Here is a 112785-nt window from a genome sequence, read left to right on the forward strand (position 1 = left end):
GGTGACGCCGCCGGAGGTGGGCCGGTCGACCGTCCAGTTCGTGCGGACGCTGCCGGAGAAGACCTACGACTTCGCGCCACGCGGCGAGTTCACCATCCTCGACGCCTACCTGCGCGCGCTGCGCTCGGCCGAACGCCTGGTATATCTGGAGAACCAGTTCCTGTGGTCGCCGGAGATCGCCGACGTGCTGATCGACAAGCTGCGGCGGCCGCCGTCTGAGGACTTCCGTGTCGTGCTCGTGCTACCTCGCAAACCCAGCAACGGCGCCGACACCACCCGCGGTCAGCTCGGCCGGCTGATCGAGGCTGACAACGGGGGCCGTCGACTGCTGGCGGTCACGCTCACCGCACACGACGGTGCCAACTCCGTGCCCATCTACCTGCACGCGAAGCTCGGCATCGTCGACGACCGGTGGATGACCGTCGGATCGGCCAATCTCAACGAGCACTCGCTGTTCAACGACACCGAGGCCAACCTGGTGACCGACGACGGCGAGTTGATCCGCGACACCCGTCTTCGCCTGTGGTCGGAGCACCTGCAACGACCGTTGTCCCAAGTGGACGGTGAGCCGGCGACGGTGGTGGACCGGCTGTGGCGCCCGCTGGCCAAACACCGCAGCCGGCACCGGCTCACCCTGCTGCCGAACGTCTCGCGACGAGCCGGGCGACTGCAAGGCCCTCTTCGAGGACTCCTGGTCGACGGATGAGGTCCTCTGCGCTCCACAGCGGACCTCAGCGCGCCCGTCGTTCCTGACGCATCCTCGTCAACGGGCAGCGTTTCAGTAGCGGAAAGCACGAATCCCGGTCAGTGACCACGCGCGCGCGATCCGGCCCTCGCGCGCCGTGAGAAGGTCGACTCCGCCGACGGCGACACCGTCTTCCGTGGCTTCGGCGGTCCAGAGGAACGCGACGGAACCCCGGGCGAGGTCGATGACGGGATGCCGGTGGATCGCGATGGCGGGGGCGGCCTTCTTTTCGACCAGGGCAGCAAGCTCGGCCTGCCCGTTCACGTCACCGGCCGAGCTCTCCCCGTAGAACAGGGCGAAGTCGCTTGTCACCAATTCCTGGGCCAGCTCGGCCTGGCCGTTGCGCAGCTGCACCCAGCAACGCGCCAACCGCTCAATCGCGTCCGGGTCGGTCAGGCCCGCCGCCGCTGGTTCGGGGTCGGGCTGGTCGCAATGCCGTTCTCCCACGAACGTCCAGTTCTCGTGGATGCGGTCGTCGCTCAAGACATTGACGTCCAGGCCGGTCCTCACCTGCCCCTCGGGGGTCCGCACGTCCCACAGGTAGGCGAACTGATCTCCGGCGTCGACCAACACCCGTGGGGTGAACAGGTTGACGTGCCGCGCGCGATAGTCGGTGACGAACCGTTCCTGTTCGTCCGGGCCGACCACCGTGTCCAGGCCCTCCTTGCGGTTCGACCACTGCACGCAGCCGTCGGTCATCAGCTCGTGTGCCAGCGAGGGGTCCTCGTTCCACATCCTGCACCAGACGATCATGCGCTTCTCGTTGTCCATGACCGACAGCCTGGCGATCGTCGGCGACAGCGTCCTGTCGGTGTTTCAGGTCACGATGTGAACGGCTCGGCGTCCAGGCGCGCCAACTCAGCCGCCCAGTGCTGCTCGCGCGGCGCACCCCGTTCGTCCAACAGCTCCACCGAGACGATCCGGTCCAGTTGAAAGCCGCGAATTGCGGACCGGAGCCGGCACCAGCCCGCCAGATACCAGCCACGTGGCCCCCACAGCAGGCCCAACGGCTCGACGTCGCGTGTGGTCGCGGCGCCGGCCCGGTCGGTGTAGGTGAGGTGCAGCACACGCCCGGAGGCCATCGCCTCGGCCAGGACATCGCCCACTGCGGCACTCGTGGTGGGCGTGTGGTCCCCGACCCGGTGCACCCGCCGTGCGAGTGCTTCCTCCCGTCGTCGCACCTCAGCAGGCAACACCGCTAGCACCTTCTGCCCAGCGCGGCGTGCGGCCGCAGCCAACGGGGTGGACTCCGCCGCCCGCAGCGCGAGGCTGATGGCGAGAGCCTCACCGGCTGACAGCGTCACGGGTGGCAGTGTGCGATCCCGGTCCAGGCTGTATCCGCCGGCCCGTCCGGTGTCACTGAGGATCGGCACGCCCGACTGCCGCAGGGCGTCGAGATCCCGCTCGATGGTGCGCACGCTGACCTCGAACCGCCGTGCCAGCCACGAGGCACTGCGTGGCCGTGGTGCCACGGCTCGAAGCTCCTCGACCAGCGCGTAGAGGCGGTCAGTGCGGTTCACCGTCTCAGCGTAAGGGCCTGGCAGGACCCCGTGAACTGATCCACCTGATGTGACCTGGTCGCGGCGGGCTTCCTGGGGGCAGGTTCGCCGCGGCCCACCGCTTCAGCGAGGCCATCGACGCGGTCAGGCCTTGCTCGTGCCGCAGCCGCTGCCTGATCGTGGCCTGGGTGACCCTGGCCCCCAGCATGTCGGCGACGTTGCTAGTCGCCGGCGGCGCGGTCCGCGAGCGTGCGCCGACGCTGGTTGGCGTCGGTCAGCGAGGCCGGGACCAGGGGGCCGTGTTCCTTGTACAGGTTCGCGCCGGGCGGCACGATCTCGTCGATGCGGTCGAGGGTCGCGTCGTCAAGGGTGAGCGAGGTCCCTTTCAGCAGCGTGTCCAGCTGGTCCATGGTCCGGGGGCCGGTGATCACGGACGTGACGTCGGGATGCGCCACCGGGAAGGCCACCGCGAGTTCGGGCAGCGAGCAGCCGATGTCCTGGGCCAGTTCGACGAGCTGTTCGACGATCTCCAGCTTGGTGATGTTCTCCGGAACCGTGGGGTCGAACCGGGACGGTGTGAGCGACGCGCGGCCGGTGGTGAGGTCGATCGGCAGGTCCTTGCGGTACCGGCCGGACAGGAAGCCCGAGGCCAGCGGGCCGAAGGTCAGGACCCCCATCCCGTAACGCCGGCAGACCGGCAGCACCGCGGTCTCGATCCAGCGGGCCAGCAGCGAATAGGCCGGCTGCTCGGTCCGGAAGCGTTGCAGTCCACGGCGTTCGGCGACGTGGTGGGCTTCGACGATCTGCTCGACCGGGAACATCGAGCAGCCGAACGCCCGAATCTTCCCCTGGCGCACCAGATCGGTCAGCGCGCCGAGCGTCTCCTCGATGTCGGTCGTGGGGTCGGGCCGGTGGACCTGGTAGAGGTCGATCCAGTCGGTCTGCAGCCGCCGGAGGCTGTCCTCGACCTCCTTGACGATCCAGCGCCGCGAGTTGCCGCCCCGGTTGGGGCCCCGGCCCATCGGAAAGTGCACCTTGGTGGCCAGCACCACGTCGTCGCGTCGGTCGCGGAGCGCTTTGCCCACGATCTGTTCGGATTCGCCCGCCGAGTACATGTCGGCGGTGTCGACGAAGTTGATGCCCTGGTCGAGTGCGGCGTGGATGATGCGGACGCAGTCGTCGTGGTCGGGGTTGCCGACCGCACCGAACATCATGGCCCCCAGGCAGTGCACGCTCACGTCGATGCCGGTGCCGCCGAGTGGGCGGTAGCGCATGGTCATGCCGGCACCCTAGAAACTAGAGTCGGCTCTAGGTCAAGACCGTATCCTGGCGGTCATGCCCGAGGACACGCTCGACCTCACCATCGGCGAGGTCGCCGAACGCACCGGCCTCAGCGTCCATGCGCTGCGCTTCTACGAGCGCGAGGACCTGTTGGCCAATCCGGTCCGCCGTGGCGCCGCCGGCTGGCGCGTCTACAGCGAGGACGACGTCGAGTGGCTGCGTCTGTGCATCCTCCTCCGGGCCTCGGGCATGCCCCTGGACTCGATCCGCCGGTACACCGCCCTCGTCCGGCAGGGCGACGGCAATGAGGAGGAGCGGCTCACCCTGTTGCGCCAGCACGAGAAGCAGGTCGTCGCCCAGCTCGACGAGCTCAACCGCTGCCTGGACGTGATCAGGTACAAGATCGCCGTTTACGAGGACTACCTCGCCGATCAGTCCTAGGCAGTCGCGGTGCCGCTCGATCTCCGGCCGGGTCGTCTGCCGCAGCCCCGTGTCGCTAGCTGTTGCGGGAACCATGTGCTGTTTAGCGTGTCCCAGTCCGCGGTGGTCATTGGCGAGCCGCCGGGGCTGATGCCGGCCGCGATCGCCGGGGACACCTACTTCTTGATCGTCTTGCGGTCGATGCCCAGGCCGGCCGCCACATCGCACGGCGAGCGACCGGCATACCTGTGGACCCGGATCTCGGTCATATCCGTCACGTCGTACGTTCTCCTCGCAATCCCCTCCCTCGATGAGCGTCGCCGACAGAGGTGTCTGGTACTCCAGCCGCACTTCGTGATCTTGGCTGGTCAAAGGGCCATGTGGACGGGTGGCGGCCACTCAGTGATCACGAACGGTTGTGTGGACTGTCCAAGATCGTGTGGTGGCCGCCGGCCACAGCGGAGACCCCGCCCGATGGCGGGAGACTTTCGACGGGCTCATGGCCCGGATAGCCGGCCCGTTCAGACGGGTGGAACCCCGCCGACGAGCCCACGCGTTCGTGCTCGGCCTGTTAGCGGACCTACCACGCAAGAACTGCTGGACCATCGCCGGGCACGCCGGTGACCGTGGGGCCGGCGGGATGCAGCACTTGCTGCGCAAGGCGATGTGGAACACCGACGCCGTCCGTGACGACATCCGCACGATCGCCGTGGAGCGCCTGGGCAACACCGACGCGATCCTGGTCGTCGACGAGACCGGCGACGTGAAAAAGGGCGTGTGCAGTGTCGGTACGCAGCGTCAGTACAGCGGGACCGCAGGCCGGATCGAGTACACCCAGGTCGGGGTGTTTCTGACCTGCACCACCGCCGCCGGGCACACCCTGATCGACCGGGAGCTGTATCTACCAGCTTCCTGGACCTGTGACCCGGCCCGGTGCGGGGTGGCCGGGTTACCGAGGACACGGTGTTCGCGACGAAGACCGTGTTGGCCCAGCGCGTGATCGTTCGCGCGTTGGAGGAACGTGGCATGGGGTATGTGCTGGCGGTCGCCTGTGATCATCAGGTGCGGACCGCGACTGGTTCCCATCGCGTGGACGCGGTGACGGCCCGACAGCCGCAACGAGCGTGGCAACGGCCGCCCGTGGGCGAGGGAGTGAAGGGACACCGGTTCTATGACTGGGCCTGTCGGTCTGGTCGATGGGCCCGGTGAGCCGGCCGGACATCGGTGGCTGCTGGTCAGGCGTCACCGACGCACGGGCGAATTGGGCTACTTCCGCTGCTACGCAACTAGACGGGTTGCGTTGGCGATTCTGGTGCGGGATCGCCGGGCGACGGTGGACCGTGGAGGAGTCCTTCCAGACGGCGAAGGGGTTGGCTGGTCTGGACAAGCATCAGGTCCGGACCTGGACGTCGTGGTACCGCCGGACGACGTCGGCGTTGGTGGCGAATCTGTTCATGGCCATCACGACCGCCGCTGAGCGTGCCAGCCCAGCGCCGGCGGGATGATCCCGTTGACCCGCAACGAGATCCGGCACCTGTTCGTTCGTCTGGCGATCGTTTCAACCTGCCATCCCCTGGACTGCCTGCGCTGGTCGGAGTGGTGCCGACGGCATCAGTACCGTGCCCGGCAGGTGCACTACCTGCGCCAAGCCGACGAAGAACGGAGATGATCGTGATCTATTATTAGCGTGCTAGCGGGAGGAATTCTCGACGTGCCCACGAAGGAATCTGTCGACGCCAAGGTGCGACTGGGCGGTCGCTTCCACAGACTTTTTGGTGCCACGCTCGTGTCGGCCATCGGCACCGGCATGCACGCCGCCGCGTTGCCCCTGCTGGTCCTGCAGAGCACCAGCAGCCCGCTGGCGTTGAGCTTCGTCGTCATGGCCGCCGAGATTCCCTGGGTGCTGCTCTCGCTACACGCCGGTGTCGTGGTGGACCGGCTGGACCGCCGGTGGGTGATGGTGTGGGCCGACCTGGGCCGGTTCGCCGTCCTGGTCGCTCTCGCAGTGCTGATCCTGACCGCGCAGGTGAGCTTGGTGTGGCTGGTGCTCGCGGCGTTCCTATTGGGCGTCGGCCAAGTCTTCTTCGACCTCGCCGCTCAGTCGGCCATTCCCGACTTCGTGTCGCGGGATCCGCGGAGCCTGGCAACCGCGAACGGGAGGATCGTCGCGGCGGAGAGCAACGGTGAGGACTTCGTGGGGCCTCCGCTCGGCTCCGCGCTGTTCGGCGTGTGGAACTTCCTGCCGTTCGCCGGCAACGCTCTCTCGTTCGTCGCCAGCGGCCTGTTGATCTTCTCGATCCGGACGGACGCCAAGCCGAAGAGGACGTCCGAAGCTCCGCGCACGAGCGTGCGGAGCGACATCGTCGAGGGCATTCGGTGGTTGTTCGGGAACCGGACTCTGCGGGCGTTGGCCACGGTGTCCTGTCTCGGCAACGTCGCCGCCACCGCTCAGTTCGCGATGCTCGCGCTGCTGGCCAAGGAGGTCCTCGAACTTCCGGATTTCGGTTTCGGTTTGTTACTGACGGCCACCGCGCTGGGCGCGACGGTCGGGGGACTGGCTGCCGCGGCCGCCAGCAAGCGGTTCGGCCCCGGCACCGTGATGCTCGCGGGCAAAGCCGGTGTGGGCATAGCCATTCTGGTTCTGGGGCTGGTCGCCAATGTGTGGGTGGCGGCCGCGATGATGATGGTGACCGGTGCGCTGATGACCGCGGAGAAAGTGGTGGTGAGCACCTTGCGACATCAGATCGTGCCCAATGAACTCTTGGGGAGGGTGCTCTCGTCGAGCAGACTGGTTGTCATGATTGGGGGGCCGGTTGGTGCGGGACTCGGCGGCGTTCTCGCCAGCGTGTTCGCCGTCCAGGTCTCGTATGTCGCCTGTGGTGTTTTTCTCATCCTGGTGACGCTGGTTTTCTATCCCGTGCTGAACAACCGCGCCCTGGCAAGCGCTACGGACGAATCGGCCGGGTAGGCGGAAAATCCGCGGCCGCGTGGGAGGTGCCGCACCGCACTCTCCGAGGCCCTCTCCACGGCCAAGATTACGAAGTCGGGCTGGAGTTGCAGTGAGCCTTTTTCGTGCGCCCAGCAGACTGGAGGTTGACCGTGTAAGTGGTTGATCTTTCATGTCGTCAGCTCGTCGTCGCTTGCCGGTGTGAGTCCGGTCCGGGTAGCGGTTCGTTCTGTTTCCTTCGGAATCCACTATCGACACTCCTTTGCGTACTCAACCACTGCTGTTTCCTGTCACCAGCGCCTCCCGCGATGTGTTCCACGAACGTCCGCTTTGGACACTCCGATGTCGAACACACGAACCGACGTACCCGCACCACCAGCACGGTGCCTCGTCCCGCGACCGGCAGATCGACCACCGAGTGCGAGTACGTTCCGTGAACGCGATCAGACAGAGCCCGCAGGCTGGCGGGATCGCAGGGCCGAGCGTAGACCGTGAGGACGTCTTCCACCACCGCGGCGAAGGTTGCGTTCGCCTTCGGTGGGATGGTCCAGCACTTCTTCAGATGAGGGCGCAGTTCCGTTTTTTTAGGACCCGGCCGATGGTGGAGTGGTCCAGGTCGGGGAGGTCTTTGATGAGCGCGACGTGCGTCTCCAACAGCCGCAGCGACCATCGGGCATGCCCCGCCGGCGGCTGCGAGCACGCCAGGGTGATCAGCCGCGCCTCGACCTCACCGGTCACCGGCGACGGCACCGGCGGATGCTCGCGCTGCTTGCGCTCGATCGTGGCCCAGATGTCGCCGCCGGTCTCGGCGAAGCGCTTGGCGACCAGACGCAGCGTCTCACCCGAGACCCCGACCCGGGTCGCGATCACCTCTTTCGCGTCCACCTCACCGGCCGCAGTGTTCAACGCGAGCAGCACTCGCGCTCGCATGATCATCGACGCCGGATGAACACCTGTCGTGGTCACCCGGACCAGCTCGTCACGATCCCGGGCAGTCAACCTGACAGGCCGCTTTTTCTGCGAGGGCACAACAACCGTCCTTGCCCGACAGGGAAAGGACCTGCCGCACAACAGCATCCCAGCCATGAAGGCCACAACTAAGCAGCGACGCTCTACTAGCCTAGGTCGTCGGGCCGGGTGTCGTACTCCTCGCGCGCGGCCAGGACCTCCGACAGATGCCGCTGCGACCACTCCGTGAGCGCCTTCAACGGTTCCCTGAGCGTCTGGCCGAGCGGGGTCAGGTCGTACTCCACCCGCGCCGGCACCGTCGGGTACACCGTCCGTCGGACGATCCCGTCGCGTTCGAGGGCGCGCAGCGTCTGGGTGAGCATCTTCTCGCTCACCCCGGCCAGTTGCTTGCGAAGGTGGGTGTAGCGGGACACGCCGTGCCGGCCGAGCTCACCCAGCACGAGCACCGTCCACTTGTCGCCGATCCGGTCGAGCACGTCCCGCGACGGGCAGCCCCGCGTGTACGGATCCCACGGCCTTGTCGGTCCGCTCACATCCTGACCGGTCGCGACCCCGCCCACCTCCATGCTCTCCACCGGGTGGCCACCCTACCGAAAGGTGGCTACTTCCCGATAGGAAGCATGCAGCTCATGGTGGGTGCACGACGCCGCAGACCGTCGCGGCACAGCCTGGAGGAGTTCGTCGATGTCCCAGCCCACCCCGTGGCGGCGCACGCTCGTCACCCTCACCGCGACCGCGGCCACCCTGACCGGCCTCGACCTGCCGGCCACCGCAGCCACGGCCCACGGCCCGCAGTGCGACGCCCACCCGATTACGATCAACGGTGGCAACGCCTTCCCGGAAAGCGTCGCCACCGACGACAACTACGTCTACACCGGCAGCATCGACGACGGCGCCGTCTACCGCGGCCGCCTCGGGGCGACGAGCCTCGACCCCTTCCTGCCCGGCGGTCAGGACGGCCGCACCCAGGTCACCGGCGTGAAGACCACCGGAAACCGACTGCTGCTCGCCGGCGCCTTCACCGGGCGCTTCTTCGTCTACAACACCGCGGGCACGCTCGTCGCCACGTACACCGTCTCCGACACGGGGGAGAAGACCCTGGTCAACGACGCGGCCGTCACCTCGAACGGGGATGTCTACATCACGGACTCGCTCCGGGCCGTGGTCTACCGGATCCCGGCCGCCGAGGTGCACGCCCCCGCCACTGGTGCGCAGCGGACCCTCCAGGTCGCCTACCGCCTGCCCGACTACGTGGCCGGCCAGTCCAACGGCAACGGCATCGTCGCCACGCCCGACGGCAAGTCGCTGATCCTCGGCTACTGGTACAGCGGCGCGCTCTACCGCCTCACCCTGGCCACCGGTGCCGTCAGCCGGATCGACGCCCCGGCCCTGCCCAGCGCCGACGGCATCGTGCTGCGCGGGCACACCCTGTACATCGCCCGCTCCACCACCAACGAGATCGACACGGTGCGGCTGTCCGACGACGACACCCGGGCCGCGGTCCTGGGCCGGCGCACCTATCCCGGGGCCGACACCACCACCGGAATCGCCGTGACCGGGGATCGGCTGCTGGTGACCAATTCCCAGATGGACACCTATCTGTACGGCGCGCCACTGACCAGCCCGGTGTTCACCCTGGAAAGCCTGCCGCTGAGCTGACCTCATTCGACGCGGCGGCAATGCGTGCGCTCGCCGTCTGTCACGGGTCCGAGAACTGGGCTGCGCGTGTTCGCAGGTCGTTCAGGGCTGTGACGGCGAAGGGCGGGAACGGTTCGTCCTCGCCGGCCTTCATCCAGCGTTCGAAGGCGACCCGGAACGCCAGCAGGCCCAGGTTTGCCGCCAGCTGTGCGGTCAGGTCGTCCACGCCGCGCTCGTGGAGTGCGTCGGCGATCGAACTGGTGATGCGGGCGTACTTGAGCTGGCCTCGTTCGTGCAGTTCGCTGTCGGCCGTGAGGATCAGGATGCGCCGGCTGGCGGCGGCCCGCCGCTGAGGGGTCATCGTGTCCCCGACGGCGGCCAGAGCCGCCCGCAGGCACTCGATGAGCGTTGCCTCCGGCGGGGCGGCCCGGATGGGAGTCGGCGAACAGACCGGGCAGGACGTCCTCGCCGGCGAAGAGGACCTCGCGCTTGTCGGCGAAGTGGCGGAAGAACGTGGCACGGTTCAACCCCGCGCGCTCGGCGATCTGCGCGACGGTCGTCTCCTCGTACCCGTTCTCGACGAACAGGTCCACTGAAGTCCCAGGCCAACCCCGAAGGCCTACCGCTGGAGGTCTTCGACAGCCTGCGGGCGGGCGTGGCCGGCGACCGCTCCCAGTTCTACCGGGAGCTCGCGATCAAGTTCTACGGCGCGAACCGGCCGGGCGCCGTGGTCTCCCAGGGAATCCTGGATCAGTTCTGGCTGTGGAGCATGCAGGCCGGCGCCAAGAACGCCTACGAGAGCATCAAGGCCTTCTCCGAGACGGATTTCACCGACGACCTGCGCAGGATCAAGGTGCCGACGCTCGTCATGCACGGCGAGGACGACCAGATCGTCCCCGTCCACGACTCGGCCCGTAAGTCGGCCCGGCTCATCCCCGGCGCCCAGGAGATCTACTACCCCGGCGCACCGCACGGCCTCACCGCCACGCTCGCGGACCAGGTCAACGCCGATCTACTGACCTTCCTCCGCAGTCGTTGAGCGCCCGCATTGCCGGTGCGCGTCGCTGACGCCATGTGGACGTGCGCCCGCATGCTTTGTCCCCTGACCGGTGGGACCGTGAGATGAGGTGATTTTCCGATGGCCAAGATCCTGTTCGTGGTGACCGGAGCGAGTTACTGGACGCTCAAGGACGGCACCAGGCATCCGACCGGTTACTGGGCCGAAGAGTTCACGGCCCCGTACAGCGCGCTCACCGGAGCCCACCACGAGGTCATGGTGGCCACTCCCGGCGGCGTGGTGCCGTACGTGGACGTGATGAGTCTGCGCGCCGCAATGGCCGGCAGCGAGCAGATTGCCCTGGAGGAAGAGGAAATCCTGCGGTCCGCCGAGGAGTTGCGGCGGCCTGTCGAGCTGGCGGACGTCCGCCTGGAGGACTACGACGCCGTCTACTACCCCGGCGGCCACGGTCCGATGGAGGACTTGTGGGCCAACGCCGATTCTGGCCGGCTGCTGACCGCGTCCCTCGCCTCGGGCAAGCCCCTGGCCATCGTCTGCCACGCGCCGGCCGCCATGCTGGCGACCCGACGGGCGGGCGTGTCACCCTTCGCCGGCTACCGGGTCACTGCTTACACCAACGATGAAGAGGACGCCGTCGGACTTGCCGCCAAAGCTAGGTGGCTACTGGAGGACGAACTGATCAATATGGGTGTCCACTTCACCCGCGGCGAGATCTGGCGGCCCTACACGGTCATGGATCGCAACCTGTACACCGGGCAGAACCCCGCGTCCGCTGCGCCCCTGGCGCAGGAGCTGCTCAAGGTGCTCAACTAAGTAGGTCGGGGGCTGGCGCGGTTGCGCATTCGTCCACGTTTCCAGCCCCCGCCACCTCAAGTGAACATGCAGTTCTCCCGCACACGGCTTTCGACATCGTCGATCCACCGGCATGCGCCGTTGCCCTGCGCACGGTCCCGGTCAAGCGGTGGACCCGAGCCGGGGAACTGGTGGGGGGCTGGTCCACCGTTCGCTGCCGCACCAGGGCAGCGCCTCCAAATTGCGCTGAGACCGGCTCCGGCGGATACCGCACCGCCAACTCCAGCGGCTCAGTGTTGTCCATCTCGGTCCGCCACCAGTCGAACTGGCGGCCATACGGGAACGCGCACCCTGACGGAGCGGTCCAACCTGCACGCCCAGCCCATGACCTGGGACGAATGCCAGCCCCTGGCCGCGGACTTCTGCGCCCAAGTCATGGAGTGGGCTGATTAGCCCACTCCAGGAACGGCAGCAAGGTCCTTCACCACAGACGGATGGACCACCGAAACGCGTCGAGTCCCACCGGAGCTCGACGAGGACCGACCAGCGCATGAAGCCGGCGAGAACGAGACACACGGAGGTACCAGTGAAGGCAATCGTCGCGACGGATCAGACCGCGGAAGCAGCCGGGATCACCCTCGCAGAGCGGCCCGAGCCGACGCCGGCCATCAACGACGTCGTCGTTGAAGTCCACGCGTCCGGCTTCGTCCCCGCGGAGTGGGAATGGCCCTCCACGTGGGTCGATCGCGCCGGTCACGACCGCGCCCAGGCGATCATCGGCCACGAGTTCGCCGGGGTGGTCACCTCCCTCGGCTACGGCACGACGGGTCTCTCGCTGGGACAGCGGGTGTTCGGGATCACGGACTGGCACCGCGACGGCACCCTGGCGGAGTACGCGGCCGTGGAGGCACGCAACCTCGCGCCGCTGCCGGGCAACGTCGACTTCACGGTGGGCGCGAGCCTGCCGATCTCCGGCCTGACCGCGTGGCAGGGCCTGTTCCAGCATGGTCGTCTTCGGGCGGGGCAGAGCGTTCTCGCCCACGGCGCCGCCGGCGCGGTCGGGTCCGTGGTGACGCAGCTCGCCCGGGATTTCGGCGCCTACGTCATCGGCACCGGGCGGGCGGCGGACCGCCAGTCGGCGCTCGACTTCGGCGCGAACGAGTTCCTCGACCTCGACGACGGGGATCTCGACGACATCGGCGGGGTCGACGTGGTCTTCGATGTCATCGGCGGTGATGTCCAACGGCGCTCGGCGGGCATCATCCGGCCTGGCGGGACGCTGGTGTCGGTGGTCGGGCCTGTCGAGGCTCGCCCTGTCGACGGGTTGGCGGTCGACTTCGTCGTCGAGTCGGTTCCCAGTCAGCTGGTGGAGATCGTCGACCGGGTGCGGGACGGGCGGCTTCGCACGCACATCGGAACCGTCGCGACCCTCGACGACGCCGTCCCCGCGCTGAACCCGACCGAGCGCCGCAAGGGCAAGACCGTCATTCGCGTGCGCCCCTGAGGTGTACGTGCCGAAAACTACGTCCGCACAGGTCAAGCGGCATGCCGATACTCGTGGAGGACTCCACCGAGACGGTCCCGTCGGCGTAATGCGAGGCGTTCGATCTGGTCAGGACCGAGGGGCTCGGGCTGGGCTCGCAGAGGTGCCGCTGCGGCGAGCGATCGATGGGTGCGATGCAGGCTTGTAGTGCCGCTCGTACTTCCGAAGCGCGTGCCGAAGATGGGTCTCGTTCCGATCCCGACGCCACGGAGGATCTCATTGATCAGCGCGGGGTATTTGGCGTCCCGCCCAGCTGACGGTCGCCCGGTGCGGGGTCGAGTCGATGCCAGCCGTGTTGAGGATCTCCCACACGGTGGAGGGAGCGATCGTGATACCGAGCAGGGCGAGTTCGCCGTGGATGCGACGGTAGCCCCAGACGGGGTTCTCGGTTGCCAGGCGCAGGACGAGGCGGCGGATCGAAGCGAGGGTGCGCGGACGCCTTGGCCCTCTGCGTCCGCTCGCGCGGGCGTGACGGCGTTTCATCAGGTCGCGATGCCAGCGCAGCATAGTGTCCGGTCTGACCAGCAGTCGGAGCCAGCGTAGCGTCGCGCGAGCCAGCGGAGCGAGAAGTGCTGTGAGGAACGCTCGGTCTTTGGGGCGAGCTTGGGGCGTTGGTCGCCGAGTTGTCGTTGCAGGACGGTGAGTTGGTGGCGTAAGGCGAGGATCTCTACGTCCTTGTCGCGATCGGTCGTGCGCGATCGTCGCAGCGCGGAGAAGGCGTGGGTGACGGCGAGGTAGGCGAAGCGGACCAGCACGAGCCACGATCATGCCCGACAGCGACTGGTCGCACTTCGGCGCCTGCTGCCAGCCACCGTCACGCTCGCCACCGCGTTACTGGGCGCCAGCATCGCCGCCGCACACGTGGAGACCGATCCCGGCCGAGCCGCCAAGGGCGACGACGCCACCATCACCTTCCGCGTGCCCAACGAGGAGAACCAGGCCGCCGTGGTCAAGCTGGAGGTCACCTCCCCGCTCGACCACCCGGTGCCGGAGGCCCGCACGTCCCGATGCCGGGCTGGACGGCCAACCTCACCACGACCACGCTGCCCAAGCCGGTGCACCAGAACAACTCCGACGTCACCACCGCGGTGCAGACCGTCACCTGGACCGCTGATGCGGGCAATCAGATCATGCCGGGCGAGTTCCTGCGGTTCTCGGCGCTGGCGGGCCCGCTGGCCGACAACGTCGACAAGCTGACCTTCAAGGCACTGCAGACCTACAGCAACGGCGATGTCGTGCGGTGGATCGACCCGCCGGCCGCGGATGGCGCCCCTGAACCCGAGCATCCCGCGCCGACGCTGACCCTCGTCTCGGAGGACAAGGGCAATGGCGCGGCCAGGCCGGCCACCACCGCGGAGACCCCCGGGGCCGATTTGCACTGCACCGCCCGTTGGCTGGGCGGCGGCGGTCTGGTGGTTGGCATCCTCGGGCTCGCCCTCGGGATCGTCATCGCCGCGCGAGGCAGGCGCTCGGGGACTACGACGAGCAGAGCGCGGCCACGTAGCCTCGTCGATCAGCCGCCATCAGGACAGACCCCGACCACCGCCAGCTCTTGGTGTCTTCGTCAGGTTCCGCTGTGCTGGACGTAGATCATTTGGATGGCTGTCAGCGGACCTCGGAGGTGGTGCGGCGATGGGTGGCGTGATCATTGGTGCGGCGCGGGTGGTGGTGATCGGGCTGGTCGGTGCGATCGCCTACGACGGTCTGAAGCGGGTAACCCGGTCCGGCGCGCTGCGAGGTGCGTCGGTCACGGCCGCCATGTGGGGCTTGCGTGGCGTGCGGGCTGCCGAGATAGGTGGCGAGCGGGTGCGGCTGGCCGTCGGGGACGTCATCGCTGAGGCGCGTGGCCGGATCGGCGAACAGGCGCCGGCGCCCGGCGCGGCGAGCGGGCACGAGCACTGATGACGGCTTCGGCATGTCCGCGGCTGGTCGCGGACGCCGCCGGCCGGGCGCGGTTCGTCAGCTCCCGGCTGCGCGGGTCGGCGGCGTTGGCGGTCGCCGTCGAGGACGCCGTCGGCCGAGTGCCGGGCGTGCGTCAGGTGTACGCCTATCCGCGCACCGGCAGCGTCGTGGTCTGGTATGACGCCACCCGCTGCCGGCACGACGACCTCGCCGCGGCGATCAGTCGCGGGCTCGATGCCGACCCCGCCACGACCCCCGCTCGTGTTCCCCGGTCGACGGAGGTGCGCACGGCGGACCTGACCAGGATGGTGGTCGGCGGCGTCGCGCTGGTCGGGGTCGGGATCCGCCGCTACGGGCTGCGCCGACCGCCCATGCTCGGCTCGACCAGCCGCGTCGTGGCCACCGGCGTCGCGGTCTTCACCGGCGGTCCCTTCCTGCGCGGCGCACTGCGATCACTGACCGGTGGTCGTGGCGTGGGCACCGATGCGCTGGTCACCGCAGCCACCGTCGCAAGCCTGGTGTTGCGGGAAAACGTCGTCGCGTTGACGGTGCTGTGGCTGCTCAACATCGGTGAATACCTCCAGGACCTGACCCTGCGGCGCAGCCGCCGCGCGGTGTCCGAACTGCTCACCGGCGCACAGACCCGCACCTGGCTGAGGTCGGCCGACGGCACCGAGATCGAGGTCGACATCGCCCATGTCCAGATCGGCGACGAGGTCGTCGTCCATGAGCACGTGGTACTGCCGGTGGACGGCGTGATCGTCGCCGGCGACGGCATCGCCGATCAATCCGCGGTCACCGGTGAGCAGTTGCCGGTCGCCGTCGGTGTCGGCAAGCGCCTGCATGCGGGATCGGTGCTGGTGCAGGGGCGAATCGTGGTTCGGGCCAGTGCGGTGGGGGCCGACACGGCCATCGGCCGGATCATCGCCCGGGTCGAGCAGGCCCGGGCGGACCGGGCGCCGATCCAGACCGTCGGAGAGAACTTTTCTCGTCGTTTCGTGCCGGTCTCCTTCGCGCTGTCGGCGTTGACCTTCGTGGTCACCAGGGATGTTCGGCGGGCGATGACGATGCTGCTGGTCGCCTGCCCGTGCGCGGTCGGGTTGGCCACCCCGACCGCGATCAGCGCCGCGATCGGCAACGGTGCCCGCCGCGGTGTCCTGATCAAGGGCGGGGCGCACCTGGAGGCGGCCGGCCGGGTGGACGTGATGGTGTTCGACAAAACCGGCACTCTCACGGTGGGGCGGCCGAAGGTGACCAACGTGATCTCCTTCGACGAGGGCTGGCCGCCCGAGCGGGTGTTGGCCTACGCCGCCAGCTCGGAAATCCACTCACGGCACCCGCTGGCCCAGGCCGTGATCCGCTCCACGGAGGAACGGCGTATCCAGATCCCGCCGCATGAGCAGTGCGAGGTCCTGGTGGGGCAGGGCATGCGGGTGCACAGCGATGGTCAGGTCATCCTCATCGGCAGCGGCGACTTGCTTCGCGCCCAGACCGTGCCGATCAACGGGGTCGCCGACGGATGGATCCACAGGCTGCGGCAGGTAGCCGAAACCCCGCTGCTGCTGGCCGTCGACAACACGCTGGTCGGCTTGGTCTCGCTGCGCGACACCGTCCGAGGGGAATCGCGCGCGGTGCTGGACGCGTTGCGCGCCGACGGCATTGCCCGCGTGGTGCTGCTGACCGGGGACCACCCGGCTGCCGCCGCCGCGGTCGCCGCCGAACTGGGCATCGACGAGTTCCGGGCGCAGGTCATGCCCGAGGACAAGCAGGACATCGTGCGGCAGCTGCGTGCCGAAGGCCACACGGTGGCCGTCGTCGGTGACGGGATCAACGACGCACCGGCTCTCGCTCTGGCCGACATCGGTATCGCCATGGGCGTGGCCGGCTCCGATGTCGCCGTGGAGACCGCCGACGTGGCCTTGGCCGAGGACGACCTGCAGGGGCTGCTGGACCTGCGTGACCTCAGCCGCCGGGGGATCGCCGTGATCCGGCAGAACTACGGCATGTCGATCGCGGTCAACATGGTTGGGCTGCTGATCTCGGCCGTCGGTGCGCTCTCTCCGGTGGCGGCGGCCGTCCTGCACAACGCGGCCTCGGTCGCGGTGGTCGCCAACAGTTCGCGGCTGATCCGCTACCGAATCAGGCGGCCAGGCCTCGATCACCGCACGACGAGCCAGGGCGAGGAATCGACAGCCGCCGGTCCCAGCCACTGACCTGCGCGATCCATCCGCGGGCTGGTAGGGCCTGAGGCGGCACGGACAATACACAAGAGGTGTTGAGGTTCGGGATTTTCCTTCTGGCGGGCCGGTTTCCCGGCCAGGACGACCACGAGGCCCTGCGGCGGTCGATCGATGCCGCGGTCTGCGCCGAGGCTGACGGGTTCGACGACGTCTGGATCGCCGAGCATCATTTCATGCCCTACGGGGTGTGCCCGTCCGCGGCCACCCTCGCCGCGCACGTGCTGGGCCTGACCCGCAGGATCGCGGTGGGCACGGCGGTGAGCGTGTTGTCCACCGCGCACCCGCGCGCTGTTGGACCAGGTTGCCGGTCGGCCCAGTCCAGTCGTGGGCGAGGTTGGCGCGGCGGAGTACCGCGACCTCGTGGCGCAGCGCGCGTATCTCCGCGTCCTTGGAGACTGGGCTCCGAGCCAGCAGCGCCAGCCAGGACACCCCTGGACCAAGATCCCGTACAACAGCCGAACAGCCACCGACCACCGATCAACGACCACCACAAACAGCAGGTCCAGGCTAGCGACCGAGTTCTCGACCAGGACAGGCACACGCATCGCCGCCGACTGTTGGCCCGGGGGAGGCGTCGCAACATGAATGAGCGGGGGCGCAAGACAGACAGGGCGGAACTCCGCCACGAATGTGTCAGCCGTGCGGGACGCCTGCTGTCGGCTTGCCACCGAGGAAGTCCTCCAGGATCTCGGCGAACCGCGCCGGCTGCTCCTCGGCCACGTAATGGCCGCAATCGTCGACGACCACCTCGGTAACATCGTCGGCCGCCAGCCGCATCGTCTCGGCGACCATCGCGCCGCTGTACCGCGCGCCGCCGACGGCGAGCACCGGCAGCGTCAGCCGGGTCTTCCCGCGCCGCTCGTTCTGCGCGATCGTCTCGTCCAGCGCCCGGTAGTACCCGAAGCTCGCCCGCAGCCCACGAGGATCCGCGGCGATCGCGTCGACGTAGACGTCGACGGCGTACGCGGGGATCGCGTCCGGAGTGGCTGCCTTCTTGGCGAACTGGTAGCCGAAGAAGAGCCGCTCCCGCCCCCGGACCAACTCCTCGTTGAGGTCGGCGAGCCGGTTGAAGCCGAAGTGCCAGAACCGCTGGTTGACCGCGGCCGGGCTGAAGACCGCTGGGGTCGGCGTGAGGCCGGGGATGATGGCGTCGACGACGGCGAGCCGGCCCACCCGCTCGGGGTGATCGGCAGCGAGGGCGTATCCGGTCCACATGCCGACGTCGTGGCCGACCACGTCGAACCGGTCGTGCCCGAGCGCCGCCATCAGAGCGACCAGGTCGGCGGCCAGCGTGCCGGCGTCGTAACCGTCGTCGGGCTTGTCGGAGAGCCCGGCCCCGCGCGAGTCGACGGCGACGACGGTGTGCTCGCGGGCGAGCGCGGGCATCACTTCCCGCCAGGCGTACCACGTCTGCGGCCACCCGCCGACCAGCAGCAGCGCCGGGCCGCCCCCGCCGGTGACGGCGTGCAGCCGCAGCCCGTTCAGCTCCACGGACCGGCTGGTGAAGACGTCGGTGAACCCGTCGGGCAGCCGCAGCGAAGTCAAGCTCGCCGTACCCATCTTGGAACGATCGGTGCAACTTGTCATGCGGCCGACCATACACATGTTGAAACGTTCGGTACAAGATGTGTAGGCTGACGAACCATGGCGGGCCGGAAACAGTTCGACGTGGACGAGGCGCTACGACGCGCGATGCACGTCTTCTGGCGCTGGGGCTACGCGGAGACCTCGATCGACCGCCTGACCGAGGGCACGGGTCTGGGCCGGAGCTCGCTTTACGGCACCTTCGGCGACAAGAGCACCCTCTTCCGGAAATGCCTGGAACGGTACGCGCAGACCTACCACCCGCTGTACCACCAGGCACTGTCCGGCCCGCACCCCAACCCGAGCGCCGTTGTGGCCGCCTATCTGCAGGTCACCCTGAACCGCATCGCCGACCCGACGGTCCCGGATGGCTGCCTGGTCACGATGTCGGCAGCGCAGTTCCCGGCCCTCGACGCGGAGGGCCGGGCGCTGGTCCGCGCCATGATCGACGATTTGCGGGCGATGCTGGAGCAGGCGTTCCTGGCGGCGGGACCCGATGATCAGGAGGCGGCCGAGCTGGCGCTGTGCACGCTGGCAACGAACAAATCCCTGGCGGTGCTGAGTCGCGCCGGCTTCTCGAGCGAAGATCTGGCGACCGTCGCCGCAGCCGCCGCCCGTATTCCCGGGACACCACATCCACTACCTTGAGAGAAGCTGCGGGAACATTTGCTCGACCGCGGCACCGTGGTGGCCATCAGCTGGGAGACGCTGCGTCGGATCCTGCGCGCCGGCGGCGTCTCGTGGCAGACCACGACCACCTTGAAGGCCTCCACGGACCCGGAGTTCATCACCAAGATGAGCCGGATCCTGGCCCTCTACGACCACCCGCCCACCGATGGGCGTGTGGTCTGTGTTGACGAGTTCGGGCCGCTGAACCTGCAGCCCCGCAAGGGAAAAACGTGGCGACCGGTGGGCAGACCGTTGCGTCAGCGGGCCACCTACAACCGCTACGACGGCGTGATGCACATGCTGGCCGCGCTGGACCTGGCCACCGGCAAGATCTTCTATCGGATCCGGGACCGCAAACGCCACCGCGAGTTCCTCGGTCTGCTCAAGGCCCTGCGCGCCCGCTGGCCTGGGGAGAAGTTGTACGTCGTGGGTCGACAACTTCTCCCCGCACCGGCATCCCAGGGTCCGTGCCTGGTGCGCCGACAACCAGGTCGAGATGGTGTTCCTGCCGACCTACGGGTCCTGGTTGAACTGGATCGAGGCGGAGTTCGCCGCGCTGCGCCACTTCGCGCTCAACGGCACCGACCACCGCAGCCACGCCGAGCGGAACGCCGCTATCGAGACCTACATCCGCTGGCGCAACGCCCGCGCCCGACCCAAGACCGGGTTCGCCACCGACTCACCGATCCGGACCTGGACCCATTACCCGGCCAAGGTTGCGTGACACGCCACTAGACCGTGGTTGGGCGAGGCGAGTTGACGGACCGGCGCCGGCGCGGGGGCTCGGAGCTGACCCGGGGGCGCCTACTCGCCGCGCAGTGAGCGGCGGATCTCGGCCAGGCGGTTGGTGGCCGTCTGCTCCCGGTCGGCGATCTTCTTGTCCAACGCCGCGGCGGTGTTCTCGGTGCCCAGTCCAGCCAACTCGGTGGTGCCCAGCGACGTGGTGTACCGGTTCTCGATCTTGTCCCGGACGAAGTCGAAGCTGGGCACGCCGCCCTCGCTGTAATCCGGATCGGGCAGGGGCGGCGTGGGGACCGCGAGCGCGGCGGTCGGGGCGTCGTCGACGATTTCGGCGTCCGTAACGTGGAGGTCGTGCTGATCTTCGTCCATCGCCGTCTCCTCACCGCTGGTCCTGCCCTCCGACTCTAGCGTCGGTCGACCGGTACGGGTCGGAAGGCGACGCCGATGGCGCGCATCAGCATCGGGAACGAGCGGTGCAGCTCCTGCTGCCAGCAGGCCCAGGCGTGGTGGCCGGGACCGTTGTCACCGGGCTGCGCACTATATGAACGGCGGGACAAGGCTCGCCCAACTCGCTGCGGACACATTGCACGACGCCCATGCGCTCGACGCCGATCGACAGCTGGGACGCGGGTCGCCCGACTCCTGGCGATCGTGCACGGACTCCCGCGACCACAACGGGCCGGCCGAGCATGGCGCACGGCGTGGGCCGGCGCCGGGGTACGTCCTGCGGACTGGTCACCTCGTAGCGCTTCCCACGGCGGTAGCCGTGGCTCGGATGTTCATCGAGGACACCCCTTGACTGTCTACCAACTAGAAGGTAGAAATTGTCGCGTGACCACGACAGCGGATCGGATCCTGGACAGCGCTCAGACGCTGGTGCAGGTTCGGGGGTACAACGGCTTCTCCTACGCCGACATCAGTGCCGAGCTGTCCATCACGAAGCCGAGCATCCACCACCACTTCCCCACCAAAGCCGCACTGGCCGAGGCCCTGATCGCGCGCTATCGGGAACGGTTCGCCGTAGCGCGAAAAGAAGTCGACGACGACGCGGTGGGCGCACGGCAGCGCCTGGTGGGTTATGCCGGGCTGTACGCCGAGACCTTTGCCCAAGGCGGCCGCATCTGCCTCTGCGGCGTCTTCGCCGTGGATGCGGAGAGCCTGCCCGTTCAGGTACGGCAGGCGACGGACGCGTTCTTCGCCGATCAGCGGCAATGGGTGGCTGGCGTGTTGGCCGAGGCGGGCATGCCCGCCACTCGAACCGGTGCGGCGGCCGAGGCGTACCTGGCGTCCCTGGAGGGGGCACTGCTCCTGGCCCGCGCTCACGGGCAGCCGGACGGCGCCGCTGGACAGGATCGGGATGTGGTCCGGTCGGTGGCGGCGACCTTGGTCGACGCCCTGCTCTGAAAACGCACTACCCAAGGCCGCCGCGCGTGGCACCGCGGCGCCCTTTTTGCATGACCAATGAACCTTCCAACTAGTAGGTAGCCTGATGAGGAGAACCATCATGGGACAGGACTTCACCGGCCGCAAGCTCGTCGTAGTCGGCGGTAGCAGCGGCATGGGCCGTCAGATCGCCGAGGACGTCGTCAGCCGCGGCGGCAGCGCGGTCGTCATCGGCTCCCGCCCCGAGCGGGTCGAGAAGACCGTGGCCGACCTGGCCACCCGCGGACAGGCGTGGGGCATCGCCGCCGACCTGCGCGACCCCGCCGAGGCGACCAGGGTCCGCGAGGAACTGGCCGACCAGCACGCTGACGCCACGTTGCTTGTCAACGCGGCAGGCGTGTTCAAGCCGCTGCCGTTCCTCGACCACACCGCCGCCGACTACGACGCCTACCTCGACCTGAACAAGGCCACTTTCCTGATCACCCAGACCGTGGCGCGGAACATGGTGAACAGCGGCCACGGTGGCGCCATCGTCAACATCGGCAGCATGTGGGCGAAGCAGGCCATCGCCGCGACTCCGTCGTCGGCATACTCGATGGCCAAGGCCGGTCTGCATGCCCTGACCCAGCACCTCGCCCTGGAGCTGGCCGCCCACAAGATCCGGGTCAACGCCATCTCCCCGGCCGTGGTGGCCACCCCCATCTACGAGGGCTTCATCCCACCGTCCGAGGTCGACACCGTCCTGGCCGGGTTCAACGACTTCCACCCGATCGGCCGGATCGGCACCACCGAGGACGTCTCCGCGGCCGTCACCTTCCTCCTCTCCGACCAGGCCGGCTGGGTCACCGGCGCGATCTGGGACGTCGATGGCGGCGTCACGGCAGGTCGAAACCAGTAACCACCGAGGCGCTGCCCGGCCTGCACGGGTTTCACGGTTCGGAGCCCGTACAGGCCCTCGCCTCCTTGGGTGCTCAGCACTTCGCCCACCACAAGGCACAACTGTGGATACCATCGGTTCGAGACCAGTCGAACATCTGCAGGTCCAACCACCGGGCACCGCGGCGGGCGGCGAGGAGTTGGACGATCACGGACTTGGCCGGTCGCAGGGTGGGTGGACGACCAAGCTACACCTGGCCTGCGAACAGGGGCGTGAGCTGCTGGCGCTGGTGGTGACTGCGGGCAAGTGTGGGGACAGCCCACAGTTCACGGTGGTGCTCGAGCAGATTCGAGTTCCCCGGGTGGGGGTGGGACGGCCGCGGTGTCGACCGGATCGGGTGTTGGCCGATAAGGCTTACAGCTCCCGGGCCAACCGGCGTTATGTGCGTCGTCGTGGGATCAAGGCCACCATCGCTCAGCCGTGCGACCAGGCCGCCCATCGCCGTGCCCGAGGATCGGCTGGTGGACGGCCGCCAGCGTTCGATGCGGAGATCTACAAGCAGCGTCATGCCGTGTAGTGCGGTATCAGCCTGCTTAAACAGCATCGGGCGGTGGCCACGCGGTACGAAAAGCTGGGTGTGCGCTACAAGGCCACGGTGACCGTCGCTGCGATCAACGTCTGATTGCGCCACATGTGAAACACGGACTGGGCCACCGCTGCTCAAGGCGACAACGCGCGGTTTTGGAACTCCACAAGGCTCTGTTTCATGATCGTCGTTACCAAGCGAAACGGCGGGCACGGTTGGCCGACATCGCGGGTTGCGATGCATCTCAAGGCGTCCGAGCCGAATCAGGCGACAGAGCCCGACAGGGGCTGTGAAGTCAATCAGGCGGATCGTGCGGTCGTGTCGCTGTACTCCGTTGACACCAGGGCCTGTGAATCCTTGTCTTCCGATCCCTTGACGCGACGGGATCAGCTGGCGGCGTGGGGTGGATACCCGGTGAACGGGACAGGCTTCGTTGACTGGCCCCGTTCACCGGGCTGCTTTCGAGCCCGCGTCGAGTCACGATGCGCGCCGCGCCATGCGGCCAGGCTCGCCCGGCACGTCCGCACGATCTGCCTACTGGCCAGCGTCGGGGGGGCCTCACCGCAGCGCGGGCACGACAGCGACACAGTCCCGCTGAGCTCGTCGACCGCGATCAGCTGCGCGCACTCGCAGCGGCGGCACCAGCGGTGCCCGGTCACCGGGATGACGTGCAGTGGCGAGCTGACGCACTGGTGAACCCACCTCCGGTGCGACGGGCACGAGAGTCGCTCATGAGGAGACAGCCGCCCGAGTTCCTCGTAGCGGTCCTCGCGGTCAAGCACAGCGTCCAACCGCTCGGCAGCCGTGTGGATGCTGGTGACTGGCATTGCCCTCGCCTCGCTTCGATCGGACCTCTTACCGGTGTCCATCAGTGTGGATTCGGCCAGGACTCGACACAGCGGGACAACTACCTGATTCCTACCTGAGTCGATAGCGAGGTACGCGCTCAGCCAGGCGGGTGACCGCGATCCCCTCTGGCAGGTTCAGTCGAGACTACGAGGTCGCGCCGGGCTCGTCTCAGTCCGGTCGCCCGACTGTGTGCGGGGCTCCGGGGAGACCAAAGAACCCGACGCGTCGTCAAGCGATATCGGTTCTGGCCCGCATCGCCGAAGATAATGGTCCAGCCACGAGGCGGTCGGTCGCGGTGCCCGCCAGCGCCGGCGGCAGGGCCGACCAGGCGCAGCAGTAGACCGAGCATCACCAGGCAGGCGACGCCCACGGCGGTGCCGGTGGTGTGGTGGGCCAACAGGCCGTAGAGCGTCATCGCGGCTTCCCTCCTACGCAGCAGAGGGCACGGTATCCAGGAGGCCGCACCGGTGGCGTTTGTGGTGCTTCAGGGGGCCACTCCTGGCCAGTGGCGTCATGTTCCCCTGGTGTCGGGCGCGTCTCCTCTGGTTGAGTACCGCTCAGATCCGGGCACGCCCACGACGTGCGCCTGGATTGCGGGGTACCGGTCCGACGACATGCGGGTCGGGGGACCGGTACCCATCCGGGGCGAACGCCCAGGGCTGGGCGGGGGTGTGGCTGGTGGATCGGTCTTCTGGCTAGTGAGCCGTGCCGCTTCGGTGCTCGCGGCCTGCGGCGCGCGGAAGCCGATACTGAATCGTCTGGTGGTCGCGGGTGTTGGGTGATCCATGCGGCGCGTGGGGCGGTGGCCAGCTGGGCAGCGCTGTCCTGAGTGGATAGTCCGAGGCCTGCGGGTGCGGCGACCCGGTGTTCCCTGAAGGTCAGGGAGGACGGCCAGTGCGGGCTGGATCACGTGGCCGTTGGGTCGCTGGTGTCCTCGAGGGCGTAGTCGATGGCCTGGTCGAGAGTGAAGCGCGTGCCGTGCTGGAAGGCCGCGGTGAACCGCTCGTCCCCGAGGACGGTGCGAACCTGGTGTTCGCAGTGGTCGTGGAAGGAGGCAAGGTAGCGCGGGCCGGACGGTGGCGCCCCGGCGGAGCGCCAGACCGGGTGGGCGGCGCCGAGCAGCCGGGCGGCGCGGGTGTGCTGACCGTCGGCTCCCGCGATCCAGGCCAGCGTCTCCAGGTAGTGCGCGACAACCCATCGGTCGCCGATGTGCTGTGCGGCGGGGATGCCGTCCCGGATCAGTCGACAGGCCTCCTGCCGGTCACCGGACAGCCACCGACCGAGACTGAGCACCGCCAACGCGTAGGTCTTGGACGAGAAGGCGTCCCGGTTGTCGCACAGGGCCAGATGCGGATCCAGCAGGTACTCGGCGATCATGCCCGCGCCGACGCCGGCACTGGCCACCATGACCTGTTGCCACAGCGGCTGACGTGCCACCACGATGCCGTCGCCCATCAGCAACCACCTCTCCTTGCTCGCCTTTCGTCTCGTGTACCCGTGGCGCCATTGGGTACAGGCGTTTTGGGCGTCGAAGTGGGTATCCGGACGGTGTGGCGATGCACAGGCCGAACCCGCTGCAGTGGCTGCGTTACGCCTACGGTGGCCGACTGCCCGAGCGGTACCGCGAATGGGTGCTGTACGACGCGACCTGCCGCACGTGGCTCCTGCGATACGCCGTGCGTGTGGTCGTGGAGGCGCTGCCGTTGCTGGTCGCCGGCGTTGTCGTGCTGACGCTGCTGACGCCGGCCCCGCCGTTGGTGGTGCTGCCGGCGTTGGCACTGGGGCTGCTGATGAGCCTGTACTTCACGCTGACCAGCGCGGACGAGTTGATCGAAGCCCGCTTGGCCAGGCACGGCTACCCGCCGGGAACCGGCAAGGCGGTGCGGCGGCGCCGCAGCGAGGCATCCCGGGACCGATGAGTGCAGGCCCATCAGGCCGGTTTGGCGTGCAGGAGGGCACGGAGCCGGCGCAGCGGCCAGGTGTTGATGACCTCGTCGGTGGTGAGCCGGCCGCGTTGGTCGTTGCCGGCGCCGCGACGCAGGTTGTTCAGCTGGACGACCGATTGGGCGTCGGTGTTGACGGCGAACCGCACGCCATATCGGCGGGTGCGCAGGATGTGCTCGTCGGAAACTACGGGCGATCGGCACCGCCCTGTTGGACCCCGCCATGGGGTTCGGAGTGGTGCGGAGCACCACCCGCCGCTACCTGACCATGCTGATGGAGGGCCTGCTGTCCGTCACCGGAACGTAAGATTCGGTCGGGATCATCGCTCGCACGGCCCGTCGTTGGACGGTGACAGAGGGTCGGTCATGAGGGCCGGCGGCAGACGGGTGAGGTGGTCCGATGCGTGCGCTCCTGGCACGGCGCAATGTCGTTGTCCCGGCGACGGTTGTCGTGGTGGTGCTGGTCGCGGTGGGGCTGTGGGCGTTCCAGCCATGGAAGCTGTTCACCAGCAGCACCATCAACGAGCAGCTGGTGTCGAACACGAACGCGTTGGTGGGCAAGGGAACGTTCCGCTCGCTGGCACACGCGACCACGGGCCAGGCGGAGATCGTGAAGGCCACGGACGGCAAGTACACGGTGCAACTGAGGGACTTCGGCACCAGCGACGGCCCCGCGGTGCATGTGTGGATCACGGACAAGCCGCAGGACGCCGGCGACTCCGCCTTCGCCCAGGACGGGCACATCGACCTGGGTGCGCTGAAGGCCACCAATGGCAATCAGGTCTACGGCATCCCGACCGGCACGGACGTGTCGAAGTACAAGAGCGTGCTGATCTGGTGCGATCGGTTCGCGGTCGGGTTCGGTGTCGCCGGCCTCAGTGCCTAGGAATGCCCGGCGCCGGCCGCCCGGCGGGCACAGACGTCGAGGCGGCTAGCGCCCGCACGGCACGCTCGGACGTGTTGTGCAGTGGGCGTGGCGGTTCCCGGAGTGGCTGCGCCCGGCGGTCGGCGGTCTGCTGCTGGGCGGTCTGCTCCTGCTGCTGCCGCAGATGTACGGCGTCGGCTACCCAGTGCTGCAGAACGCCGTCGAGGGCAGGTACGTGCTGGGCCTGCTGGTGCTGCTGCTGGTGGTGGGCAAGATCGTCGCGACCAGCCTGACCATCGGCATCGGTGGCTCCGGCGGAGTGTTCGCGCCGCCGCTGTTCATCGGCGCGATGGCCGGCACCGCCTTCGGCGAGATCGCCCACACCCCGTTGCCGGGGATCGCCGGCTCGCCCGGGGTGTAGGGGCTGATCGGCATGGGCGCGGCGTTAGCCGGCGCGGCGAGGGCTCCGATCACGGCGGTGATCGTGCTGTTCGAGCTGACCGGCGAGTACACCATCATCCTGCCGCTGATGGCCGCGATCGTGATCGCCACCCTGGCCAGCCGAACCCTGAGCCGCGACAGCATCTACACCCTCAAGCTGCGCCGCCGCGGCATCGATCTGGGCGCCCGCCCGGAACCGGCGCTGCTGGCCGGCCGGACCGTCGAAGCCGTGGTCGAAGCCCTGCCTGAGCCGCTGGACGAAAAGACGGACCTGCGGACCGCCGCGTACGCGCTGGCCCTGTCCGGCCACGGAATCCTCCCGGTGGTCGGCGCGGACGGCCGTTACCACGGCTGCGTCACCGCGCGAGCGGTCGCGGAGGCGTTGGGCGACGAGGAATCGCACGACCACACCGTGGCGACCTGGCCGAACTGCCGCCCCTCTCACCTGCACATCGCCGCTGCGCGACGCGCTGGCGGCCTTAGTCAGCGCACAGGGCACCGGGCTGCCGGTGCTCGACGAGGAGGCGACCGAGTTGGTCGGGTGGCTCACGCACCAGTCCCTGCTCAACGTCCTCAACGCCGATTCCGTGGGGAGCGCGGCATGAAACTTGTGGAACGCAAGCCGACCGACATGCTCAGAGCCGTACTGAGGGCGCCGATCTGGTTCTATCGCAACGGCTTCGGCTGGCTGTTCGGTCATAGCCTGGCCTACATCGTCCACATCGGACGGAAGTCGGGCCTGCGGCGTGAGGTGGTGGCCGAGGTCGTGCGCCACAACCCGAGCGTGCCGGAGATCGTCGTGATCGCGGCCTGGGGGCGTGAGCCCGACTGGTACCGCAACCTCAAGGCCGCACCGGCCGCTGAGATCCGCTTCTCGGGCCTGCGTTGGGAAGACCCGAGCCATCGGTTCCTCGGCACCGCCGACACGTTGGCTGTGCTGCGGGACTACCGGCGGGCCCACTCGCACGCCTGGAAGGGGATCGCTCCGATCCTCGGCTTTCCGGTCGATTTGGACACCGAAGCCGTGCCCGACGCGCACGCGATCGCGTTCACCCGATGAATTCGTCTCGGTCGTCGTCCGTCACAACCAGCCGCGGCGGGCGGCCTCCATACCGATCTGGAACCGGGTGCGGGCGCCGACGCGCTGCATGAGTTCGTGGATGTGGCGTTGCACGGTGCGAATGCTCCAGTTGAATGTGCGGGCGATGACGGTGTCGGTGGCGCCACTGGCCAGCAGGCCGAGCAGTTGGCGGTCGCGGTGGGACAAGGGGGCCTCGCCAGCGCGGGACTCCCCGCGGTTGAGCGGCACCGCGCGGTCCCAGGTGGCCTCGAACAGCCCGGTGATCACGTCCAGCAGCGACGACCGGTGCACGAGGTAGGCCACGCCGTCGTGGAAGTCGGCGGCGGAGCTGACGATGGCCGTCTGGTCGTCGCTGATCACGATCTTGGCCGGTAGGATGGAGCCGACCCGAGCCCGCTCGCCGCTGCGGATGCCCTCCCAGATGTTGTCCAGCCGGCCGGGCAGGGCCACCGACTCCTGGTCGTAGACGACGCGGTAGGCGACGGTGCCGGCGGCAAGCGAGCGCCGCTCCTCCAGATTGGGGCCCTCGTCGCCGTGCTCTCCCGGCGACACGAAGTACGGCGGCTTGTCGAACGCCCGCACCTCCCGCTGGGCGGACCTCTGGATGCGCACGAACGCCCGGTAGATCCGGGCCGCGCCCTCGACACGTTCGACGTATTCGACGAGCTGTCCGGCGGCCATCTCGGCGTGGAAGGCATCGTCGAGTTTGTTCAGATGCTGTTGCAGCTGCCCAAGCTCGTGCTCCCGCTTGGCGATGAGCACCGAGCCGGCCAGTGACGGCTGCACCGCGTAGTACCGCGCCGGCCGTCCCGGCGTCCGGGTGACCAGGCCCCGGCCGACCAGGTTGCCCAGCGCCCGGGTGATCTTCGAGGTGGTCAGGTTGGTCCGGCCGGACAGACCCTCCACAGTGGACCGCCCGTGCATGATCAGCACCTCGTAGACGCGGGCCTCCACGTCCGGAATGCCGACCGCTTCCCACATCTGGACTCCCTGGCATCTTTGTGACACGTGTCGTAAAGCCGCTGCATTCCACTACTTGTCGATGCTGGCGCAACTATGACAGGTTCGGGAAGACGGACCCTGCCTGAATCCGTTGCCACCCCGAAGAAACAGGGGGAAACATCGATGAAACCCACCTCGTGGTTAACCCGGACGGTCGCCGCGCTCGCGGCCGCCGTCACGGCCGCGAGCGTCGCCGTGGCGTTCGGCGGCGCGGCGGCCGCGGCCACACCCCAGTACGTTCCCGCCGCGTGCAACGCGCTGACCGCCGCGCAGCGCTCGGCCGCGGTGCCGGTGGCGAGATGCTTCGCCGTCGGTGTGGCCGACGGCGCCGGCCGTCCGGCGGTCCGGTCGGCGGCGGCCGGACCGCCGTCGACGGCGCTGGGCCCGCAGCAGATCCGGTCGGCCTACCAGCTGCCGGACGCGGGCGCCGGGATGACCGTCGCGATCGTCGACGCCTACGGCTACGGCAGCGCTGAGGCCGACCTGGGCGTCTTCCGGTCGTACTACGGACTTCCGCCGTGCACCACGGACAATGGCTGCTTCACGAAGCTGGACCAGCGCGGCGGCACGAATTTCCCACCCGAGGACGGCGGCTGGTCGGTGGAGACCGCGCTCGACCTGGACGCGGTGTCCTCGGCCTGCCCCAAGTGCAAGCTGCTGCTCGTCGAGGGCGACACCGCCGACCTGGGCGACCTCGGCGAGGCCGTCGACACCGCCGCTAGCCTGGGCGCCGTGGCGATCTCCAACTCCTACGGTGTGGACGGCGAGATCTCCGTCGAGCAGGACTACGACAAGTACTACGACCACCCGGGCGTCGCGGTGACGGTGTCGACCGGCGACTCCGGCAACGTGCAGAGCTGGCCGGCGACCAGCCCGGTGGTGACCGGCGTCGGCGGCACCCGGCTGACGCCGGACGGCTCGGCCCGGGGCTGGGCCGAAACCGCCTGGGACTCCGGCGGTTCCGGCTGCTCGCTGTACGAGCCGCGCCCGGACTACCAGGCCGGCCTGGCCACCGCCTGCCCGAACAACAAGGCGTCGGCGGACATCTCGGCCGACGCCGACCCGGCGTCCGGCCTGGCCGTCTACAACACGCTGGGCCAGAGCGGATGGGCGCAGTGGGGCGGCACCTCGCTGGCCTCGCCGCTGGTGGCGGCCATGTACGCGCTGGCCGGCACGCCGACACCGGGCACCTACCCGGTCACCTACCCGTACCGGGACACGGCCGACCTCAATGACGTCACCCAGGGGGCCAACGGTTCCTGCGGCAACGTGCTGTGCAACGCCGGCCCCGGCTGGGACGGCCCTACCGGTTTCGGCTCCCCCAAGGGCATCGGGGCGCTGACCCTCGGCAAGACGGGCGAGATCGTCGGCAAGGCGACGGACAACGGCAACGGGACCGGCCTCGCCGGCGTGGCGATCACGGCCACGGCAGCCAACGGTGACCGGTTCTCCGCCACCAGCCAGACCGACGGCAGCTACGACCTGCACGCCCCCGAGGGCACCTACGACGTCACCGCGACCAAGTTCGGTTACGGCGACGCCAAAGTCACCGGGGTCCAGGTCACGGCCGGCGGCAAGGTGACCGAGAACTTCGCGCTGACGGCCAAGCCGACCCGGACCATCTCCGGCCGGGTCACCGACGGCTCCGGCCACGGCTACCCGCTGCGCGCGAAGATCACCATCGACGGCTACCCGAACGGCGCGGTGTACTCCGATCCGTTCACCGGGCGCTACTCGGTGGCCCTGCCCAACGGCACCAGCTACAAGCTGCACGTGGCCGCAGCCGACATACCCGGCTACAGCACGCAGGACACGACCGTCGCGCTGGGCGACCAGAACGTGACCCAGGATGTCCCGCTCAAGGTCGATGCCAGCACCTGCACCGCGCCCGGCTACGCCTACCACGAGGACGGCGCCACCGAGGCGTTCGCCAACTGGTCCGGCAAGACGACCAAGGACGGCTGGACCGTCACCGACGGCGTCGGCAACGGCCAGACGTGGGGCTTCGACAACGTCGGTGGCTGGGCCCCGCCGCCCGGTGGCGACGGGTACTTCGCCGACGTCGACTCCGACTTCTACGGCGAGGGCGGCCAGCAGGACACCTCGCTGGTCTCCCCGGTCGTCGACCTGACCGGCCGGGCCGACCCGGAGATCGGCTTCGACACCACCTACATCGGCTTCCCGGGCCAGACCGGATCCGTCGACCTCAGCCTCGACGGCGGCCAGACCTGGTCGACCGTGCAGCAGATGAACGGCACCATCGACCACGTCGACATCCCGATCCCGCAGGCCGCCGGCAAGTCCTCGGTGCGCATCCGGTTCCATTACACGGCGGGTTGGAGCCGCCGCTGGGAGGTCGACAACGTGCTGGTCGGTTCCCGGGCGTGCGCTCCGCTGCCCGGCGGTCTGGTCGCCGGGGTCGTGACTGACGCCAACACCGGCCAGCCGCTGACCGGGGCGACCGTCACCAGTGACGCGAGCAAGACCGACTTCGGTGTGTCGGCGGCGACGCCGGACGACGCCAACATCGGCGACGGCTACTACTGGCTGTTCAGCTCGCACACCGGCAGCGTCGGCTTCACCACCACGGACGGCCGGTACACGCCGAACGACAAGACGATCACGGTGCGGCCCGACGGCGTGCAGGAGGCGGATGTCGCGCTGAACGCCGGCCGGCTCACGGTCGACAAGTCGGCGGTCTCGGTCAGCGAGGAGCTCGGCGCGTCGAAGGACCAGACCGTCACCTTCGGCAACACCGGCAAGTCGCCGGTCCACGTGCATCTCGGTGAGACCGACGGCGGCGTGACGCCGGCCAAGGCCGCCGGTGCGCCGAAGACCGTGGTCAAGGCCAGCACGAGCATTGCGGCCTCGGCCGGCGGCGCCGCGACCAGCGGTGGCGTGCATCCGACGCTGCGGCAGGCCGCGCCGGCCGCCGGGCCGTGGACCGACGTGGCCGACTTCCCGACGGCCGTGATGGACGACGCGGTGGCCAACCACAACGGCAAGATCTACGCGGTCGGCGGCACCGACGGTTTCGCGCCGTCCAACGGCGCGTACGTCTACGACCCGACGAACAACGCGTGGAGCGCGCTCGCCCCGCTGCCGGAAGCGGTCAGCGCGGCCAAGGCCGAGTTCGTCGGCGACACGCTGTTCGTGGTCGGCGGTTGGAACCAGTTGGGTTCGACCAGCGCACACACCTACGCCTACAACGTCACCGCCAACAGTTGGTCTCGCGTGGCCGACCTGCCGGCGGCCGTGTCGGCGGCGGGCAGCGCGGTGGTGGCCGGCCAGCTGTACGTGGTCGGCGGTTGCACGACGAGCCAGTGCACGCCGATGTCGACGGCCGTGTACAGCTACGACCCGGGCAACAACTCGTGGACCAAGCAGCCGGACTACCCGACGGGCGCGGCGTTCATCGCGTGTGGCGGGGTGGCGGCCTCGGTGGTCTGCGCCGGCGGCATCGGCAACGGCGCGCTGACCAAGACCTACTCGTACACGCCGGGGAGCGGCAGCTGGACCCAGCGGGCCGATCTCCCGGTCGACGCGTGGGGTGCGGCGGCTGCGTCGGCCAACGGGCACCTGGAGGTCGTCGGCGGCGCCGTGAACAACGGGGCCGAGATCTCCAACCAGGGCTACGAGTACGACCCGGCCGGCAACGCCTGGACGGCGCTGCCCAACGCCAACAACGCCACCTACCGGGGCGGCGCGACCTGCGGCATCTACAAGGTCGGCGGCTCAACCGGCGGGTTCAACGCGGCCCAGTTCACCGAGAACCTGCCCGGTTACGGCGACTGTGGCGGCGACGTGCCGTGGCTGTCGGAGAACAAGACCGACTTCGACGTGGCGCCGGGCAAGACCGTCAGCGTGCGGATCACCGCGGACTCCTCGGCGGTGTCGCAGCCCGGCACCTACCAGGGTCTGCTGTTCGTCAGCACCGACTCGCCGTACGCCAGCGTCGGTCCGGTCAAGGTGACGATGACCGCCACCCCGCCGGCGGCGTGGGGCAAGATCGCCGGCACGGTGACGTCCAGCTCCGGCACGCCGATCGCCGGGGCCACGGTGGCGGTCTGCACGATGTACAACACCAAGACCGGCACGTGCGGGCCGACCACGTTCACGCTGAAGACCGACGGCCAGGGCAAGTACCAGCTCTGGTTGAACAAGGGCTTCAACCCGCTCCAGGTGATCTTCGCGAAGGACGGCTTCACGCCGGTCATGAAGATCGTGAAGGTGCAGAAGGGCGAGACGGTCACGACGGACGTCACGCTGGCGGGCAACAGCGCCTTCGGCACGGCCAGGACGCAGCAGTACCTCAACGACACCATCAAGAGAAGCAGCTAGAAGGGCAGGCCGACGCCGCCGCCGTCACCGCGTGTTCGCGGTGACGGCGGCGGGGTCGGCCGTTCCGGTGGCGTTCGGGTGGTACGGATACGCGGGCGGCTCGCGCCGGTTTCGTAGGCCAGAGAACGTCGACAGCCTGGCAATCTCCTGTCGCCGCGTCCGGTTGATCACTCGACATACCGTGCGATCAACGCTGAGGCCGCGATGGCCGACTCTCGTTTGGCTGTCCCGAGCGGGTCCGCCAGGTCGCTCAGCACGCCTTCAGTGAGAAATACTGCGTGGCCGTGGGCGCTGGCGGCGATGGCTAGGACCAGCCGGTGCGCCCGGTGCTCGTCGTTGCACAAGGCGCGGGCCGGCGCGGACAGTTCGGTGAACAGCGCCTGGCCGGCCGCGGCGAGCTCGGGGAAGCGAGCCTTGTTCAACCCGGCGGCGAAGGTGAGCTCGAACAGGGCTGGCTCGTCGGCGGCGAACTGGACGTAGGCGGTGGCGAACGCCGCCAGTTGGGTGCTGGCATCGGTGTGTTCGGCCATGGCGGCGCGGTAACGCTGGCGTTGGTGGGTGTAGGCCCGCACCGCCAGGGCGGCCAGCAATGCGTCGCGGTCGGGGTAGTGCTTGTACGGCGCGGCCACGCTGACGCCGGCGCGACGGCTGGCTTCGGCCATGGTCAAGCCGCTGACGCCCTTGGTGGCCACGAGTTCCAGCGCGGCCTTCTCCAGAGCATGGCGCAGGTCGCCGTGGTGGTGGCCGCTGGTCCGCTTGACGTTCTTTGGCATGGAGCCAAGGTCAGGGGCACTTACCTGGTTAGTGCTATTAACCTTGTCTTGAGAAGGTCATCGTGCACTCCATTCTCTTCCACAGCGAGATCCTTGCCCGCGTGCACGACAACGTGCGGCCGGAGGCGGTGAAGGGCTGCGCACCGTGGCAGCCACTATGATCACGCAGCCGACTCGACGACGCGGAGGACGACCGATGACGGATCTGCCAGCCTGGGTGCCGCCCGGCGTCGATCTGAACACCCCGAGTGCGGCACGGGCCTACGACGCACTGCTGGGCGGCGCGCACAACTTCGAAGCGGATCGGGAGTTCGCCCGCAAGGCCGAACAGGTCTTTCCCGGCGTCGCCGCCTCCTGTCAGGCCAACCGGGCCTTCCTCCGCCGTTCGGTGTGCTTCCTGGTCCGCAACGGCGTCCGACAGTTCCTCGACATCGGATCGGGCATCCCGACCGTCGGCAACGTCCACGAGATCGCCCAGGCGGCCGATCCCACCTGTCGGGTGGCGTACGTGGACAACGAAGACGTGGCCGTCCAGCACAGCAAGTTGATATTGCAGGACAACGCCGGCGCCACCGTCGTTCGGGCCGATGTCCGCACGCCGGGCGACATCCTGGACGCTCCCGAGATCCGGCGGCTGCTGGATTTCGACCGGCCGGTCGCCGTCCTGATGCTGGCCCTGCTGCACTTCATTCCCGACTCCGACGATCCCGCAGGCCTGGTCGGCCACTACCGGAAGGCGCTGCCGCCCGGCAGTTACCTTGCGATCACGCACGCCACCGGCGATTCCCGGCCCACCGAGATGCGCGCGTTGGAGAAGCTGTACGCCACCAGCAGCAACCCCGCGGTCGCCCGCACCACGGAATGGATCACCAGCCTGTTCGACGGGTTGGAGTTGGTGGAGCCCGGCACGACCTATGTGCCGGAGTGGCAACCTGACACTTCGCTCGATGTGCCTTCACATCCTGAGCACTACATCTTCTTCGGCGGCCTCGCCCGCAAGCCCGAGTAGGCGCAACCGGACGCGGGCCCGAGATACTTCAACCAGGTGACGGGCCCGCACCCAGTCCACACAGTCCCACGTCCATTGCACAAATGCGGCTCAGGTGCAATTCTGAACGAGAAACTGAATCGGGATTTGAGACGCTACACGCCGTGTAGGATCTCGCCGCTGACGACATGTCGATCTTGGCTGGCCGGGGAGTGCGAACCGCGACCCCGTAACGGGTTTCCGGCTCTCGCGGGATTTGGGTCCACTGTGGATGATGGACTGAAGATCGCCGGCGGGTCTTCTTCGACCGTCGGGACGACAGGATTGAACCTGCGACCCCTTGACCCCCAGTTGAATCCTGAGCCAACGGCGTGCTCATGCCCGTTCTTCAAGCTCACGTCCAAGTGTACTTGCCACAGTAGAGGAGTCTGCGATTTCGTTGCCATGTGCGGTTCAAGTCCGGTAGCTGGTTTCGGCAACCTGAACGAAGCTACGCACCAGTGGGCTCCGGCTGGTCTTCGGCCAGGCCACGACGATCTCACTCGGCGGGCGGTCGTCCAATGGGACGACGACCAGCCCGGCCGGCAGTGGTTGGTCGACGGGGGCGAGTGCTGATGTCCCGTTCCATACGACTGCCTGTACGCACTCCTGAACCGTTCGCATGACCGGCGAGTCATCGTGCGTTCCGCAAGTCCAGTAGGCCGTCCACACAGGGTCGGCGCCATCCGGCAGCCGGACCCACCGGCGGTCGACCAGGTCGCCTGCCGACACCGAACGGCAGTGGGCGAGCGGGTCGTCGTCCCGCATCAACACCCCGACCGGAACCGCGCGCAGCACGCGTGTGCTGATCCCGGTGCTGTCGAACGGCGTCCGGGTCAGGGCCACGTCGACCAACCCGGCCCGCAGTCCCGCTGTCGGGTCGCCGAGATCGGCTTCGTGGATGCTGACGTTCACATACGGGTGACGGTCGCGGAAAAGCGGGACCAGCCGGCCTCCGGCGTGCTCGGCTGTGTCCGCGAGCGTCCCGATCGTCAGGTTCGCCGCTGCCGCTGCGCTCACCCGGTCGGGAATTCGGTCGGCCTGTCCCAGTAGCGCGGCGGCTTCGTCGTAGAGCACTGTCCCGGCGGCGGTGAGGGTGACGCCCTTGGGGGTGCGCTCGAACAGGATGGCACCGAGTTCGTCCTCGAGATGTCGGATCGCCCGGCTCAGCGGCGGCTGCGTCATGTGCAGGCGGCTCGCTGCCCGGCCGACGTGACGCTCTTCGGCCACCGCGACGAAGTACCGGAGTGCGCGCAGATCCACTCCGTCACGATACCCGCGCGGTATCGAGTCGACGGAAATGGTCTTGGACACCATGGGGCCGCGGGCGAAAGATCGGAAGCAGAAGGCAGAGAGGAGTGACAACCCATGACCGATCGTCCGCTCAAGCTCGGGTGCTTCCACTATGACACGACGCGGCAGTTGTTCGATGGGACCCTGCCCGCCGACAGCCTCGACGGGGTGATCGAAACCGCCGCCACGGTACCGGAGATCTTCGAACGGCTGATTCGCGGGAACGAGTTCGACGTTGCCGAGCTGGGCCTGACGTTCTACCTCCGACTGCTGGAGTCGGACTCGCCGTTCGTGGCACTGCCGATTTTTCCGAATCGGGTGTTCCGGCACTCGTGCGTCTTCGTCAACACCCGTTCGGGGATCGCGGAACCACGTGATCTTGTGGGCAGGACCATTGGCGAGTTCGGCACCTACGGCCAGGACTCGGGCGTGTGGGCCAAGGGAATCCTGATGGACGAATACGGGTTCAAGCCCGAACAGAACCGCTGGCTGATCGGCGGCCTCGAGCACCCGTCCGCGCCGTTCGGCTTCATTCCCCACCCGCACCCGGACAACGTCGAGGTGGCGGATGCGCCCGCGGGACGCACTCTGAGCGGCATGCTCGACGCGGGCGAGCTCGACGCGTTGTTTTCCGCCAACGTCCCACAGTGCGTGCTCGACGGGTCCCCGAACGTTGCTCGGTTGTTCCCCGACTTCGAACCGCTGGAACGCGACTACCACCGGCGCACCGGGATCTTTCCGATCATGCACACGATCGTCGTCCGGCGGGACCTCCTGCAGGAGCGTCCCGGTCTCGCCCATGACGTCTACCGCACTTTCTCCGTGGCCAAGGACGCGGCTGCCGACCGGTACCGCCGCAACCGCAGGCTCTACCAGGTCCAGAGCATGGTCCCGTGGATGGATGCGCTGATCGAGCGCAACAGCGAGGAGTTCGCCGCGGACTGGTGGCCCTACGGCATCTCGGCCAACCGTGTGGCGCTCGAAGCGTACCTGCGCTACCACTACGAGCAGGGCCTGTCCTCGCGGCTGTGGACGGTCGAGGAGGTCTTCGCGCCGGAACTGCTCGACACGTGACTGCTGACCCCCGGTAACCGTAGTTCGTGGTTCGGCAAGAGAGTCCGGTCGCCCGGCCGGGTCGAGGCCTGAGCTTGTTCTTTATCGTCCGGTCCGTTGTGGGTCGATGAGGGAGACCGGACGTTTGACTGTATTGCCCACGTCGTAGCGGGGTGCCTGGCGACGGTTGCGTGAGCCCTGAGAGGGCGGTTCGGGAGGTTACGCCCGTTTTCAGGTGAGGGTGAAGAGGCCGGGTTCTGTCTCGGTCAGGATCTGGCGATTCGTCAGGCGTTTGAGCTTGGCGCGGATGCCTTCGGTGTCCTTGGGCTCGGTGCCGATGCCGAGGGCGCGGCACACGTCCTTGGCGCGCAGGCCGGGGCCGCTGGGTGTGAACGCGGCGAGGATCCGTTGGTAGGGCTCGCTGTTGATACTCGGGTCGGGAGAGGTCACCTCGCCCTGGGTGAGTGTGATCAGAGTCTGGTGGGTGGTCGCCAGGTCGGGGAGCTCGCGCTCGATGGCGGTCAGGTCGCCGGCGAGTGTGGTCATCTGCTCGCGTCGCCGGTGATGCCGAGCACGGACACGCTGCGTGTCAAGTTCGGACGTATTGACAGTGTCCGAAGCGCCGAACACGGCGAATGAGCAAGCGCATCAGCTTGCGCTATCCGCGGCATGCGTGGACGGGTTGTCCGTGCGAAAACCATTGGTGCTCGGCTTGCTCCGCTGATGGACTGACGTCCCGCCGGGAGTCTGCTGCGTGACGGAGGTAGTGGTTGTGACGGATTATGACGTGCTTGCCGAGGTGTACGAATGGCTCATCTCGGATGCGAAGTTGCCTCCAGCCGAGTTCGCTGCGTCGTTCGATGACGTCCTCGGTCTCCTGCCGTCGAACGCTCACGTCCTCGACTGTTCGTGCGGAACCGGACAGTTGGCGGTTGGCCTCGCCGGCCGTGGCATACAGGTTGTCGCAACTGACGCCAGCGAAGCGATGGTTCGACGGACTGCAGAGTTGTCTGAGGAGTTCGGGACATCCGTCCGGGCCGTGCGGGCGAGTTGGGAAGAGTTGCCCGACCATTTCGAGGACGGCACGTTCGACATGCTGTTCTGCGTTGGCAACTCGCTCCACCATGCCGCGGGCGCGACAGGCAGGGGTGCTGCTCTGGAGTCGATGTCACGGCTCTTGCGCCCTGGCGGGCGCTTGGTGCTCACATCCCGCACTTGGGAACTCGTGAGGGCCAGAGGTTCCCGGCTGGACATCAGTGACCGACTCGTCCGCCGGAACGGTCGCGATGCCGTCGTGGTCTACCGCTGGGAGATCGCGCCGCATTGGGAGGAGGAGCACCACATCGAGATTGCGATCGCCCAGGTTGATGCGACTGGGTTGGTTCTTGTCCGCTCGGAACTGCTGTCCTGCTGGCCCTACCGGTACGAGGAACTCGAAGTCGAGCTGCACCGGGTCGGACTCCGGCCGGAAGTGAGCACGTTCGATCTTGAGGCCGAGAACTACATGGTGGTCGCGAGCAAGGTATAGACACCGGGCTCTCAGTCCCTGGCCGGACCGCGCGGTTGCTCGCAGGACGCTTGCGCCCTGTCATCGGTGCGGGTTCAGGCGGTCAACGCAACGCCTCGGACAAGGAGTCCTGCTGCGTGCATTACGGCGAGCGGACGCGGCGGCCCGCGTAGAGGTCGCCGGGGTAGTGGCACGCAGTCCGCATCGGTGATCTGATGCAATACGCAGGCTACTGCCGTCCAAACGTAGTCGCGGGACACGTATACGAGGCGCGTGAACGAGGATCAGACCGGTCGTCGATCGGCCCGAGCCAGCCGAAGGGACCTGCCCTGTCGGGACAGCCCCGCCTGTCCTACCAGAGGCTGATCCCGCCCCATCAGCTTTGGCGGACCGCTTTCCCGATCGCCCGCGCCCGCATTGCTGGCTGACCGAAGCCAACCTCGACATCTTCGCCGTGACCGTCGGCGTGCACCAGCGCAGTCCGCGCTGACCAACGCAAACGGCACCTTCGCCGCGAAGGCCCGCGCCAGCATCGCCACGGCGCAGCGCGGTTTCGTCTCGAACTCGGTGCCTTCCGGGTTCCCGGCTCGCCGGCGCCGGGCCCGGGGCCACGGCGTGACGGCCGTGGACGCGTTCGTCCGGTGCCGGTGAACTCACGGGCCGGCCGCCGCCGATGTTAAGCAGCACCGGGGAAAGTTGTCACGCGGCGGTGGTCTGGTAACACGTCGATGTTCCGGATGAAACCATCCGGACATGGTTCGCCGGTGCACTGATTGGCATGGACTTCCAGCTCGACGGCCTGCACCGGCCGGTGATCGTGGTCGGCGGCGGCCAGGCAGGACTGTCGATGTCCCACTGCCTGACCGCTGCCGGGGTCGGGCACCTGGTGCTCGAACGCGAGCGCGCGGGGCACGAATGGAGGACCCGCCGCTGGGATAGCTTCTGCCTGGTCACGCCGAACTGGCAATGCCGCCTGCCCGGGTTCCCCTACGCGGGTGACGATCCGGACGGGTTCATGGTCCGGGCCAAGATCGTCGCCTACCTCGAGGCGTACGTGCGGGAATTCGACCTCCCGCTGCACGAGGGCGTCGAAGCGACGCGGCTGCGGCAGCTGCCCGGCGGCGGATTCCGGCTCACGACGTCGGCCGGCGAGCTGACCGCCGACCACGTCGTGCTGGCCACCGGCCCGTACCAGGTGCCGCTGAAGCCGCGGCTGGCCGAACGGCTGCCCGAGCACGTCGTCCAGCTGCATTCGGCCGAGTACCGCAACTCCGCTCAGCTGCCCGCCGGGGACGTCCTGGTCGTCGGCACCGGGCAGTCGGGCTGCCAGATCGCCGAGGACCTGCACCTGGCGGGGCGCCGGGTGCATCTCGCTGTCGGGTCGGCGCCGCGGGTGGCCCGGCGTTACCGCGGGCGCGACGTCGTCGCCTGGCTCGACGAGATGGGCTACTACGCGCGGGGGATCGACGAGTTCGCCGACGCGGACGCGGTGCGGTTGCGGGCCAACCACTACGTCACCGGTCGCGACGGCGGGCACGACATCGACCTGCGGGCGTTCGCGCTTGAAGGCATGCAGCTCTACGGCAGACTGGCCGATGTCCGAAGTGGACAGTTGAGGTTTGCCGACGACCTGCGCCGCAACCTCGACGCGGCCGACGCGGTGTCCGAGGGCATCAAGGATTCGATCGACACGTTCATCGCACAGCGCGGGATCGCGGCACCGCGTGAGGACCGGTACAAGGCGGTGTGGGAACCGCCGGACGGGCCGCGCGCTCTGGAGGTTGAAGCGATTTCGGCGGTCGTCTGGAGCACCGGGTTCGGCCGTGACCACCGGTGGATCGACGTCCCGGTGTTCGACGGCAAGGGCTACCCGACCCACCACCGCGGCGTCACCAGCTGTCCCGGGTTGTACTTCCTCGGCCTGCCGTGGCAGCACACCTGGGGCTCCGGCCGGTTCTGCGGCGTCGCCGCGGACGCCGAGTACCTGACCCGGCGGATCACCGGCGACGGCCAGGGTGCCGACGTCCGGTGGATCTCCGGCACGCCGGTGAGCACCTATCCGGCCGACGACGACTGGGTCGCGCCGCGGACGGTGGCGTGATGCGCTGGACGAACGATGCGCATCGGCACCTGGGCGTGCTGCCCCCGTACCCGTTCTACGGTGGACCGCCGGTGGCCCCGGCGATCGGCGCCCGCGCGACGATCGGCGAGCTCTTGTCCGATTTGGACCGTGAAGGCACCGAACGTGCGCTGGTGATCCCGAACTACGGGGTTCCGGACCCAGCGATCGCGTTCTCCTTCAACGAACTCTGCGTCGAGGCGGCGAGCAGGAACGACCGGATCAGCGCCGCGCTGTGGGTGTCTCCGAGAGCGGAGGACGCCGACCGGACCGACGATGCGCTGAAACTCGCGAGCGAAGAAGGCGTGCGGGCGCTCAAGCTCAGCTTCCTGCTGGGCGGCCGGGCGTCCGATCCCGCGTGCCGGCCGCAGCTGGATCGGATCTTCGCCACCGCGCGAGAACACGACCTCGTCGTGCACGTCCACACCTCGCCCGGCGCGGCCTCGGACATCGACGAGGTCGGCAAACTCGTCGACGCCTACGCCGGCGACGTCAGGCTGCACCTCGTGCACTTCGGCGGCGGGATGAGCGGGCACATCAAGCTCGTCGGCGGCCGCTTCTTCGACTGGATCGCCGCCGGGAAACAAGTCTACACGGACCTGTCCTGGGCGATCGGCTTCACGCCGCGCTGGCTTGTTGAGGAGATCTCACGGCGGGGCCTTGGCCACGACCGCGTGCTGTTCGCCTCCGACGAGCCGTGGGGCGATCACGACGGCGAACTCGCGAAGCTGGCCGCCGCGGCCGGCGACGGCGAACTCGCCGACCTGGTTTTCCGCGGCACGTTCGACGTGCTGTACGGACCGAAGGAAGGGACATAGACCGATGGCAGAGCTGACCGAGACCGAGAAGACCAGCCTCGACGAGATCCCGCACCCGTCGCTGCCGCAGGGGTCCAGCCTCTACGGCGGCACCAAGGTCTTTCCGGACTACCAGGCCGAACCCGGCCAGAGCTACTTCACGCTCGTGCACGGCATCGCGCACGAGTCGTCGGTGAGCTTCGTCGCGATCCTGCAGGCCACCCGCGCGCTGCGGAAGGGCTTCGAGGCAGCGATCTACTTCTACGGCCCGGGTTCGCTGAACTGCCTGGCCACCCGCGGCTTCCCGACGACGGGCAACGCCGCGTTCCCGGGCGAGCTGAACATCAACGACCAGCTCAAGACGTTCATCAGCGAAGGCGGCAAGGCCTACTGCTGCCGGTTCGGCCTGTCGCTGCACGGCGCTCGCGAGGAGGACCTCATCGAGGGCGTCATCCCGACGCACCCGCTGGACGTCCAGGACGCGCTGATCCACTACGCGCGCAAGGGCGCCATCATCAACTCCACCTACATGTTCTGAGGAGCGGTAGTGCGCGTTGGCATCGAAGAAGATCTGGACATCCGCGCCGACATCGCCGTCCGCGGGGTGCGTGTGGACGCACCTGTGCAGCGCAGCAAAGGCGCCGGGCCGAGCGACGACGGCCACCTGGTCGTCGACGGTGCCAACGCCGCGCTGCCGCTGAACCCCGACAGCCCGTACGAGGTCCGCGACGGCCGGATCCACCGGGGAACGGTCGACCTCGGGCTGAGCGTGACGCCGGTGGAGCGGCCACGGTTCTACGACATGTCTACTTCGGACGGAATCCCGTACCGGAAGATCGCGCTGCTGCACGGCAAGGACGTCCTCGCGACGACCGTCGTGCAGACGTGCATCCGGTACGTCGAGGACCAGCGCTGCCGGTTCTGCACCATCGAGGAGTCACTGCGGGCGGAGGCCACCGTGGCCGCGAAGACCCCGCAGCAACTCGCGGAGGTCGCCGAAGCGGCGGTGCGGCTCGACGGCGTCCGGCAGATGGTGATGACGACCGGCACCACCGCCGGACCGGACCGCGGTGCTCGGCACCTGGTCCGGTGCGTCCGGGCGGTGCTCGACGCCGTGCCGGGACTGCCGATCCAGGTGCAGATCGAGCCGCCGGGCGACCTCGGTGTGCTGACCGAACTGCACGAAGCCGGGGCGACGTCGATCGGCGTACACGTGGAGTCGCTCGACGACGATGTCCGGCGGCGCTGGATGCCGGGCAAGTCGACCGTGCCGCTGGCCGAGTACGAGGCCACGTGGGCGGAGGCGGTCCGGGTGTTCGGCCGCAACCGCGTCTCGACGTATCTGCTGATCGGGCTCGGCGAGGACCCGGACGACCTGGTCGCGGGGGCCGGGCGGCTGATCGGCATGGGCGTGTACCCGTTCGTCGTCCCGATGCGGCCGATGCTCGGGACCCTGGCCCGCCGCGACGGCGCCACCGCGCCTTCGCCGTCGCTGGTCGCCGAGATCACGGGCCGGGTCGTGGCGCTGCTGCGGGCCGCCGGGATGACCGGCGCGGACCAGGGCGCGGGTTGTGCCGCGTGCGGGGCGTGCGGGCTGCTCAGTGCGGCGGGAGGCTGACGTGGACCACGACATCCTCGCGCTGCTCGGCGACGTCCGCAGCATCGCCGCCCGCCCGGCGTTCCAGATCGACGAAGCCGACCGTAGTGGACTCACGGCGTACCGGGCGTTGCGCCATGAGGCGTTCGTGGCGCGGCAGGGCCTGTTCGCCGGGCACGACCTCGACCACCACGACACCGACCCGCGCACCGTGGTCTTGGTGGCCCGGGACGCATCGGGCGAAGTGCGGGGTGGGGTCCGGCTCGGGCCGGCCACCGACGGGCCCGACCTCGGGTGGTGGCGGGGCGGGCGGCTGGTCGTCGCCCCCGGCTCGCCGCCCGGGATCGGCTCGGCGCTGGTCCGCGCGGCCTGCGCGCGGGCCGAGGCCGACGGTGCGTTGCGGTTCGAGGCCACGGTCCAGACTCGCACCGAGCGCCTGTTCACCCGGCTCGGCTGGCAGCGGGTGCGGCCGGTGACCGTCGCCGGCCACGACCACGTGCTCATGCGCTGGCCGATCGGCCGGATCGCCGAGCTGGCCCGATCGACGAAGGCCGCGCTCGGGCCGCTGCTGCGCGGGCTGACTGGCGTGCCCGGCTTCGTCGGCGACGACGGCGTCCCGCTGCCCGGCACCGATGTCGTCGCGGCCTGCGACGCGATCATCCCGGCCATGGTCGAGCGCGACCCGGAGTGGGCGGGTTGGTGTTCGGTGCTGGTCAACCTCAACGACCTGGCCGCGATGGGCGCCACGCCGACCGGGCTGCTCGACGCGCTCGGCGCCCGCGACGCGTCCTTCGCCGCCCGTGTCCTCAGTGGACTGCGTAAGGCGAGCGAGGCGTACGGCGTGCCGGTGCTCGGCGGGCACACACAGTTCGGTGTCCCAGCTTCGCTGTCGGTGACGGCACTGGGCCGGACCAGCGACCCGGTCCCCGGCGGCGGCGGGAAGGCGGGGCAACGCGTCTGGCTCACCGCGGACCTCGGCGGCGGCTGGCGGCCCGGCTACACCGGACGCCAGTGGGACTCGACAAGCTTCCGCCGCACGCCCGAGTTGCGTGAACTGCTCGGCTCGGTCGCGGTGGCGCGACCGGCCGCGGCCAAGGACGTCTCAATGGCCGGGATCGCGGGCACCCTCGGGATGCTCGCCGAGGCGTCTGGCTGCGGCGCGGTGCTGGACGTCGAACGCGTGCCGCGGCCGCGCGGAGCGTCCACAGGGGACTGGCTGACCTGCTTCCCGGGCTTCGCGATGCTGACCGCCGGCGCCCCGGCACCCGCCGGGCCCGCGGTCACCGCGGCCTGCGGCGAGCTGGTGGCGGGCATCGGCGTCATGCTGCGCTGGCCCGACGGCGAACGGACGCCGGCCATCGACGGCGGCGTCACCGGATTGGGGAACTCATGACCACACTGCGGATGGCCGCGGTTGCCGCGCCGTTCGGCCGCGACCTCGAAGCCGACTTCGCCCGCATCGAGAAGCTGATCGGCGAAGCGAAGGCCGAGGACGTCCGGCTGCTGGCCCTGCCCGAGGCCGCGCTGGGCGGCTACCTCGCCAACCTCGACGGCGGCGCCGAGGGCCCACCCGCGCTGGCCGCCGACGGCCCGGAGCTGCGCCGGCTGGCCGCGCTGGCCGGCGACCTGGTGGTCACGGCGGGGTACTGCGAACTCGCCGGCGGCCGCCGCTACAACTCCGCGGTGTGCGTCTCCGGCGACGGCGTCCTCGGCCACCATCGCAAGGTCCACCAGCCCCTGGCCGAGAACGCGAGCTACGGCGCGGGCCGGGGGTTCGCCGCCTTCGACACGCCAGTCGGGCGGCTGGGCATGGTCATCTGCTACGACAAGGCGTTCCCCGAATCGGCCCGGGCCCTGGCTCTCGACGGCGCCGAGATCGTCATCTGCATGTCCGCCTGGCCCAGCAGCCGGACCAACCCGGCGGCCGACCTCGCCGACGACCGCTGGAAACGCCGGTTCGACCTGTTCGACCGGGTCCGCGCGCTGGAGAACCAGATCGTCTGGCTCTCGGCCAACCAGTCCGGCACCTTCGGCGACCTGCGGTTCGTCGCGAGCGCCAAGGTCGTCGACCCCGGCGGCGAGATCCTCGCCGACACCGGCGTCGCCGAGGGCATGGCCATCGCCGAACTGGACGTCCACGAGGCGCTCGCCACGGCCCGGCGGTCGATGGGGCACCTGGCCGACAGACGGCCCGACGCCTACCCGGTTAGTGTCCCGTGAATGGGGCAGACCCGGATCGCCGCGGTGGCCGCGCACTTCGGCCGCGACCTCGACTTCGACCTCCAGCGCATCGCGACGCTGATCGACCACGCGCGCTCGTCCGGCGCCGCGCTGCTGGTGCTGCCGGATGCGGCCCTCGGCGGCTACCTCGCCGACCTGCGCCACCCGGACCCGGACGCGCTCCCGCCGGCCCTCGACCCCGACTGTGCGGAGCTGAAGACCATCTCCTCACTGGCCGCGGAAATGGTCGTCTGCGTGGGTTACTGCGAGGCGGACGGGCCGCGGCGCTACAACTCGGCGGTGTGCGTCACCGGCGACGGAGTGCTCGGGCGGCACCGCAAGGTGCACCAGCCGCCGGGGGAAAGCGCCGCCTACGACGCGGGTGACCGGTTCGCCGCGTTCGACACGCCGGTGGGGCGGTTGGGCATGCTGATCGACTACGACAAGACCTTCCCCGAGTCGGCGCGGTCGCTCGCGATCGACGGCGCCGACATCGTCGCCTGCCTGAGCGCGTGGCCGACCAGCATCACCAACCGCGCGCCGCGGATGGCCCAGGACCGCCAGTCCCGCCTGTTCGACCTCTACGACCAGGCGCGGGCGGCGGAGAACCAGGTCGTGCTCGTCTCGTCCAACCAGACCGGTGCGATGGGCGGGATGCGGTTTCTCGGCCAGGCCAAGGTCGTCGGACCCGGCGGCGAGATCCTCGCCCGGACCTGGTCCAAGGCCGGGATCGCGGTCGCCGAGCTGGACATCGGGCAGGAGATCGCCAATGCCCGGCGCGTGCTGCACCACCTGGGAGAACGGAAACCGTCGGTGTACCGGGAGGCTTGATGCGCATCGCCCTGCTGAGCTACTCGACCAAGCCCCGCGGCGGGGTCGTGCACACGCTCGCGCTGGCCGAGGCGCTGGCGGAACTCGGTGAGGATGTCACGGTCTGGACGCTGGGTCGGGGTGGTGACGCGGGGTTCTTCCGGCCGGTCGACCCGCGGGTGCGGCTGGCGATCGTGCCGTTCCCGGACGTGCCCGGCGAAGGCGTCGGCGAGCGGATCCTGCGGTCCATCGCGGTGCTGCGCGCGGCGTTCACCCCTGGCGCCTACGACGTCGTGCACGCGCAGGACTGCATCAGCGCGAACGCCGTCGACCGGTGCGTCCGGACGATCCACCACCTGGACACCTTCACCACGCCGGAGCTGGCGGCCTGCCACGAGCGCGCGATCGTCCGGCCGTACGCGCACATCTGCGTCTCGGCGGCGGTCGCCGAGGAGGTCCGCGTCGGCTGGGGCGTCGAGGCGGCGGTGATCCCCAACGGCGTCGACTGTGACCGCTTCGCGACCGCGCCACGCACTTCGGCGCGGGGCCGGTACGTACTGGCGGTCGGCGGGATCGAGCCGCGGAAGGGCTCGCTCGACCTCCTGGAGGCATACGCGCTCTTGGCTCAGCCGGACCTGCGCCTGCTGATCGCCGGCGGCGAGACGCTCTTCGACTACCGCGACTACCGGACCCGATGGGAGCAACGCGCCGCCGAGCTGGGCGTCTCGCCGGTCGTGCTGGGCCCGGTCGCGCACGACGAACTGCCATCGCTGGTCGCTTCGGCGGCGGTGTTCGCCTTCCCCTCCATCAAGGAGGGCTTCGGGCTGGCCGCGATGGAGGCCCTCGCCGCCGGCGTGCCGGTGGTGACCCGCGACCTCCCGGTGCTGCGCGAGGTCTTCGGCGGCGCGGCGCGGTTCGCCGCCGACCCGCCCGGCTTCGCCCGCGAGCTGCGAGCCGCGCTCGACGGCACCGACCCGGCGTCGGGGCAGGAACTGGCCCGGCGCTACACCTGGGCTGCGGCCGCCGAAGCCCACCGGAACTTCTACCGGAGCCTGTGCGGAACCCCAGCCCGGTCTTCGCTCAGTTGACCTGATCGGGTTGGCACAGCGGTCACGGACGGTGAACTCCTGCGGGCTTCTTCGCGGTGCCGTGGTCAGTTGATCGTGAAGTTGGCCATCATTCCCATGTCCTCGTGTTCGAGGTTGTGGCAGTGGAAGACGTAGCGGCCCTTGTAGTCGCTGAACCGGATGGCGATCTGGACCTTCTCACCCTTGTTCAGGAACACCGTGTCCTTGAAGCCCTGGTCGTACGGGCCCGGGGCCTGGCCGTCGCGGGACACGACCTGCATGGCGCAGTTGTGGACGTGGAACGGGTGGTGGAAGTCCGAAGTGACCGTCCACACCTCGGTGCTGCCACCGCGCACGTCGGCCTCAGAGTAGCTCGGGTCGAAGATCCGCCCGTTGATCTCCCAGTCGGTGCCGGCGCGGTGGAACTTCATGGTCCGCGCCTGCGCCGAGGAGCCCGGGGTGATCGCCTCGACCTTCGACAGCGTGGCCGGGACGCTGCTGGTGTCGGTGGCCGTCCGCGCCACCTGGAAGCGCATCACAACCGCGGTCGAGCCGTCGCCGAGCTGGTTGGTCAGGGTGATCTGGTCGCCGACCTTGTGCTTGCTGAAGTCGATCACAACGTCGAACCGCTGCGCGGGTGATATGGCGATGGAGTCCAGCGTCTGCGGCGCCGCCAGCAGGCCCTGGTCGGTGCCGATCTGGACGAAACCCGAGGAGTCGTCGAGGGCCAGTTGGTAGGTGCGGGCGTTGGAGGCGTTGAGGATGCGGAAGCGGTAGCGCGCGGTGTCCACCTGGAACACCGGCCAGGGCGCGCCGTTGACCAGGATCACGTCGCCCATGACGCCGTTGCCCGAGTCCTTGTCCACGCCGGGGGTCGAGCGCATCGTGGGGTCGAGCGCCGGGTACAGGAACGATCCGTCGGCAGCGAAGGCGCGGTCGGCTATCATCAGCGGCACGTCGCGAGCGCCCTGCGGCAGCGGCAGTGCTTGTTCTTCGGCGTCGTGGGCGATGTGGAAGCCGGCCAGGCCGCGGTAGACGCTCGCGCCGGTGAAGTCCATTCGGTGGTCGTGGTACCAGAGCGTCGCCGCCCTGGGCTGTTCGGGATAGCTGTAGTCGCGGGTCTGCCGGCTGGTGACGGCGTCCGGGTCGGACATGGCCGGCATGTCGCCCATCGCGGGCATGGTCGAGAAGTCGCCGTAGGACGCGGCCGGCAGCACGAAGTCGGTGGGGTATCCGTCGCTGTCATGGGGCACCGCGCCACCGTGCAGGTGCACCACGGTCGGTACCGGTAGGTTGTTGTGATGGGTGACCACGACGTTGCGGTTGGGGTTCTGCACGATCGTCGGCCCGGGGAAGGTGCCGTTGTAGCCCCAGATCGGCGTCTTGAGGCCGGGAAGGATCTCCGCCGTGGCCGCTGACTGCACGATCTCGTAGTAGTCGGTGTCCCCGGTCTGGCGCGTGGGCTTGAGTTGTTGGGGAATCGGCAGCGTCGCCTTGAACTGAGGTGGCATCGGGGCCTGGCTGGTCAGCGTCTGGATGCCGGAGTTCGGGTCCTTGCCGCTCAACGCACTGCCGCCGCCGTTGTTGTCGTTGGAGTGCCCGCCGTCGCCGTGGGTGTCCTTCTTGTGGGTGCCCAGCAGCGGGCCGCCGAACGGCCCCCCGGCCCCGCCGCCGCGGCCGAAGGCGCCAGCGACATCGGCGACGACGGCGATGGCGGCCAGGGCCCCGGCCACACCGACCGACGTCAGGACGGTGCGTCGGCTCAGCTCGGCCTGCGTCAGCGCGGGTTTGCCAGCCGCCACGGTCGAGGACTCGGTCGCCGGCAGCGGGAACAGGGTGAACAGCAGGCCGGCGAGCACGATGAACAGTGGGCCACTGCCCGCGTCGATGCCTTCGCCGGCCACCAGACCGCCGAAGCCCTGACCGACGAACCAATAGGCGAGGTTGAGACCGATCGCCGTCCACAGGAACGTCCTTGCGTGCCAACGAATTCCGACGGCGGCACCCACCAGCGCCGACGCGCCGGCGCACACCAGCGCGATGACGTCGCCGCCGTCGGAGACTCTCAGCCACAGCCAGGCCATGCCGATCCACAGCGCCGCCCACACCGCGCGGGCACCTCGGTCACCGAGCAGACCGCCGGGCCGATCGGTGGGCCAGGCGAGCAGTGCGAGCACCACGATCAGCGCCGCGGCGCCCGGCGCGCCGGTTAGCGGGCTGGCGTCGCCGGTGAACAGCAGCCCGAAGGACCCGCCCAGCCACCAGAGGACCGCGGCCCACCCGACTGAGCCGGCCAACGCGACCTTCACGGTGGGGCGGGCCAGCAGGCCGAGCCCGATGCCGACCTGGACCAGCGCGAACAGGGCGTGCCACAGCGCCAGGCCGGGGCCGTCCAGGCCGGCCACCCACGCCAGGCTGGGGGTCAGCCACTGCGGCTGCCCGTCGAGGAGCCCGGCACCGTCCGGAGTGGACGCGAACGGCAGCAACTGCACTACGCCGTCGATCAGCCAGAACAGGCCGAGCGCCGACTGGACAACCCGGGCGGCGTCGGCGGCGAAGTAGGCGTGCAGGTGCGACCACGGTGATGAATAAACCCGCCGCAGATACCACTTGCGGGCGGCGACGGCCAGTGGGACGTTCATCGAGGCGGCTCCGGCAGTAGGCATGAATGTGCCGGACGACAAAGAGAAATCCTCATACGGACAGCGTCACAGCGAACGCGGCAGCCGGCATCGGACAGCGGAAGGCTGCTGATACTCCCCAGGAAGTATCTCGATCTACTTCGCCGGAAGTACAGCCAGCCTTCCTGTGGAGATGCTGTGAGGCACTCGCTTCCGTCTACCCTTGTGTGGTGAGCACGTACGGCTTCGCGCCCGGCGCGATCAGCGGCATCCGATGGCGGCTGCCTCGGCTGGTCGTGGATATCGTTCTGGCCGTCATAGTGACCATCATCACGGTATGGGGCTGTTACAGCGAGTCGAATCCCTCTTTCGATTCCGGACCCATCTATCACGGGAATGTCATCGTTTCCTCTCCCGGATGGGCTTATCTATTCGTGGCCGCGGCCGGCCTCGCGCTGATCTGGCGTCGCCGTCATCCCAAGGCCGTGCTGGCGGCCTCGGTGGTCGGGGTGCTGGCCTTCGCGCTGCTGGGCTCCATCAGCTACGCCGCCCTGGTCATCCCGCCCATCGCGCTGTACACCGTGGCGCTGACCGTGCCGGTGTACGAGGCCGTTCTCCAGGGACTGGTGACGCTGGCCGCGTTGGCGGTGGCCATCGTCGCAGGCCCGGCCGTCGCGGTCACCAGCGGCGATATCGCGTTGGTGGGCCTGGTCGCGGTCGCGGTGCTCGGCGGCATCGCCAGCGCCAACCGGCGCCGCTACATCGAGGAGGTCCGGGCGCGCACGGAGCTGATGGAGCGGACCCATCAGGAGAAGACCCGCCGCACCGTGGACGCCGAGCGGCTGCGGATCGCCCGCGAGCTGCACGACGTCGTCGCGCACACGATGTCGACCATCAACGTGCAGGCTGGAGTCGCCGCCTACGTCGCCAGCGACCTGCCGCCCAACGCCGCCAACGCGTTGCACGCCATCAAGACCGCCAGCAAGGACGGCCTGCGTGAGCTGCGGGCGATCCTGTCCGTGCTGCGCCAGGTCGACGAGCCCGACTCCAACCAGCCGCAACCGGGGCTGTCCCGGCTGGACGCCCTGGTCGCCGGGGTCATCGCGGCCGGCCTGCCCACCGCCGTCGTCACCACCGGCCAACCTCCGGTCGTGCTGCCGCCGGCCGTGGACCTGGCCGCCTACCGCATCGTGCAGGAGTCGCTGACCAACGCGATCCGCCACGCCGGCCCGGCCACGGCCACCGTCGAGATCGGCTACGGCGCGCGGGAAGTGACCCTGCGGGTCACCGACACGGGATGGGGGCCGCCGGTGAGCTGGCCGTCGGGTGAGCCGCCGGCCAGCGGGCACGGCGTGATCGGGATGCAGGAGCGCGCGGCGGCCGCGGGCGGCACGCTCGACGTCGGCCGGGCTCGCGCCGGCGGATTCGAGGTCACCGCCCGGCTTCCGTTGGAGGTCGCGCGATGATCCGCGTGCTGCTGGCCGACGACCAGGCCCTCATCCGGGCCGGCTTTCGCGCCCTGCTCGAGCATACCGACGACATCCTCGTCGTCGGTGAGGCCGCCGACGGCGAGCAGGCCGTCGGCCTGGCCGCGTCGGCCCGGGCCGACGTCGTGCTGATGGACATCCGGATGCCCGGTGTCGACGGGCTGGAGGCCACCCGGCGCATCGCCGATAGCGAGGACCTGGCCGGTGTGCGCGTGTTGATCCTGACCACCTTCGAGTCCGACGACTACGTCTACGAGGCGCTGCGCGCCGGCGCGTCCGGCTTCGTGGTCAAGGACACCGAACCGGCCGAGCTGGTGCAGGCGGTCCGCGTCGTCGCCGCCGGCGACGCGCTGCTGTCGCCGAGTGTCACCCGCCGCCTCATCGCCGACATCGCCGCCAAGGGGCGCCTCGACATGGTGGTCTCGGACTACCGCGTCGACCGGCTCACCGACCGTGAGCGGCAGGTGCTGACCCTGGTCGGCCGGGGCCTGTCCAACGACGAGATCGCCGCCGAGCTGTTCCTGAGCCCGTTCACCGCCAAGACGCACGTCAGCCGCATCATGAACAAGCTCGCCGCGCGGGACCGGGCCCAGCTCGTCGTCATCGCCTACGAGACCAGGCTCGTGACCGTGGGAGCTGGTCACGAGCCCGGCACACCCTGGCCCTGATCACCGCCGCCACCCACGGGCAGCTCGGGTGCAGGTGTCCGGGACCAGGTGCGGTGTACCCTTGCCGCCGCTCTCGGCACAGGTGTTGCTGCCGGCATCGGCGGAATGGCCGGGCCCGGCCAGTGCCAGTGTCAGGGCGCGGACTCCAGCCAGCGGCGGCAGAGGTATTCCGTGCGCGTATGTGTTCCACTTCTCTTGACGGAGTTGGGCGGATTGCCCGCTGGAGCGGCTAACGACGCGGCCAGTGGTGTCATATTTGGCGTGGGCGGAACAGATTCCTCGAATTTGGGATCGTTCGACCGAGATTCCGAAGAACGTGGTTCCATACGACGCGGGGCATCTTCGAGGATCCAGGTGTTACCTTATGTCAGTGGCTGATCACGTTGAGCGATACGGGTTGTGGGACGTGACAGGGCGGCCTCGGGGGTTCCACGAGCTGGTCGGCACGCTGGCGTGGGAGCGGATGCTGGCATCAGGCGTACGTCGGGTCTGTCAGCGGGACCAGTTCGTTCTCCGGCAAGGTGATCCGGGCGGGTACGTGCTGCTGGTGGAATCCGGGCGCGTCAAGGTGATGGTGTCCGACGGCGGCGGCGCCGAGCTGCTGGTCTCGGTACGCGGCCGGGGTGACCTGCTGGGTGAGCTGGCGCTGACCGAGGCGCATCGGCGCACGGCCAGCGTAGTGGCGTTGGAGACCTGCCACCTGGTCGCCATACCGACCCCGCAGCTGCACCGACTGCTGGCCGAGCAGCGGGTGCCGACAGCGTTGCAGGATTACGTGACGGCGAAGCTGGTCGAGACCGTGCCGTTCAGCATCCAGCTTGCCCACTTCACCGCCTGCCAGCGGCTGGCGAGGCTCGTACTGCAACTGATCGCGCTCGCCGAGTCCGATGATCCGAATCGGTTCGTGGTGCCGCTGACGCACGAGGAACTTGCCGAGGCGCTGGGCATGGTGCGCAGCACCGTGTCCGAGCAGATCAGCGTGTTGAGGCAGGCCGGGGCACTGGGGCCTGGACGGCGTGTGGTGGTCTCGGACAGCGCGATCCTGGCCGCGCACGCCGGCGTCGCCGTGCTGTGACCTGGCTTTGTCGGCTATCGGACAACATCGAACTCCCCGTGCTGGAACCGTTGCCCCAGAAGCAGCACCGCCTCCCGGAGGGATCGAGAATGACGGAGACCGGCCTGATGGCTCACGGCGAGCAGCCGGCGCAACTGCCGCCCTACTGCGCGATCCTCGTGGTCGACGTTAAGGACTTCAGTGGCCGCCGCGGGCGTGACCACGCCGCGCTGACCGACGCCATCCCTGGCATCCTGCGCCAGGCATTCCAGCGCGCCGGCCTGGCCGAGATGTGGAGCGAGGCCGTGTTCGGCCGGTCGACTGGCGACGGCTACGCGATGGGCCTGCGCTCGGCGCTGCTGCCGTTCCTGATCAACCCCTTCCTGCCGGCGCTGCAAGAGGAGATCGCCTATCGCAACGGCGTTGACGCGCAGTCCCAGCCGCTGCGGATGCGCGTCACCATCCACGTCGGGCCGGTGACCTCGACCGGAGCCGACCTGCTCAGCGAGGGCAGCGGCGAGGCCCGGGTGGTGGCCCACCGGCTGATCGACGCTCCGGCCGTGCGCGACCTGCTCAGCCGATGTGGGCCGGTGACGTGCGTGGCTGCCATCGTGTCGGCGCGGGCTTACGAGGACGCGGTCGTGTCCGGCTACGCCGCCGATGACCCCTCGCTTTATGTGCCGGCGCCGGTGGAGGTGAAGAGCTTCCAGGGGACGGCGTATCTCCGCGTTCCGGCTCCCTCGGGTGATCTGCTCGCGAGTGGCTTCCGCGTGGCCGGCCCGGAGCCCGACATCACGGCCTCGGTCCCGCCGGCCGCGGAGGTTCCTGGCTCGTTCCGCGTCGGCGGTGTCGGGGATATTTCCGGCAGCAACAACATGACGATCACCGACCCGCGTGGGCCCGTGCACACCGGCTCCGGCGCCCAGCACGTCGGACCGAAGTTCAGCGGCGATCGGGTCAACTATGTCGATGGCGCTAACTCGGGCACGATGGGAAACGGCGACAACCCTCCACGGCGTCGCTCCTCGCCGCGATGAACGACGTTCGATTCGGTGGCGTCGGCGGTATCTCCGGCAGCCATAATGTGACGATCACCGACCCCCAGGCGCCGGTGTACATCAACGAGCTCCGGAAAGCCGCCGCCTCCCGCTGGCTGAGCGCGGACCGGTCCAGCTGGTTGTCCGAACGCTTCGTCGCCCCGGACACGCCCGCCTTTCGCGAGGCCCAAGCGAAGCTGCGCGAACCCGGCATTGTCGTAGTCGCCGGTGCGGCGGGATCGGGCCGCCAGACCGCCGCGCGGATGTTGTTGCAGGACAGCCGGCCGGACACCGTCCTCATGCAGTCCGTCGTCCTCGACGACGACGAGAACGAGGTCAGCCCGTCGCCGGAGAGCGTGGGCGTGGGCGACCGCCTGCTGCTCGACCTCACCGCGGTCGAACCGGGCGATCTGCGGACGCTGCTGCACCGGTTCGAGTCCTTCCGCGCCGAGGTCGAGCGGCGCGCCCACCTCCTGGTGGTGCTGCCGGTCGGCTATCGGGACGTCGTCGAGGGGGAGCTGGCCGGTCGGGTGCACGACCTCGGCCGGCCAGCGGCCGACAAGGTGCTCCGCCGGCACCTGGAGCGCGACGGCATCGTCCCCAGGGATGAAGACCTGACGGATGACAAGGTCCGCGAGTTCCTGGCCGCCAGTTCGATGCAGCAGGTGGCCAATCTGGCCCAACAGGTCCGTCAACAGGGTGATGGCAGCATTCTTGGTGCCGTCGAGGCGTTGTCCGACCAGTCAGCGGACGCGGCCGACCTGGTTGTGGGCGCGCGGGATGGCCGGTGCCGTGCGCTGCTGCTGGTAGCGGCGATGTTCGACGGTGGCTCGGCCGACACGGTCCACCTCGGCTACGAGCAACTGCTTGCCACGTTGGACTATCCAGTCCGGGACGACCACCCACTCGACGAAAACGATCTTGCCCACGCGTTAGAGCAGTTCAGGATCAGTGTGGCGCCCAGCGGGCAGATCGGGTTCGGTCGCATCGGAATGGATGCCGCCGTGCGCAGCCACATTTGGCGGCATTATCCCGGCTTGCGCGCGGAATTATCGAAGTGGGCGAGAGAATTCGGTCGATGCGACGCACTCACACCATCCGAGCACGACGAGTTCACCTGGCGATTGGCAGCCCAACTGCTGGCCGTCGACCGTCCCGACGACATTCGGGAGCTGGCGGAGTCGTGGACGCGAGAAGGTCACGCCGCATCACCGAATGCCGTTGCCGCGCTTGAGAAGGCTTTACGGCTTGCGCTGGAGCACCCGAAGTACGCCTCGATGTTCCGGCACGTCTGCTACGAATGGGCCCGGCAGCCCACGCTGCCGCCGGCACTGGCTCAATTGGTGATCAACGTGTCCGCGACCGTGATCGCCACCTCGGTACCCGACCAGGCCATCGTGCGCCTGCACCACCTGACCCACCACAACGATCCCGCCGTCGCACAGGACGCGGCGAGCACCCTGCTCGGCCTGGCCGACGCGCCGCCGCTGTGGCCACGGGTCCTGCGTCGACTGTGCGTCGGTCCGTACGGGAATGGCCTGCGGGCAGGCGATGACGAGCTGTTCGTTGAGCTCATTAGGCCGCGCGTTGTCGGCGCCAGCGCGCAACTCGGCCCCGTTTCGTTGCCCGCGCTCGCACCGGCCGCTGAACGTCAGCTTGCGATGGGCTGGCGGGCGCTGCTGTCGCGGCCTGGCGAGGAGCCTGTCAGGACGGCGATGAGTAGATGGCTCAGCGTGTCCGTACACGCGGAATCCCTTCAATTGCTGGACATTCTCGTCGAAGCCACCGAGGGACAACCGCCGTTGCTGGGCCAGCTGTTCCGTATTGGTCGCTTGTGGGCCAACGGTGGGCAGGACGGCCGACGCCGGCTCGTCCTGGCCCGGCTGCGTGAGCGCATCAACGTCGCACTCGGAGTCCAGCACCTCTTCTCCGATGTCCCGAAAGGATTCTCCGGATGACTCGCGACGACTTCGTCGCCCTCGCCGCGATGGCGGCCGGGTCGGTGCTGCTTCCCGTGCTCGCCGCAACCGGTTTGGGCTGGAATACCTGGCTGTGCGTGGTGCTTGGCGCCGCCGGCCTGGTGACCACGGTGCTCATTGGCCGCAGGATGGCATACCAGCGGCACCAGGAGCAGCTGCGTGCCGCGATGCGGCAACCGCCGCCGATGCAGCCCGAGCCGGTGCCGGTGGAGGTGCCGAACTACAGCAGCCAGGTCTCCACAGTCCCCGTTCCCACCAACGAAGCCGACTACCACTTCATGTTCAGCACCACCGTCCGATGGACCCACCTCCGCCACGGCAGCACCGCGGACGCCGAAGCCACCGCACGCAAGGTGGTTCTCGATCGGACCTGCGCGCTGACCAGGGTCTGGCCGCCGAACAACCCGGCGTTCACCCAGATCCAGCTGGCCGCCGAACTTGGCATCCGCCGTCCAGATCCCGCCGGCGTGGTCGAGGTCTGGGCAGACACCGTCTCGCTGAACCTGACCGACGAGGACCGCGACCGCCTGGCCAAGCTCGCCACCATCCGCAAGGAGAAGCTGGTGTGGGAGCACGAGCGCGTCTTCGAGGTCAGCAAGCGCGAATACCTCGGCAACGACGTGCTCAGCACGCCCGGAAACGCCGTCGTGTGGAAGTTGGCCCAGGACTACAGCCAGATCGTCAAAACCGTCGACCTCATCCCCACGCTCCGCGCGCTCACCGCGGCCGCCAACGACCACGAACTGCCCGAGCCTGAGCTGACGTCGCAGCCCTCCCCGGAACCGTTGATCACGGAGGAGAACGCCTGGTACGTCGAGCCCGAACCGCCTTCCACCAACGGTTTCCACGACGGGTCAGCAACCCCGACAGATCCCGTCGAAGCATTCGTCTCTGGCGTATTCGGCGACGAGGACAGCGGCCAACGCGACCTCTTCGCTGATCAGGTCGCCACCCTCGTCGACAAGCACCGTCGGACACTGCCCCCGCAGACACAGCCCGAAGAGCCTCCTGCTGACCAGGATCTACACCCGGCCGATACCGTCGACGACCTGCCGCCTGACACGCCTCCCACCTCGCCCCAGGAGGATCTAGACGACCCGCAGTGACTCGGTCCGTAGTGGGTCGTGTCCAGGTGACTACTATGGCAGCCGGGGCAAATACATCGGTCACCGTCCGCTGGTTGGCTGGCCCTGGCTGAGACGGGCGTCTCTGCCGAGACCGGCCTACCGGCAGGGAAGCAGTTCGCTCGACGCCGTGCCGCGTTTGACCTCCTAGTACCCCGGGCACCTCGGGACGGTCGGCTGCAAATTCGCCGCCGTGGCCGGTGTGTCAAGGTAGGTCCTCGGGAAAGTACGTCCGGCACTTCAATGACCATCGGCCACATCGGGGCCTCGGTCACCGGTCACCGAACCATGATCCAGTGAGCGTCATCCCGCTGGACGCTCCGATCATACGCCGTAAGGTGATCGGCGGCGTAATCATCGAATACCGACGAGCTGCCTGACCTGGCCACCGAAATGCCTTGTCACCGTGCACGCGTCGATTTTTGGCACGGCACACGCGCTAGACCAGGCTTGTCGTGGAACGACAGCGGAGTCGGGACATGCCTTTGCGTCGTAAGCAGGAGAACCGACATTATTGGAAATGATTTTCAGTGTCCGAGGACGATCTTGCGCGCTAACTACACGGCTCGTCCTGTGCGACATCGTGTGAAGGGCTTGAGGGGTCCGTCTCGTGTGGACTTTCTCGGCGTTGAGCTATCCGACGCTCTGGGGCTGGAGGAGCTGCGCGACGAGCTGCACCAGCTCGCCGCCCAGGGCCGCGGCGACGAGGTCGTGGACGTCATCGACGACGCGGTGGAGACCTTCGCGATCGTCGGCGAGCCGGCGGTGGCGGCCAAGAAGATCCACGAGCGGTTCGACGGCACCGCCACCAGCCTGGCGTTCTTCCGCCAACAGAGCGGCACGCCGGAGGCGTGGCAGCCGCTGTACGAGGAGCTACGCAGGCGCCAGGCCGCCACCAAGTAGACAGCACGACACAAGAGGAGGGGCGTCGCCGTGGCGACGCCCCTCCCTTCTTGCCCGCTCAGCGACCGTTCAGCGAGAACGCGTACAGCGTCTTGCCGCTCAGGCCTTTCGGGTAGAACCGGTTATTATAGCCATTGCCCCAGTACACCGTGCCGTCCACAACGGATGGTCCGGCGTTGGATGAGCCTAGTCCCTTGTAGTCCCAAAGGATCTGGCCGGTGCGGCCGTCAAGCGCGTACATGTGGCCACTGATGGAGCCGCCGAACACCACGCCGTTGGCTGTCGCCACCGCGCCCGGGTCCTCGTCATGTGACGGATCCGCCGTCTCCCAGAGGATTGTGCCGGTGGTGGCGTCCAGCGCTCCGAAGAAGCCACGGTCGGTGCTGGTGCCGTTGGGCAACGTGTACGGCACGTGGTTGGTGTTGGCGTCGGCGAAGTAGATCCGGCCGTCCGCGACCGCCGAGCCCCATTCGACGCCGCCGTGCACGCCACCGGGGCCGAACGCGGAGCTCCACACCACCTGGCCGGTGCCGGCGTCGAGCTGCCAGTACACGCCGCTCTTCTGTCCGGCGCCGACCACCTCGCGCGGCACGCCGTTCGGACCGGGGATGAACGAGATGTGCGCGCCGTCACCGAAGTCGTAGTCGTTACCGGGGTTGGGCGGGCAGTTGTTCGGTGGGAAGCCTGGGCTGCACCCGGCCGTCCACTGATCGAACGTCTTGTCGCCCGCCGACCACTTCACCTTGCCGGTGCCCAGGTCTAGCGCCACCACCGCGTCCTGGTAGTCGTCCGGCGCGAGGCACTCGGCGGCAGTCTTGCCGGCGTCCTGGCAGTCCGTGACGCTCTGCGGGACTGTGTAGTTGTTGCCGGTGGCGACCAGGACATTGTGGTGGATCGGATCGATCGTTGGCGTGGTGCCCCATACCCCGTTGCCGCTGTAGCCACCCGGCTTGCCGCCGTTGTCCGGGATCAGGAACGTCTTCCACAGCATCGCGCCGTTGCGCTGGTCGAGTGCGACGACGCTGCCGCGGAACGTGCAGCACGGGTAATTCGGCAGCGTGGCGGCCACCTCCTCCTTGGAGGCGACGCCGATGTAGATCACGCCGTGGTACACCACCGGTGACTGGGTCAAGATCGCCAGCGGGTGCTGGTCGACGACCGTGGACCACTTCAGTTTGCCGGTGCGGGTGTCGATGGCGAACAGGTGCGGCACCGCGCCGAAGTTCTGCGCGTTCTGGTCGCCGATGTAGACGGTGTCGCCGTCGACGGTCGGGCTGGTCCGGGAGAAGCTGCCGGCCAGCCCGTTGTACTCGGCGATCTGGTGCTGCCAGATCTGCTTGCCGGTGCGAATGTTGATCTTGCTGAAGCCGCCGCCCCAGTCGGTCACGTACGCGGCGCCGGCGACGATCGCCGGCGTGGCCGAGATGTCGCCGGGCGCAGTGAACGTCCACTTCGGAGTCAGCTGGCCCACGTTGTGCGTGTTGATCTTCGTCTCGAACGGGTTGCTCCGGGTGCCGAAGATGTTCTGGCCGGCCAACGGCCACTGCGTCATGGCCGACACCGGCGAGGCGGACGCCTGGGTCAGGCCGCCCAGCAGCAGGCATGCCACCGCTAGCAGCGCAGCCCCGCCGCGTAGCCCTCTGGACAGTTGCATCGGATTCCTTTCCAACAGTTCAGTCCTCGGCGACGCCGGCGTCCGCCGGGGTCGCGTGCTCGGGGGTGAACAGGCTGATCTCGCACAACAGGGACAGTTCGTCGCGGGCGCCCCAGTGCTCGGCGGCCTTGCCGTCCTGCACGCGATAGAAGTGCAGGTGCTGCACGGTGACCTGCTTGCCGGTGGGTGCGATGCCCAGGAAGTCGCCGATGTGCACGCCGCTGAACGTCACGCGCACGGCGAGCTTGTCGCCGGCGGCAACGAAGTCGTCCGCCTGCCAGCGGGCATCGGAGAACGCGGAACGCATGTAGCGGGCGGGGGACAGGTAGCCCTCCGGCCCGGTCGCGACGCCGGGCGACACCTCGCACCAGACCGGCGCAACGCGGTGATGCCGATGAGGTAGTCGCGGTGCTCGTCGGACAGGCCGGCCACCATGTCGGTGTCGATCAGGCCTGGATACGCCACGTTCACAGTGATCTTGCACTGGCCCGCCTCCTAGGCCAGCGAACGGGCGAAGCCGGCCAGCGCGGCCTTGGACGCTGCGTAGTTCGTCACGCCCGGCGAACCCCACAGCGCCTGGCTGGAGCCGATCAGGATGATCCGACCCCAGCGGGCACGCACCATGTTGTGCAGGCACGCCTTCACCGCGCGCATGGCACCGAGCAAGTTGGTGTCGATCACGTCGACGAAGTCCTTTTCGGACATGCCGAGCAGCGGACTGCCCTTAGTGACGCCGGCATTGCACATCAGCACCTGTACTGGGCCCTGCTGCGCGAGCACCTCGTCGTACGCGCGCTGCACCGACTCGGTGTCGGTGACGTCGCAGCGCACCCCGAACGTGCCCTCCGGCGGGTCGCCGGAACGGCAGGTGGCGGCCGCCACGTAGTCGAGGCCGCCGACCGTCTGGATGTCGGTGACGAACGCCTCCGCCACCGACGCGCGGTGCACCAGCGCACGGTCGATGGTGCGGTCGACGGCCAGTTCGGGCGGCCGGGCCCGGTCGGTCGGTTGTGCGACTCCGGCGGTCATGCTGAGGACCCCATTCTGGCGAGCACACGTTCGAGACGTTTTCCGTCAGGACGCTCGCACGCCGCCGTCAATCGCGAATAAATGACACCTCAAAGCACTCCGCTGCCCATCATTCCCCCAGCTCAGAGCACGTTTAAGCATTCTTAACCCGGGCTACTACCACCTTGGTGGAATGGGGGAGCTCCGTTGGCGTCGCATACCTTGAACGTAGCCGTGATCCGTCCTTACGGTCACCGCGACCGTAATTCGTCAGATCGAAGGGGACCAGAGATCACTCAGGAGATCGTGGACAGCGGTGCTCGCCCGCCTCCTGGCGGGTTCGGACCTGTTCGTCGAGGTAGCGGAACTGCGCGTCCGATCCGGATTCTGCTTGCCGTCCAGCGTCTTTGCGTTGCTTTGCAGGCTGAAACCCTCTTGCCGCAACAGGTTTGCGACCGCGCCGGCGTCGACCTTGTGGCCTTGGGTGGTGAGCGTGGCGGCGAGGTTGCGTGTGGACTTCGTCGTCCACCGCAGCGGTGACATCGGACCACCCCGCACGTCCGGGTCCACCAGTGCCAGCAGCGCCGGCGGCAGCATGGGATCGGTTGTGGTCACCGGCCTCCGGCCCCCGCCGTGACGGCGGACCCGTCCGAGCGGAGCGTGGCTCGCGTCCAGTTCTGCGAACCCCGCCGAGATCGTGGCATCACGCGCACCCGCGGCGCGGGCCACCTCCTGAGCCCGCCTGGCCCCAACGCCCTGGCCTCCGCGGCAAGCACCAACCGCCGCTGACGCTCGTCCAGATGCGGCAGAACCGCCTCGAACTTCGCCGCCAGCACCGCCTCGAGATCCTCCACCGCGAGCTGCGGTTTCCGCCGGCAATCGATTTGATCATCGGCGGCGCGCAGGCGCTGGCCGCGCGGCCCAGACGGTGAAACGGCCTTGTCGGCCGGCCGGTCAAGATTTCGAGTCCGGACAGGAATGGGAGGTTGCGTGTTACCGCAACGTAACCCTTGGAGTGTCCGACGACGTATGCCGGATCGGTGGACACGGTCGCGCTCGATCGGGCAATTGCCTGCGTTGGACATCCCCTTTCTGGTAGGATATTGCTGTCCGATTTGGCGCGACGCATAACGCGTTTGCGGTGGGGCTCGGAGCGTGTCCATGGTGAGAATTCTTGTGGCGAATGACTTCACCCTGCTCCGTGAGGCGTTGTGCGAGGCACTCGTTCAAGAAGGAGACTTCGAGGTCGTCGCGGAAGTGGGTGACGCCGAATCGGTGATCACGCAGGCGGTCCGCACCCGGGCCGATGTGGTGCTGCTGGAGCTGCACCGGCCGGTGCAGGCGCATGTCCGCACGGCCCGCGGTCTGCTGCTGGCCTCGCCCGGCTCGCGGGTGGTCATCCTCAACACCTGCGAGGATCCCGCCTTCGAGCGGGACATGCTGGCCGCCGGGATCGCCCGCGTGCTGGACCGGAACGTGAGCCGGCAGGACCTGGTGGACGCCATTCGCGAGGTCGCGGCGGGCGAGCCGGTGGCGCCGCCCGCCGAGGCGGGACAGTCGAACCTGCTCTCCGACCGGGAGCAGGAGGTGCTCACGCTGGTGGCGGAGGCGAAGAGCAACCGGCAGATCGCGGCGGTGCTGTCGATCACCGAGGCCACCGTGAAGCGGCACCTGCGCAACATCTTCCGCAAGCTGGACGCGGTGTCGCGGATCGACGCCGTGAACAAGGGCATCGCGGCTGCGCTGATCAGGGTCACCCGCTGACGGCTGCCCTGGGTGGCCGGCGGACACGGCCACCCAGGGGAGGGGTCACGCGGGCCGGCGGACCACCAGGCAACCGAGGTTGCCGTCGCGCCCGACCGAGGGGATGAGCGCCACTCGATCCGCCCCGCCGCGTGCCCATTCCCGCAGCAGTGCCACCAATTGCATCATGCCGCTGGCGCTGTAAGTCTCGCCGAGCCGGTCGGCGATGCGCAGCACGCGGGGCTGCCGGCCGAGTGCCGCCAGCACGGCGCGCTGCTCGATCCGGTCCAGGCCAACATGGTTGTGCGCGCCGAGCGAGACGACATCCACCTCGTCCGGGCGCACTCCGCTGCGGCTCAATGCCCGCTCGACGCGGGACGCCAGCGCACCGGCCATGCTCGTGCGGTCGCCACCGTGGTGGTAGCCGACCTCGCACGCCAGCAGGTGCGCGAGGATCGGGCGGCCGCGCTCGGCGGCCCGCTCGGCGTCCTCCACGGCGACCAGCGCGCAACCCTCGCCCACGGCGGTGTCGGCGCGCAGCGCGCCGGACTTGTGCCACGCCCAGGCGACCGCCGGGCTGGCCTCCTCGACGCCGCCGACCAGCAGCCGGTCGGCCAGGCGCTGGCCGATCGCCGTCCGCGCGTAGCGGAACGCGAACAGGCTGGACACCTGGCCGCCGGCGAGTGTGGCGTTCACGCCGCGCAGCCCGTGCCAGATCGCGATCTGCCCGGCGCAGCTGTTCATCACCGTGTTCGGAAAGTGAGCGGGATTCACCTGGTACGGCTTGTCCTGCACCAGGGTGTCCCGCGCGATCGCGGCGAGGCTGCGCACGCTGCCCGTGCTGGTCGCCAGCACCACGCCGGTGCGGGCGCCGTTCTCCTCGGCGCCGTCGTCGGCCAGCGCCAGTTTCGCCGCCACCAGGCCGAAGGCCGTCATCCGGTCCAGGTGCTTGGTGCCCCGCTTACCGATATGGTCGGCCAACGAGAACTCCGGCACCAGCCGCATCGGTCGCGGCGGCAGGTCCGCCTCCGGCCGGGGCGCTGGCTCGGGATGGTCGAGGGCGGCCAGGCCGAGCCCGGCCGCCGACACCAGCCCGCAGGACGTGATCGCCAGCGGCCTCATGACACCCTCCCGAAAATGGTGATGGCGTTGTTGCCGCCGAAGGCGAAGCCGTGGTTCTGCACGATGTCCAGCCGGGCCGGCCGGGACCTGCCCGGCACGCAGTCCAGGTCCGGCCCGAGCGCCGGGTCGGTCCGCCGAAGGTTGGCCGTCGGTGGCAGGAAACCCTGCTCCAGCGCCTTGCAGCAGGCCACCGCGCCGAGCCCGCTGGCCGCGCCCATGCTGTGCCCGATCATCGACTTGATCGAGCTGATCGGCGGCACCTCGTCGCCGAACACCTTGCGCACGGCGGCGATCTCGGTGGCGTCGTTGGTCGGCGTCCCGGTGCCGTGCGCGCAGATGTAGTCGACGTCGGCCGGGCCGATGCCGGCCGCCTCGTGCGCGAGCCGGATGCACTCGGCGATGCTGGCCGCGTCCGGGTTGACCATGTGCCGGGCGTCGCAGTTCACGCCGTAGCCCAGCACCTCGGCGTAGATCGTCGCGCCCCGGCCGACCGCGCTGGTCAGCGGCTCCAGCAGCAGCGCGACCCCGCCCTCGGCGGTGAGAATGCCGGTCCGTTCGGCGTCGAACGGCCGGCACAGGTCTTCGGCCAGCGCCCCGAGCTGGAAGAAGCCGGCGTGGGTGGCCCGGTTCACCGAGTCCGCGCCGCCGGCCAGGATGAAGTCGGCCTCGCCGGTGCGGACCAGGTCGTAGCCGTAGCCGATGGCGAAGTTGCTGGCCGAGCACGCCGTCGGCACGGTCTGCGCCTCCCCGGTCAGCCGCAGCTCGCTGTTCACCGCGGTGGCGATCTGGCTGGCCGGCGCCTGACCGGCCAGCGCCGGGTCGATGGCCGGCAGCCCGTCCCGCACCCACTGCTCGGTCAGCTTCTGCATCACTGTCGACTCGCCGCCGGTGGTGCCCATGATCGACCCGGCGTTGGCCCGGGACAGCAGCTCCGGGTCGATGCCGGCGTCGCGCACGGCCAGCCGCGCCGCCGCAGCCGCGAACTGGCCGCTTCGCCCCCACCGCGCGGGCTCGATGTGCTCGACCAGTGCGGCCGGGTCAAAGCCGGGCACCTCGCCGGCCATCGTCACTGGAAAGCCCGCTGGGTCGAAGCTGGCGATGGGCGAGGTGCCGGTGCGACCGGCCCGCAGCGACTCGGCGAACGCCTCGGCCCCCACGCCGATGTTGCTCACCACGCCGAGGCCGGTCACCACGACCCGCCGCGCCTGGTCAGACACGCTCCGACTCCGCCGAGTGGGCGAGCACCACGGCCAGCGCGCTGTCCAGGGTGGTCATCTCGGGCAGCGCGGCCTTGGGCACCAGGACGCCGAGCTCCTTTTCGATCCGGGCCACCACGGTGATCAGCGACAGCGAGTCGGCGTCGTAGTCGTCCACGAAGTGGCCGGTGTCGGTGAACTCCTCGGGCTCCAGCTCCAGCTCCTGGGCGATGATCTCGCGGATCCGGATCCGCAGCTCGTCGGTCTGCACGGGTAATCCCCCTCGTTCATTCGATTGCTTGACACGAATGTACGTCGCGGGGAATTGATAGCGGTAGTACACCTAAGTTGTACGGTCTCCACGCGTATTCGGCGTCACTTTGACGGGCCCTTCATTCCGTTTTCATGCGGCGGTGTCAGTCTCGTTCCGGCCACGATTACCCACGGAAGTGAAATGATGACAACCACCGAAGGGCGCCGCTCGTTCCTGCGCACTGTCGACCGCAGGACCGTGCACCGGCAGGCCGTCGCCGAGGTTTTCCTCACGGACATGTGGCCGACGGGCGACATGGAGTTCGGCGCCGCGGCCCAGCTCCCGCTCACCCACGGCTACTACAACGACCACACCCAGACGCCCTGCCACGTCGACCCGCTGCTCGTGCTGGAAGCGGCCCGGCAGGCCTCGATCTACGGTGCGCACGAGTTGGCCGTGCCGCTGGAGACCTCGCTGATCGTGAACTCGTTCAGCGTGCGGCTGACCAACCTGGCCCCGCTAGTGGTCGGCCGGCGGCCGACGGAGCTGACCATGGCCACCCGGTTCAAGGCGGTGCGGACCCGCGGTGGCCGCCCGCGCACCGGGCACGTCATCCACCAGCTGCACGTCGGCACCGCACACGTCGGCGTGGTGGAGATCGAGGTGCTGCTGGTCAGCTACGGCGAGCACGACGCGCTGCGGAACATGTGGCGCGACACGCCGGCGCGGTCGACGGCGTGCCTGCCGGACGTCGTCGACCGCGACCAACTGCCGCCGCAGCTGGTCGGTCGCGTGCACCCGGTCAACGTCGTGCTGGCCGAGCCCCGTCGCACCCACGCGGGCGTGTTGGTGCGGGTCACGCCGCGCCTGGCCAACCGGGCGCTGTTCGACCACGACTACGACCACGTGCCGGCGCTGACCCTGACCGAGGCCGCCCGGCAGCTGGCGCTGTATGCCGCCGACGACGGCACCGGCGCCGTGCTCGAGCGGACCTCGGTGGCCGGCCTCGCCGGCCGGTTCCACCGGTTCGCCGAGCTGGACGAGCCGATCACCGCCCTGGCCCGGGTCGCGGCGCCGGACACCCGGGTCGTGTTCCGCCAGGGCGGCAACGAGATCTCGGAGATCACTGTGACCCTGAGCGGAGGCGGCCATGCCTGACGTCAAGGCCGTGTGGACCGACTTCGGCGGCGTGCTGACCCCGCCGATCGCCGTCACGCTGCAGACCTTCTGCCAGAAGTGGGAGGTCGACCGCAACGCCCTGATGGCCGCCGTGTGGGCGGTGACCCAGCGCTACGACACCACCGACGTCATGCTGCCGCTGGACACGCCGCTGGTCAGCGAGCAGGAATGGCTGGGCCAGGTCAAGGCCGAGCTGCTGGCCAACGGCATCTCGCTGGCGGTGGACAGCTTCGCCGACGCCTGGTTCGGCGGCCGGGAGGCCAACGCGGCGTGGCTGGCGCGGCTGCGCCGGGCCCGCGCGGACGGGCTGTTCGTCGGCATGCTGTCGAACATGGTGCCGTCGTGGGACGCGCACTGGCGGGCCATGGTCCCGCCCGACGAGCTCTTCGACGACGTGCTGCTGTCCTACCAGGTCGGCTTCCGCAAGCCGGCCAAGGAGATCTTCGACCTGGCCGTGCTGCGCTCTGGCGTGCCGGCCGCGCAGTCGGTGTTCGTGGACGACCTCGAGGCTAACTGCGCCGGCGCGCGGGCCCAGGGCTGGCGGGCCATCCAGTTCACCGACACCGACCAGGCCATCGCGCGGCTCGACGAGCTGCTCGGCACCACCGGAGGCGCCACGTGACCCGCTCGGTACTCGTCACCGGCGGCAACCGGGGGATCGGCCTGGCCATCGCCCGGTCCTTCGCCGACGCCGGCGACAAGGTCGCCATCACCCACCGCACCGGCGAGGCACCGGCCAGCCTGTTCGGCGTGCGCTGCGACGTCACCGACACCGCGTCGGTCGAGCGCGCGTTCGAGGAGGTCGCGGCCCATCAAGGACCGGTAGAGGTGCTGGTGTCCAACGCCGGCATCACCCGGGACGGCCTGCTGCTGGCCATGCCCGACGGCGACTTCCTGGACGTCGTCGGCACCAACCTGATGGGCGCGGTGCGGGTGGCCAAGCGGGCCGCGTTGAGCATGGTCCGCGCCCGCTGGGGCCGGATCATCCTGATCGGCTCGGCCACCGGGTTGATGGGCGGCGCCGGCATCACCAACTACGCCGCGTCCAAGGCCGCGCTGGCCGGCTTCGCGCGCTCACTGGCGTGGGAGCTGGGTCCGCGCGGCATCACCGTGAACGTGGTGTGCCCGGGGCTGATCGACACCGACATGGTCGCCGACGTGGAGCCCAAGCGGCGGCAATGGGTCCTGGACACGACCGCACTGCGCCGCCCGGGCACGCCGGAGGAGGTCGCGCACGTGGTGCGGTTCCTCGCCGCAGACGCGGCCGGCTTCGTCACCGGTGCGCTGATCCCGGTCAGCGGTGGCTTCGGCATGGGCAACTGACACTTACCTTTCGAAAGGAGGACGGCATGTCGGAACCGGCAGGCCCGTTCGGCGACATCCCGCCGCAGACCATCGAGGTCGCGCTTGGCCTCGCCCGCGTGTTCGCCGAGCTCGACGAGGAGGCGGCGCTCAAGTACGTCGCTGAGGACTTCGTCGACCACGAGGCGTCGGCCGGCGTCGGCGGCGGTCCGCTCGGCTACCTGGCCACGGCCCGGTACATGCGCGGCGCATTCTCGGACGCAACCTGGCAGCCCGACGACTTCTTCGCCGCCGGCGACAAGTTCGCGGTGCGGATGACCTTCAGCGGCCGGCACACCGGGGACTTCCTCGGTATTCCGCCGACCGGCCGCGAGGTCCGCGTGCAGCACCTGCACTTCTACCGCATCGCCGGCGGCCAGGCGGTGGAGCACTGGGGCGCTCGCGACGAGCTGTCCCTGCTGCGCCAGATCGGTGTGTTCACGCCGGAGGTCCCGACGCCGGCCGACGCCGGCGCTGCGGCGGGCGACTGATCGAGGCGCCAGCGGCGGGGTGGGCCCATCGGGTCCACCCCGCCGCTGTGTTCACTGCTGGAGCCGCCGCAGTTCGGCCAGGATCGGCCGCCAGTTCTCCGGCTCGCTGCCGTGCAGCTGGTAGAAGGACATGCTGGTGACCAGGTCGCCGAACCGCTGGTGCAGCTTCGCGGCCACCTCCTTGTGCTCGCCGACCAGAGTGAAGGTGTCCAGCACGCCGTCGTCGATGACGGCGGCCGCCTCCTCGGCCAGCCGCCCCTCGGCCGACAGCCGGTGCAGGTCGTCGCGCAGGTCCTCCAGCCCGTGCGTCTCCAGCACGTGGGTGTAGCTCGGGATGGCCGCGTAGAACGCCAGCTGCTGCTTGGCGTGGTCAACGGCGGACCGGTACTCCTCCTCGGTGCGGCCGGTGGCCACGATCGGCGTGATGTGGATCTCGAAGTCGTCCATGGACCGGCCGACCTCGGCCCGCGCCTTGCTCAGGATCGGCAGCGTGAAATCCTGGAGGAACTTGCGGGTGGTGATGATGTGGGCCAGGAAGCCGTCGGCGGTCTCGCCGGCGACGGCGGTCATCCGCTCGCCCACGCCGGCGAGCAGCACCGGCGGCGGCCCGAACTCGTTCGGGCCCGGGTTGAAGAACGGCACCATCAGCGTGTGCCGGTAGAACTCGCCGCGGAAGCGCAGCCGGCCGCCGGTGGCCCAGCTCTCCCAGATGGCCCGCATGGCCAGCACGTACTCGCGCATCCGGGCCGCCGGCTGCGACCACGGCATGCTGAACCGGCGGGTGATGTGGGCCTTGATCTGCGAGCCGATGCCCAGCGAGAACCGGCCGCCGGACAGCGTCTGCAGGTCGTTGGCCAGGATGGCCATGGTCATCGGGTTGCGGGCGAAGGCGACCGCCAGTCCGGTTCGCAGCGCCAGCGTGGAGCTGCGCTGGGCGGCCAGGGCCAGCCCGATGAACGGGTCGTACTGGATCTCTGATGTCCAGAGCGAGTCGTAGCCGATGTCCTCGACCTCGGCCGCGATCTCCGCGATCCGGGTCGGAGACACGGAGATCGTGTGGAAATCAACACGCACGGTATCCCCCCGTAATGTCGTTGGTGGATAAGACGAAAGAGCCGTCAGGACGCGCGCGAGGCCGTCAGGATGTCGTACTGGAGCTGTTGCAGCTCCGCCGAGGGCTCCAGCCCCAGCTCCTCGTCGAGCAGGGTGCGCAGCGCCCGGAAGGCCTCCAGCGCCTCGCGGCGCCGCCCGGACAGCCGCAGCGCGTCGATCAGCCGGGCGTGCAGCCACTCGTTGAACGGGTTGGCCGCCACCAGTTTCCGCAGCTCCGGAACCAGCTCCCGGTGGTGCCCCAGCCGCATCTCTGCCTCAACGCGCATCTCCAGCGCGCGGATCCGCAGTTCCCGCAGGTGGTCCACATAGCTGGTGAGCACCGGCCCGAGCGGGACGTTGGCCAGCGTCGGGCCCCGCCAGAGCGCCACCGCCCCGCGCAGCACCTCGGCCGCCTCCTCGTAGCGGCCCCGAGCGAGCTGGGCGCGGCCGCGGTCCACGGCCGTGCGGAACAGCTCGGCGTCGAGTTGTCCGGTCTCCAGCCGCAGCATGTAGCCGGCGTGCTGGGTCAGCAGCAGCTCGGACAGCATCGGCACGGATGTCTCCTGCTCCAGCATCTTGCGCAGGTGGTAGACGTGCGTGCGGATGGTGGTGACGGCCGTCCTGGGATGCCGGGAATCCCACAGCTCGTCGGCGATCGTGTCCACGTCCACGAGCTGGTTGGCGCGCAGCGCCAGCAGCGCGAGCACCTTGCGGACCTTCGGTCCGCGCGGCACGTAGACCCCTTCCTCGGTATGGAGCTCCAAAGTGCCGAGCACGGCGATTCGGATCATGTCTCCCCCTGCAATCCGTGTTCCCCCCGGGCGTCGCTCCCCAGAGACGCCCGGCATAACTAGTAGCACTCAACGCTATCCATATCAACGAGGATGCCTCTTTAGTGGTACAGGGGCGGATTCCGGGTCACGTCCAGGTAAGCCGGGTGGTTTGACGTTGTTTCGACCACGCCGGGCTAGCGTCGCCACGGCACGCCACCACCGGAGGGGGACCGATGGCGATCGACGCCGGCTTCGTCGGCCGGACCTATCCGCCGACCGCGCCTTACCTGGTCGGGCGGGAGAAGATCCGCGAGTTCGCGCGCGCGACTGGCCAGCACCATCCGCTTCACCACGACCTGACCGCAGCCGGCGCGCTCGGCCACCACGACCTGCTCGCGCCGCCCACGTTCGCCATCGTGCTGACCATGTCGGCGGAGGGACAGGCGATCTTCGATCCGGCGCTGGGGCTGGACTTCAGCCGGGTCGTGCACCGCTCGCAGCAGTTCACCCACAGCCGGCCGATCCACGCCGGCGACCTGCTGTCCGTGACTGTCACGGTCGCCGCCGTGGACAGCGTCGGCGGCAACGACGTGCTGACCCTGTCCAGCCGGGTCGCGACCGTGCAGGGCGATCAGGTCTGCACGGCGGTCAGCACGCTCGTCGCGCGGGCCGCCTGATGCGGCCGAACTGGGACGACGTCCAGGAGGGCAGTGCGTTGCCCGAACGGGTCGTCCGGCTGGACCGCGCCGACCTCGTCCGCTACGCGGGCGCGTCCGGCGACTTCAACATCATCCACTGGAACGCCCGCGCCGCGGTGGCCGCCGGTCTGCCCGACGTGATCGCGCACGGCATGCTCACGCTGGCGCTGGCCGTCGGCACGGTCGGCGACTGGTGTGGCGATCCGGCGGCCGTCGTCGAATGCGGCGGCCGGTTCGCGAAACCCGTTGTGGTGCCGGACGACGCGGCCGGGGTCGAGCTGCGCGTGGTCGGCACCGTCGGCCGCAAGTGCGTGGACCGGACGGTCCGAGTGGACATCACGGTGTTCTGTGGCGGCGAGAAGGTGCTGACCAAGGCCCGCGCCGTCGTCCGCCTGGCCTGACAGACAAGGAAGTTGGGGAGAGATGACTGGGACCAGAATGTTCATCGGCGGCTACGCGGGCGCCGACAGGCTGACGCACGGCATCACGGCGGCCGGCTTCGGGGCGTCGGCCAGCGTGCAGACCGACGTGCCGAACCCGTTCGGCTTCGCCGTGTCAGGGAACGTCCTCTACGTGGCCAGCAATGTCGCCGACGGGCGCGTGCACGCGTTGCGGATCGGCGCGGAAGGCGTGCTGACGCCGATCGGCGACCAGTCGGCGCGTGGGGCTGGCACCGTGCAGCTGAGCCTTCATCCGCTCGGGGCCTGGCTGTTCGCGGTCAACCACGACTCCGGCAGCGTGGTCGTCTTCCCGGTGGCGCCGGACGGTTCGCTCGGCGAGGTGGCGAACCTGGTGCAGCACACGGGTTCCGGGCCGGACCCAGTCGCCCAGCAGTCACCGCACCCGCACTTCGTCGTCGCCGACCCGAGCGGCGAGCGCGTGCTCGTGACGGACAAGGGCACCGACTGCCTGTACGTGTACGACTTCGACGGCGAAACCGGCGCGCTGTCCGAGCACGCCAGGGTGCGGCTGGGTTCCGGCGTCGGCCCGCGCAGCCTGGTCGTGCACCCGAACGGGCGGCACCTGTACGTGAACACCGAGCTGGCGTCGACGATTGTCGTCTGTGGCTACGACATCGCGACCGGACAGCCGAAGATCCTCGACACGGTGTCCACCCTGCCGGCCGGCGTCGAGCTGTGGAATGCCCCTTCGGGACTGGCGATCCGCCCGGACGGGCGGTTCCTGTACGCGGCCAACCGCGGCCACGACAGCATCGCCGTCTTCGCGGTTTCCGAGGACGGCGGCTCGCTGCGGCCGGTGCACAGCCAGCCGGTTGGCGCGGCGGCCACGTTGCCCTGGGACGTCGTGGTCGCCGCCGACGGCAGCCGCCTCTACGTGCCGAACCTAGTTGCGGGCACGGTCGCCACGTTCGGGATCGACCAGGACAGCGGGCTCTTGGAGCTCGTCGAGCCCACCCTCGCGGTGCCCACTCCCGCCTGCGTCGCCCTGGTGTGACACGGGAACCAGCGACTGCACCACCGCGGCGACCACCAGCACGGCGGTTCCGAACCACAGAGCCGGTTCGAGGCCCCGGACGAAGGTCGCCGCGGTGGCGTATCCGCCGTTGGCCGCGAAGACCCCGGACAGCGTGGCGATGCCCAGCACCACGCCGAGCTGCCGGGTGGCGTTGTTCATCCCGGAGGCGACGCCCTCCTGCTCTGGCGTGACGAAGTCCAGCGTCTGCCGGGCACCCAGCGCGAAGAACATGCCCATGCCGACGCCGGCCAGCACCATTGCCGGCAGCAGTTCGAGGTAGGGCGTGTTCGTCGACACGACCAGCGCGAAGGCGCCCAGCGCCGCGGCCATCACCAGGGCGCTGACGATCAGCAGCCGGCGCACGCCGAAGCGGTTGGCCAGCATGGCCGTCAGCGGGGCGGTGATGACCGGCATCAGGGTCCACGGCAGGGTGCGCAGGCCGGCGGTCATCGGCGGGTAGGCCAGCACGTTCTGAAGGAACTGGGTCAGCAGGAACACGGCACCGAACATGCCGCCCTGGGCCAGCAGGGAGACCAGATTGGACAAGGTGAAACCCCTGCTGCGGAACAACTGCGGCGGCACCACCGGCATCGCCGCCCGGCGCTCCCACCAGCCGAACACCGCGAACAGCACCAGGCCGGCGGCGATCGACAGCGGCACCTGGGGGTTGCCCCAGCCGAGGCTGGAGGCGCGCACCAGGCCGTAGCCGACACCGACCATGGCCAGGGTGACCAGCACCGTACCGCGCACGTCGAGGCGGGAGTGCGGGCCGTGGCTCTCGCGCAGCAGCACCGCCGCCAGCGGGACCAGCACCACGCCGATCGGCACGTTGATCCAGAAGATCCAGTGCCAGTCGCCGTACTCCACGATCAGGCCGCCGACCAGCGGCCCGAGCGCGATGGCCAGGCCGCTCATGCCGCTCAGGCCGGCGATGGCCAGGCCGCGGCGGCGCGTCGGCACGGCCCGCACCAGCATGGTCAGGGCCAGCGGGAAGATCACCGACCCGCCCACGCCCTGGATGGCGCGGGCGGCGATGAGCATGCCGGCGGAGTCGGACAGGGCGGCCAGGGCGGATGCGGCCGTGAAGACCGCGATGCCGGTGGTGAAGATCCGCTTCCGGCCGAACCGGTCGCCGACGATGGCGGCGGTCAGCAGGAAGACGGCGAAGGTCAGGGTGTAAGCGCTGACCGTCCACTCCAGACTCTCCAGGCTCGCGTGCAGGTCCGCGCGCAGCCGGGGCAGCGCGGTGGTCACGACGAGGTTGTCCATCGAGGCCATGAAGGCCGCGACGCCGGTGAGCGCGAAGGTGGTCGGCCCGCTGCCGGACTTGCTCATCGGCCCTCCAGGGGCTTGCGAGACGGCGGGTCGCTTCGGATAGTATAGCTATGGATAGTGATAATGACAGCTTCTCGTTCTGATCGGGGGAGACAGATGGAGCACCGCGTTCTCGGCCGCACCGGGCTGCGCGTCAGCCCGCTGTGCCTGGGCGGCATGATGTTCGGCCTGTGGGGCGGCACCGAGTACGAGGAGTCCGCCGCGATGATCAACCGCGCGCTGGACGCGGGCGTCAACTTCATCGACACCGCCGACGTCTACTCGCAGGGCGGGTCCGAGGAGATCATCGGCCGGGCGCTGAAGGGCCGCCGCGACGACGTCGTGCTGGCCACCAAGGTGCACAACCCGATGGGCGAGGACGTCAACCAGCGCGGCAACTCCCGCCGCTGGGTCGTGCGCGAGGTGGAGAACAGCCTGCGCCGGCTGGACACCGACTGGATCGACCTCTACCAGATCCACCGGCCGGACCCGGACACCGACATCGAGGAGACGCTGTCCGCGCTGACCGACCTGGTGCGGGCCGGCAAGATCCGCTACCTGGGGAGCTCGACCTACCCGGCCTCACGCATCGTGGAGGCGCAGTGGGTGTCCGACCGCCGCAACCTCGCGCGCTTCGTTTGTGAGCAACCCCCGTATTCGCTGCTGGTCCGCGGCATCGAGGCCGACGTGCTGCCGACCGCGCGGCGGCACGGCATGGGCGTGATCACCTGGAGCCCGCTGGCCGGCGGCTGGCTGACCGGCCGCTACCGCAAGGGCCTAGAGGTGCCACAGAGTCGGCGGGTGGTGATGCTGTCCGACCGCTACGACATGAACCTGGCCGGCAATCAGCAGAAGTTCGAGGCCGCCGACGCGCTGGCCAAGCTGGCCGACGAGGCCGGCGTGACGCTGATCGAGCTGGCCATCGCGTTCGTGCTGCGGCACCCGGGCGTCACGTCGGCGATCATCGGACCCCGCACGATCGAGCATCTCGAGAGTCAGCTCACCGCTGCCGACGTGTGGCTGAGCGACGACGTGCTGGACCGGATCGACGAGATCGTGCCGCCGGGCGTCACCCTGAACGCCGCCGACGCCGGCTGGCAGGAGCCGGACCTGACGACGCCGTCGCTGCGGCGCCGGTGACATGCCCGTCCGCCTGGTCGGTCGAGGTCAGCCGCTCCGCGGCGGCCTCCTGGGCGAGCCGGCGCAGTGCCGCCAGCAGGGCGTCGCCGAGCAGCGTCCAGATCACCACCGCCTCGGCCATGCTGTCCACGTCCGGCCGGCGCAGGATCTCCCGCACCTCCGTCTCGGCCAGCCGCTCGGCCGTCGCGGCGTAGTCGTCGAGCACTGCGGCGACGTAGTCCTCCTGGCCGAGGCGGCGCAGCGTGGCGATCACCTCGGCCAGCGTGCCCCGGGCCGGGTTACGCGGCCGCACCTGCCAGCCGTGCCGGCCGATCAGCTCGTCCACGTCGCGGCGCGAGGCCGCCCAGGCCTCGTCCTCGACGTGCTCACGCGGCACGGTGATCGAGTACTGGGCCTTGCCCAGGCTGTGCAGGATGCCGCGGTCGGGCGTGTCCACATTGGCCAGCACGGTCTTGGCCGCGGCCACCGACAGCCCGCCCACGTCGATCAGCGCGCGGACCAGCTTGAGCCGGCGGACGTGCTCCTCGCTGTACTGGGCCTGGTTGGGACTGGTCCGCTCGCCCGGCGGCACCAGCCCCTCACGCAGGTAGTACTTGATCGTCGGCACCGGCATCCCGGTGTACCGACTCAGTTCAGCGATCCGCACGACCACTCCTTTCCGACGGTCACACCGTACTTGCCGGCGAAAACGCCGGCGCCAACAGTCTAGGTATAGGTAGTGGGCAGCGCGACTATCCAAGGAAGGGGTTGGCATGTTCGCCACCCTTGGCAGGTTCGTGACCAGGCACCACCGCGCCGTGCTGATCGTCGCGCTGGCGCTGCTGGTGCTCGGCGGGCTGTGGGGGAGCGGGGCGCCGGGGTCGCTCAGCGGCGGTGGCGGCTTCGATGATCCGAACAGCGCGTCCGTGCACGCCGACCAGCTGCTCGCCGGCCCGCTGGGCCGCGACGTGAGCGACGTGGTCGCCGTGTACTCCAGTCCTACCAAGACAGTTGACGATCCGGGCTTCGCCCAGCCGGTGCAGCGGGCGCTGGCCGCCATCCCGCGCGGCGACGTCACCCGACTCGACTCGTACTGGTCGACCCACTCCGCCGACTACGTCTCCAGCGACCGGCACTCGGCGTACGCCACGCTCCAGCTGCGGTCCAGCGACGACCAGGAGCGCGTCAAGGAGCTCAAGGCTATCCAGAGCTACTTCAACGCGCCCGGCGTGACGGTGCGGCTCGGCGGCATGACGCCGATGACGTCCCAGGTGAACGCACAGAGCGCCAGCGACATCGTGCGGGCCGAGGCGCTGTCGCTGCCGGTGCTGCTCCTGCTGCTGGTGATCATCTTCGGCAGCCTGGTCGCCGCGTCGTTCCCGCTGGCGATCGGCATCCTGGTGGTGATCGGCTCGCTGGGCCTGCTCCGGTTCGTCACGATCTTCACCGACCTGTCCACGTTCGCCATCGAGATGGTCAGCGTGCTGGGTCTCGGCCTCGCGATCGACTACGCGCTGCTGATGGTCAACCGGTTCCGGGAGGAGCTGCGCGGCGGCCGGACCGTCGATGCCGCCATCGAGCGCACCGTCGCCACCGCTGGCCGCACGGTCGCCTTCTCCGCGCTGGCCGTCGCGACATCGTTGCTGGGCATGCTGTTGTTCCCGTCCCGCTTCCTCCAGTCGATGGGCTACGCAGGCGTGGCGACTGTGCTGCTCGCGGCCGCCAGTTCGCTGACCGTGCTGCCGGCGCTGCTGAAGTGGGCCGGGCCGTGGGTGGACGCGCTGCGGATTCCGCTGCCGCGCTGGCGCACTCCCGCCGACGAGACCCAGGGCCGGTGGTACCGCGTCGCCAAGACCGTCATGCGGCGGCCGGTGCTCAGCGCCGTCGGCATCGTGCTTGTGCTGGTCACTCTCGGGCTTCCCTTGCTGGGCGCGAACTGGGCCCGTCCCGGCGACTGGGTGCTGCCCGTCAACGCCGACGCCCGCGCCGTCACCCAGCAGCTGGCCACCCAGTTCAAGGCCGATCCGGCCAAGGTCATCACCGGCGTCGTCGAGCTGCCCGGCTCGGTGGGTGCGGCGTCGTCCGCGGTGCGGGACTACGCCCAGCGGCTCGCCGCCGTGCCCGGCGTGCACGGCGCGTCCGTCACCGGGACGTACGACAACCTGGCGCGGATCTCCGTCGGCTACGCCATGGATCCGCAGTCGCGGGAGGCCCGTACGCTTGTCGAGGACCTGCGCGCGCAGTCCCCGCCCACCGGCGCCACTGTGTCCTTCACCGGCATGCCGGCGTCCCGTGTGGACATTGTGGACATGGTGACCGCGCGCCTGCCGTGGATGATCCTCTTCGTCGCCGTCGTCGCGTTCCTGGCCCTGTTCCTGGCCTTCGGCTCCGTCGTCCTGCCGCTCAAGTCACTGCTGCTGAACCTGTTGTCGCTGTCGGCGTCCTTCGGCGCGATCAAGCTGATCTTCCAGGACGGCTGGCTCTCCGGCGTGCTCAACTTCGTGCCGGTCGGGGCGATCGACATCAACTTCCCGGTGCTGATCGTGGCCATCGCCTTCGGCCTGTCCATGGACTACGAGGTGTTCCTAGTGTCCCGGATCCGCGAGCAGTGGGCCCGCGGCGGCGACGGCGAAGAGGCCATCGCGCTGGGCGGGCAGCGCACCGCCCGCATCATCACCAGCGCCGCCCTGTTGCTGGCCATCGTCGTCGGCGGCTTTCTCACGTCGGGTATCACCTTCATGAAGATGATCGGCGTCGGGCTGGTGATCACCGTGCTGGTCGACGCCACCATCGTCCGCGGCCTGCTCGTGCCGGCCACCATGAAGCTCCTGGGCCGCTGGGCCTGGTGGGCACCGGCCCCGCTGGCTCGCTGGTGGTCCCGCCACGGCTTCGTCGAGGGCGACGACGACCGGCCAGCCCCCGTCCCCGACTCCCAGTCCGCCCGCGTCTAATCTTGAGTTTTAGAACTGGTTTCAGAATGACGCCGTAGAAGGTGGCGTCCTCTTTGTACGACAGCTCGCTCGACGGAACGGGCTGGTGTGGTTTGTCGAGCGAAGTAGCCCGAAGCGCGGGGGGGATCTTCGACCATGTTTGGGTGTCGAACAACCCCGAACCACCTGTCGAGGATCCGAAGGTCGTCTCGGACCCTTGGACCCCGGTCTACCTTGATCGAAAGAGCGTACTGCCGATCCCGCAGATCCGTGCCGCCCTGGAGGAGTTCTGCAGGGTCGGGACCGGTGACCGGCCTGAAACGATCGGCTGGGTCCACGGCCACATGAACGGGATGCGCATGGAGGTTGAGGGATAGCAGCGGCGCAACCTGGTGTCGAATTTCTAGGAGCGCAGGTGCCGCGAGCGCACCCACCGGCCACCGGCATGGCAGTGTCCGTTGCTCTGTAAGGGATTCGCTACCACCATCCCCTACACGCCGGTACGACGGCGACGGGCGCGAACGGCGACGGGACCACCAATGGGCGGCGAGCTCATTGCCACGAGCTCCCCACCACTCGCCCACAGCCGGCCTGCCTCTAGGGGCAGGCGGCGATACCAGGACGCGGTGCACCTAGGTGCATGCCTCAGGATCTGCCGCCATGCGAATCCTCCAGGTGATCACCCTGCTGCTCGTCGCCGTCGCGACCGCCGGCTGCGCCCAGTCCACGCCCGCCGACGTGGCCGCCGGCGCCCCCAAGACGACCACGTCGTCGTCCCCGACCGCTTCCATCGACGCCTGCAAGTACCTGAGCCAGGCCGACGCCGGCGCGATGTTCGGCGAGGCCGTCAACGCCGGCGCGCCCTCCACGGCCATAATCTACGACCACGGCTGTACCTTCACGGCCAGCTACGCCAGCCATGGTGCGCTCAGCGTGCACGTGTTCGACGGCCCGGACTTCACCCAGGTGTTGTCGGGCTTCAAGTCCATCTATGGTGACTCGACGCCGGTCGCCGGCTACCCCTATCCGGCGCTGCGGTCAGCGAACGGCGCTGTGTTCTCCGCGCAGGGCGGCAGCCGCGCGTGCACCGTGATGATGGTGATCAAGAACCCGAAGAATCCGGACGCCTTCGTCGCCAGCAGCGGCGAGCTGTGCAAGAAGGTGCTGGCGGGTTGACGCCCATAGCGTTCACTACAGCGCCACGGCGAGCGGCGCCGACAACTCAGCCACGATCTGCATCTGCCCCATGGGCCCGACCTATGGAAGATCTACTCGTGACAGGCCGCGACCCGCTACGGCAACGGCACCTCATGGCAGTCGCCGGCCGTCACGTAGGTCACGATCCATTCCACGATCTGTATGTCGCGATCCGCGAGACCCGCGCAGCCTGTGGTCCGCGCCGCACAGCGGTAGGGGAGGAACCTACGGCGAGGACAGCGTGGAGACCAAGGTCAGGAACGCCATCTGCCTCGGCACCGTCACCCTCGCCGCCGCCCAGCACTCGATGCTCACCGACCTCCGCGCAGAAGGTTCTGGGCATCGGCTGACAAGCGAGGCAACCGCCGTTCATAGCGGTGCACCGTCCGGCGGGGGAGCTTGCGCGAGTTCGCACTTGTCGACGCATCGAGCCAACTGGCTTACGGTCGACAGTTGTTCCCACGCGGTCTGTTGATCGAGTTGGTCTGCTTGGTGCGCCGCGGGATTGCGGATGATCATCTGGACGCCGGGGGCGAACAGCCGCAGACCGCTGTTCATCGTGATCACGTCCCGATCGTTCGGACTCCCCGGCCATCGCAGCCGAGGCTTGCCAGATTGGGGCTCCTTGTCAGAGAACGTTTCCTGCCACAACGCGGTTTCCGAGATGTCGTTGCGGCCGGTTCGCTTCTTGACCATCAGCACGACCGCGTCGGCGGCGGCCGCGACGGCCTGGCGGAAGTGCCCGTCACGCCATAGCGGCCCGGCCGCATCCGACACCGTGGGGTGCAGCGCGTCGATACCCACCACGGGCGGGTGCTGAGCTGGCACCTGCGCGCTCAGGCTTTCCAGTCGGCTGATCGCCTGGTCGCAGGCGCCGAACACATCGGCCGCCGTGAACAGCGGCTTGGGCCGGGTGATCGTCTGCCAGGCGGTGATGGGGTCCAGGACCCCGACCTCCTGGACAGTGATACCGATATCGACAACCGAGGACGCGTTGGCGGCGAGCCCGGACGCCCGCGCGACCCTTTTCGTCCGCTGCGCGATCTCAGTCCGTCGAGCCCCTTTGCGGGGCGTGATCGCGGGCAGGATCCCCGGCGTCGCGGGGCTGCTCTCCTCGTAGAGCTTCAGCAGGGCCACCAGCGCCGACCGGAACTCCTTGACCGCGCCGATGAGTGACCCGAGGTTGTCAGGTCTCGTCCGTGCCTCAATCACCAGGTGATCGTCGCATGCTGGTGCGCGCGGGTTAGACCAGATGCGAGCCGACTACGGCATTCACCCAGAAGGTGAGCGATCCACTGTGGCCACGCGATAGACAGCGTTCGTGGTTCGACGCGGTGCTGGCGCGGGGATCACCGGCAGGGGTAGCACGCGGCGACCGCCAGCAACTGGCTGGTTGGCCTGCGTTTTTGCTGAGCTGCCGGGGAGGATCGGGCCAATCATCGAATCCACCTGCTGATGCTGCAGCTACCTGAAGTGGTGACGTGCGCACGGTTTGTGTGCTCGAGGGTGCTCAGACCCGGGTACGTCACATGCGGTGTGGATGCCACGAGAGAGTGTCCGAGGCCGATCTTGCACGCTAACTACACGGTTCCTCTTGCCTGACCCCATGTGACGGCCACGGGTGAAACCGTCCCGTGTGACCCCGGTGTGCGTAGGGCCGTCCCAGTTCTGGGACAGCCTTGCGCGGCTTTGACCTGCGGGAATGCTGTTCCGACTGTCGGGACAGGTTGCTGTATACCCGTCCCACGCGCACCTGTTCGTACGTCGGCATGCTTGCCGCTTGACGGCAGCCGTGTGGCTTCTCCGCCTGCCACTTGAAGTGCTGAAGGCGTGAGATGGCAGCGGGGCCCGGGCTTGGGGTTCGATGTCCCGCAGAGTCAGGAATCTTCTGACCAGCCGCTTAGCAGATCTTTGTTACTGGGAGGGCGGGAACTGTCAGGTTAACGTGCCGCATAGTCGAGGGCCCGGGGTGTCCAGTGCCGGCTTTACGACTGCCAGCAGGCATGTTGGAGAACGATACGACCGGAGTCCGGCGATTAGATGTGTTCGGCGTTGACAAATGACGCTTGCTGAAACCATCGGATAGGAAGGCGCATAGCTTGCTGGCGATGCTTCTGTGATCTCTTTGTCAGCGCTGGTGGGCGGCGGTAACGGATGTCCCCTGGTCTTGATTGCAACGATCTCATCACGGAAGTGAGCTGGCCGTAACAATGGATGACACACGTGCGACGTCACCGAAAACTTTGACACGCGAGTTGGCGAGGGAAGACCTTCGACATGTCTGGCTTCAATCTCGACGCACTTGGCGACAATCAGTTTGAAAGTCTTTCGCAAGCGCTTCTAAAGGAGGTCATAGGCAACGGTACGATTACCTTCGGCGCTGGGCCTGACGGTGGGCGGGAGGCCACGTTCTCGGGGACGGCTCCGTATCCGTCAAAAACCGAGACGTGGGATGGTGAATGGATATTTCAAGCGAAGTTTCATGACACTAACTTGCTGGGGGTCGAAAAGGCGCGCAAGAAAGTACTTGCCGACCTTGAAGGAGAATTACAGAAGATAACGCAGAAGTACAAGAGAAGGTGTGACAACTATATACTTATAACGAATGTACCTCTAACTCCTTATCCCGATACTGGAACTCTTGACAAGATAATCGAACAAATCTCACCAAAGTATCGAAAGCTTGTCAAGAATATCCATGTTTGGGGTTTTGACGACGTTAGCAGAATGCTTGAAAAGTATGTCGGCGTCAGGACGTCCTATCTACACTTGATTGTTCCTGGCGATGTGATAGCAGAGCTTCTTGCAGAGCGCAAGGAGCGACTTAGTGAGCTCGCAATCACGGTGCAGGCATTTCTAGCCGGAACATTCAATCGTGATCAGTACGCTCAGTTAGAGCAGGCTGGCGATGTAAAGGACCCGGTGCGCATTCAGCAGGTATTCTTTGAGCTGAATTCTAGACTTGAGGTCGGTGCGCCTGTTGGGGTCATAACGCGCGAGGCGGCCAGCCGCTTTGGTGACCTACAAGTGCGTATTGGAGATTATGCGGCTTATCCGACGCTTCGACTGTTACTTACCGATTCCTTGCAAAGAGTTGTTCTCGTTGGCGGCCCCGGGGAAGGGAAGTCGACGATTGGCCAGTATCTTGCACAGCTGCACAGGGCTAGTCTACTCGGAAAAGACATTGCAATAAATCCGCTCTATTTACCTCTCATTCCGCGGATACCGCTGCGCGTCATCCTTCGAGACTTTGCGCAGTGGCTCGGTGAAAATAGTGATGCCGAGCAGAAATCTTTGCAAAGCTTGGACGAGTATTTGTGTGAACACATTCGGCAAAATTGCAGTCGAAGCATAGATGCGCAAGCCCTGCATACCGTCATTAGGGCGAATCCCACGTTGCTGATCCTCGACGGTCTCGACGAGGTTACCGACCCTGCACTGCAGAAGCTTCTGCTTGATCGTGTCGAAGAGTTCACGCAAAGATGTGTCGATGTTCTACGCGCAGATATGCAAGTTCTAGCGACGACTCGCCCCACCGGTTACACGGATCAATTTGACCCACATAGATTCCTTCATTTGAGGCTGACAAGCCTTGAGTCGCCCCAGATTCGCGACTACGTGAACCGATGGATCGCTGCGCGAGACCTTGAGTATGGCAAAGCTAAGAGGTTGCGCGAAAATATCGAGGAGTGTCTTCATGATGAGCAGATTCGCCCATTGATGAACACGCCGCTGCAGGTGACGATCCTTGTCCTAATCATCTCTAATGGAGGTACCCCGCCTAGGCAGCGTGAGGCGCTCTTTGACGAATACCTTGAAGTGATCTATAAAAGGGAAACGGCTAAGGGGAGGAACATTATCAGCTCCAATAAGGAGCTGTTAATTGGGTTGCACAAATACATAGGGTACATTCTTCATGAAGAGTCCACGAAGGCTTCAGCAACGAAGTCTTACCTTGAGCGAAAGAGCTATGAAAGGCTAGTTTCGACCTATCTGAAGCACTTTGATCCGTACAGCTCCAAGGAGACGCGCGACAAGCAGTTTAATGGAATTACAAAGGAATCAAACGAGCGACTCGTGCTGATCGTTGAGCCGCACAAGGATGCATTTGGATTCGAGCTTAGATCGTTGCAAGAATTTTTCGCCGCATGCCATCTAGCCGACACATCAGTTGACACCAATCAACGATATTCTCGTTTCGAGAAAATTGGCTCACTTACCCATTGGAGAAATGTAGCACTATTTTTCGCCGGCCGAGTTGGTAGAAGCTTTTCGGGCGAGTCGGCTGGGCTTATCGAAGTCTGTCGCGATTACGACACACGCATGCCGGACGTATTTGTTCGACGAGGCAGCCTGCTCGCTCTTGAACTGGCGGTCGACAAGGCGTTTGGGCCAAACCGGCGCCTTCAACGCAGCTTGCTGGAAGTTGGCTTAAGAATACTTGAAACCGATTTGTCGCTACGGAGAATGTCGATCGTTTCCGAGTTAATTATGAGGCTCCCTGAGGAAGACTTACACGACCTCGTTGGGCCACTGCTTATGGAGAAGGTTAATACCCTCGCGCCTCAACGGCTTGGTAACGTGTTGTACATGTCGATGAAGGTATCAAAAGAAGCTGACTTGATAAATGTTGCGGTATCGAAGATGAAATCGGGAAATGATACCGATTATTCGCTCTTGAAGAACTGTCTGACCAGCCCGCAAAGAGTATCGCTTGAGGCCGAACGTGTCGCCGAGATATTCGAGAAAGTTGGTATTGAGCGGGTGTCGGAACTCGTGGTCGCGGATGGACTGGGGAGCATTGGCGATTCTTTCAGGGCGCTAGCTAATGCGAGCAATAGTGCCACTACGGTAGAGCTTGCAAAGCGGACAATTTCAATGCTGTCTCCTTCGGTGGCCATTTCCTTGGTAGAGGGTGAAGCCCTTACGGAGGAGGTTAAGAATACATGGCCAAGCGATGTCGGGTTGGCGATAATACAGGCTTTTGCTACGCTGATCTACTTTCTCGCACCACGCTATAGTACATTTCGACGGTCGCAATTGAGGGGCAATGTGAAATCCGTCGAAGCGGGAGATCTACATATCCCGCACGAGGTGATCGCCGGTCAGATCGATCGATATTGCCGCAGTATGGCTCTGGCTCCTGGGCGGCCGGAGGTGGCGGTTTTTTGGGTCGTGCACCTTGCGCTAGGGAAGCCCACCCGCGGTACTGTGAGGAAATGCGTCAGCTACTTTCAGGAGACTGGAAATGATGCATTTGTCTGCGCAGTGACGATGGCAGCAAGTTCTAACCGGTGGGTCATTCCCGACTTTCTGCGTGGGGTCGCGCTTCAAGGCGGCCATCCAAACTTAGGCGAGCTTTACCGAGTAGTTGCTTCGTTTTCGGGTACTAATGGACGTATACGCTTTAGTAAGCATGCAGAGGCCGTATGGCGTTACTTCGTTGACAGTCCAAAGAATGGAGTCCGTCAAGCGATCAGATTTGCGCTTGGTCTCGACGTCCAGCTAGATAAGTTCGTTTCATTGGAATTCAAGCAAGCGTTCGTCCTGGACGATTTGCTTCTTTCGACTGTCCTTCAGGATTCCGGTCCGCAACGCGGCGTCGACTGTAGGGTGGAGTGTGGGGAATTAATTGAGAGGTTGCGTACAGGCGCGCCCTTTACGCAACTAGTCGCAGCGTTTCTTGACCGAAGCTCGCTTGTTGTTGGTAATAAGTCAACCGAATGGCGCGAAATTCGAGTTAAATATCTGCATTATTTGTTAGCAAATCTCGATGGCGAACTCTCAAAGCAAGCCCTATTTGGATGGCTCGCTGACGGTCTAGCAAACGGCGAAGTCGAACGCGATCTAATGTTGGACTGCCTTTCGTGCATTGGGCGCATGGAACTTCATTCTCGGCTAGGGCAAGTCGTGGTTAGGGGGTGGAATCGGAAAGGCTGGCAAAAGGTGGTACGTAAAATGCTGGAAGTCTACGTCGACTCGACGATGGATATGGATGTCCGTCGAGGAGCCGGCAGGACAATCGTGAGGCTCTGTGAAACCGCGGCCGGCCCTGTGCCGATGCAGTATCGAATAAGCGGAACTGCAGTGCGTTTTTCCGGCTTTGCCGATTTGCATCGAAGCATAATAATGCTTAATGATCTTGATCATAGAAAGGTTTGCACTGCTCTTTTTCTGGTGCGATATCCGCAGGGGTACAAAGATTGGGAGTTGCTGAAGGCTCTGTTTGTGGAGATCGATGACTTAGGTCAGATGGATATGCTACGCAATCTAGGCAGTCGGATCCTTGCGGATCACGGCAGAAGAATTCAGTGGATTGAACTGCTATGTGAGCTAATTCCGTTGGTTTCGTATTCAGAACTTAGATCTGAGATGGTAGAGTGGCTTGAGATGCTTCAGGCGATGGAGGAGCAAAGCCTTCGCGCTTTTGAGGACGACCTAGGGCTTCCGCTGCAAGATGTGTAGCGAATACAAGCGAGTCTCGTGTGCGTTCGTACGATGTGGCGAAATGAGTCACAACAGTTCGGGACAGCGGTTTCTGGACTCATGGAGTCGGATGATCGGTGGCAGACCGAAGCCGGACGCTGGGCAGGACACGCCCGCGCGCCGAGCGAGAGTGACGAGCATGTCGTGACCGGGCGACAGCACGGAGACGGGCTCGGGGTAGATCTCTTCGACGTTGACCTTGAACCAGCGCTGGCGCCCGCCGATCGTCGCGAACACCATCGTGGTGTGCGTATGGCCGACCGCGGGGGGATCTGCCGGGTCGGTACCGTACGCGTGAGTGTCGCTGCGGTTGATGTGTTCGCCGATATGCGCGCATAGGGCCTCGGCGGTCAGCGGGTGCTGGGTGTCGGTCATGTCGGGACTCCTCCGAGTGGTCGTGGTGGTGGCTCGGAGGTCAGGACCGCGCAGCAGGAGGCGGGTCGCCGTGATGCCCAGGGCGAGGTGGGTGTCGGTGCGGGACAGGCTGACGGTGGTGGCGATCCCGCCGAGCTGATGGACGAGGGCGCGCACGACGTGTGCTGTGGACGGACCACCGTGCCAGTCGAGGGCGCAGACACCGGGGTACTCGGGAGAGGTCGTGACCTCAGGCGGCTCGGGAAACAGTCGAAGGCGGCGCAGGATGGCGCTGGCAACTGGGGCGTGAGGCTTGGCGTGTTCCAGCTTCAGTTCGACCGGTCGTAGGGGAGTTGGATCATTTCCTAGCCACCGCAAGGGGTTCTGCGGTGGTTCGATCTCGTCGAGGGCATCGTGCCAGCTGCGGTAGCTGACGGCCGAGAGGACGAGCGACGCCTTCGGGATGCTGTGCAGGAGATACAACTCAACGTGGCGGCGGTGGACGATGGCGCGGAGGCCGGGGATGCCGTGGAACGTGCCGTCGTGGTGTTCGCATGGCAGCAACTCGCGCAGGAGCGGGGCCAGGCCTTCGGGCTGGATGTGCAGGGCGATGTGGTGGGAGCGTGGGCGGACCATGCGTAGCAGCGTGGGGTGATGGGAGCCGGCGCGGCTGACGGCGTCGAGGACAGACGCTTCGAGGTGCTGCTGGGCGTAGCTGGCGGCATCAGGGATTACCGCAGAGCGGAGGCGCTGCGGGAGCGGGTCGGTGTGGGTGCCCTCGAAAGCAGCCTTCAGCAGGGCGCGGTCGTCGGCGTCGAGGGTGGCCAGGCGGGCCTGGATCTCCGGGATGATCGCGCTCCTGGTCTCGCCGGTATAACTGTGGCGAAGGTCTGCCATGCGGTTGGTGAGGGAAAGGCTGTGCGGCATGGCGACCTCGCGGAGTTGGCGCAGGGGCCGTGTACCAGGGTCGGGGCACCTGGCGCACGGCCCCTGCGGGTGTCCGGCGGCGCTTGAGGCGGCGCGGAGGCCACGCCGCCGGACGGCTCGGGTGACCGGGTGGAGCGGTCCGTGTCAGACTGAAATCACCATGTCATCAGCGCGTCGTCAGCGGAACGATCTCCGGGCGACATGAAGGCGACCTGGGACGACACGGCTGGCGCGGGGACGGGAGGTCTGAGGTGCGCACCTTCCGGACGGTGCTCGAACAGAGGATCTGGGAGCGGCGGCAGACGCTGGAGGAGTTCGCGGAGTACGCCGAGACGTACGCCCGCGAGCAAGGCGAGCCGGGGACGCTCGGTGTTCGGCATCTGCAACGTCTCGTCGCCGGGCGCGGGCCGAAGGGGCGGCCACTTGGGGCGGTGCGGCCGGCGACGGCGAGACTATTGGAGAGCATCCTCGGGGTCAGCGTTGACGAGCTGCTGGAGCCGCCCGAGGTCGGCCGGGGTGTCGAGATGCCGGTGATCCGGGAGGGCTTCGATGCGGTGTTGGAGCGGTTCGACGAGTACGCAGGCTGGGCGCAGGGGACAGCTGAGCGCAGGGTGCGCGGCAGCGTGGTGGGTGAGCGATCGGCGACCCGCCGGAACGTCGGGCGAACACAGTTGACGGGCGCGCTTGCCGAGTACTACGCCGAGCCGCCGCCCAGGCATGTTCTGTACGGCATTCGTTGCGGTGCAACGGAAGTTGTGACGAGCATCGTGACGCGGCCGGGGTGGCTAGGTCTCGCGTGCGCGCTTGGCGAAGGCGATCAACTGGCCTTCGTGCCTGAGGTGCCGGTTACGCGTCGGTGGCGCGACGAAGTCAGCCTGGGCGCGGCGGTGCAGCGGCTCGCGGAGGTAGCCGGGGCGGGGGTACGGATGACGGACGTGCCGCTGTACCGTCTGGTCGAGGTCGACGCCCGACTGGGGAAGATCACGGGGACGGTGACGGCGACGAGCTTCGTCGAGTACGCGCTGACGATGGATCTGCTGGAGCGCGAGCTCGTCGATGCTGTCGCGTCGAGAGCGTCGGCGATGCCGTTGCGGGACAGATACTTGCCGGACCTCGCGTCCACGTTGGACATCTCCGGCCGGTTGTGCGCGGGAGGAGTGCTCGCGCTGTGCGCCATCGCGAGGCCAGCGGATCGGTACCGAGGGCCGGCCGACTACGCGCTCTTGGTGCAGGAGCGGTCCGGGAACGTGCTCAACGCGGCGGGTCGGCTGGCGGTGATCCCGAAGGGCTTCCACCAGCCGATGAACGACGTGCGGGCCGACGCGCAGATCGGCGTGACGCTGCTGCGGGAGCTGGAGGAGGAGCTGTTCGGCCGGGGCGAGGTCGACAGCACCGCCGGTACTCGGCGTGTTGCGGTGCCAATGCATCCGGGGCGGGTGTCGGAGCCGATGCGGTGGTTGCTGGAGGAGCACGACCGGATGCGGATGGAGTGCACCGCGTTTGGGCTGAATCTCGTCAGCGGGAACTACGAGTTCGCAAGCCTGATCGTCATTGAGGATGACGAGTTCTGGGCGCGGTACGGCGGGCACATCGAGGCCAACTGGGAATCGGCGGGGCTTCGGGTGTACTCCAGTCTCGACCGCGAGCTGCTGACCGAGCTGATCTCGGACGAGAGCTGGAGCAATGAGGGCCTGTTCGCGTTCTGTGAAGGGCTTCGGCGCTTGGCTCAGCTTGGCGGCGAGCGCGTGAACGTGCCGACTATGGAAGCGACGGCCAGCGGACGGTGATGACGACGGCGTCCGTCAGCGCTTCCCAGGAATGGTCAATGCCCGGACCCCAGGTGACGTAGTCGCCCTGCCGTTCGAGGACGATGCTGCCCTCGGTCAGGTCGAGCTTGAAACGGCCTTCGACGAGTAGAAGCAGCGTGGTGCGCTGGTCGTCGGAGGTCCACTCGGGGCGCTTGTCGCCGGCCGGGTGGGTGCCCCACTTGACTTCGACGTCCTTTGTCGAGCGGACACCTGTTGCCGGGTCCATGAAGTGACCCAGAATCCAGCCGCGGTTCTCCGAACCCTCGTCGGCGGCATTTCCGTGGTGCCAGTTGGGGGCCACTACTGCACCTTCCACTCGATCGTCGGCATGTCCACGCGCGACCCGCCGATCTCCGCCAGCCGTCGAAGTCCTTGCAGCAGTGCGAAGAGTCCTTCGTTGCTCCAGGCTACATCACTGATCAGCTCGGTCAGCAGTTGGGGGTCGAGGCTGGAGTATTGGTGCAGGTTCGATGATTCCCAGTTTGCTTCGATGATTCCGCCGTAGCGGGTCCAGAATTCTTCGTCTTCGATGACGATCAGGCTCGGAAACTCGAAGTTGCCACTCACGAGGTTGAGGCCGAACCCGGTGCACTCCATGCGCAGGCGGCCGGGCTCGTCCATCAGCCAGCGCATCGGCTCGGAGAGCCGGCTCGGGTGCATCGGGTCGGCGCGGCGGTCGTCGGACACCGTGTTGTCGATGTCGTCGCGGCCGAACAGCTCCTCTTCCATCTCGCGTCGGAGCGTGGCGCCGATCTGGGCGTCGGCACGGATGTCGTTGATGGGCTGGTGGAAGCCCTTCGGGATGACCGCCAGGCGGCGGGCGGCATTGAGCACGTAGCCAGAGCGTTCCTGGACAAGCAGGACGTAGTCAGCGTCTCCACGGAACGGGCTCGCTGGGCGTGCGATTGCCAACAGCGCGAGCGTGCCGCCAGCGCACAGCCGGTCGGAGACGTTGAGCACGGACGCGAGATCAGGCAGATACCGATCGCGGAGCGGCAGCGAGCCGTGTAGCGGGGTATCAGAGGCCAGGGCGTCGACGAGTTCGTTTTCGAGCAGGTCCATCGTGACGGCGTAGCCGACGAAGCGCGACACACCGGTTTGCCCGCCGATTCGACCCTTGCGGACGTCGATGTCGAGCAGGCGGTACAGCGGCATGTCGACGAGACGGGTACCCATCGCCAGCGTCTCGGCGAGTCGCTGTATCGCTCGGTCAGTGGCGTCCTCGGTCAGCGAGGTGGTGGCGTCCTCGGCGGTTCGGACGACCGAAAGCCGGTCGTTCGCTGCGACGAGCGGGCAGGCGAGATCGAGCCAATCGGGCTGAGTGAGAATGCTCGTGGTGGCAACCGAATCGTCGTAGGTGGCGCTGTACGTGCCATACGGCGCGGTTCGGGTGCCGTAGTAGTCAGCGAGAGCGTCGGCGATTCGCCGTTGATCCACTCTCGCTCGGCGGCTTCCCCGATCGCGGAGTGCCTGGATGTCTACCCTGCTGAGCCGGGCCGCCACGCGGGCACGAGCCGTGCCCGGCTCCCATCCTGCGTGGTGGTCGAGCCAATCGAGCCCAGCGACGATGTTCGGGTCCGCGGTGAGGCGCTGTTCGGCACCGCTCGGCGCGGTGGATGGACCAGCCGTGAGCTGGGCGAAGCGTACCTTGGCGGCCGGCTTGGCGTTCTCCAGAGCGGTGTCGAGAACCTGCTGCATGCCGGTCTGCGGCTTCGTGCTGGGCTTCTGGTGCCAGTCGGCAACCGTACGGACGCCGATGCCGAGATGCGCGGCGAACGCGTCATTGCTCATCTGCAACGCGGCCTGAAGCGCACACGCCGTCTCGCCGGTCCAGCTCACCGAATCCATCGGTCACGCGCCCCCAAGAATAGACTTCGCACTGCTTTCGCGCTGGTTTCGCATCGCTTGCGCATGGTTTCCACTGTGGATTCGCAGTGGAATTGCTGGCATGCGAAACACGGAAACCAACGGCCCGGTCCTACTGATCCGGGCGGACGTGGTCGATGACCGTCGAGATGCCGGACTCGATGCCGTCGAGGCGCTCGGTGATCTCGGCCAAGCGCTGTTCGAGAGCGTCGAGCCGGGACCACAGGGTGTCGCCGGCGTCTGCCACGGGCTCATCGGCCTCGGGCGGCCTTTGCCCGTGCAGCACGGCTTCCAGGTGTTTGGGGTGCCAGCCGAGGGTCGTCGACAGCGACTCCAACGTCCGCGGACTGCGGCGCCGCTCGACGGTGTGGTGCTGTACCTCGCGGACGATCGCCTGCGAGACGTGCGACCGCTCCGCGAGTTCGCGCTGACGCCATCCGAGCTCATTCACGCGCTCGTTGATGGCCTTGGCGACTGCCGCCCAATCCTCAGACACCCATTCCTCCGCGCTCCGCCTCAGCGCCGAGATTAGCGGCTCCACGTCGATCGGCTGCATGACACGGCGGCGGTTAGCGAAACGCGCGCTGATGTGCGCTGATTTCAACAATATACTGCTGAAACCATCAGACTTTCCCACCCAAAGGACATTCTCATGCGCACTTACATGCCCAAACAGACCTACTACTCCGTCCGAGAGGCCGCGTGGGTCCTCGGCATCGAGCCCTCGACCGCATCGCGGGCCGTCCGGCTCGGCAGCCTGCGGACCGTCCGGCGGCGCGGCCGGCTCGTCGTTCCGGCGGCGGCCGTGGCGCGGCTGCTCGGTGAGCCGTCCGGAGGTGCCTCTTGACGGATGACCGCTGGTTGATCGTGCTCGCCTGGCAGCTTGATCGGCTGCGGTGGGTGCCAGACGAGGTGCTTGACGAGGTCGTGCGGCGCGATGGCACTTGCATGCACGCAGGCGTCGAGGGCGAGCCGGATTGGAACGAGGAGCACCTGACCGACCGGGCGCTGGCGGCGCGGCTGTGCGCGGGCTGCCCGGTCCAGGACGAGTGCCTGGAGCTTGAACTACGAACGGCCGGCGAGCACACGGTTGGCGTGTGGGGCGCGCTCGTGGAGGACGACCGGCGGGCGCTGCACTGGTACTGGCGTCAGCGGGGCGAGCGCGCCGAGGGAGGCTCCCGATGACGCTCAGTCTCACGCCGACGCAGATCATGGCCGGTGTCGGTGTCCTTTTGGTCCTGGTACTCGCGTGGCGGGCTGGTTCGCGACGAGCAAAGGCAGCGGCTGAGGCTGCACGCACGGGGGCGCGGCTGGTCTCGCTCGTCGGGCGAGTGCTGTTCACGGCGGCGCTAATCGTGGTCGTGCAGTGGATCGTGATCACGTACAGCGGCGGCAGCTGGCTGACGCTGGCCACGCTCGGGTTGCCGGCGCTGTTCGCTGCCCACACGTTGACACGCGCCTTGACGGTGACGACGTCCGAGCCACGTCGCCGGGGCGGTGGTCGACGGTGAAGGATGTCGATCGGCTCTGCTGGACCGGGATCCTGCTTGGGCTGGCGTTCACGATGACCAACGTTCAGCAGTTCGCGGCCGCAGGTTCGCCGTTGTGGTCGCTGGCGTGGTTCGCGGCCTGGCTGCTCGACCCGATGGTGTCGCTGGTGCTGCTGGCCATTCTGCGGGCGGAGCAGGTGGCCGCTCGGCGGGGAATCCGGATGGGCGGTTGGGTTCGTGCCGCGAAATGGTTCACGCTCGGTGCCACGTACGTCATGAACACGTGGAGTGCGTTCGAGGTCGGTTCGCCGGCTCTGGTGGTGCTGCACTCGGTGCCGCCGTTAGTGGTGTTCGTTGCTGCGGAGGCGGTGACCGAGCTGCGCGACAAGCTCGGTGTGGCGTTCACGGTGCCGTCGGTGGAGCCGGAGCGTTCACAGACGCGGCGGACGTCGTTCGCGGATTACCTCGCAGTCGCGAGGGCTGCGCGGACGGCGGAGGTCGAGGTGACTCCGGCGTGGATCCGCGAGGTCACGGGGTGCTCGCGCGGGTTGTCGCCTCGGCTGGCGGCGGCATTGAGGGCCGAGTCATGAGCGGCGGGGAGACGTTGCCGGTGCCGGCGGATCCGGTGTTCGAGGGTGAGTTGGTCGGCGACGACGTGCCGGTATCACGACGGCCGGTGCAGCACCGGTTCATGAACTGGTGGATGCGTTCACGGCGCGTGCCAGCGGCACTGAAGTCGCGGAAGGCGGCCGAGCAGGCGGCTCGTGATGCGGTCGCGTGGGTGGTGCGCTTTCCGTTTCGGTTCGCCGGAGCTGTTGGCCGGGGTGCGGTGCTGGCGGTTCGTGGGTGGCGGCGTTGGGTGCGCGTTCACGACTACCGCGAAGCTGCCGAGCAGTCCGAGAAGCTGGCGGACAAGTTCGTGGAGATCCGGGCGCTGACGTTGTTCCGGTGGAAGGTGACCGGCCTCGTCGTAGTGGCTTCGGCGGCCGTGCTGGTCGTGGTCCACCTGCTCTACGGCGAAGTGGCGCTTTGGTGCGCGGGCGGCGTTGCGGCCATGGCGTTGGCGGTGACGGGTCGACGGAAGGACGGTTCACCGGGGCGAAAGCCGGTGCTCGCCGGTCCGCGGACGCTCACCTGGACGATGGATCCGCAGGTGCTCGTCGATGCGTTCCGGGACGCGAAGCTGATCGGCAAGGACGAGTCGCTGCGGCTGGTCGAGCGAGCGGCGCGGGTCGGTGATGGATGGGCAATCACCGTCGACCTGCCGGCGACGCGCAAGGCGGCCGACGTGATCAAGCATCGGGATGCGCTCGCGTCAGCGTTGGCGGTGGACGAGGTGCAGCTGATCGTCGAACGGGTCCGCGGCAAGGGTGGCCACGCTGGTCGGGTGTTCCTTTGGGTGGCTGACGAGGATCCGTACGTCGGTCCGCCGCTGCGTACGCCGTTGGTCGAGGTCGAGTGGTGGGATGCTTGGCGGCCGGTGCCGTTCGGTCGGGATGCTCGGCAGAGGCGGATCGATCTTCCGCTGGTATGGACGTCCCTTCTGGTCGGTGCGATTCCTAGGCAGGGCAAGACGTTCGCGACTCGGCTGGCGGCTGCCGGGCTGGTGTTGGACCCGTACGCGCGGCTGTACGTGTTCGATGGGAAGGGCGGCAAGGACTGGGAGGCGGCCGAGCAAATCGCCTACCGGTTCGTGTGCGGTGACGAGCTGGTTCACGCCGAGGCGGTCCGTTATCATCTCGTGGAACTGGTGGCAGAAGTCCAATCCCGCTACGCGCGGATGGCCACTTTGGACGATGAGGTCTGTCCGGAATCGAAGATCACGCCGACGATCTCGCGGGACCTGAGTCTGGGGATGCCGATCACCGCGGTGGTGATCGATGAGGTTCAGGTGTTCCTGGAGAACCCTACGCGGGAGCAGATCGGCGGCAAGAAGACGACGCTCGGCGAGTACATCGCGGACCTGCTGGCGTACCTGGTCCGGAAGGGGCCGGCGGCTGGGATCGTCGTCATCCTGGCGACGCAGCGGCCGGACTCGAACACGATCCCTTCGCGGCTGCGGGCGGTGCTGGGGTCGAGGTTCGCACTGCGGGTGATGGATTGGCGGGACTCGAACATCGTGCTCGGCGAGCAGATGAACACCCGCGGATATGACGCGTCCACCTTGCTGCCGAGTCACAAGGGCGTCGGGATCCTACGGCCGGACGGCGAGACGGACGCCGGTGCCGATGTGCTCGCGATGACCGTGCGGACGTACTACATGCCGAACCCGGAGTGGCGGGCGATCTGTGCTCGTGGGCGGGCGCTGAGGGAAGCGGCCGGGACGCTCGCCGGGCACGCGGTCGGCGACGACGAGCGGCGGGCGATCGACTCGGCGGCCGTGGTCAAGGCGCTCGGTGCCGGTCAGCAGGTACAGCGGCCGGTCGAGCTGCCGGAACCGTTGGCATCCGTCGTGCGGCTACTCGGCGCGGAGTTGGACGAGCGTGAGTTCGTGCCTACCGCCGAGCTGGTCGAAGCGTTGGACGTCGAGCCGACGGCATTCGGACGAGAGATGGGCGAGCTGGGATGCCGGCCGATCCGGCAGTACGTGCCATCCGACGACGGGATGCGGCGGGTGCGCGGCTACATGACGGCGGAGATCAAAACCGCTGTTGAGCGGCTTACGGCTGATGAAATCGGCTCTGCCGGTGATCAGGCATGAGTGACGATGAGGAGAGGATCGTTGTCCGCGTACCGGATGAACTACCTATCCTGACCAGGCAGGTGAGCCGGATACTGCTTGCCATACTGGTCGAGCTGACCGAGGTCGAGGTCCTGGACGGACCTCAGGGAGGGGGTCTGAGTGACTGTTGAAATCAACAGTGACCCGTGGGCGACGCTGGACGAGTTGATGGGCGTCGAGGTTGTGGACGCGGTGGACAACGGCATCGGATCGCTGGCGTTCTACGGCCGGTGCTCGACGGAGGACAACCAGGACCCGGAGACCTCGCACGGCTGGCAGGTGGGCAACGCTCGGAAGTTCGTCGAGCCGCTGGGCGGCTCGGTGACGGCCGAGTACTTCGACATTGGGCAGTCGCGGTCGGTGCCTTGGGAGCGAAGGGAGAACGCGTCGAGGCTGCTGGCCGCGCTGAAGGATCCGCGTAGGGGCTGGAATGCGGTCGTGGTCGGCGAGGGTACGCGGTGCTGGTTCGGTAACCAGTTCTCCCTGATCGCGCCAAGGTTCGAGGCTCATGGCGTCGAGCTGTGGGTGCCGGAGCTGGGCGGGAAGTACGACTCGCGGAACCCGTCGCACAAGATGCTGATGAGCGTGCTCGGCGGGATGAGCGAGTCGGAGCGGCAGCACGTTCAGGCTCGTGTCCGGGCCGCGATGGATGCTCAGGTGGTCAACGAGGGGCGGCACCAGGGTGGCCGGGCTCCGTATGGCTACGTCGTGGTTGATGGCGGTCCGCATCCGAATCCGCGCAAGGCAGCCGAGGGGTATCGGCTGAGGTTGCTGGCGGTTGATGAGTCGACGGCGGAGGTCGTGCGTCGGATCTTCGATGAGTACCTGGAGGGGCTGGGCGACCGCGCCATTGCGCACGGCCTGAACCGGGATGGCATCCCGTGCCCCTCGGCGCAGCGGCCGGAGCAGAACCGGCATCGGTTGGCGGATGGCTGGCAGGGCAGCACGGTGCGGGCGATTCTGGAGAACCCGCGCTACACGGGCTATGCGGTCTTCGGGCGGTGGACGAAGCGCGAGACGTTGTTGGACCCGGACGACGTCGCCGCTGGACACGTCGTGAGGTTCCGGCGTGCGAGTCCTGATCGGGTTGTGCGGTCGCGGCGTCCGGCGCACCCGGAGATTGTCTCGGTGCCGGTGTTCACGGAGACGCAGTTGCTTCGTCGGTCGCGGGCGGCCGGCGGTATGCGAGGTCGGGCGAAGCTGGAGCGGACTCGGACGAGCGGGACGCGGCCGTATCTGCTGCGGGGCTTGGTCGTGTGCGGGATCTGCACCCGAAGGATGCAGGGCGCGACGGTTCGGAAGATCAATACCTACTACCGCTGCCATGCACGTACGCTCGCGCCGGGATCGGCGGCGCTATCGGATCATCCGAGGACGGTGAATCTGCGGGAGGACGTTCTCCTGGATCCGTTGAATGAGTGGATCGGGCGGCTGTTCGACCGGGCGAATGTTGATCGAACTGTTACGGCGCTGATCGGTTCGCAGGAAGGCTTGAAGGGCGCAGATACACGGTCTGTGGCCGAGAAGCGATTGGCCGATGCGGAGACTCGACTACGGCGGTTCCATGCGGCGATCGAGGCGGGCGTAGACCCATCGGCGCTGGTGGACCCCATAAACGAGGCGCAGGACCAGCGAGCTGCGGCAAAGGCTCAGTTGGAGGGATTGCAGGCTCCGAACCTTATGACGGAGGCGGAGGCATACGCGAGGATCGACTCATTGGGTGACGTCGGAAAGACGGTGAAACAAGGAAGCCCTGAGAACCTGAGTCGGCTCTACCGGGCTTTGCATCTTCAGTTGAACTATCACCCTGTGGAGCGGGCTGTTGACGCCACGATCTCCGTGCGTGTAGTTAGCGAGTGTGTCCGAGGGGGGACTTGAACCCCCACGCCCTTGCGGGCACTAGCACCTCAAGCTAGCGCGTCTGCCATTCCGCCACCCGGACCGGGTTGTCTTGCTGACAGGGAAGAGACTACATGATCGTCTCGGTGGATCCCAAATCGGGGGGTGGGGGAGGGGGTTTGTGCAGGTGGGGGGCTAGGTGAGGGGGAAGACGGGGCCGCGAGCAGGGAAGGGGAGTCGGGCGGAGGCGGGGATGAGGTATGCGTGGGGGCGGCGTACGCGGAGGACGTCGCAGGCGGCGTCGGTGATGATGAGGATGGGGGCGTCGGGGGGAAAGTCGGGGGCGCGTTCGAGGAGGGTGACGCCGGGCTGGAGGACGGTGCCGCCGCGGCCACGGACGCGAAGGCGGCTGGAGAGGGCGGCTGCGGGGAGGTAGCCGGCGTCGTAGGCGGCGGCGTCACAAAAGACCACGCGAGCGGCGGGGACGTCGCGGGAGGCGGCGTACGAGGCGATGGCGCCGAGGGCCTTGCCGAGCAGCGCTGGCGACATGGTGCCGGAGGTGTCGAGCACGACGCCGAAGGTGTGGCGGGGAACCTCGGAGAAAGGCCGGAAATAGCCCGGTCGGGGGATGGAGGGGCTGGCGGCCTGGCGGCGGGAGAGCCGTGAGTACGAGCGAACGGGCACCAGCGACGGGACGTGCTCATCGAACCACCGCGCCAGCCGGACATCCCAGGGCAGGGGAGGGTGGGCCAGCGCCCGAATCTCCTCCTCGAGACCGGCGGGCACCAACCCGCGCCCCTGCCGGTGGTACTCGAGCCCGGTGGTGAGGGCCCGCCGGTAGAAGTCCTCCAGATCGACGGCCCCGACCCGGTCGGGCCGATCCCACGGCAGCCGCTGCGAACCACGACGGGCCACGGAGGACGGCTCGGAAAGCCAGTCGCCGAGGACGTCACCGGAACTGACACCGCCGAGGGTGAGCAGTTTTCGCCCCCGCCGAAGATCGGTGACGAGGGTGTCGTAGACGGACTCGGCGGACAGCCCGGCGAGCCGCTGATCGTGCAGGGCGCCCTCGGGAATGTGCCCGACGCCCATGTCGACCAGCCAACCGTTGACGACGTAGTCACACGCGACGTTCCACAGGTAGTGGTCCCGGCCGTCGACCCGAAGATCGTGACGGAGAGCGGCATGGAGCATCTCGTGGGCGAGCACGAACCGCCATTCCTCGGGGCTGAGCCGAGCGTGCGGATTGATGTACACCTCGCCATGAGTGGCGCTGACGGCGGCGATGCGAATGCCGTACGCACGGGAGATCTCGGGGTCGTCGACGAGCGTGAGCCCGGCGGCGACGGCGCCGAGCAAGGGGTAGGAGGAGACGAACCAGGACAGCGCCCGGTCCCACACGTGCTGGCGTCGCAGGGCCTGGCCGCTAGAGGAGGCGGCGTCCTCCAGGGACGCGTTGGCGGCGTCTACGAGGCCCTGAGCGAAGAGATCGGTCCAGTACGAGGGTTTGCGCCCACCCGCCACGAAGTACATGCAGGTCCCGGAACCGCCTGTGCCGCAATGGAGAAGCGCCGGCGGCACACCGGTCAGACGCCACCGTTCGATGAGGCTCTCCTCGTCGCCGCCGGGCATCTCGGGCAGCCAGATCGGCGGCCGGCCGACCCGCACGACGTCGGAGAATCGGTTGACGGCGACGCAACAGGCGGCGTCGTGGACGCGGTCGGCAATGCCCTCGATGTGGCCGAGACCGAGGTGCAGCAACAGGTGCGCGAACGCCCAGGCCCACTCGACGGGCTCGCCGGACATGGCGGTGTTGACGCGGATCCGGCCGTCGTTGTCGACCACCGCCCAGCCGCCGCCGAGCGATCCGGACAGGTCGAGGCTGACCCGAGTGGCGAGCGAGGCCAGCACGACGTGGCCGCGGACGATGGCCCAACCGTCCTTGATCGCCTTGTGCTCCTCCTTCACGACCCGGCCCGCACGGCGACCAGGCGCGGCATGTCCCGCGCGGCCTCGATGAGGAACCATGACGGCAGTGCCGGGCCGTCGCCCTCGGCGATCACCAGCTGGGCGATCTCCAGCGAGATCTCGGCCAATTCGACGAGCAGAGCCTTGGCGCGGAAGGCGAACTGGCGCACGCCGGCAGAGGCGTGCCGCTTGTCGGCGGGCAGGTCCTTGGCGAGCCGGCCGCGGAAGGTCTCGGCGAGGAAGTACAGGACGTCCCGATCGGCCGGGTCGGCGGGCCACCGGGCGTCGCCCTTGAGCACGGCCTCCAGGTCGTAGGCGTGCCGAATCGTCTTGAGGTACGCCAGAAATGCGGCGGCATGGGTGGGCGTGAGGGTGGCGTACGCCAGCAGCCCGAGGACATCCTCGCCGACAGTGCCGTAGGACAGCAGCGTGTCGGACAGCATGTGCCACGACCGCGGCGTGGAGAACGGCTCCTCGGTCTTCGGCGGCGGGCTCCACAGGTGATCGGGCCGCTGCGTGAGGTACTCGACGATCCACGGGTGGATGCCGTGCGCGGCGGCCCACGTGAGCCAGTCGTCGGCGGAGGCGCGCAGATGGACGTGCACCAGGCGGTTGACCAGCGCGGACGCCATCGGCCGGGCCAGCGCCTGGTCGGTGGCCCGGTTGCCGGCGCCGATCACGACGGAGCCGGCGGGCAGTGAGTACGACCCGATCCGGTGGTCCAGGATCAGCGAGTAGAAGGCCTTCTGCACGTCCGGTGAGGCGGCGTTGAGCTCGTCCAGGAACAGGCAGTACGGGGTGTCGCGGGCGATCATCTCGGGCGGGCAGAACCGGCTGCGCCCGTCCACTATCTGCGGCACGCCGATGAGGTCCTCGGGCGCGAGTTGGGTGCCCAGCATGGAAACGCAGTCCAGGCCGAGGGAGTCGGCGAACTGGCGGACCAGCGAGGACTTGCCGATGCCGGGCGAGCCCCACAGGAACACGGGACGCACGACGGCCACGTTGAGCAACACGTCCGGCAGCTGGGCCGGCGTGACCGTCAGGACGGGCTGCACCGCGACGACAACCTTTCTCGAGGAAACGCGACGCGGCCGATGATTCCCAGAAACAGCGAGGAACGCAGCTGAATTACGTGGCGTTCCAGGGCGTGACGGACTCGGTGAACACCATCGCGTCGAACGCCGTAACCGGATCGATCGGCTGCTCCGCCGAGGCGCTCATGATCTTCGTGACGCCGGGCAGCGCGGCGCCGCGGAGATCGGTGAGGTGCAAGGGAAAGCCGATCCGGGACAGCACGCCGTCGATGGTGTCCTCGCCGAACGGACCGACCTCCTCGGTGAACGTCTCCACGTGGCCGGGCGGCCCGCCGAGCAGCGGCCGGTACAGCTCCACTGTGCCGCCGCCGAAGGCGCTTCCGATGACGACGAGGTCGGACCCCAGAGTCGCGGCGAGGTGTTCGCCGACGGTGGTGAGCTTGTCGTTGATGATCGGTGGCCCCCAGTAGGGCCAGCGCTGCACGTGGCCGTTGGCGGCGCACACGACGATCCGGTCCTCGCGCCCCAGGATCCATTCGACGTTCTCGGCCATCGCGCTGTCGCGGATGTTCGCGGCCGGATACGTCCGGGTCGCGCCGTCGGCCATGGCGGCCATGAATGCGTCCATGTGCCGCGCGGTCGCGGCGCACCGGATGGCGATCTCCGCCCGCTCGGTGCCGCCGTACGCGACACGCATGGCCTGCAATCGCGCGGCCAGGGCTGCAATGCGCGCGGTGATCTCGTGCCGCACGGCCGGATCCAACGCCATGTACGCCTGAAGCGCTGGCGCGACCCACGCAACGCCGGACCGGTCGCCGGGCAGGTAGTCGAACAGCGGCAGCAGCGAGGAGCGGACCACCTTGGCGTAGGCCGGATCGACGTCGTCGAGCAGCAGGAGGCACGCCTCGATCGCCGGCACGGTGGTGCCGCTGGAACCCGGCACATCCATTCCGTAGAACGAAACCTGATGCGCTCGCATCCAGTCGAGCTGGTCCCGCATCTCCCGGCAGCGGCCGAACCGGTAGGTGATTCCGTCGCGCAGGAGCGCATCGCGGTCGCCGGGCCCGCCGTGCACCCAGTCGTTGACGGCAAGTCCCTCGGGGAAGCCGGATTCCAGCACCATGGCGCCGAATCCCATTTCCCGTACGAGGAACCGCGTCAGCCGGTAGCGCAGCTGGTGGAACTCGTGGACCCGGTGGTGGCTCTCGCCGACGGCGACCACGCGCGCGTCGCCGACGATCTCCCGCAGCGGTTCGAGGTCGCTGAAGTCCTCGTCGGCCGGGTCGAGGGTGCGCAGTGGGTAATGACGCATGCGTCAACCATAAGTTGACTCTGACGCGACCGTCAACTGACAGTTGACGCCAAGCCGGCGAGCATGGCTGCCGTCGACTCCTCCAGCCGACCGGCGAAGTCCCGGACGGTGTGGCCGAGCTCGGGCAGCTCGTCGTACAGCTGGGCCAGCACCTCGCCGGGGTGCGAGGTCTGCCAGAACGTGGCCGCGAACGCGGCGATGGCGGCGACTGCCTTGCGTCCGCCGGACTTGCCGAGGGCGGGCAGTGCGGTGCCGATGAGCTCGCTGATTTCGCCAACCCGTGAAAGCGAGGCGACCTTGAACGCGCGCACGGATTCCAGCGATACGTTGCGTTCCAGGTTGAGCGGGGCGTGGGCGAGCAGGTCGCAGAACAGCGGCCGCTCGACCAGCGTCCGCGTGATCGTCGCGGCCACAGCGGCCGGCGTCGGCTCGGCCTCAGCCAAAGCGATGCTCAGCGCCGCGGTCCAGTCCGCCCAGCCCTCCGCGGTGAGGTGGAGGTAGATCTCCTCGCGGGTCTCGAAGTACCGCAGTAGCGCCGACTTGTGCACGCCGACCTCGGCGGCGATGTCGCCGAGGTTGACCTCCCGAACGCCGTCGCGGGTGGCCAGCGTGCGCGCCGCTGCCAGGATCGCCTCGCGCCGCTGCTCCTTGTGCTCGGGCCGGCGGGCCCGCTGGAACTCCGATGTGACCACGGGAACAGGTTAACGCAACGCCGTTGCCTTGTTAAGAGAACGGTGTTGCGTTAACGTCGGTCGCAAGACGGCGAGAGAGGTGGAGTCATGGCGAAGGTGTGGCTGGTCACGGGCGGTTCGCGGGGTCTGGGGCGGGCGATCGTCGAGGAGGCGCTGGCCGCCGGCAACCAGGTGGTGGCGACCGCTCGCAACGTCGACACGCTGAAGGACCTCCAGGACCGCTACGGCGACCAGGTGCTGCGGTTCGGGCTGGACGTGACGGATCCCGAGCAGGCCGAGGCGGCCGTGACGGCTGCCGTGGAACGGTTCGGACGGCTGGACGTGGTGGTGAACAACGCCGGCTACGCGAACATGGCGACCGTCGAGGAAGTCGACATGGACGACTTCCGCGCCCAGGTCGAGGCGGTCTTCTTCGGCACGGTGCACGTGACCAAGGCGGCGCTGCCGGTGTTCCTGGACCAGGGCCACGGGCACTTCATCCAGGTGACGTCGATCGGAGGCCGCGGCACCGCGCCGGCGATTTCGGCGTACCAGAGCGCGAAGTTCGCCACCGAGGGCTTCTCCGGCGTCCTGAACGACGAGGTCGGGCACCTGGGCATCAAGGTGACGATGGCCGAGCCCGGGCTGATGCGCACCGACTGGTCCGGCCCGTCGATGGTGATGCGGCCGTACCACGAGCGCTACGAGCCGGTGGTCGCCCCGCTGTTCGGGCACCTCCAGGACAGCCGCGGCCAGGAGCCGATCGATCCGGTGAAGGTCGCGCGGGTGCTGCTGGACGTCGCCGAGATGGACGAGCCGCCGCTGCACCTGGTGCTGGGCAAGGACGCGGTGGCGCGGATCAAGACCGGCATGGAGCGCCAACTGGCGGAGGACGTCCGCTGGGCGGAGCTCGGGCGGTCCGTGGACTTCGTGTAGCCGTGTCCGCGAATGTGGTAGATGAGGATCGTGCGGATCAGGCTGCTGGGGACGGTCGAGGTCGAGGTGGGCGGCGTGACCGTCCAGCTTGGACCGCGGCAGCGCCGACTGGTGCTCGGGGTGTTGGCCTGGCACGCGAACCGACCGGTGTCGATCGACCAGCTGATCGCGGTGGTGTGGCCGGAAGATCCGCCGCGGTCGGCGGCCCACGCTGTGCGGGTGGCGGTGTCGCAGCTGCGGTCCCAGGTGGCGATCGAGACGCACGGCTCCGGATACCTGCTTCCCATCGATCCGATGCTGGTGGACGCGCACCAGTTCACGGCGTTGGTGAGCCAGTCTCGCACCGTCGATGACGCCGAGCGGCTGGCGTTGCTCGACGAGGCGCTGGCCCTGTGGAACGGGCCGCCGCTGGGCGATGGGACCTTCGGCGCGGGGATCGAGGAGACCCGGCTCGGGGCCGTCGAGGATCGGTTGGACGTGCTGCTACGGCTGGGTCGTCACCGGGACGTCATCGACGAGCTGCTGGTCCTCGTCGACGCCAATCCGACCCGGGAGCGGCTGGTCGGCCAGCTGATGCTCGCCCTGTACCGGAGCGGGCAGGCGAGCCGGGCGCTGGAGGTCTTCCGGCGCACCCGGGAGCACCTGGCCGAGGAGCTGGGCATCGACCCCGGCAGCGATCTCCAACGGCTCGAGCTGGCGATTCTGCGCAACGAGGGGCTGGATCCGGTCGCCGCGCCGGAGCTGGTCGGGCGGCGGCACGAGCTGGCGCAGCTGACCGGCAACGGTGTGGTGCTGGTAGAAGGCCCAGCCGGGATCGGCAAGACCGCGTTGCTGGACGAGTTCGCCCGGCGCCTGGCGCGGTCGGTGCTGCGCGGTCGCGGCGTGACCGATGAGGGCGCGCCGGCGTACTGGCCGTGGCGGCAGGTGTTCCGGCAGTGGCTGGACTCCGCCGGGTCGGATGCCGCGCGCGTGCTCGGTGACGCCGCCGACCGGGTCGCGCGGATCATCCCGGAGTTCGGCGACCCTGCCGACCTGTCCGCCGAGGAACGGTTCGTGCTGTTCGACCAGGTCACGGCCGTGGTACGGCGGATGGCCGCCGGCGGGCTGGTGATCGTCATCGACGACCTGCACTGGGCGGATCCGGCGTCGCTGCTGCTGTTCAGCCACCTCGCCCGTGGCGTCGGGGGCGTCCCGCTGCTGCTGGTCGGCGCGTTCCGGCCCTATGAGCTGCGGCAGGCCCCGCGCGGCGAGGAGACCCTGGCGGAGATCACCCGTCAGGGCGCCCGGCGGCTGGAGCTGTCCGGGTTGTCGGTCGAGGAGGTGGCGGAGCAGCTGTCCGCCGAGCTCGGGCGGCCCTGCGACGTCGAGGAGGCGGCGACCGTCGCGCGGCGGACCGGCGGCAATCCGCTGTTCGTACGGGAGATCGGCCGGCTGCGGCGCACCGATCCGAAGGCGTCGATCACGCACGTGCCCACCGGCGCTCGCGACGCGATCCGGCAGTACCTGAGCGTGTTGTCGTCGCCGTGTCGGGCGCTGCTGTCGGCGGCGTCGGTGCTGTCGGTGGACATCGACCCCGTGACGCTCGCCGCGGTGGCGTCGACGTCGGTCGAAGACGTTCTGGACGCACTGGGCGAGGCCGTCGCCGCATCGGTGGTCGTGCGGAACCGCTTCGCGCACGATCTCGTGCGGGACAGCCTGATGCTGGATCTCACGCCGGCCGAGCGAGGACGCATTCACCTACGTGCCGCCGAATACCTCGAAAGCGGGACCGGGCATCTCGCCCAGATCGCCCACCACCGGCTGGCGGCGCTGCCGCTCGGTTCCCCTGCGGCGGCACGGGAAGCCGCCGTTCGGGCCGCCGAGCTCGCGATGAGCCAACTCGCGTACGAGGACGCCGTGCGGCTGTACGACCAGGCGCTGGCCGGGCCTCCCGACCTCGACCTGCTGATCGGCAAGGCGACCGCGCAGTACCTCGCGTACGACGTCGAGCCGGCCCGGCGCACCTGCGAGGAGGCGGCCGACCTAGCGCAGCGTGCCGGCGACGCCGTCGGGCTGGCGCATGCCGCGCTCGTGATGCCGGACCAGGCCGATCCGACCTGGTTGGGCACGATCTTGCCGTGGTGTGACGAGGCGCTGGCCGGCCTGCCGGCGGGTGACGGCATCCTGCGCGCCAAGCTCCTCGCGCTGCGGGTGACGATGCACACCGCTCTCGGCGAGACCGCCGACGCGCATCGGCTGAGCGACATGTGTCTGGCGATGGCCGAACGGCTGGACGACGTGGTGACTCTCGTCGCCGCGTTGCGGGCGCGCCAGCACGCCAATTCCGGTCCCGACGGCAACCACCAGCGGCTCGCGCTCGGCGACCGCATGCTGCGCCTCGGCGATTCCGCCGCGATGTGGGGGCATCTCTGGCGGTTCGACGCCCTCATGCAACTCGGGCGCGTGGTGGATGCGGATCTGGAGCTCGACCTTCTCGAGCCGGTCGTCGCGCGGCTCGACAGTCCGCTCGCGCACTGGCACCTGCACCGCAGCCGCGCCGCGATCCTCCAGGGGCGCGGCCGGTTCGCCGACGCCAACCGCGCGCTGGACCAGGCCCGGCGGCTCGCCGAGCTCGGCAACAACCCGTACGGCGTCGCCGCCACCGAACTCAGCCGCGCCTTCATCAACGCCGTCACCAGCTCCAACGTCAGCCCGGAGACCGCCGCGGTGCTGCGGCGCGGGTTCGGGCCGTCGCCGCTGTCCCGGGTCGCCCTGGCCACGATGTACGTGGCCGTCGAGGACTTCGACCGTGCGCGGGAGATCTACCGGACACTGCCGCCGTTGGCATCGCTCACGCTGCCGGCGTGGTACCAGCTCAGCACGCGGTTCCAGTACGCCCGGATCACCGCCGCGCTGGGGGACGCTGAAGCTGCTGCCGTCGCGTACGACCAGCTGCTGCCGCATGCCCACCTGCACCTCACCACCGGCGCCGGCGTGACCCTGACCGCCGGCTCGGTGCACTTCTGCCTCGGCGTCACCGCCGCCGTCTGCGGCCGGTTCGACGCCGCCGTGGACCACCTGCGGACGGCGATCACCGTGAACGACGAGGCGGGTCTGGATCCCTTTGCCGCCGAGGCCCGCTACCGGCTCGCCCTTCTCGTGCGGGACCGGCGCGAGGCGCTGACCGCCCATGCCACCGCCGTACGCCTTGGCATGCCGCGGCTCCGTGCCCAGACCGAAGCCCTGATAGGGGATCTCGATGCGTGAACTGCTCGACGTCGCGGCGGCCGTGCTGCCGGGCGAGGACCTGCGCGGCGCGACCTTCGCCCAAGGCGGTTCCCACGACGTGGTGCTGCTGCCCGGCGTCGCAGTGGTTCGCATCGCCCGCAAGCCGTCGGCAGTGGAGGCCTTGCCGCGACGCGTCGAGCTCCTGCAACGGTTACAGGACTTCCCCTTCGCGGTGCCGAGGCCACTCACCGACGTGATGCAGGTGGGCGACTACACGGCCGTTGCTCTGTCCTGGCTGCCGGGACGCCCCCTTCCTCGGGGTGCCGCCGTCGAGCCGGCGGAACTCTCCGGGCTCCTGGATGCGTTGCGCGAAGTGGACTGTTCGGGGCTGCCGCTCAGCGAGCCGCACGCGTATGCCGGCGGCACCCGTTGGGCGGAGGTCCTTCAGCTGGACGTGATTCCCCGCCTGCCCGCCGACTGGCGTGATGAGGCCCGTCGACGGGTCGACGCCGCGTTGGCGCTGCCCGACGTGCGGCCCTCGCTCGTGCACGGCGACCTGGCCGGCGAGAACATGCACTGGGCGGACGGCCGCCTGATCGGTGTGCTCGACTGGGATCTGGCCCAGCCCTCCGATCCGGCCGTCGACGCCGCCTGTCTGGCCTGGTACGGCTGGGACACGCTGGTGGCCGCCGTGGACGAAACCACGATGCACCGCGCGCGGACCTGGTACGGCACCTTCGGCCTGGAGCAGATCGCCTTCGCCGTGCTCAACGGCGAGTCGGAGGAGGCAATCGCGAAGCGGTGCGAGACGATCACGGCCTGGCTGGGGCGTTCGGCGAAAATCCTTTCCAGCAGCGGATGAGCGGTCGCTACTGTGCGCGGACCCGATGAAGGAGGCCGTCATGGCACGCGACGAGTTCGAGGTGTTGTTTTGAGCGGACCAGCAAGCGCCGCAGGGGGTTCCCTCTAGCGAGGCCCGCGTCAAGCGCGGCGAGCGCGTGGTGGGGGAGGACACGGAGCTGCTCGAGAAGCTGGGCGGCGGCGACCCGTGCCCATGCGGCTCCGGGCGGAGGTTTTCGCCGGTGCTGCCGGCCGAGCGGCCGGTTCGACGACACGCTCGGCGACTACTACGTCCGTGACTGAGGTCAGACCTGGTCCCGCCAGCTGTGTTCGGGCTCGTACCCGAGCAGCCGACGGGCCTTGTCGATGCACAGCAGCGTCTCGAACCGGCCAAGTTCGCGGCGGACGGGGACGTCGGGGTGGACCCGCGCGGCGAGGTCGGCGCTGCTGGTGGTGGCCATGACGGTGTCGGCGTTGGCGATGATGAAGACCTCCGCGCCGACGCCGTCGTACTCCAGGGCCTTGCGGACGGCCTGGGCCCCGTCGCGGGCGTCGATGTAGCCCCAGAGGTTCCACATGCGCAGCGCGGGGTCGGCGTCGAAGCCGGGGAAGGCGGCGTAGTCGGCGGGCTCCATGACGTTGGAGAACCGCAGGCCGATCATCTTCAGCCGCGGGTCCCAGCGGCAGAACTGGGCGGCGACCTGCTCGTCGACGTGCTTGCCGAGGGAGTACGAGGAGTTCGGACGGGCGGGGTACTCCTCGTCCACGGGCAGGTAGGGCGGCGCCTCGTCGAACGGCAGGCCGAGGACGGTCTCGCTGGAGGCCCACACGACGTTGCGGATGCCGGCCTGTCGCGCGGCGGCGAAGACGTTGTACGAGGCGGTGACGTTGTTGGCGTACGTGACGGGGTTGGGCCGCAGCCCGGGTGCCGGGATGGCGGCGAGGTGCACCACGGCGTCCACACGGGAGTACCGGTCGTCGACGGCGGTCAGCGCCGACACGGTCTGCCCGTAGTCGGTGAGGTCGACCTGCAGGTATGGGGCGACGGGGTCGGGCGACGGCGCCCGATCTACGTTGACCACGTCCCAGCCGGACTCCACCAGGTGGGCGACGACGGCGCGGCCCAGCTTGCCGCTGCCGCCGGTGACTACAACACGCTGATCCATGCCGACAGTATCGCCGCAGGTCACACGATCGGCTGCCGAGACCTAATCCTTTGAGTCTCCAGTGGCTGGAGGCTCTAGCTTTCCGGACATGACGATCACCGTCCTGGACACCCATTCGGCCATGCGGGACGTGCTGCGGGCGCCGCGCGCGGAACGGCCCGAGCTGCTGCGCGCCATGCTGGAGCCGGCCAAGGGCATGTACCGGTACTTCCCGGGCGAGGTCGACCTGGTCGCGATGCACGCCATGGGCTCCGGCTTCCCGCTCGACCGTGACGAGGACCGCTGCCTGGAGGCGTTGGAGCGCCTGCGCGCGGCGGACGCGTGGCGTCGCATTCAGCTCGCGCTGGACAACGCGGTCGAGGTGCAGGTGGAGGCGACGCCGCAGATCACGGTGCCGGACATCACGGTGCTGCTGGTGCTCGGCGATCCCGCCGACGAGCACTACATGACCACCAGCCTGGGCATGGTGGCGAACGGCAGCGTCTCCGGCTACATCTACCTGAACATCTGGCCGTACGAGGAGAACCTGGCGCGGCTGGAGCCGACGGCGGTGCACGAGCTGAACCACAACCTGCGCTACAGCCCGGGGAATGTGGTCTGGAACCCGGCGACGGTGACGGTGGGGGAGCAGGTTGTGTCGGAGGGCCTAGCCGACGCCTTCGCCCGGCAGTTGTACGGGGACCTCGGCTACGCCCGTGTCGGCTTGCCGCACCTGCACGACGATGCCGTGTTCGCCAAGGTCCTCACCGGCCTCGACATAACCGGCATGCAGAACTTCACCGCCTGGGTGCACGGCGACGCGCATGCCCTCCGCTACGGCGCGACGCCCGTCGGGCTCCCCACTGGCGCCGGCTACGCCGCCGGCAACCGACTCGTCGACGCTTACCTGGCCGCCACCGGCCAAACCGCCGCCCAGGCCCTCCTCGCCCCCGCCGCCGACGTCATCAACCCCCGCGAGTCGCGCGCGAGGTCGCGGCGGGTTCTGGACCGCGGGCTCAGCTCGATCGAGTCTGTTCATCGATCGAGCTGAGCCAAGGGAAGAGGCCGGCTTGGAAGCCGCGCGGAACGCGCGGCGCAAGCCCTGTCACACCGAAGGTAGGTTCCAGGCAGATCCGAGCCTTGAGTCTCGTTTCTGCCTCAAAGCGCATTTCGTTCTGCCCCAGAGCGCGACTCGCGGGGGTTCACCAGGGGATCACGCCGGTGGCGTCGAAGTAGCCGCCGGTGGGGCCGTCGGGGCCGAGCAGGGCCAGCCGGACGATGGTGGCGGCGCCCTCCTCGACGGACTGGAAGCCGGTGTGGTGGTTGAGGTCGGTCTTGGTGAAGCCCGGCTCGACGGAGTTGATCCGCATGGCGGGGAAGGCCTTCGCGAACTGCACGGTGATCATGTTCAGCGCGGCCTTCGACGTCGGATAGGCGACGCCGGGGTAGTGCGATGCCCGCTGCTGGGGGTCGGAGAGCCGGGTCAGCGACGCGAGGCCGCTGCTGACGTTGACCACCACCGGCGCGGAAGACCGCTGCAGCAGCGGCAGAAACGCGTGCAGCACCCGCACCGCGCCGATGACGTTGGTCTCCAAGGTGGTCCGCATCATGTCGGCCGTGAGGTCGGCGGCGCCGCTCGGCACGCCGGTGGTGTCCATCTCGGCCTGGATGCCGGCGTTGTTCACCAGCACGTCCAGGCCTCCCAGGGCGGCGACAGTTTCCGCCGCGGCGGCGACGGAGGCGTCGTCGGTGACGTCGAGCTGCACCGGCTGTCCGCCCACCTCGGCGGCGGCCCGAATGCCGCGCGAGATGTCTCGGCTGCCGAGGAAGACGGTGTGTCCGGCGGCGACGAGCTGGCGTGCGGTCTCGAGGCCGAGGCCCTTGTTCGCGCCGGAAATTAGAATTGACGTCATGCCGATCGACCCTAGGATCTGGACCGCGCTCCAGGTCAACGGGGGAAAAAGATGCGGCGACTGCTCGCCTCGGTCGGGATCTCCGGCGTCGGGGACGGAATCCGGCAAACGGCGCTGCCGCTGCTCGCCGCGGCGCTGACGGCCGATCCGCTCGGCGTCAGCGCCGTCGCCGTGGCGGAGTTACTGCCATGGCTGCTGGTCACGCTGCTCGCCGGCGCGTTGGTGGATCGGTGGGACCGGCGCACGGTGGTTCTCGCCGCCAACACGTTCCGGGCGGTGCTGGCCGGCGTGCTGACGGGGTTGGTCGCCATCCAGCTGGCGAGCATTCCCTTGTTGTGTCTGGTGGCCTTTGGTCTGACGGCCGCCGAGACCTTCGCCGACGCGGCCTCCCAAGCGCTGCTGCCGGCATTGGTCGGCATCGACGACCTGGAGCGGGCGAACAGCCGACTCTCGGTGGTGAGCAACGTGACCGTGCAGTTCGTCGGGCCGCCGCTGGGCGGCCTGTTGTTCGCCATGCGGCCACTGCCGTTCGCGGCCGACGCGGTGTCGTTCGCGGCGAGCGCATTGCTGCTGCGAGACCTGCCGCCCCTGCCGTCGCCGCCCCGCGAGAAGTCCTCGCTGCGTAGGGACATCGGCGAGGGCCTGCGCTTCCTGTTCGCACGGCCGGTGCTGCGCGCGATGGTCATCGCGGTCGTGCTCAGCAACCTCCTCATGGGGGCCGCGTTCGGTGTGTTCGTCCTGTACTCGCTGAACGTGCTGCATCTGAGTCCCGCCGAGTACGGCCTGTTGTTCACCGCGTTCGCCGGCGGCGCCGTGGCCGGCAGCGTGTTGGCGGGACGGTTGCGATCACTGCTGGGCGCCGGTCCAGCAGTGATCTCCTCGATGCTGTTGCTCGGCCTGCCGTTCCTGCTGATGGCCGTGGTGCCCGACGCGTACGTCGCCGGCGCGGCGATGGTGGTGACAGGCATCGGCGAGGGTGTCTGGAACGTGCTGAACATGTCGCTGCGGCAGGCGGTGACTCCGGACGCGCTCCGGGGTCGGGTGCTCAGCACATTCCGGATGTTCGGCCTGGGGTCGGGGGCGGTCGGCGCCGCGGTGGGTGGCGTGCTGGCGGCCCTGTTCGGGGTGAGGTTCCCCATCCTGGCTGCCGGCATCGCCCTGCCGGCGGCGGCGGTCCTGCTGCTCCCGGCGCTGTCCACCAGGGCGATCGAGGAGGCGCGGGTGTCCTAGGCGACCTTCGGCCGGCGGACGTGGTCGCGGTCCAGCCGCCACTGCGTGACCAGCAGCGGGAGCGTCCAGCCGAGCCACGAGGACAGGCTGGCGACGGCCGAGAGCTCGACGACGCTGTTGGCCGGGTAGCTGTGCGGCAGCACGATCACCAGCACGACTACCCAGACCCGGTTGGTGGCGATCGAGCAGGCGAGCACAAAGCTGCGGATCATCCACCGGCGGTGGCCGGCGAAGTCCTTGCGACGGGCGGCGAGCAGGCCGGCGACGGTGGTGCCCATCCACAGCGTGGCCAGCAATGTGCTGCTGGCACGGGCGACCGGCCCGTACGGGGTGTTGGTGGCCAGGTAGAGCGCCATCAGCCCGGCGGGAATGACCAGTCCGACGTAGACCCGGCCGGCGATGCGGTGCACGTGCGGGTAGCGGGCGCGTAAGGCCGGCCAGACCTGGAGGCAGCCGGCGAGGAGCGCCGCGCAGCCGAGGAAGACGTGCACCACCAGGACCGGATAGTACGCGGCGAGCTGCGGCGCCGGCTGGATGCGGGACTGCGACGGGTCACCCGTGAAATAGGGCGGGAGTTCGAAGGCGACGAAGGCGATAGCCAGGGTGATCAGGAAGAACGGCCATCGGCGACCGCGAGCGTATGCCATACGCGTAGCGTAGCAAGTACGCCCAGTTACCATGGCGCGGTGGACGAGCTGCCGCGCACGCTGCGAGTGCTGTGGGACCTGGAGCCGAAGCCGACCAGGGCGACCGGGCCGGCGCTGAGCCGCGACCGGATCGTGCGGGCCGCCGTCGAGCTGGTCGACGAACAGGGCATGGACGCGCTGTCGATGGCCCGGCTCGCGGAGCGCCTCGGCTGCGCCACGATGTCGCTGTACCGGCACGTGGCCAGCAAGGACGAGCTCCAGGCGGTGATGTTCGACGCCGCGCTGGGGGAGCCGCCGAAGCCGGATCCCGACGGCGGCTGGCGCGCGGGCCTGGAGACGTGGGCGCGGGAGCTGCTCGCGGTCTACCGGCGGCACCCGTGGATGCCCCGGATGGAGATCACCGGTCCGCCGCTCGCGCCCGGCCAGCTGAGCTGGCTCGACGCGGGCCTGGCGCTGTTGCGCGACACCGAGCTGCCGCCGATCGAGCAGATGTCGGTGATGCTGCTGGTCGCCGGCTACGTGCGGACCGAGGCGACGATGGCGATCGTCGGCGACGAGGTGCGGGGCGAGCTCGCGCGCGAGACGGTCGAGCGGGTGGCGAGGCTGTTGGATCCGGCCCGGTTCCCGGCGCTGTCGGAGGTGGTGGCGAGCGGCGCGTTCACCGCGGCGCCGTTCGACTTCGACCACTTCGCGTACGGGCTGCGACTGGTGCTGGATTCCATCGAGGCTCAGTCATCAGAGGAATGACCGCCAGAAGCGGGCAATTGCCGCATCTCACCCAGTTTGGAGCCTCTTGACATCGGATGTCTGCCTGCCTAGCGTGGTGCCGCCGCCGCACGTGACCCTCCCGCGCGACTACGCGAAAGGCGCTGGTCATGAGGCACTTACGGCTGGCCATGGGCGCTGCGGCGCTGATCACCGCGACCCTCGCCGCCCCCGCGGCGGCGGCCCACGACAACGCCCTCTACGCCGCACCCGACGGCTGGGGCAGAACCTGCGCGAAGTACCTGCCGTGCTCGCTGGAGACGGCGGTCGACCGCCTGCACGACGGCTCCGCCCTCTACCTCCGCGGCGGCACGTACCGGCTCGCGAGGACCCTCGACCTGAGCCAGAGCGACGTCTCGATCCGGGCCTATCCCGGGGAGACGCCGGTGATCACCGGCGCCCGCCGGGTCACCGGGTTCACCCTGCAAGATCCCACCAAGAACATCTACGTCGCCAGAGTCCCGCGCGGCACCGACACCCGGCAGCTGTTCGTCGACGGCACCCGCGCGGAACGCGCCCGCACGGCGCTGAACTCGACGACCTTCAC

General features: G+C 68.3%; 106 protein-coding genes, 1 tRNA gene and 6 pseudogenes (2 of these 113 only partly in view). 70 read left to right on the plus strand and 43 right to left on the minus strand.

The features are described from left to right. Positions 1 to 706 carry the 3' end of a phospholipase D-like domain-containing protein gene (locus BCF44_RS18835; protein ID WP_116175638.1) on the plus strand. It extends 707 nt beyond the left edge of the window, so 706 of the gene's 1413 nt are visible here — the last part of the coding sequence; the start codon falls outside the window, past its left edge; the stop codon is at positions 704 to 706. 72 nt (positions 707 to 778) lie between these two features. On the opposite strand, the gene BCF44_RS18840 is transcribed toward BCF44_RS18835, so the two are convergent. From BCF44_RS18840 to BCF44_RS18850, 3 genes are all read right to left on the minus strand, one after another. After that, positions 779 to 1444, minus strand: a complete 666-nt coding sequence (locus tag BCF44_RS18840) for a hypothetical protein (RefSeq protein WP_147328537.1) — start codon at positions 1442 to 1444, stop codon at positions 779 to 781. Positions 1445 to 1566: 122 nt separating this feature from the next. Then, positions 1567 to 2265 (minus strand): helix-turn-helix transcriptional regulator, encoded by a 699-nt coding sequence (locus BCF44_RS18845; protein WP_116175640.1) that lies wholly within the window; start codon positions 2263 to 2265, stop codon positions 1567 to 1569. Between the two features lie 200 nt (positions 2266 to 2465). Beyond that, positions 2466 to 3518 (minus strand): aldo/keto reductase, encoded by a 1053-nt coding sequence (locus BCF44_RS18850; protein ID WP_116175998.1) that lies wholly within the window; start codon positions 3516 to 3518, stop codon positions 2466 to 2468. Between the two features lie 61 nt (positions 3519 to 3579). Between BCF44_RS18850 and BCF44_RS18855 the strand changes: the two genes are divergently transcribed. The 3 genes and pseudogenes from BCF44_RS18855 to BCF44_RS18865 all read left to right on the plus strand — a co-directional run bounded on the left by BCF44_RS18855 (position 3580) and on the right by BCF44_RS18865 (position 6913). After that, a complete protein-coding gene (locus BCF44_RS18855; protein WP_116175641.1) occupies positions 3580 to 3966 on the plus strand; it encodes a MerR family transcriptional regulator in 387 nt (128 codons plus the stop codon). A gap of 478 nt (positions 3967 to 4444) precedes the next feature. Continuing rightward, positions 4445 to 5614, plus strand: a pseudogene (locus BCF44_RS18860) (IS701 family transposase). Between the two features lie 42 nt (positions 5615 to 5656). Then, positions 5657 to 6913 carry an MFS transporter gene (locus BCF44_RS18865; protein WP_246015264.1) on the plus strand — a complete coding sequence of 419 codons (1257 nt, stop codon included), beginning with the start codon at positions 5657 to 5659 and terminating at the stop codon, positions 6911 to 6913. Positions 6914 to 7070: 157 nt separating this feature from the next. Here the strand turns inward: BCF44_RS18865 and BCF44_RS59185 are convergent, their stop codons facing one another. Genes BCF44_RS59185 through BCF44_RS18880 form a run of 3 tightly spaced genes read right to left on the minus strand, consistent with a single transcriptional unit; the run spans position 7071 to position 8427 of the window. Next, positions 7071 to 7562, minus strand: coding sequence for a transposase family protein (locus BCF44_RS59185; protein WP_116175643.1), 492 nt, complete (start codon positions 7560 to 7562; stop codon positions 7071 to 7073). After that, positions 7451 to 7978, minus strand: coding sequence for a helix-turn-helix domain-containing protein (locus BCF44_RS18875; RefSeq protein ID WP_246015266.1), 528 nt, complete (start codon positions 7976 to 7978; stop codon positions 7451 to 7453). The genes BCF44_RS59185 and BCF44_RS18875 overlap by 112 nt, the downstream gene beginning before the upstream one ends. A gap of 29 nt (positions 7979 to 8007) precedes the next feature. After that, positions 8008 to 8427 (minus strand): winged helix-turn-helix transcriptional regulator, encoded by a 420-nt coding sequence (locus BCF44_RS18880; RefSeq protein ID WP_116175645.1) that lies wholly within the window; start codon positions 8425 to 8427, stop codon positions 8008 to 8010. Between the two features lie 118 nt (positions 8428 to 8545). Here BCF44_RS18880 and BCF44_RS18885 point away from each other — a divergent pair, with 118 nt between their 5' ends. Next, positions 8546 to 9520 carry an SMP-30/gluconolactonase/LRE family protein gene (locus BCF44_RS18885; RefSeq protein ID WP_116175646.1) on the plus strand — a complete coding sequence of 325 codons (975 nt, stop codon included), beginning with the start codon at positions 8546 to 8548 and terminating at the stop codon, positions 9518 to 9520. Between the two features lie 40 nt (positions 9521 to 9560). Here BCF44_RS18885 and BCF44_RS57605 read toward each other — a convergent pair whose 3' ends face one another. Continuing rightward, complete coding sequence (locus BCF44_RS57605; RefSeq protein WP_246015268.1) at positions 9561 to 9860, minus strand: hypothetical protein; 300 nt, start codon at positions 9858 to 9860, stop codon at positions 9561 to 9563. A 166-nt stretch (positions 9861 to 10026) separates the two neighbouring features. Continuing rightward, a pseudogene (locus BCF44_RS59190) lies at positions 10027 to 10092 on the minus strand (TetR family transcriptional regulator); the annotation flags it as partial. 62 nt (positions 10093 to 10154) lie between these two features. Here BCF44_RS59190 and BCF44_RS57615 point away from each other — a divergent pair. The 3 genes from BCF44_RS57615 (at position 10155) to BCF44_RS18905 (ending at position 12813) form a co-directional block, all read left to right on the plus strand. Beyond that, the gene (locus BCF44_RS57615; protein WP_246015274.1) at positions 10155 to 10538 is read left to right on the plus strand and encodes an alpha/beta fold hydrolase; all 384 of its coding nucleotides are present in this window, start codon (positions 10155 to 10157) and stop codon (positions 10536 to 10538) included. Positions 10539 to 10637: 99 nt separating this feature from the next. Beyond that, complete coding sequence (locus BCF44_RS18900) at positions 10638 to 11330, plus strand: type 1 glutamine amidotransferase domain-containing protein (RefSeq protein WP_116175647.1); 693 nt, start codon at positions 10638 to 10640, stop codon at positions 11328 to 11330. Positions 11331 to 11895: 565 nt separating this feature from the next. Beyond that, positions 11896 to 12813 carry an NADP-dependent oxidoreductase gene (locus tag BCF44_RS18905; RefSeq protein WP_116175648.1) on the plus strand — a complete coding sequence of 306 codons (918 nt, stop codon included), beginning with the start codon at positions 11896 to 11898 and terminating at the stop codon, positions 12811 to 12813. 255 nt (positions 12814 to 13068) lie between these two features. Here BCF44_RS18905 and BCF44_RS56660 read toward each other — a convergent pair whose 3' ends face one another. Both BCF44_RS56660 and BCF44_RS56665 read right to left on the minus strand, forming a co-directional pair. After that, on the minus strand, positions 13069 to 13359 hold the full coding sequence (locus tag BCF44_RS56660) for a hypothetical protein (protein WP_211353098.1): 291 nt from the start codon (positions 13357 to 13359) through the stop codon (positions 13069 to 13071). Continuing rightward, entirely contained in the window at positions 13335 to 13607 is a 273-nt protein-coding gene (locus tag BCF44_RS56665; RefSeq protein ID WP_211353099.1) for a hypothetical protein, read from the minus strand. Before BCF44_RS56665 ends, BCF44_RS56660 begins: the two co-directional genes overlap by 25 nt. Positions 13608 to 13713: 106 nt before the next feature. Here BCF44_RS56665 and BCF44_RS59195 point away from each other — a divergent pair. The 5 genes and pseudogenes from BCF44_RS59195 to BCF44_RS56670 form a co-directional block, all read left to right on the plus strand. Continuing rightward, a pseudogene (locus BCF44_RS59195) lies at positions 13714 to 13830 on the plus strand (DUF1775 domain-containing protein); the annotation flags it as partial. Positions 13831 to 13859: 29 nt separating this feature from the next. Next, entirely contained in the window at positions 13860 to 14441 is a 582-nt protein-coding gene (locus BCF44_RS18915; RefSeq protein WP_211353100.1) for a DUF1775 domain-containing protein, read from the plus strand. Between the two features lie 43 nt (positions 14442 to 14484). Further along, positions 14485 to 14754 carry a DUF1490 family protein gene (locus BCF44_RS18920; protein WP_116175649.1) on the plus strand — a complete coding sequence of 90 codons (270 nt, stop codon included), beginning with the start codon at positions 14485 to 14487 and terminating at the stop codon, positions 14752 to 14754. Next, complete coding sequence (locus BCF44_RS18925; protein WP_116175650.1) at positions 14754 to 16967, plus strand: heavy metal translocating P-type ATPase; 2214 nt, start codon at positions 14754 to 14756, stop codon at positions 16965 to 16967. Before BCF44_RS18920 ends, BCF44_RS18925 begins: the two co-directional genes overlap by 1 nt. 59 nt (positions 16968 to 17026) lie before the next feature. After that, positions 17027 to 17269: pseudogene (locus BCF44_RS56670) on the plus strand (LLM class flavin-dependent oxidoreductase); the annotation flags it as partial. 358 nt (positions 17270 to 17627) lie between these two features. Here the strand turns inward: BCF44_RS56670 and BCF44_RS18935 are convergent. Beyond that, on the minus strand, positions 17628 to 18554 hold the full coding sequence (locus BCF44_RS18935; protein WP_246015276.1) for an alpha/beta fold hydrolase: 927 nt from the start codon (positions 18552 to 18554) through the stop codon (positions 17628 to 17630). An 84-nt stretch (positions 18555 to 18638) separates the two neighbouring features. Between BCF44_RS18935 and BCF44_RS18940 the strand changes: the two genes are divergently transcribed. Together BCF44_RS18940 and BCF44_RS57620 are read left to right on the plus strand one after the other, a co-directional pair. After that, positions 18639 to 19226, plus strand: a complete 588-nt coding sequence (locus BCF44_RS18940) for a TetR/AcrR family transcriptional regulator (RefSeq protein ID WP_246015278.1) — start codon at positions 18639 to 18641, stop codon at positions 19224 to 19226. Between the two features lie 427 nt (positions 19227 to 19653). Further along, positions 19654 to 19971 carry a transposase gene (locus BCF44_RS57620; protein WP_246015336.1) on the plus strand — a complete coding sequence of 106 codons (318 nt, stop codon included), beginning with the start codon at positions 19654 to 19656 and terminating at the stop codon, positions 19969 to 19971. An 80-nt stretch (positions 19972 to 20051) separates the two neighbouring features. Here the strand turns inward: BCF44_RS57620 and BCF44_RS18950 are convergent, their stop codons facing one another. After that, positions 20052 to 20357: a hypothetical protein gene (locus BCF44_RS18950; protein WP_116175651.1), complete on the minus strand. Its 306-nt coding sequence runs from the start codon at positions 20355 to 20357 to the stop codon at positions 20052 to 20054. Between the two features lie 462 nt (positions 20358 to 20819). Here BCF44_RS18950 and BCF44_RS18960 point away from each other — a divergent pair, with 462 nt between their 5' ends. The 3 genes from BCF44_RS18960 to BCF44_RS18970 all read left to right on the plus strand — a co-directional run bounded on the left by BCF44_RS18960 (position 20820) and on the right by BCF44_RS18970 (position 22825). After that, a complete protein-coding gene (locus BCF44_RS18960; RefSeq protein ID WP_116175653.1) occupies positions 20820 to 21392 on the plus strand; it encodes a TetR/AcrR family transcriptional regulator in 573 nt (190 codons plus the stop codon). Positions 21393 to 21492: 100 nt separating this feature from the next. Continuing rightward, positions 21493 to 22269: an SDR family NAD(P)-dependent oxidoreductase gene (locus tag BCF44_RS18965; RefSeq protein WP_116175654.1), complete on the plus strand. Its 777-nt coding sequence runs from the start codon at positions 21493 to 21495 to the stop codon at positions 22267 to 22269. Further along, positions 22238 to 22825 carry a transposase gene (locus BCF44_RS18970; RefSeq protein ID WP_246015279.1) on the plus strand — a complete coding sequence of 196 codons (588 nt, stop codon included), beginning with the start codon at positions 22238 to 22240 and terminating at the stop codon, positions 22823 to 22825. Before BCF44_RS18965 ends, BCF44_RS18970 begins: the two co-directional genes overlap by 32 nt. A 1764-nt stretch (positions 22826 to 24589) precedes the next feature. Here the strand turns inward: BCF44_RS18970 and BCF44_RS18980 are convergent. Then, a complete protein-coding gene (locus BCF44_RS18980) occupies positions 24590 to 25138 on the minus strand; it encodes a hypothetical protein (RefSeq protein ID WP_116175655.1) in 549 nt (182 codons plus the stop codon). Positions 25139 to 25239: 101 nt separating this feature from the next. On the opposite strand from BCF44_RS18980, the gene BCF44_RS18985 reads away from it, so the two are divergent. After that, on the plus strand, positions 25240 to 25602 hold the full coding sequence (locus BCF44_RS18985; protein ID WP_116176002.1) for a DUF5313 family protein: 363 nt from the start codon (positions 25240 to 25242) through the stop codon (positions 25600 to 25602). Between the two features lie 11 nt (positions 25603 to 25613). Here BCF44_RS18985 and BCF44_RS55535 read toward each other — a convergent pair whose 3' ends face one another. Next, positions 25614 to 25775, minus strand: coding sequence for a hypothetical protein (locus BCF44_RS55535; protein ID WP_170217608.1), 162 nt, complete (start codon positions 25773 to 25775; stop codon positions 25614 to 25616). Positions 25776 to 26026: 251 nt separating this feature from the next. Here BCF44_RS55535 and BCF44_RS18990 point away from each other — a divergent pair, with 251 nt between their 5' ends. From BCF44_RS18990 to BCF44_RS19000, 3 genes and pseudogenes are all read left to right on the plus strand, one after another. After that, entirely contained in the window at positions 26027 to 26512 is a 486-nt protein-coding gene (locus BCF44_RS18990) for a DM13 domain-containing protein (protein WP_116175656.1), read from the plus strand. A 76-nt stretch (positions 26513 to 26588) separates the two neighbouring features. Beyond that, a pseudogene (locus BCF44_RS58970) lies at positions 26589 to 26996 on the plus strand (chloride channel protein); the annotation flags it as partial. A 567-nt stretch (positions 26997 to 27563) separates the two neighbouring features. Further along, positions 27564 to 27992 (plus strand): nitroreductase family deazaflavin-dependent oxidoreductase, encoded by a 429-nt coding sequence (locus tag BCF44_RS19000; protein ID WP_246015338.1) that lies wholly within the window; start codon positions 27564 to 27566, stop codon positions 27990 to 27992. Positions 27993 to 28013: 21 nt separating this feature from the next. Here BCF44_RS19000 and BCF44_RS19005 read toward each other — a convergent pair whose 3' ends face one another. After that, entirely contained in the window at positions 28014 to 28994 is a 981-nt protein-coding gene (locus tag BCF44_RS19005; RefSeq protein WP_116175658.1) for a helix-turn-helix domain-containing protein, read from the minus strand. 144 nt (positions 28995 to 29138) lie between these two features. On the opposite strand from BCF44_RS19005, the gene BCF44_RS19010 reads away from it, so the two are divergent. Further along, positions 29139 to 33356: a carboxypeptidase regulatory-like domain-containing protein gene (locus BCF44_RS19010; protein WP_116175659.1), complete on the plus strand. Its 4218-nt coding sequence runs from the start codon at positions 29139 to 29141 to the stop codon at positions 33354 to 33356. Between the two features lie 167 nt (positions 33357 to 33523). Here the strand turns inward: BCF44_RS19010 and BCF44_RS19015 are convergent, their stop codons facing one another. Beyond that, entirely contained in the window at positions 33524 to 34129 is a 606-nt protein-coding gene (locus BCF44_RS19015; RefSeq protein ID WP_116175660.1) for a TetR/AcrR family transcriptional regulator, read from the minus strand. Positions 34130 to 34325: 196 nt separating this feature from the next. Here BCF44_RS19015 and BCF44_RS19020 point away from each other — a divergent pair, with 196 nt between their 5' ends. Beyond that, entirely contained in the window at positions 34326 to 35138 is an 813-nt protein-coding gene (locus BCF44_RS19020; protein WP_116175661.1) for an SAM-dependent methyltransferase, read from the plus strand. A 432-nt stretch (positions 35139 to 35570) separates the two neighbouring features. Here the strand turns inward: BCF44_RS19020 and BCF44_RS19025 are convergent, their stop codons facing one another. After that, a complete protein-coding gene (locus BCF44_RS19025; protein WP_116175662.1) occupies positions 35571 to 36419 on the minus strand; it encodes a LysR family transcriptional regulator in 849 nt (282 codons plus the stop codon). A gap of 105 nt (positions 36420 to 36524) precedes the next feature. On the opposite strand from BCF44_RS19025, the gene BCF44_RS19030 reads away from it, so the two are divergent. Next, positions 36525 to 37523: a substrate-binding domain-containing protein gene (locus BCF44_RS19030; protein WP_116175663.1), complete on the plus strand. Its 999-nt coding sequence runs from the start codon at positions 36525 to 36527 to the stop codon at positions 37521 to 37523. 210 nt (positions 37524 to 37733) lie between these two features. On the opposite strand, the gene BCF44_RS19035 is transcribed toward BCF44_RS19030, so the two are convergent. Further along, on the minus strand, positions 37734 to 38048 hold the full coding sequence (locus BCF44_RS19035; RefSeq protein ID WP_211353102.1) for a hypothetical protein: 315 nt from the start codon (positions 38046 to 38048) through the stop codon (positions 37734 to 37736). A 208-nt stretch (positions 38049 to 38256) separates the two neighbouring features. On the opposite strand from BCF44_RS19035, the gene BCF44_RS19040 reads away from it, so the two are divergent. From BCF44_RS19040 to BCF44_RS19085, 9 genes are all read left to right on the plus strand, one after another. After that, positions 38257 to 39030, plus strand: a complete 774-nt coding sequence (locus BCF44_RS19040; protein WP_246015280.1) for a class I SAM-dependent methyltransferase — start codon at positions 38257 to 38259, stop codon at positions 39028 to 39030. A 757-nt stretch (positions 39031 to 39787) separates the two neighbouring features. Continuing rightward, positions 39788 to 41110 carry an MSMEG_0569 family flavin-dependent oxidoreductase gene (locus tag BCF44_RS19050; RefSeq protein ID WP_116175666.1) on the plus strand — a complete coding sequence of 441 codons (1323 nt, stop codon included), beginning with the start codon at positions 39788 to 39790 and terminating at the stop codon, positions 41108 to 41110. Further along, positions 41110 to 41946, plus strand: a complete 837-nt coding sequence (locus BCF44_RS19055) for an amidohydrolase family protein (protein ID WP_116175667.1) — start codon at positions 41110 to 41112, stop codon at positions 41944 to 41946. Before BCF44_RS19050 ends, BCF44_RS19055 begins: the two co-directional genes overlap by 1 nt. 4 nt (positions 41947 to 41950) lie before the next feature. Beyond that, positions 41951 to 42463, plus strand: a complete 513-nt coding sequence (locus BCF44_RS19060; RefSeq protein WP_086864132.1) for an MSMEG_0572/Sll0783 family nitrogen starvation response protein — start codon at positions 41951 to 41953, stop codon at positions 42461 to 42463. 9 nt (positions 42464 to 42472) lie between these two features. Continuing rightward, entirely contained in the window at positions 42473 to 43543 is a 1071-nt protein-coding gene (locus BCF44_RS19065) for an MSMEG_0568 family radical SAM protein (RefSeq protein ID WP_116175668.1), read from the plus strand. A gap of 1 nt (position 43544) precedes the next feature. Then, complete coding sequence (locus tag BCF44_RS19070) at positions 43545 to 44915, plus strand: MSMEG_0567/sll0787 family protein (RefSeq protein ID WP_116176004.1); 1371 nt, start codon at positions 43545 to 43547, stop codon at positions 44913 to 44915. Then, entirely contained in the window at positions 44912 to 45742 is an 831-nt protein-coding gene (locus BCF44_RS19075) for a carbon-nitrogen hydrolase family protein (RefSeq protein ID WP_116175669.1), read from the plus strand. Before BCF44_RS19070 ends, BCF44_RS19075 begins: the two co-directional genes overlap by 4 nt. Then, positions 45743 to 46573 carry a carbon-nitrogen hydrolase family protein gene (locus BCF44_RS19080; RefSeq protein ID WP_116175670.1) on the plus strand — a complete coding sequence of 277 codons (831 nt, stop codon included), beginning with the start codon at positions 45743 to 45745 and terminating at the stop codon, positions 46571 to 46573. Beyond that, complete coding sequence (locus BCF44_RS19085; RefSeq protein WP_116175671.1) at positions 46573 to 47640, plus strand: MSMEG_0565 family glycosyltransferase; 1068 nt, start codon at positions 46573 to 46575, stop codon at positions 47638 to 47640. Before BCF44_RS19080 ends, BCF44_RS19085 begins: the two co-directional genes overlap by 1 nt. A gap of 65 nt (positions 47641 to 47705) precedes the next feature. Here BCF44_RS19085 and BCF44_RS56675 read toward each other — a convergent pair whose 3' ends face one another. Beyond that, the gene (locus BCF44_RS56675; protein ID WP_211353103.1) at positions 47706 to 50261 is read right to left on the minus strand and encodes a multicopper oxidase domain-containing protein; all 2556 of its coding nucleotides are present in this window, start codon (positions 50259 to 50261) and stop codon (positions 47706 to 47708) included. A 209-nt stretch (positions 50262 to 50470) separates the two neighbouring features. Between BCF44_RS56675 and BCF44_RS19095 the strand changes: the two genes are divergently transcribed. The 7 genes from BCF44_RS19095 to BCF44_RS19130 all read left to right on the plus strand — a co-directional run bounded on the left by BCF44_RS19095 (position 50471) and on the right by BCF44_RS19130 (position 58492). Continuing rightward, positions 50471 to 51706 carry a sensor histidine kinase gene (locus BCF44_RS19095; protein WP_147328538.1) on the plus strand — a complete coding sequence of 412 codons (1236 nt, stop codon included), beginning with the start codon at positions 50471 to 50473 and terminating at the stop codon, positions 51704 to 51706. Further along, positions 51703 to 52395, plus strand: coding sequence for a response regulator (locus tag BCF44_RS19100; protein ID WP_116175673.1), 693 nt, complete (start codon positions 51703 to 51705; stop codon positions 52393 to 52395). The genes BCF44_RS19095 and BCF44_RS19100 overlap by 4 nt, the downstream gene beginning before the upstream one ends. 370 nt (positions 52396 to 52765) lie before the next feature. Next, the gene (locus tag BCF44_RS19105; RefSeq protein WP_170217610.1) at positions 52766 to 53470 is read left to right on the plus strand and encodes a Crp/Fnr family transcriptional regulator; all 705 of its coding nucleotides are present in this window, start codon (positions 52766 to 52768) and stop codon (positions 53468 to 53470) included. Positions 53471 to 53559: 89 nt separating this feature from the next. Next, a complete protein-coding gene (locus BCF44_RS19110; protein WP_116175675.1) occupies positions 53560 to 54486 on the plus strand; it encodes a hypothetical protein in 927 nt (308 codons plus the stop codon). Next, positions 54483 to 56444, plus strand: a complete 1962-nt coding sequence (locus BCF44_RS19115; protein WP_116175676.1) for a hypothetical protein — start codon at positions 54483 to 54485, stop codon at positions 56442 to 56444. The genes BCF44_RS19110 and BCF44_RS19115 overlap by 4 nt, the downstream gene beginning before the upstream one ends. Next, a complete protein-coding gene (locus BCF44_RS19120; RefSeq protein WP_116175677.1) occupies positions 56441 to 57571 on the plus strand; it encodes a hypothetical protein in 1131 nt (376 codons plus the stop codon). The genes BCF44_RS19115 and BCF44_RS19120 overlap by 4 nt, the downstream gene beginning before the upstream one ends. A 630-nt stretch (positions 57572 to 58201) precedes the next feature. Further along, positions 58202 to 58492 carry a hypothetical protein gene (locus tag BCF44_RS19130; RefSeq protein ID WP_116175678.1) on the plus strand — a complete coding sequence of 97 codons (291 nt, stop codon included), beginning with the start codon at positions 58202 to 58204 and terminating at the stop codon, positions 58490 to 58492. Between the two features lie 58 nt (positions 58493 to 58550). Here BCF44_RS19130 and BCF44_RS19135 read toward each other — a convergent pair whose 3' ends face one another. The 4 genes and pseudogenes from BCF44_RS19135 to BCF44_RS57625 all read right to left on the minus strand — a co-directional run. Then, a complete protein-coding gene (locus BCF44_RS19135; protein WP_116175679.1) occupies positions 58551 to 60146 on the minus strand; it encodes an outer membrane protein assembly factor BamB family protein in 1596 nt (531 codons plus the stop codon). Between the two features lie 19 nt (positions 60147 to 60165). Next, positions 60166 to 60507 (minus strand): ester cyclase, encoded by a 342-nt coding sequence (locus BCF44_RS55540; protein WP_170217611.1) that lies wholly within the window; start codon positions 60505 to 60507, stop codon positions 60166 to 60168. Positions 60508 to 60641: 134 nt separating this feature from the next. Next, on the minus strand, positions 60642 to 61175 hold the full coding sequence (locus tag BCF44_RS19145; protein ID WP_116175681.1) for an SDR family NAD(P)-dependent oxidoreductase: 534 nt from the start codon (positions 61173 to 61175) through the stop codon (positions 60642 to 60644). A 298-nt stretch (positions 61176 to 61473) separates the two neighbouring features. Next, a pseudogene (locus BCF44_RS57625) lies at positions 61474 to 62008 on the minus strand (ISAzo13-like element transposase-related protein); the annotation flags it as partial. Between BCF44_RS57625 and BCF44_RS58545 the strand changes: the two are divergent. Both BCF44_RS58545 and BCF44_RS19155 read left to right on the plus strand, forming a co-directional pair. After that, the gene (locus tag BCF44_RS58545; RefSeq protein WP_281283133.1) at positions 61955 to 62086 is read left to right on the plus strand and encodes a hypothetical protein; all 132 of its coding nucleotides are present in this window, start codon (positions 61955 to 61957) and stop codon (positions 62084 to 62086) included. The pseudogene BCF44_RS57625 and the gene BCF44_RS58545 overlap by 54 nt on opposite strands. A 229-nt stretch (positions 62087 to 62315) precedes the next feature. Further along, positions 62316 to 62918 carry a response regulator transcription factor gene (locus BCF44_RS19155; RefSeq protein WP_116175683.1) on the plus strand — a complete coding sequence of 201 codons (603 nt, stop codon included), beginning with the start codon at positions 62316 to 62318 and terminating at the stop codon, positions 62916 to 62918. A gap of 45 nt (positions 62919 to 62963) precedes the next feature. Here BCF44_RS19155 and BCF44_RS19160 read toward each other — a convergent pair whose 3' ends face one another. Genes BCF44_RS19160 through BCF44_RS19170 form a run of 3 tightly spaced genes read right to left on the minus strand, consistent with a single transcriptional unit; the run spans position 62964 to position 65486 of the window. After that, on the minus strand, positions 62964 to 64019 hold the full coding sequence (locus tag BCF44_RS19160; protein ID WP_116175684.1) for a beta-ketoacyl synthase N-terminal-like domain-containing protein: 1056 nt from the start codon (positions 64017 to 64019) through the stop codon (positions 62964 to 62966). After that, on the minus strand, positions 64016 to 65236 hold the full coding sequence (locus BCF44_RS19165) for a beta-ketoacyl-[acyl-carrier-protein] synthase family protein (RefSeq protein ID WP_116175685.1): 1221 nt from the start codon (positions 65234 to 65236) through the stop codon (positions 64016 to 64018). Before BCF44_RS19165 ends, BCF44_RS19160 begins: the two co-directional genes overlap by 4 nt. Then, positions 65229 to 65486, minus strand: coding sequence for an acyl carrier protein (locus tag BCF44_RS19170; protein WP_116175686.1), 258 nt, complete (start codon positions 65484 to 65486; stop codon positions 65229 to 65231). Before BCF44_RS19170 ends, BCF44_RS19165 begins: the two co-directional genes overlap by 8 nt. A 186-nt stretch (positions 65487 to 65672) precedes the next feature. Between BCF44_RS19170 and BCF44_RS19175 the strand changes: the two genes are divergently transcribed. The 4 genes from BCF44_RS19175 to BCF44_RS19190 are packed head-to-tail and all read left to right on the plus strand — an operon-like array spanning position 65673 to position 68479. After that, positions 65673 to 66626, plus strand: a complete 954-nt coding sequence (locus tag BCF44_RS19175; RefSeq protein WP_170217612.1) for an AfsA-related hotdog domain-containing protein — start codon at positions 65673 to 65675, stop codon at positions 66624 to 66626. Continuing rightward, positions 66619 to 67269 (plus strand): HAD family hydrolase, encoded by a 651-nt coding sequence (locus BCF44_RS19180; protein ID WP_116175688.1) that lies wholly within the window; start codon positions 66619 to 66621, stop codon positions 67267 to 67269. Before BCF44_RS19175 ends, BCF44_RS19180 begins: the two co-directional genes overlap by 8 nt. Continuing rightward, a complete protein-coding gene (locus BCF44_RS19185; protein ID WP_116175689.1) occupies positions 67266 to 67970 on the plus strand; it encodes an SDR family oxidoreductase in 705 nt (234 codons plus the stop codon). Before BCF44_RS19180 ends, BCF44_RS19185 begins: the two co-directional genes overlap by 4 nt. A gap of 26 nt (positions 67971 to 67996) precedes the next feature. After that, positions 67997 to 68479, plus strand: coding sequence for an ester cyclase (locus BCF44_RS19190; RefSeq protein ID WP_116175690.1), 483 nt, complete (start codon positions 67997 to 67999; stop codon positions 68477 to 68479). Positions 68480 to 68530: 51 nt separating this feature from the next. Here BCF44_RS19190 and BCF44_RS19195 read toward each other — a convergent pair whose 3' ends face one another. Next, complete coding sequence (locus BCF44_RS19195) at positions 68531 to 69553, minus strand: TIGR03617 family F420-dependent LLM class oxidoreductase (RefSeq protein WP_211353104.1); 1023 nt, start codon at positions 69551 to 69553, stop codon at positions 68531 to 68533. A gap of 44 nt (positions 69554 to 69597) precedes the next feature. After that, entirely contained in the window at positions 69598 to 70362 is a 765-nt protein-coding gene (locus BCF44_RS19200; protein WP_116175691.1) for an AfsR/SARP family transcriptional regulator, read from the minus strand. Between the two features lie 215 nt (positions 70363 to 70577). On the opposite strand from BCF44_RS19200, the gene BCF44_RS19205 reads away from it, so the two are divergent. Genes BCF44_RS19205 through BCF44_RS19215 form a run of 3 tightly spaced genes read left to right on the plus strand, consistent with a single transcriptional unit; the run spans position 70578 to position 72497 of the window. Further along, positions 70578 to 71021 (plus strand): FAS1-like dehydratase domain-containing protein, encoded by a 444-nt coding sequence (locus BCF44_RS19205; RefSeq protein ID WP_116175692.1) that lies wholly within the window; start codon positions 70578 to 70580, stop codon positions 71019 to 71021. Then, complete coding sequence (locus tag BCF44_RS19210; protein ID WP_116175693.1) at positions 71021 to 71443, plus strand: MaoC/PaaZ C-terminal domain-containing protein; 423 nt, start codon at positions 71021 to 71023, stop codon at positions 71441 to 71443. The genes BCF44_RS19205 and BCF44_RS19210 overlap by 1 nt, the downstream gene beginning before the upstream one ends. Before the next feature lie 22 nt (positions 71444 to 71465). Further along, positions 71466 to 72497 (plus strand): lactonase family protein, encoded by a 1032-nt coding sequence (locus tag BCF44_RS19215; RefSeq protein WP_116175694.1) that lies wholly within the window; start codon positions 71466 to 71468, stop codon positions 72495 to 72497. Here the strand turns inward: BCF44_RS19215 and BCF44_RS19220 are convergent. Beyond that, positions 72387 to 73853 carry a DHA2 family efflux MFS transporter permease subunit gene (locus tag BCF44_RS19220; RefSeq protein ID WP_116175695.1) on the minus strand — a complete coding sequence of 489 codons (1467 nt, stop codon included), beginning with the start codon at positions 73851 to 73853 and terminating at the stop codon, positions 72387 to 72389. The genes BCF44_RS19215 and BCF44_RS19220 overlap by 111 nt on opposite strands. A gap of 96 nt (positions 73854 to 73949) precedes the next feature. Here BCF44_RS19220 and BCF44_RS19225 point away from each other — a divergent pair, with 96 nt between their 5' ends. Next, positions 73950 to 74972: an aldo/keto reductase gene (locus tag BCF44_RS19225; RefSeq protein WP_116175696.1), complete on the plus strand. Its 1023-nt coding sequence runs from the start codon at positions 73950 to 73952 to the stop codon at positions 74970 to 74972. Here BCF44_RS19225 and BCF44_RS19230 read toward each other — a convergent pair. After that, positions 74902 to 75618 (minus strand): MerR family transcriptional regulator, encoded by a 717-nt coding sequence (locus BCF44_RS19230; RefSeq protein ID WP_170217613.1) that lies wholly within the window; start codon positions 75616 to 75618, stop codon positions 74902 to 74904. The genes BCF44_RS19225 and BCF44_RS19230 overlap by 71 nt on opposite strands. Positions 75619 to 75724: 106 nt before the next feature. Here BCF44_RS19230 and BCF44_RS19235 point away from each other — a divergent pair, with 106 nt between their 5' ends. The 3 genes from BCF44_RS19235 to BCF44_RS19245 all read left to right on the plus strand — a co-directional run bounded on the left by BCF44_RS19235 (position 75725) and on the right by BCF44_RS19245 (position 79057). Beyond that, on the plus strand, positions 75725 to 77902 hold the full coding sequence (locus BCF44_RS19235; protein WP_116175698.1) for an MMPL family transporter: 2178 nt from the start codon (positions 75725 to 75727) through the stop codon (positions 77900 to 77902). Between the two features lie 143 nt (positions 77903 to 78045). Beyond that, complete coding sequence (locus BCF44_RS19240; RefSeq protein WP_170217614.1) at positions 78046 to 78258, plus strand: Imm1 family immunity protein; 213 nt, start codon at positions 78046 to 78048, stop codon at positions 78256 to 78258. Positions 78259 to 78541: 283 nt separating this feature from the next. Next, a complete protein-coding gene (locus tag BCF44_RS19245; RefSeq protein ID WP_116175700.1) occupies positions 78542 to 79057 on the plus strand; it encodes a hypothetical protein in 516 nt (171 codons plus the stop codon). A gap of 390 nt (positions 79058 to 79447) precedes the next feature. Here the strand turns inward: BCF44_RS19245 and BCF44_RS19250 are convergent, their stop codons facing one another. After that, complete coding sequence (locus BCF44_RS19250) at positions 79448 to 80290, minus strand: TIGR02391 family protein (RefSeq protein ID WP_170217615.1); 843 nt, start codon at positions 80288 to 80290, stop codon at positions 79448 to 79450. A 1065-nt stretch (positions 80291 to 81355) separates the two neighbouring features. Between BCF44_RS19250 and BCF44_RS54745 the strand changes: the two genes are divergently transcribed. Further along, on the plus strand, positions 81356 to 85543 hold the full coding sequence (locus tag BCF44_RS54745; protein WP_147328540.1) for an NACHT domain-containing protein: 4188 nt from the start codon (positions 81356 to 81358) through the stop codon (positions 85541 to 85543). Between the two features lie 48 nt (positions 85544 to 85591). Here BCF44_RS54745 and BCF44_RS19260 read toward each other — a convergent pair whose 3' ends face one another. Next, positions 85592 to 86845: a hypothetical protein gene (locus tag BCF44_RS19260; RefSeq protein WP_116175703.1), complete on the minus strand. Its 1254-nt coding sequence runs from the start codon at positions 86843 to 86845 to the stop codon at positions 85592 to 85594. Positions 86846 to 87096: 251 nt separating this feature from the next. On the opposite strand from BCF44_RS19260, the gene BCF44_RS19265 reads away from it, so the two are divergent. After that, entirely contained in the window at positions 87097 to 88632 is a 1536-nt protein-coding gene (locus tag BCF44_RS19265) for a transcriptional regulator (protein WP_116175704.1), read from the plus strand. On the opposite strand, the gene BCF44_RS19270 is transcribed toward BCF44_RS19265, so the two are convergent. The 3 genes from BCF44_RS19270 to BCF44_RS19280 form a co-directional block, all read right to left on the minus strand. Then, positions 88604 to 88954, minus strand: a complete 351-nt coding sequence (locus tag BCF44_RS19270) for a signal peptidase I (protein WP_116175705.1) — start codon at positions 88952 to 88954, stop codon at positions 88604 to 88606. The genes BCF44_RS19265 and BCF44_RS19270 overlap by 29 nt on opposite strands. After that, the gene (locus tag BCF44_RS19275; RefSeq protein WP_116175706.1) at positions 88954 to 90501 is read right to left on the minus strand and encodes a helix-turn-helix domain-containing protein; all 1548 of its coding nucleotides are present in this window, start codon (positions 90499 to 90501) and stop codon (positions 88954 to 88956) included. The genes BCF44_RS19270 and BCF44_RS19275 overlap by 1 nt, the downstream gene beginning before the upstream one ends. Before the next feature lie 130 nt (positions 90502 to 90631). Then, positions 90632 to 91015 carry a YceH family protein gene (locus BCF44_RS19280; RefSeq protein ID WP_116176007.1) on the minus strand — a complete coding sequence of 128 codons (384 nt, stop codon included), beginning with the start codon at positions 91013 to 91015 and terminating at the stop codon, positions 90632 to 90634. A gap of 156 nt (positions 91016 to 91171) precedes the next feature. On the opposite strand from BCF44_RS19280, the gene BCF44_RS19285 reads away from it, so the two are divergent. The 6 genes from BCF44_RS19285 (at position 91172) to BCF44_RS19310 (ending at position 96609) form a co-directional block, all read left to right on the plus strand. Continuing rightward, positions 91172 to 91366: a helix-turn-helix domain-containing protein gene (locus tag BCF44_RS19285; protein ID WP_116175707.1), complete on the plus strand. Its 195-nt coding sequence runs from the start codon at positions 91172 to 91174 to the stop codon at positions 91364 to 91366. Continuing rightward, positions 91363 to 91704, plus strand: a complete 342-nt coding sequence (locus BCF44_RS19290) for a WhiB family transcriptional regulator (RefSeq protein WP_246015281.1) — start codon at positions 91363 to 91365, stop codon at positions 91702 to 91704. The genes BCF44_RS19285 and BCF44_RS19290 overlap by 4 nt, the downstream gene beginning before the upstream one ends. Beyond that, complete coding sequence (locus tag BCF44_RS19295) at positions 91701 to 92030, plus strand: hypothetical protein (protein WP_116175708.1); 330 nt, start codon at positions 91701 to 91703, stop codon at positions 92028 to 92030. Before BCF44_RS19290 ends, BCF44_RS19295 begins: the two co-directional genes overlap by 4 nt. Next, on the plus strand, positions 92027 to 92599 hold the full coding sequence (locus BCF44_RS19300; RefSeq protein ID WP_116175709.1) for a hypothetical protein: 573 nt from the start codon (positions 92027 to 92029) through the stop codon (positions 92597 to 92599). The genes BCF44_RS19295 and BCF44_RS19300 overlap by 4 nt, the downstream gene beginning before the upstream one ends. After that, positions 92596 to 94710, plus strand: coding sequence for a cell division protein FtsK (locus BCF44_RS19305; RefSeq protein WP_116175710.1), 2115 nt, complete (start codon positions 92596 to 92598; stop codon positions 94708 to 94710). The genes BCF44_RS19300 and BCF44_RS19305 overlap by 4 nt, the downstream gene beginning before the upstream one ends. A 141-nt stretch (positions 94711 to 94851) precedes the next feature. After that, positions 94852 to 96609, plus strand: coding sequence for a recombinase family protein (locus tag BCF44_RS19310; protein WP_116175711.1), 1758 nt, complete (start codon positions 94852 to 94854; stop codon positions 96607 to 96609). On the opposite strand, the gene BCF44_RS19315 is transcribed toward BCF44_RS19310, so the two are convergent. The 5 genes from BCF44_RS19315 to BCF44_RS19335 all read right to left on the minus strand — a co-directional run bounded on the left by BCF44_RS19315 (position 96591) and on the right by BCF44_RS19335 (position 101576). Further along, a tRNA-Leu gene (locus BCF44_RS19315) sits at positions 96591 to 96673 on the minus strand. The two genes, BCF44_RS19310 and BCF44_RS19315, sit on opposite strands and share 19 nt — an antisense overlap. 92 nt (positions 96674 to 96765) lie before the next feature. Then, the gene (locus BCF44_RS19320; protein ID WP_246015282.1) at positions 96766 to 98538 is read right to left on the minus strand and encodes a vWA domain-containing protein; all 1773 of its coding nucleotides are present in this window, start codon (positions 98536 to 98538) and stop codon (positions 96766 to 96768) included. Beyond that, complete coding sequence (locus BCF44_RS19325) at positions 98535 to 99593, minus strand: ATP-binding protein (RefSeq protein WP_116175713.1); 1059 nt, start codon at positions 99591 to 99593, stop codon at positions 98535 to 98537. Before BCF44_RS19325 ends, BCF44_RS19320 begins: the two co-directional genes overlap by 4 nt. 73 nt (positions 99594 to 99666) lie before the next feature. Then, positions 99667 to 100884 (minus strand): erythromycin esterase family protein, encoded by a 1218-nt coding sequence (locus BCF44_RS19330; RefSeq protein WP_116175714.1) that lies wholly within the window; start codon positions 100882 to 100884, stop codon positions 99667 to 99669. A gap of 32 nt (positions 100885 to 100916) precedes the next feature. Further along, the gene (locus tag BCF44_RS19335; protein ID WP_116175715.1) at positions 100917 to 101576 is read right to left on the minus strand and encodes a TetR/AcrR family transcriptional regulator; all 660 of its coding nucleotides are present in this window, start codon (positions 101574 to 101576) and stop codon (positions 100917 to 100919) included. Between the two features lie 87 nt (positions 101577 to 101663). Here BCF44_RS19335 and BCF44_RS19340 point away from each other — a divergent pair, with 87 nt between their 5' ends. The 4 genes from BCF44_RS19340 (at position 101664) to BCF44_RS59200 (ending at position 106837) form a co-directional block, all read left to right on the plus strand. Further along, positions 101664 to 102491, plus strand: a complete 828-nt coding sequence (locus BCF44_RS19340; RefSeq protein WP_116175716.1) for an SDR family NAD(P)-dependent oxidoreductase — start codon at positions 101664 to 101666, stop codon at positions 102489 to 102491. A 21-nt stretch (positions 102492 to 102512) separates the two neighbouring features. After that, positions 102513 to 105737, plus strand: a complete 3225-nt coding sequence (locus BCF44_RS19345; RefSeq protein WP_116175717.1) for an ATP-binding protein — start codon at positions 102513 to 102515, stop codon at positions 105735 to 105737. Next, positions 105730 to 106560 (plus strand): phosphotransferase, encoded by an 831-nt coding sequence (locus BCF44_RS19350; protein WP_116175718.1) that lies wholly within the window; start codon positions 105730 to 105732, stop codon positions 106558 to 106560. Before BCF44_RS19345 ends, BCF44_RS19350 begins: the two co-directional genes overlap by 8 nt. Before the next feature lie 139 nt (positions 106561 to 106699). Next, complete coding sequence (locus BCF44_RS59200) at positions 106700 to 106837, plus strand: SEC-C metal-binding domain-containing protein (RefSeq protein ID WP_211353105.1); 138 nt, start codon at positions 106700 to 106702, stop codon at positions 106835 to 106837. Between the two features lie 6 nt (positions 106838 to 106843). Here the strand turns inward: BCF44_RS59200 and BCF44_RS19360 are convergent, their stop codons facing one another. After that, positions 106844 to 107704, minus strand: coding sequence for an NAD-dependent epimerase/dehydratase family protein (locus BCF44_RS19360; RefSeq protein WP_116175719.1), 861 nt, complete (start codon positions 107702 to 107704; stop codon positions 106844 to 106846). A gap of 88 nt (positions 107705 to 107792) precedes the next feature. On the opposite strand from BCF44_RS19360, the gene BCF44_RS19365 reads away from it, so the two are divergent. Continuing rightward, positions 107793 to 108734, plus strand: a complete 942-nt coding sequence (locus tag BCF44_RS19365) for a DUF2268 domain-containing putative Zn-dependent protease (protein ID WP_116175720.1) — start codon at positions 107793 to 107795, stop codon at positions 108732 to 108734. A gap of 151 nt (positions 108735 to 108885) precedes the next feature. Here BCF44_RS19365 and BCF44_RS19370 read toward each other — a convergent pair whose 3' ends face one another. Continuing rightward, positions 108886 to 109596, minus strand: coding sequence for an SDR family NAD(P)-dependent oxidoreductase (locus BCF44_RS19370; RefSeq protein ID WP_116175721.1), 711 nt, complete (start codon positions 109594 to 109596; stop codon positions 108886 to 108888). A gap of 51 nt (positions 109597 to 109647) precedes the next feature. Between BCF44_RS19370 and BCF44_RS19375 the strand changes: the two genes are divergently transcribed. Beyond that, positions 109648 to 110826 (plus strand): MFS transporter, encoded by a 1179-nt coding sequence (locus tag BCF44_RS19375; protein ID WP_116175722.1) that lies wholly within the window; start codon positions 109648 to 109650, stop codon positions 110824 to 110826. Here BCF44_RS19375 and BCF44_RS19380 read toward each other — a convergent pair. Beyond that, complete coding sequence (locus tag BCF44_RS19380; protein WP_170217616.1) at positions 110823 to 111473, minus strand: DUF2306 domain-containing protein; 651 nt, start codon at positions 111471 to 111473, stop codon at positions 110823 to 110825. The genes BCF44_RS19375 and BCF44_RS19380 overlap by 4 nt on opposite strands. Before the next feature lie 39 nt (positions 111474 to 111512). On the opposite strand from BCF44_RS19380, the gene BCF44_RS19385 reads away from it, so the two are divergent. Together BCF44_RS19385 and BCF44_RS19390 are read left to right on the plus strand one after the other, a co-directional pair. Continuing rightward, a complete protein-coding gene (locus BCF44_RS19385; RefSeq protein WP_116175724.1) occupies positions 111513 to 112220 on the plus strand; it encodes a TetR/AcrR family transcriptional regulator in 708 nt (235 codons plus the stop codon). 128 nt (positions 112221 to 112348) lie between these two features. After that, on the plus strand, positions 112349 to 112785 hold the 5' portion of the coding sequence (locus BCF44_RS19390) for a right-handed parallel beta-helix repeat-containing protein (protein ID WP_147328541.1). The gene runs 1753 nt beyond the window's last position; the window shows 437 of its 2190 coding nt (coding positions 1–437); the start codon lies at positions 112349 to 112351; its stop codon lies off the right edge, out of view.

Source organism: Kutzneria buriramensis (genome assembly GCF_003387475.1).
In the GTDB taxonomy this organism is placed as follows: Bacteria; Actinomycetota; Actinomycetes; order Mycobacteriales; family Pseudonocardiaceae; genus Kutzneria; species Kutzneria buriramensis.

What these genes read in the sequence shown, in the direction of transcription:
- BCF44_RS18840 (WP_147328537.1), bottom strand. Translation starts at nt 1,444, where the DNA reads ATGACCGACGGCTGCGTGCAGTGGTCGAACCGCAAGGAGGGCCTGGAC.
- BCF44_RS18850 (WP_116175998.1), bottom strand. Translation starts at nt 3,518, where the DNA reads ATGCGCTACCGCCCACTCGGCGGCACCGGCATCGACGTGAGCGTGCAC.
- BCF44_RS18855 (WP_116175641.1), top strand. Translation starts at nt 3,580, where the DNA reads ATGCCCGAGGACACGCTCGACCTCACCATCGGCGAGGTCGCCGAACGC.
- BCF44_RS59185 (WP_116175643.1), bottom strand. Translation starts at nt 7,562, where the DNA reads ATGGTCGCTGCGGCTGTTGGAGACGCACGTCGCGCTCATCAAAGACCT.
- BCF44_RS18875 (WP_246015266.1), bottom strand. Translation starts at nt 7,978, where the DNA reads ATGGCTGGGATGCTGTTGTGCGGCAGGTCCTTTCCCTGTCGGGCAAGG.
- BCF44_RS18880 (WP_116175645.1), bottom strand. Translation starts at nt 8,427, where the DNA reads ATGGAGGTGGGCGGGGTCGCGACCGGTCAGGATGTGAGCGGACCGACA.
- BCF44_RS18885 (WP_116175646.1), top strand. Translation starts at nt 8,546, where the DNA reads ATGTCCCAGCCCACCCCGTGGCGGCGCACGCTCGTCACCCTCACCGCG.
- BCF44_RS57605 (WP_246015268.1), bottom strand. Translation starts at nt 9,860, where the DNA reads ATGACCCCTCAGCGGCGGGCCGCCGCCAGCCGGCGCATCCTGATCCTC.
- BCF44_RS18900 (WP_116175647.1), top strand. Translation starts at nt 10,638, where the DNA reads ATGGCCAAGATCCTGTTCGTGGTGACCGGAGCGAGTTACTGGACGCTC.
- BCF44_RS56660 (WP_211353098.1), bottom strand. Translation starts at nt 13,359, where the DNA reads ATGCTGCGCTGGCATCGCGACCTGATGAAACGCCGTCACGCCCGCGCG.
- BCF44_RS18915 (WP_211353100.1), top strand. Translation starts at nt 13,860, where the DNA reads ATGCCGGGCTGGACGGCCAACCTCACCACGACCACGCTGCCCAAGCCG.
- BCF44_RS18920 (WP_116175649.1), top strand. Translation starts at nt 14,485, where the DNA reads ATGGGTGGCGTGATCATTGGTGCGGCGCGGGTGGTGGTGATCGGGCTG.
- BCF44_RS18925 (WP_116175650.1), top strand. Translation starts at nt 14,754, where the DNA reads ATGACGGCTTCGGCATGTCCGCGGCTGGTCGCGGACGCCGCCGGCCGG.
- BCF44_RS18935 (WP_246015276.1), bottom strand. Translation starts at nt 18,554, where the DNA reads ATGGGTACGGCGAGCTTGACTTCGCTGCGGCTGCCCGACGGGTTCACC.
- BCF44_RS18940 (WP_246015278.1), top strand. Translation starts at nt 18,639, where the DNA reads ATGGCGGGCCGGAAACAGTTCGACGTGGACGAGGCGCTACGACGCGCG.
- BCF44_RS18950 (WP_116175651.1), bottom strand. Translation starts at nt 20,357, where the DNA reads ATGGACGAAGATCAGCACGACCTCCACGTTACGGACGCCGAAATCGTC.
- BCF44_RS18965 (WP_116175654.1), top strand. Translation starts at nt 21,493, where the DNA reads ATGGGACAGGACTTCACCGGCCGCAAGCTCGTCGTAGTCGGCGGTAGC.
- BCF44_RS18970 (WP_246015279.1), top strand. Translation starts at nt 22,238, where the DNA reads ATGGCGGCGTCACGGCAGGTCGAAACCAGTAACCACCGAGGCGCTGCC.
- BCF44_RS18980 (WP_116175655.1), bottom strand. Translation starts at nt 25,138, where the DNA reads ATGGGCGACGGCATCGTGGTGGCACGTCAGCCGCTGTGGCAACAGGTC.
- BCF44_RS18985 (WP_116176002.1), top strand. Translation starts at nt 25,240, where the DNA reads ATGCACAGGCCGAACCCGCTGCAGTGGCTGCGTTACGCCTACGGTGGC.
- BCF44_RS18990 (WP_116175656.1), top strand. Translation starts at nt 26,027, where the DNA reads ATGCGTGCGCTCCTGGCACGGCGCAATGTCGTTGTCCCGGCGACGGTT.
- BCF44_RS19000 (WP_246015338.1), top strand. Translation starts at nt 27,564, where the DNA reads ATGCTCAGAGCCGTACTGAGGGCGCCGATCTGGTTCTATCGCAACGGC.
- BCF44_RS19005 (WP_116175658.1), bottom strand. Translation starts at nt 28,994, where the DNA reads ATGTGGGAAGCGGTCGGCATTCCGGACGTGGAGGCCCGCGTCTACGAG.
- BCF44_RS19010 (WP_116175659.1), top strand. Translation starts at nt 29,139, where the DNA reads ATGAAACCCACCTCGTGGTTAACCCGGACGGTCGCCGCGCTCGCGGCC.
- BCF44_RS19015 (WP_116175660.1), bottom strand. Translation starts at nt 34,129, where the DNA reads ATGCCAAAGAACGTCAAGCGGACCAGCGGCCACCACCACGGCGACCTG.
- BCF44_RS19020 (WP_116175661.1), top strand. Translation starts at nt 34,326, where the DNA reads ATGACGGATCTGCCAGCCTGGGTGCCGCCCGGCGTCGATCTGAACACC.
- BCF44_RS19030 (WP_116175663.1), top strand. Translation starts at nt 36,525, where the DNA reads ATGACCGATCGTCCGCTCAAGCTCGGGTGCTTCCACTATGACACGACG.
- BCF44_RS19035 (WP_211353102.1), bottom strand. Translation starts at nt 38,048, where the DNA reads ATGACCACACTCGCCGGCGACCTGACCGCCATCGAGCGCGAGCTCCCC.
- BCF44_RS19050 (WP_116175666.1), top strand. Translation starts at nt 39,788, where the DNA reads ATGGACTTCCAGCTCGACGGCCTGCACCGGCCGGTGATCGTGGTCGGC.
- BCF44_RS19055 (WP_116175667.1), top strand. Translation starts at nt 41,110, where the DNA reads ATGCGCTGGACGAACGATGCGCATCGGCACCTGGGCGTGCTGCCCCCG.
- BCF44_RS19060 (WP_086864132.1), top strand. Translation starts at nt 41,951, where the DNA reads ATGGCAGAGCTGACCGAGACCGAGAAGACCAGCCTCGACGAGATCCCG.
- BCF44_RS19075 (WP_116175669.1), top strand. Translation starts at nt 44,912, where the DNA reads ATGACCACACTGCGGATGGCCGCGGTTGCCGCGCCGTTCGGCCGCGAC.
- BCF44_RS19080 (WP_116175670.1), top strand. Translation starts at nt 45,743, where the DNA reads ATGGGGCAGACCCGGATCGCCGCGGTGGCCGCGCACTTCGGCCGCGAC.
- BCF44_RS19085 (WP_116175671.1), top strand. Translation starts at nt 46,573, where the DNA reads ATGCGCATCGCCCTGCTGAGCTACTCGACCAAGCCCCGCGGCGGGGTC.
- BCF44_RS56675 (WP_211353103.1), bottom strand. Translation starts at nt 50,261, where the DNA reads ATGAACGTCCCACTGGCCGTCGCCGCCCGCAAGTGGTATCTGCGGCGG.
- BCF44_RS19100 (WP_116175673.1), top strand. Translation starts at nt 51,703, where the DNA reads ATGATCCGCGTGCTGCTGGCCGACGACCAGGCCCTCATCCGGGCCGGC.
- BCF44_RS19110 (WP_116175675.1), top strand. Translation starts at nt 53,560, where the DNA reads ATGACGGAGACCGGCCTGATGGCTCACGGCGAGCAGCCGGCGCAACTG.
- BCF44_RS19115 (WP_116175676.1), top strand. Translation starts at nt 54,483, where the DNA reads ATGAACGACGTTCGATTCGGTGGCGTCGGCGGTATCTCCGGCAGCCAT.
- BCF44_RS19120 (WP_116175677.1), top strand. Translation starts at nt 56,441, where the DNA reads ATGACTCGCGACGACTTCGTCGCCCTCGCCGCGATGGCGGCCGGGTCG.
- BCF44_RS19135 (WP_116175679.1), bottom strand. Translation starts at nt 60,146, where the DNA reads ATGCAACTGTCCAGAGGGCTACGCGGCGGGGCTGCGCTGCTAGCGGTG.
- BCF44_RS19145 (WP_116175681.1), bottom strand. Translation starts at nt 61,175, where the DNA reads ATGACCGCCGGAGTCGCACAACCGACCGACCGGGCCCGGCCGCCCGAA.
- BCF44_RS58545 (WP_281283133.1), top strand. Translation starts at nt 61,955, where the DNA reads ATGCGGCAGAACCGCCTCGAACTTCGCCGCCAGCACCGCCTCGAGATC.
- BCF44_RS19155 (WP_116175683.1), top strand. Translation starts at nt 62,316, where the DNA reads ATGGTGAGAATTCTTGTGGCGAATGACTTCACCCTGCTCCGTGAGGCG.
- BCF44_RS19160 (WP_116175684.1), bottom strand. Translation starts at nt 64,019, where the DNA reads ATGAGGCCGCTGGCGATCACGTCCTGCGGGCTGGTGTCGGCGGCCGGG.
- BCF44_RS19175 (WP_170217612.1), top strand. Translation starts at nt 65,673, where the DNA reads ATGACAACCACCGAAGGGCGCCGCTCGTTCCTGCGCACTGTCGACCGC.
- BCF44_RS19180 (WP_116175688.1), top strand. Translation starts at nt 66,619, where the DNA reads ATGCCTGACGTCAAGGCCGTGTGGACCGACTTCGGCGGCGTGCTGACC.
- BCF44_RS19190 (WP_116175690.1), top strand. Translation starts at nt 67,997, where the DNA reads ATGTCGGAACCGGCAGGCCCGTTCGGCGACATCCCGCCGCAGACCATC.
- BCF44_RS19200 (WP_116175691.1), bottom strand. Translation starts at nt 70,362, where the DNA reads ATGATCCGAATCGCCGTGCTCGGCACTTTGGAGCTCCATACCGAGGAA.
- BCF44_RS19205 (WP_116175692.1), top strand. Translation starts at nt 70,578, where the DNA reads ATGGCGATCGACGCCGGCTTCGTCGGCCGGACCTATCCGCCGACCGCG.
- BCF44_RS19210 (WP_116175693.1), top strand. Translation starts at nt 71,021, where the DNA reads ATGCGGCCGAACTGGGACGACGTCCAGGAGGGCAGTGCGTTGCCCGAA.
- BCF44_RS19215 (WP_116175694.1), top strand. Translation starts at nt 71,466, where the DNA reads ATGACTGGGACCAGAATGTTCATCGGCGGCTACGCGGGCGCCGACAGG.
- BCF44_RS19220 (WP_116175695.1), bottom strand. Translation starts at nt 73,853, where the DNA reads ATGAGCAAGTCCGGCAGCGGGCCGACCACCTTCGCGCTCACCGGCGTC.
- BCF44_RS19225 (WP_116175696.1), top strand. Translation starts at nt 73,950, where the DNA reads ATGGAGCACCGCGTTCTCGGCCGCACCGGGCTGCGCGTCAGCCCGCTG.
- BCF44_RS19235 (WP_116175698.1), top strand. Translation starts at nt 75,725, where the DNA reads ATGTTCGCCACCCTTGGCAGGTTCGTGACCAGGCACCACCGCGCCGTG.
- BCF44_RS19245 (WP_116175700.1), top strand. Translation starts at nt 78,542, where the DNA reads ATGCGAATCCTCCAGGTGATCACCCTGCTGCTCGTCGCCGTCGCGACC.
- BCF44_RS54745 (WP_147328540.1), top strand. Translation starts at nt 81,356, where the DNA reads ATGTCTGGCTTCAATCTCGACGCACTTGGCGACAATCAGTTTGAAAGT.
- BCF44_RS19260 (WP_116175703.1), bottom strand. Translation starts at nt 86,845, where the DNA reads ATGCCGCACAGCCTTTCCCTCACCAACCGCATGGCAGACCTTCGCCAC.
- BCF44_RS19275 (WP_116175706.1), bottom strand. Translation starts at nt 90,501, where the DNA reads ATGGATTCGGTGAGCTGGACCGGCGAGACGGCGTGTGCGCTTCAGGCC.
- BCF44_RS19285 (WP_116175707.1), top strand. Translation starts at nt 91,172, where the DNA reads ATGCGCACTTACATGCCCAAACAGACCTACTACTCCGTCCGAGAGGCC.
- BCF44_RS19295 (WP_116175708.1), top strand. Translation starts at nt 91,701, where the DNA reads ATGACGCTCAGTCTCACGCCGACGCAGATCATGGCCGGTGTCGGTGTC.
- BCF44_RS19305 (WP_116175710.1), top strand. Translation starts at nt 92,596, where the DNA reads ATGAGCGGCGGGGAGACGTTGCCGGTGCCGGCGGATCCGGTGTTCGAG.
- BCF44_RS19330 (WP_116175714.1), bottom strand. Translation starts at nt 100,884, where the DNA reads ATGCGTCATTACCCACTGCGCACCCTCGACCCGGCCGACGAGGACTTC.
- BCF44_RS19340 (WP_116175716.1), top strand. Translation starts at nt 101,664, where the DNA reads ATGGCGAAGGTGTGGCTGGTCACGGGCGGTTCGCGGGGTCTGGGGCGG.
- BCF44_RS19345 (WP_116175717.1), top strand. Translation starts at nt 102,513, where the DNA reads ATGAGGATCGTGCGGATCAGGCTGCTGGGGACGGTCGAGGTCGAGGTG.
- BCF44_RS19350 (WP_116175718.1), top strand. Translation starts at nt 105,730, where the DNA reads ATGCGTGAACTGCTCGACGTCGCGGCGGCCGTGCTGCCGGGCGAGGAC.
- BCF44_RS19360 (WP_116175719.1), bottom strand. Translation starts at nt 107,704, where the DNA reads ATGGATCAGCGTGTTGTAGTCACCGGCGGCAGCGGCAAGCTGGGCCGC.
- BCF44_RS19365 (WP_116175720.1), top strand. Translation starts at nt 107,793, where the DNA reads ATGACGATCACCGTCCTGGACACCCATTCGGCCATGCGGGACGTGCTG.
- BCF44_RS19370 (WP_116175721.1), bottom strand. Translation starts at nt 109,596, where the DNA reads ATGACGTCAATTCTAATTTCCGGCGCGAACAAGGGCCTCGGCCTCGAG.
- BCF44_RS19375 (WP_116175722.1), top strand. Translation starts at nt 109,648, where the DNA reads ATGCGGCGACTGCTCGCCTCGGTCGGGATCTCCGGCGTCGGGGACGGA.
- BCF44_RS19380 (WP_170217616.1), bottom strand. Translation starts at nt 111,473, where the DNA reads ATGGCATACGCTCGCGGTCGCCGATGGCCGTTCTTCCTGATCACCCTG.